This is a genomic window from Jiella sp. M17.18, from assembly GCF_041027365.1.
Lineage (GTDB): Bacteria > Pseudomonadota > Alphaproteobacteria > Rhizobiales > Rhizobiaceae > VKMB-3413.
Genome location: NZ_JBFTEH010000001.1, coordinates 548367 through 662146 on the forward strand (window position 1 = coordinate 548367; position 113780 = coordinate 662146).

Annotated in this window: 103 protein-coding genes and 3 tRNA genes (2 of these 106 cut by a window edge); 53 read left to right on the plus strand and 53 right to left on the minus strand. The window is 67.9% G+C overall.

Features of this window, described 5'->3' with window-relative positions:
- The 4 genes from AB5S17_RS02580 to AB5S17_RS02595 form a co-directional block, all read left to right on the plus strand.
- Window positions 1–382, plus strand: partial view of a MarR family winged helix-turn-helix transcriptional regulator gene (locus tag AB5S17_RS02580; RefSeq protein WP_369235800.1) — the 3' portion only. Its footprint begins 107 nt before the window's first position; 382 of the gene's 489 nt are visible here — the last part of the coding sequence; its start codon lies beyond the left edge, outside the window; its stop codon occupies window positions 380–382.
- A 203-nt stretch (window positions 383–585) separates the two neighbouring features.
- Window positions 586–1626: a TRAP transporter substrate-binding protein gene (locus AB5S17_RS02585; protein WP_369235802.1), complete on the plus strand. Its 1041-nt coding sequence runs from the start codon at window positions 586–588 to the stop codon at window positions 1624–1626.
- Window positions 1623–2210 (plus strand): TRAP transporter small permease, encoded by a 588-nt coding sequence (locus AB5S17_RS02590; protein ID WP_369235804.1) that lies wholly within the window; start codon window positions 1623–1625, stop codon window positions 2208–2210. Before AB5S17_RS02585 ends, AB5S17_RS02590 begins: the two co-directional genes overlap by 4 nt.
- 7 nt (window positions 2211–2217) lie before the next feature.
- Window positions 2218–3540: a TRAP transporter large permease gene (locus tag AB5S17_RS02595; RefSeq protein WP_369235806.1), complete on the plus strand. Its 1323-nt coding sequence runs from the start codon at window positions 2218–2220 to the stop codon at window positions 3538–3540.
- A 28-nt stretch (window positions 3541–3568) separates the two neighbouring features.
- Here AB5S17_RS02595 and AB5S17_RS02600 read toward each other — a convergent pair whose 3' ends face one another.
- Window positions 3569–4078, minus strand: a complete 510-nt coding sequence (locus tag AB5S17_RS02600; protein WP_369235808.1) for a 2'-5' RNA ligase family protein — start codon at window positions 4076–4078, stop codon at window positions 3569–3571.
- 97 nt (window positions 4079–4175) lie between these two features.
- Window positions 4176–5468 (minus strand): hypothetical protein, encoded by a 1293-nt coding sequence (locus AB5S17_RS02605; RefSeq protein ID WP_369235810.1) that lies wholly within the window; start codon window positions 5466–5468, stop codon window positions 4176–4178.
- Between the two features lie 257 nt (window positions 5469–5725).
- Here AB5S17_RS02605 and parC point away from each other — a divergent pair, with 257 nt between their 5' ends.
- Window positions 5726–7978, plus strand: a complete 2253-nt coding sequence (gene parC / locus AB5S17_RS02610) for a DNA topoisomerase IV subunit A (RefSeq protein ID WP_369235812.1) — start codon at window positions 5726–5728, stop codon at window positions 7976–7978.
- Window positions 7979–8066: 88 nt separating this feature from the next.
- On the opposite strand, the gene AB5S17_RS02615 is transcribed toward parC, so the two are convergent.
- The 6 genes from AB5S17_RS02615 to hemB all read right to left on the minus strand — a co-directional run bounded on the left by AB5S17_RS02615 (window position 8067) and on the right by hemB (window position 14622).
- The gene (locus AB5S17_RS02615; RefSeq protein WP_369235814.1) at window positions 8067–8942 is read right to left on the minus strand and encodes a GNAT family N-acetyltransferase; all 876 of its coding nucleotides are present in this window, start codon (window positions 8940–8942) and stop codon (window positions 8067–8069) included.
- A 142-nt stretch (window positions 8943–9084) separates the two neighbouring features.
- The gene (locus tag AB5S17_RS02620; protein ID WP_369235816.1) at window positions 9085–9834 is read right to left on the minus strand and encodes an arginyltransferase; all 750 of its coding nucleotides are present in this window, start codon (window positions 9832–9834) and stop codon (window positions 9085–9087) included.
- Window positions 9835–9850: 16 nt separating this feature from the next.
- Window positions 9851–11677: an SLC13 family permease gene (locus AB5S17_RS02625; RefSeq protein WP_369235818.1), complete on the minus strand. Its 1827-nt coding sequence runs from the start codon at window positions 11675–11677 to the stop codon at window positions 9851–9853.
- A gap of 163 nt (window positions 11678–11840) precedes the next feature.
- On the minus strand, window positions 11841–12290 hold the full coding sequence (locus AB5S17_RS02630) for an RDD family protein (protein WP_369236132.1): 450 nt from the start codon (window positions 12288–12290) through the stop codon (window positions 11841–11843).
- 214 nt (window positions 12291–12504) lie between these two features.
- Window positions 12505–13404 (minus strand): YHYH protein, encoded by a 900-nt coding sequence (locus tag AB5S17_RS02635; RefSeq protein ID WP_369235820.1) that lies wholly within the window; start codon window positions 13402–13404, stop codon window positions 12505–12507.
- A gap of 255 nt (window positions 13405–13659) precedes the next feature.
- Window positions 13660–14622 carry a porphobilinogen synthase gene (hemB, locus tag AB5S17_RS02640; RefSeq protein WP_369236134.1) on the minus strand — a complete coding sequence of 321 codons (963 nt, stop codon included), beginning with the start codon at window positions 14620–14622 and terminating at the stop codon, window positions 13660–13662.
- Between the two features lie 319 nt (window positions 14623–14941).
- Here hemB and AB5S17_RS02645 point away from each other — a divergent pair, with 319 nt between their 5' ends.
- The 3 genes from AB5S17_RS02645 to AB5S17_RS02655 all read left to right on the plus strand — a co-directional run bounded on the left by AB5S17_RS02645 (window position 14942) and on the right by AB5S17_RS02655 (window position 17680).
- A complete protein-coding gene (locus AB5S17_RS02645; RefSeq protein WP_369235822.1) occupies window positions 14942–15364 on the plus strand; it encodes a DUF6163 family protein in 423 nt (140 codons plus the stop codon).
- A 167-nt stretch (window positions 15365–15531) separates the two neighbouring features.
- Window positions 15532–16041, plus strand: a complete 510-nt coding sequence (locus tag AB5S17_RS02650; RefSeq protein WP_369235824.1) for a MarR family winged helix-turn-helix transcriptional regulator — start codon at window positions 15532–15534, stop codon at window positions 16039–16041.
- Between the two features lie 298 nt (window positions 16042–16339).
- Window positions 16340–17680 carry a murein L,D-transpeptidase gene (locus AB5S17_RS02655; protein ID WP_369235826.1) on the plus strand — a complete coding sequence of 447 codons (1341 nt, stop codon included), beginning with the start codon at window positions 16340–16342 and terminating at the stop codon, window positions 17678–17680.
- Window positions 17681–17943: 263 nt separating this feature from the next.
- Here AB5S17_RS02655 and AB5S17_RS02660 read toward each other — a convergent pair.
- A tRNA-Arg gene (locus AB5S17_RS02660) sits at window positions 17944–18020 on the minus strand.
- Window positions 18021–18206: 186 nt separating this feature from the next.
- On the minus strand, window positions 18207–19463 hold the full coding sequence (locus AB5S17_RS02665; RefSeq protein WP_369235828.1) for a LysR family transcriptional regulator: 1257 nt from the start codon (window positions 19461–19463) through the stop codon (window positions 18207–18209).
- A 141-nt stretch (window positions 19464–19604) separates the two neighbouring features.
- Between AB5S17_RS02665 and AB5S17_RS02670 the strand changes: the two genes are divergently transcribed.
- The 10 genes from AB5S17_RS02670 to AB5S17_RS02715 all read left to right on the plus strand — a co-directional run bounded on the left by AB5S17_RS02670 (window position 19605) and on the right by AB5S17_RS02715 (window position 29688).
- Window positions 19605–20336 carry a PIG-L deacetylase family protein gene (locus tag AB5S17_RS02670; RefSeq protein WP_369235830.1) on the plus strand — a complete coding sequence of 244 codons (732 nt, stop codon included), beginning with the start codon at window positions 19605–19607 and terminating at the stop codon, window positions 20334–20336.
- Entirely contained in the window at window positions 20336–21007 is a 672-nt protein-coding gene (locus AB5S17_RS02675) for a 4-carboxy-4-hydroxy-2-oxoadipate aldolase/oxaloacetate decarboxylase (protein WP_369235832.1), read from the plus strand. The genes AB5S17_RS02670 and AB5S17_RS02675 overlap by 1 nt, the downstream gene beginning before the upstream one ends.
- Before the next feature lie 77 nt (window positions 21008–21084).
- Window positions 21085–22152 carry a 4-oxalomesaconate tautomerase gene (locus AB5S17_RS02680; RefSeq protein ID WP_369235834.1) on the plus strand — a complete coding sequence of 356 codons (1068 nt, stop codon included), beginning with the start codon at window positions 21085–21087 and terminating at the stop codon, window positions 22150–22152.
- An 88-nt stretch (window positions 22153–22240) separates the two neighbouring features.
- Entirely contained in the window at window positions 22241–23191 is a 951-nt protein-coding gene (locus AB5S17_RS02685) for a catechol 2,3-dioxygenase (RefSeq protein WP_369235836.1), read from the plus strand.
- A gap of 196 nt (window positions 23192–23387) precedes the next feature.
- On the plus strand, window positions 23388–24590 hold the full coding sequence (locus AB5S17_RS02690; protein ID WP_369235838.1) for an ABC transporter substrate-binding protein: 1203 nt from the start codon (window positions 23388–23390) through the stop codon (window positions 24588–24590).
- A 142-nt stretch (window positions 24591–24732) separates the two neighbouring features.
- Window positions 24733–25932, plus strand: coding sequence for an ABC transporter substrate-binding protein (locus AB5S17_RS02695; RefSeq protein WP_369235840.1), 1200 nt, complete (start codon window positions 24733–24735; stop codon window positions 25930–25932).
- 385 nt (window positions 25933–26317) lie between these two features.
- Window positions 26318–27175 carry a branched-chain amino acid ABC transporter permease gene (locus tag AB5S17_RS02700; protein ID WP_369235842.1) on the plus strand — a complete coding sequence of 286 codons (858 nt, stop codon included), beginning with the start codon at window positions 26318–26320 and terminating at the stop codon, window positions 27173–27175.
- Window positions 27172–28209: a branched-chain amino acid ABC transporter permease gene (locus AB5S17_RS02705; RefSeq protein WP_369235844.1), complete on the plus strand. Its 1038-nt coding sequence runs from the start codon at window positions 27172–27174 to the stop codon at window positions 28207–28209. Before AB5S17_RS02700 ends, AB5S17_RS02705 begins: the two co-directional genes overlap by 4 nt.
- Entirely contained in the window at window positions 28206–28997 is a 792-nt protein-coding gene (locus tag AB5S17_RS02710; RefSeq protein ID WP_369235846.1) for an ABC transporter ATP-binding protein, read from the plus strand. The genes AB5S17_RS02705 and AB5S17_RS02710 overlap by 4 nt, the downstream gene beginning before the upstream one ends.
- Complete coding sequence (locus tag AB5S17_RS02715) at window positions 28990–29688, plus strand: ABC transporter ATP-binding protein (RefSeq protein ID WP_369235848.1); 699 nt, start codon at window positions 28990–28992, stop codon at window positions 29686–29688. Before AB5S17_RS02710 ends, AB5S17_RS02715 begins: the two co-directional genes overlap by 8 nt.
- Window positions 29689–29822: 134 nt before the next feature.
- On the opposite strand, the gene cyoD is transcribed toward AB5S17_RS02715, so the two are convergent.
- The 6 genes from cyoD to AB5S17_RS02745 form a co-directional block, all read right to left on the minus strand.
- Window positions 29823–30146 (minus strand): cytochrome o ubiquinol oxidase subunit IV, encoded by a 324-nt coding sequence (gene cyoD, locus AB5S17_RS02720; RefSeq protein WP_369235850.1) that lies wholly within the window; start codon window positions 30144–30146, stop codon window positions 29823–29825.
- On the minus strand, window positions 30143–30769 hold the full coding sequence (locus AB5S17_RS02725; protein ID WP_369235852.1) for a cytochrome (ubi)quinol oxidase subunit III: 627 nt from the start codon (window positions 30767–30769) through the stop codon (window positions 30143–30145). The genes cyoD and AB5S17_RS02725 overlap by 4 nt, the downstream gene beginning before the upstream one ends.
- The gene (locus tag AB5S17_RS02730; RefSeq protein WP_369235854.1) at window positions 30766–32829 is read right to left on the minus strand and encodes a cbb3-type cytochrome c oxidase subunit I; all 2064 of its coding nucleotides are present in this window, start codon (window positions 32827–32829) and stop codon (window positions 30766–30768) included. Before AB5S17_RS02730 ends, AB5S17_RS02725 begins: the two co-directional genes overlap by 4 nt.
- Window positions 32826–33785, minus strand: a complete 960-nt coding sequence (locus AB5S17_RS02735; RefSeq protein ID WP_369235856.1) for a cytochrome ubiquinol oxidase subunit II — start codon at window positions 33783–33785, stop codon at window positions 32826–32828. The genes AB5S17_RS02730 and AB5S17_RS02735 overlap by 4 nt, the downstream gene beginning before the upstream one ends.
- A gap of 112 nt (window positions 33786–33897) precedes the next feature.
- Entirely contained in the window at window positions 33898–35694 is a 1797-nt protein-coding gene (locus AB5S17_RS02740) for a glycoside hydrolase family 15 protein (protein ID WP_369235858.1), read from the minus strand.
- Window positions 35695–35748: 54 nt separating this feature from the next.
- Window positions 35749–36741 (minus strand): SDR family oxidoreductase, encoded by a 993-nt coding sequence (locus tag AB5S17_RS02745; protein WP_369235860.1) that lies wholly within the window; start codon window positions 36739–36741, stop codon window positions 35749–35751.
- A gap of 437 nt (window positions 36742–37178) precedes the next feature.
- Here AB5S17_RS02745 and AB5S17_RS02750 point away from each other — a divergent pair, with 437 nt between their 5' ends.
- Window positions 37179–37985, plus strand: a complete 807-nt coding sequence (locus AB5S17_RS02750) for a TrmH family RNA methyltransferase (protein ID WP_369235862.1) — start codon at window positions 37179–37181, stop codon at window positions 37983–37985.
- A 1002-nt stretch (window positions 37986–38987) separates the two neighbouring features.
- Here AB5S17_RS02750 and AB5S17_RS02755 read toward each other — a convergent pair.
- Window positions 38988–40175: a hypothetical protein gene (locus tag AB5S17_RS02755; protein WP_369235864.1), complete on the minus strand. Its 1188-nt coding sequence runs from the start codon at window positions 40173–40175 to the stop codon at window positions 38988–38990.
- A gap of 189 nt (window positions 40176–40364) precedes the next feature.
- Entirely contained in the window at window positions 40365–40952 is a 588-nt protein-coding gene (locus tag AB5S17_RS02760; RefSeq protein ID WP_369235866.1) for a DUF1134 domain-containing protein, read from the minus strand.
- A 276-nt stretch (window positions 40953–41228) separates the two neighbouring features.
- On the opposite strand from AB5S17_RS02760, the gene chpT reads away from it, so the two are divergent.
- A complete protein-coding gene (gene chpT, locus AB5S17_RS02765) occupies window positions 41229–41891 on the plus strand; it encodes a histidine phosphotransferase ChpT (RefSeq protein ID WP_369235868.1) in 663 nt (220 codons plus the stop codon).
- A gap of 64 nt (window positions 41892–41955) precedes the next feature.
- Here the strand turns inward: chpT and leuD are convergent, their stop codons facing one another.
- From leuD to tkt, 4 genes are all read right to left on the minus strand, one after another.
- Window positions 41956–42576 (minus strand): 3-isopropylmalate dehydratase small subunit, encoded by a 621-nt coding sequence (gene leuD, locus AB5S17_RS02770; RefSeq protein ID WP_369235870.1) that lies wholly within the window; start codon window positions 42574–42576, stop codon window positions 41956–41958.
- Between the two features lie 2 nt (window positions 42577–42578).
- Window positions 42579–43991: a 3-isopropylmalate dehydratase large subunit gene (gene leuC, locus AB5S17_RS02775; RefSeq protein WP_369235872.1), complete on the minus strand. Its 1413-nt coding sequence runs from the start codon at window positions 43989–43991 to the stop codon at window positions 42579–42581.
- A gap of 82 nt (window positions 43992–44073) precedes the next feature.
- Window positions 44074–44859, minus strand: coding sequence for an L-threonylcarbamoyladenylate synthase (locus AB5S17_RS02780; protein WP_369235874.1), 786 nt, complete (start codon window positions 44857–44859; stop codon window positions 44074–44076).
- Window positions 44860–45074: 215 nt separating this feature from the next.
- The gene (gene tkt, locus AB5S17_RS02785) at window positions 45075–47084 is read right to left on the minus strand and encodes a transketolase (protein WP_369235876.1); all 2010 of its coding nucleotides are present in this window, start codon (window positions 47082–47084) and stop codon (window positions 45075–45077) included.
- Between the two features lie 205 nt (window positions 47085–47289).
- On the opposite strand from tkt, the gene AB5S17_RS02790 reads away from it, so the two are divergent.
- The 4 genes from AB5S17_RS02790 to AB5S17_RS02805 all read left to right on the plus strand — a co-directional run bounded on the left by AB5S17_RS02790 (window position 47290) and on the right by AB5S17_RS02805 (window position 49617).
- The gene (locus tag AB5S17_RS02790; RefSeq protein WP_369235878.1) at window positions 47290–47568 is read left to right on the plus strand and encodes a DUF4164 domain-containing protein; all 279 of its coding nucleotides are present in this window, start codon (window positions 47290–47292) and stop codon (window positions 47566–47568) included.
- Between the two features lie 27 nt (window positions 47569–47595).
- Entirely contained in the window at window positions 47596–47946 is a 351-nt protein-coding gene (locus AB5S17_RS02795) for a cell division protein ZapA (protein ID WP_369235880.1), read from the plus strand.
- Window positions 47947–48067: 121 nt separating this feature from the next.
- Window positions 48068–48934 (plus strand): alpha/beta hydrolase, encoded by an 867-nt coding sequence (locus tag AB5S17_RS02800; RefSeq protein WP_369235882.1) that lies wholly within the window; start codon window positions 48068–48070, stop codon window positions 48932–48934.
- The gene (locus AB5S17_RS02805; protein WP_369235884.1) at window positions 48931–49617 is read left to right on the plus strand and encodes a GNAT family N-acetyltransferase; all 687 of its coding nucleotides are present in this window, start codon (window positions 48931–48933) and stop codon (window positions 49615–49617) included. The genes AB5S17_RS02800 and AB5S17_RS02805 overlap by 4 nt, the downstream gene beginning before the upstream one ends.
- 52 nt (window positions 49618–49669) lie before the next feature.
- Here AB5S17_RS02805 and AB5S17_RS02810 read toward each other — a convergent pair whose 3' ends face one another.
- The 5 genes from AB5S17_RS02810 to AB5S17_RS02830 form a co-directional block, all read right to left on the minus strand.
- Entirely contained in the window at window positions 49670–50125 is a 456-nt protein-coding gene (locus AB5S17_RS02810) for a hypothetical protein (RefSeq protein ID WP_369235886.1), read from the minus strand.
- Window positions 50126–50302: 177 nt separating this feature from the next.
- Entirely contained in the window at window positions 50303–50494 is a 192-nt protein-coding gene (locus AB5S17_RS02815) for a hypothetical protein (protein WP_369235888.1), read from the minus strand.
- A gap of 152 nt (window positions 50495–50646) precedes the next feature.
- Complete coding sequence (locus AB5S17_RS02820) at window positions 50647–51630, minus strand: 2-hydroxyacid dehydrogenase (RefSeq protein WP_369235890.1); 984 nt, start codon at window positions 51628–51630, stop codon at window positions 50647–50649.
- Complete coding sequence (locus AB5S17_RS02825) at window positions 51627–52688, minus strand: LacI family DNA-binding transcriptional regulator (RefSeq protein ID WP_369235892.1); 1062 nt, start codon at window positions 52686–52688, stop codon at window positions 51627–51629. Before AB5S17_RS02825 ends, AB5S17_RS02820 begins: the two co-directional genes overlap by 4 nt.
- Before the next feature lie 101 nt (window positions 52689–52789).
- Window positions 52790–53251: a MarR family winged helix-turn-helix transcriptional regulator gene (locus tag AB5S17_RS02830; RefSeq protein ID WP_369235894.1), complete on the minus strand. Its 462-nt coding sequence runs from the start codon at window positions 53249–53251 to the stop codon at window positions 52790–52792.
- Between the two features lie 136 nt (window positions 53252–53387).
- Between AB5S17_RS02830 and AB5S17_RS02835 the strand changes: the two genes are divergently transcribed.
- The 4 genes from AB5S17_RS02835 (at window position 53388) to AB5S17_RS02850 (ending at window position 57647) form a co-directional block, all read left to right on the plus strand.
- Window positions 53388–54215, plus strand: a complete 828-nt coding sequence (locus AB5S17_RS02835; RefSeq protein ID WP_369235896.1) for a creatininase family protein — start codon at window positions 53388–53390, stop codon at window positions 54213–54215.
- Window positions 54212–55357, plus strand: coding sequence for a PLP-dependent cysteine synthase family protein (locus AB5S17_RS02840; protein ID WP_369235898.1), 1146 nt, complete (start codon window positions 54212–54214; stop codon window positions 55355–55357). Before AB5S17_RS02835 ends, AB5S17_RS02840 begins: the two co-directional genes overlap by 4 nt.
- Window positions 55358–55453: 96 nt before the next feature.
- Window positions 55454–56563 (plus strand): GTP-binding protein, encoded by a 1110-nt coding sequence (locus tag AB5S17_RS02845; protein WP_369235900.1) that lies wholly within the window; start codon window positions 55454–55456, stop codon window positions 56561–56563.
- A 106-nt stretch (window positions 56564–56669) separates the two neighbouring features.
- Window positions 56670–57647 (plus strand): WD40 repeat domain-containing protein, encoded by a 978-nt coding sequence (locus tag AB5S17_RS02850; protein ID WP_369235902.1) that lies wholly within the window; start codon window positions 56670–56672, stop codon window positions 57645–57647.
- Between the two features lie 2 nt (window positions 57648–57649).
- On the opposite strand, the gene AB5S17_RS02855 is transcribed toward AB5S17_RS02850, so the two are convergent.
- The 5 genes from AB5S17_RS02855 to odc2 form a co-directional block, all read right to left on the minus strand.
- Window positions 57650–58354 (minus strand): hypothetical protein, encoded by a 705-nt coding sequence (locus AB5S17_RS02855; RefSeq protein ID WP_369235904.1) that lies wholly within the window; start codon window positions 58352–58354, stop codon window positions 57650–57652.
- Between the two features lie 18 nt (window positions 58355–58372).
- A complete protein-coding gene (locus AB5S17_RS02860) occupies window positions 58373–58654 on the minus strand; it encodes a hypothetical protein (protein WP_369235906.1) in 282 nt (93 codons plus the stop codon).
- 92 nt (window positions 58655–58746) lie between these two features.
- Complete coding sequence (locus AB5S17_RS02865; protein ID WP_369235908.1) at window positions 58747–61143, minus strand: PAS domain-containing protein; 2397 nt, start codon at window positions 61141–61143, stop codon at window positions 58747–58749.
- Window positions 61144–61316: 173 nt separating this feature from the next.
- Window positions 61317–61916 carry a GNAT family N-acetyltransferase gene (locus AB5S17_RS02870; RefSeq protein ID WP_369235910.1) on the minus strand — a complete coding sequence of 200 codons (600 nt, stop codon included), beginning with the start codon at window positions 61914–61916 and terminating at the stop codon, window positions 61317–61319.
- A gap of 160 nt (window positions 61917–62076) precedes the next feature.
- Entirely contained in the window at window positions 62077–63210 is a 1134-nt protein-coding gene (odc2, locus tag AB5S17_RS02875; RefSeq protein ID WP_369235912.1) for an ornithine/lysine decarboxylase, read from the minus strand.
- 539 nt (window positions 63211–63749) lie between these two features.
- Between odc2 and AB5S17_RS02880 the strand changes: the two genes are divergently transcribed.
- Both AB5S17_RS02880 and AB5S17_RS02885 read left to right on the plus strand, forming a co-directional pair.
- The gene (locus tag AB5S17_RS02880; RefSeq protein WP_369235914.1) at window positions 63750–64673 is read left to right on the plus strand and encodes a LysR family transcriptional regulator; all 924 of its coding nucleotides are present in this window, start codon (window positions 63750–63752) and stop codon (window positions 64671–64673) included.
- Between the two features lie 83 nt (window positions 64674–64756).
- A complete protein-coding gene (locus AB5S17_RS02885) occupies window positions 64757–65275 on the plus strand; it encodes a L,D-transpeptidase (protein ID WP_369235916.1) in 519 nt (172 codons plus the stop codon).
- A 94-nt stretch (window positions 65276–65369) separates the two neighbouring features.
- Here AB5S17_RS02885 and AB5S17_RS02890 read toward each other — a convergent pair whose 3' ends face one another.
- Complete coding sequence (locus AB5S17_RS02890; RefSeq protein ID WP_369235918.1) at window positions 65370–65912, minus strand: TIGR02281 family clan AA aspartic protease; 543 nt, start codon at window positions 65910–65912, stop codon at window positions 65370–65372.
- 218 nt (window positions 65913–66130) lie between these two features.
- On the opposite strand from AB5S17_RS02890, the gene AB5S17_RS02895 reads away from it, so the two are divergent.
- Window positions 66131–67750, plus strand: coding sequence for a GMC family oxidoreductase (locus AB5S17_RS02895; protein WP_369235920.1), 1620 nt, complete (start codon window positions 66131–66133; stop codon window positions 67748–67750).
- A 4-nt stretch (window positions 67751–67754) separates the two neighbouring features.
- Here the strand turns inward: AB5S17_RS02895 and AB5S17_RS02900 are convergent, their stop codons facing one another.
- On the minus strand, window positions 67755–68972 hold the full coding sequence (locus AB5S17_RS02900) for an MFS transporter (RefSeq protein WP_369235922.1): 1218 nt from the start codon (window positions 68970–68972) through the stop codon (window positions 67755–67757).
- A 72-nt stretch (window positions 68973–69044) separates the two neighbouring features.
- Window positions 69045–69815 carry a DeoR/GlpR family DNA-binding transcription regulator gene (locus AB5S17_RS02905; RefSeq protein ID WP_369235924.1) on the minus strand — a complete coding sequence of 257 codons (771 nt, stop codon included), beginning with the start codon at window positions 69813–69815 and terminating at the stop codon, window positions 69045–69047.
- Between the two features lie 268 nt (window positions 69816–70083).
- Here AB5S17_RS02905 and AB5S17_RS02910 point away from each other — a divergent pair, with 268 nt between their 5' ends.
- On the plus strand, window positions 70084–70956 hold the full coding sequence (locus AB5S17_RS02910; RefSeq protein ID WP_369235926.1) for a glucose 1-dehydrogenase: 873 nt from the start codon (window positions 70084–70086) through the stop codon (window positions 70954–70956).
- A 15-nt stretch (window positions 70957–70971) separates the two neighbouring features.
- Window positions 70972–71151 carry a hypothetical protein gene (locus AB5S17_RS02915; RefSeq protein ID WP_369235928.1) on the plus strand — a complete coding sequence of 60 codons (180 nt, stop codon included), beginning with the start codon at window positions 70972–70974 and terminating at the stop codon, window positions 71149–71151.
- 78 nt (window positions 71152–71229) lie between these two features.
- On the opposite strand, the gene AB5S17_RS02920 is transcribed toward AB5S17_RS02915, so the two are convergent.
- A complete protein-coding gene (locus AB5S17_RS02920; protein WP_369235930.1) occupies window positions 71230–74352 on the minus strand; it encodes an efflux RND transporter permease subunit in 3123 nt (1040 codons plus the stop codon).
- Window positions 74349–75497: an efflux RND transporter periplasmic adaptor subunit gene (locus tag AB5S17_RS02925; RefSeq protein WP_369235932.1), complete on the minus strand. Its 1149-nt coding sequence runs from the start codon at window positions 75495–75497 to the stop codon at window positions 74349–74351. Before AB5S17_RS02925 ends, AB5S17_RS02920 begins: the two co-directional genes overlap by 4 nt.
- Before the next feature lie 349 nt (window positions 75498–75846).
- Here AB5S17_RS02925 and AB5S17_RS02930 point away from each other — a divergent pair.
- Window positions 75847–75921, plus strand: a tRNA-Thr gene (locus AB5S17_RS02930).
- Window positions 75922–76108: 187 nt separating this feature from the next.
- Here AB5S17_RS02930 and AB5S17_RS02935 read toward each other — a convergent pair.
- The 3 genes from AB5S17_RS02935 to AB5S17_RS02945 form a co-directional block, all read right to left on the minus strand.
- Window positions 76109–76480: a BLUF domain-containing protein gene (locus AB5S17_RS02935; protein WP_369235934.1), complete on the minus strand. Its 372-nt coding sequence runs from the start codon at window positions 76478–76480 to the stop codon at window positions 76109–76111.
- 203 nt (window positions 76481–76683) lie between these two features.
- Entirely contained in the window at window positions 76684–77103 is a 420-nt protein-coding gene (locus tag AB5S17_RS02940) for a DUF1850 domain-containing protein (RefSeq protein WP_369235936.1), read from the minus strand.
- A complete protein-coding gene (locus AB5S17_RS02945; RefSeq protein ID WP_369235938.1) occupies window positions 77100–79253 on the minus strand; it encodes a TRAP transporter permease in 2154 nt (717 codons plus the stop codon). Before AB5S17_RS02945 ends, AB5S17_RS02940 begins: the two co-directional genes overlap by 4 nt.
- A gap of 217 nt (window positions 79254–79470) precedes the next feature.
- Here AB5S17_RS02945 and AB5S17_RS02950 point away from each other — a divergent pair, with 217 nt between their 5' ends.
- From AB5S17_RS02950 to AB5S17_RS02970, 5 genes are all read left to right on the plus strand, one after another.
- Window positions 79471–79962, plus strand: coding sequence for a GNAT family N-acetyltransferase (locus tag AB5S17_RS02950; RefSeq protein WP_369235940.1), 492 nt, complete (start codon window positions 79471–79473; stop codon window positions 79960–79962).
- A 132-nt stretch (window positions 79963–80094) separates the two neighbouring features.
- Entirely contained in the window at window positions 80095–81186 is a 1092-nt protein-coding gene (locus AB5S17_RS02955) for a polyamine ABC transporter substrate-binding protein (RefSeq protein WP_369235942.1), read from the plus strand.
- A gap of 92 nt (window positions 81187–81278) precedes the next feature.
- Window positions 81279–82430: an ABC transporter ATP-binding protein gene (locus AB5S17_RS02960; RefSeq protein ID WP_369235944.1), complete on the plus strand. Its 1152-nt coding sequence runs from the start codon at window positions 81279–81281 to the stop codon at window positions 82428–82430.
- The gene (locus tag AB5S17_RS02965) at window positions 82427–83356 is read left to right on the plus strand and encodes an ABC transporter permease subunit (RefSeq protein ID WP_369235946.1); all 930 of its coding nucleotides are present in this window, start codon (window positions 82427–82429) and stop codon (window positions 83354–83356) included. The genes AB5S17_RS02960 and AB5S17_RS02965 overlap by 4 nt, the downstream gene beginning before the upstream one ends.
- Window positions 83353–84192 (plus strand): ABC transporter permease, encoded by an 840-nt coding sequence (locus AB5S17_RS02970; RefSeq protein ID WP_369235948.1) that lies wholly within the window; start codon window positions 83353–83355, stop codon window positions 84190–84192. Before AB5S17_RS02965 ends, AB5S17_RS02970 begins: the two co-directional genes overlap by 4 nt.
- Window positions 84193–84269: 77 nt before the next feature.
- Here AB5S17_RS02970 and AB5S17_RS02975 read toward each other — a convergent pair whose 3' ends face one another.
- Both AB5S17_RS02975 and AB5S17_RS02980 read right to left on the minus strand, forming a co-directional pair.
- Entirely contained in the window at window positions 84270–85421 is a 1152-nt protein-coding gene (locus AB5S17_RS02975; RefSeq protein WP_369235950.1) for a hypothetical protein, read from the minus strand.
- Window positions 85422–85490: 69 nt separating this feature from the next.
- Entirely contained in the window at window positions 85491–87344 is a 1854-nt protein-coding gene (locus AB5S17_RS02980; RefSeq protein WP_369235952.1) for an AsmA-like C-terminal region-containing protein, read from the minus strand.
- A 158-nt stretch (window positions 87345–87502) separates the two neighbouring features.
- Between AB5S17_RS02980 and AB5S17_RS02985 the strand changes: the two genes are divergently transcribed.
- Entirely contained in the window at window positions 87503–89455 is a 1953-nt protein-coding gene (locus AB5S17_RS02985; protein WP_369235954.1) for an acetoacetate--CoA ligase, read from the plus strand.
- Window positions 89456–89504: 49 nt separating this feature from the next.
- Here the strand turns inward: AB5S17_RS02985 and AB5S17_RS02990 are convergent, their stop codons facing one another.
- The gene (locus AB5S17_RS02990; RefSeq protein WP_369235956.1) at window positions 89505–93242 is read right to left on the minus strand and encodes a histidine kinase dimerization/phospho-acceptor domain-containing protein; all 3738 of its coding nucleotides are present in this window, start codon (window positions 93240–93242) and stop codon (window positions 89505–89507) included.
- A 290-nt stretch (window positions 93243–93532) separates the two neighbouring features.
- On the opposite strand from AB5S17_RS02990, the gene AB5S17_RS02995 reads away from it, so the two are divergent.
- From AB5S17_RS02995 to AB5S17_RS03010, 4 genes are all read left to right on the plus strand, one after another.
- On the plus strand, window positions 93533–93988 hold the full coding sequence (locus AB5S17_RS02995; protein ID WP_369235958.1) for a phasin: 456 nt from the start codon (window positions 93533–93535) through the stop codon (window positions 93986–93988).
- 166 nt (window positions 93989–94154) lie between these two features.
- Window positions 94155–94231 (plus strand) — tRNA-His (locus tag AB5S17_RS03000).
- A gap of 146 nt (window positions 94232–94377) precedes the next feature.
- Entirely contained in the window at window positions 94378–95259 is an 882-nt protein-coding gene (locus tag AB5S17_RS03005; RefSeq protein ID WP_369235960.1) for a YihY/virulence factor BrkB family protein, read from the plus strand.
- Window positions 95260–95408: 149 nt separating this feature from the next.
- Entirely contained in the window at window positions 95409–95945 is a 537-nt protein-coding gene (locus AB5S17_RS03010) for a hypothetical protein (protein WP_369235962.1), read from the plus strand.
- A gap of 128 nt (window positions 95946–96073) precedes the next feature.
- On the opposite strand, the gene AB5S17_RS03015 is transcribed toward AB5S17_RS03010, so the two are convergent.
- The 3 genes from AB5S17_RS03015 to AB5S17_RS03025 form a co-directional block, all read right to left on the minus strand.
- Window positions 96074–96505 (minus strand): HD domain-containing protein, encoded by a 432-nt coding sequence (locus tag AB5S17_RS03015; RefSeq protein ID WP_369235964.1) that lies wholly within the window; start codon window positions 96503–96505, stop codon window positions 96074–96076.
- A gap of 91 nt (window positions 96506–96596) precedes the next feature.
- Window positions 96597–97163 (minus strand): DUF2380 domain-containing protein, encoded by a 567-nt coding sequence (locus AB5S17_RS03020; protein WP_369235966.1) that lies wholly within the window; start codon window positions 97161–97163, stop codon window positions 96597–96599.
- Window positions 97164–97380: 217 nt separating this feature from the next.
- A complete protein-coding gene (locus tag AB5S17_RS03025) occupies window positions 97381–98805 on the minus strand; it encodes a DUF2252 domain-containing protein (RefSeq protein WP_369235968.1) in 1425 nt (474 codons plus the stop codon).
- Between the two features lie 288 nt (window positions 98806–99093).
- On the opposite strand from AB5S17_RS03025, the gene galE reads away from it, so the two are divergent.
- The 5 genes from galE (at window position 99094) to AB5S17_RS03050 (ending at window position 104348) form a co-directional block, all read left to right on the plus strand.
- Complete coding sequence (gene galE / locus AB5S17_RS03030; protein ID WP_369235970.1) at window positions 99094–100077, plus strand: UDP-glucose 4-epimerase GalE; 984 nt, start codon at window positions 99094–99096, stop codon at window positions 100075–100077.
- Window positions 100078–100497: 420 nt separating this feature from the next.
- On the plus strand, window positions 100498–102036 hold the full coding sequence (locus AB5S17_RS03035) for a glycosyltransferase family 39 protein (protein ID WP_369235972.1): 1539 nt from the start codon (window positions 100498–100500) through the stop codon (window positions 102034–102036).
- Window positions 102033–103076, plus strand: a complete 1044-nt coding sequence (locus AB5S17_RS03040) for a glycosyltransferase family 2 protein (protein WP_369235974.1) — start codon at window positions 102033–102035, stop codon at window positions 103074–103076. The genes AB5S17_RS03035 and AB5S17_RS03040 overlap by 4 nt, the downstream gene beginning before the upstream one ends.
- Window positions 103073–103954 carry a ChbG/HpnK family deacetylase gene (locus tag AB5S17_RS03045; protein WP_369235976.1) on the plus strand — a complete coding sequence of 294 codons (882 nt, stop codon included), beginning with the start codon at window positions 103073–103075 and terminating at the stop codon, window positions 103952–103954. Before AB5S17_RS03040 ends, AB5S17_RS03045 begins: the two co-directional genes overlap by 4 nt.
- Window positions 103944–104348 carry a GtrA family protein gene (locus AB5S17_RS03050; RefSeq protein WP_369235978.1) on the plus strand — a complete coding sequence of 135 codons (405 nt, stop codon included), beginning with the start codon at window positions 103944–103946 and terminating at the stop codon, window positions 104346–104348. Before AB5S17_RS03045 ends, AB5S17_RS03050 begins: the two co-directional genes overlap by 11 nt.
- A 144-nt stretch (window positions 104349–104492) precedes the next feature.
- On the opposite strand, the gene AB5S17_RS03055 is transcribed toward AB5S17_RS03050, so the two are convergent.
- Entirely contained in the window at window positions 104493–104966 is a 474-nt protein-coding gene (locus AB5S17_RS03055) for an Rrf2 family transcriptional regulator (protein ID WP_369235980.1), read from the minus strand.
- 113 nt (window positions 104967–105079) lie between these two features.
- Here AB5S17_RS03055 and AB5S17_RS03060 point away from each other — a divergent pair, with 113 nt between their 5' ends.
- Window positions 105080–105502, plus strand: a complete 423-nt coding sequence (locus AB5S17_RS03060; protein ID WP_369235982.1) for a group III truncated hemoglobin — start codon at window positions 105080–105082, stop codon at window positions 105500–105502.
- A gap of 38 nt (window positions 105503–105540) precedes the next feature.
- Window positions 105541–106752: an NO-inducible flavohemoprotein gene (gene hmpA / locus AB5S17_RS03065; RefSeq protein ID WP_369235984.1), complete on the plus strand. Its 1212-nt coding sequence runs from the start codon at window positions 105541–105543 to the stop codon at window positions 106750–106752.
- A 137-nt stretch (window positions 106753–106889) separates the two neighbouring features.
- On the opposite strand, the gene AB5S17_RS03070 is transcribed toward hmpA, so the two are convergent.
- Genes AB5S17_RS03070 through AB5S17_RS03090 form a run of 5 tightly spaced genes read right to left on the minus strand, consistent with a single transcriptional unit; the run spans window position 106890 to window position 111557 of the window.
- Window positions 106890–108161, minus strand: a complete 1272-nt coding sequence (locus tag AB5S17_RS03070; RefSeq protein ID WP_369235986.1) for an FAD-dependent oxidoreductase — start codon at window positions 108159–108161, stop codon at window positions 106890–106892.
- Entirely contained in the window at window positions 108158–109003 is an 846-nt protein-coding gene (locus AB5S17_RS03075; RefSeq protein WP_369235988.1) for an ABC transporter permease, read from the minus strand. The genes AB5S17_RS03070 and AB5S17_RS03075 overlap by 4 nt, the downstream gene beginning before the upstream one ends.
- Window positions 108996–109763, minus strand: a complete 768-nt coding sequence (locus AB5S17_RS03080; protein ID WP_369235990.1) for an ABC transporter ATP-binding protein — start codon at window positions 109761–109763, stop codon at window positions 108996–108998. The genes AB5S17_RS03075 and AB5S17_RS03080 overlap by 8 nt, the downstream gene beginning before the upstream one ends.
- A gap of 53 nt (window positions 109764–109816) precedes the next feature.
- Window positions 109817–110836, minus strand: coding sequence for an ABC transporter substrate-binding protein (locus tag AB5S17_RS03085; RefSeq protein WP_369235992.1), 1020 nt, complete (start codon window positions 110834–110836; stop codon window positions 109817–109819).
- A 58-nt stretch (window positions 110837–110894) separates the two neighbouring features.
- Window positions 110895–111557 (minus strand): GntR family transcriptional regulator, encoded by a 663-nt coding sequence (locus AB5S17_RS03090; RefSeq protein WP_369235994.1) that lies wholly within the window; start codon window positions 111555–111557, stop codon window positions 110895–110897.
- An 86-nt stretch (window positions 111558–111643) separates the two neighbouring features.
- Here AB5S17_RS03090 and AB5S17_RS03095 point away from each other — a divergent pair, with 86 nt between their 5' ends.
- Together AB5S17_RS03095 and AB5S17_RS03100 are read left to right on the plus strand one after the other, a co-directional pair.
- Entirely contained in the window at window positions 111644–112480 is an 837-nt protein-coding gene (locus AB5S17_RS03095) for a shikimate dehydrogenase (RefSeq protein ID WP_369235996.1), read from the plus strand.
- Window positions 112481–112512: 32 nt separating this feature from the next.
- A complete protein-coding gene (locus tag AB5S17_RS03100; RefSeq protein ID WP_369235998.1) occupies window positions 112513–112917 on the plus strand; it encodes a GFA family protein in 405 nt (134 codons plus the stop codon).
- 255 nt (window positions 112918–113172) lie between these two features.
- Here the strand turns inward: AB5S17_RS03100 and AB5S17_RS03105 are convergent, their stop codons facing one another.
- Window positions 113173–113780, minus strand: the 3' portion of a protein-coding gene (locus AB5S17_RS03105; RefSeq protein ID WP_369236000.1) for a glycosyltransferase family 4 protein. The gene runs 538 nt beyond the window's last position; 608 of the gene's 1146 nt are visible here — the last part of the coding sequence; the start codon falls outside the window, past its right edge — the gene reads right to left on this strand; it ends in the stop codon at window positions 113173–113175.

Genomic DNA, 113780 nt, shown 5'->3' on the forward strand with positions numbered 1-113780 from the left:
CCTGGCGCAGAACGCGTCCTTCAAGGCCTTCAAGCGGCGCGCCGGCCAGAACGACCTTCGGCCCGGCCGCTTCGCCGTGCTCTCGCTGATCCACGACAATCCGGGCATCACGCCGGTGGCGGTCAGCCTCGCCAGCGGCCGTGACAAGTCGACGATCACGCCGATCCTGCGCGACCTCGACAAGGCCGGGCTGATCATCCGCTGCCCCGTGCCGTCCGACCGGCGCAGCCATTCCCTGCGCCTGACAGAGGCGGGGGAGGAGATGCTCGCCCACCTCGCCCGGTGCGCCGCCGAGCACGACCGCGAGCTCGACCGCCTCGTCGGCGACAGGAAGCCCGAGCTGCTGGCGCTTTTGCGCCGCATCGTCGCCGGGCTGGAGTGAGCGGCGGCGGACGGGTCTGCGCCGGCACCGCGTTCTGGCGCTTTGACGGCGGCCGGGCTATGGAAATAGCCGGTTCGGCGTGGCAACATCGTTGGTGATAAAACGATCCGGGCGAGGTCGCGGAGGGTTCCGAGCGGCCGTGGCGGCGGGAGGGCAGATCATCTGCAGCCGCATCGTCGGGACAACGAAGACGGAGGATCCCGATGAAGAGAAGACAGTTCCTGCTGGCCGCCGGCGCCGGCGCGCTCGCAATGCCTGCCCTGATGCGCAAGGGCTGGGCGGCCGAGCCCGAAGTATCCCTCAAGCTGCACCATTTCCTCGGGCCGAAGTCGCCGGCGCAGGTGATGATGCTGGAGCCCTGGGCGAGGTCGATCGAAAAGGATTCGGGCGGCCGGGTGAAGATCGAGATCTATCCCTCGATGACGCTCGGCGGCTCGCCGCCGCAGCTGTTCCGGCAGGTGGCTGACGGCGTCGTGGACATCATCTGGACGGTCAACGGCTATACGCCGGGGCTCTTTCCGCGCTCGGAGGTCTTCGAACTGCCGACCGTCTTCGTCAACGACATCGCCGCGACCAACCTCTCGATGCGCGCTATGTTCGACGAGTATCTCGCGCCGGAATACGCAGCGGTGCACGTTCTCTTCAACCACGTGCATGCCGGGCAGGCGATCCACATGGCGCGAAAGCCCGTGCACACGATCGCCGACACCAAGGGCACCAAGCTGCGCGTGCCGGGGCCGACCGGCAACGACGTCGTCATCGCCATGGGCGCGACGCCGGTGACGATGCCGGTGCCCGACCTGCCGCAGGCGCTGTCGACCAATGCGGTCGACGGGGCGCTGATCCCCTGGGAGATCATCCCGGCGCTGAACCTTCAGGACGTGACGAAGTACCAAATCGAGGGGCCGGACATGGCCCGCTTCGGCACCACCACCTTCCAGGTGTCGATGAACAAGGACCGCTGGAATTCGCTGCCGGACGACCTGAAGCAGGTGTTCGACAAGAACAGCGACGAGGCCTGGCTGAAGAAGGTCGCCGAGATCTGGCGCGAGGACGACAATCACGGCATCGCCATCGCCGTCGAGGCCGGCAATGAGCACATCGTCCTGACCGACGCGGAGATGAAGACCTTCAACGACGCCCTCGCGCCGGTGGTCGACAAGTGGGTGAAGGACCACGACGGCTTCGACTCGGCGGCCATCGTCAAGGCCGCCAAGGCCAACATGGCGAAGTACAAGTCTTGACCCTGCCGACGATGGCGGAGACGGGGGGCGGCTCCGGCGCCTTCCGTCCGCCCGGACGCGGCGAGGCGGCCGTTCGCCTCCTCGCCGCGGTCATCCGCTGGTGGGCACTCCTCGGCGGCTTCGTGATGGCGGGGCTGGCGGTGATGACGGCCTTCAGCGCCATCTCGAACATCCTCTTCGCCGCGCCCTTTTCGGCCGACTACGAACTGGTGAAGCACTTCGTCGCCATCGCGATCTTCATGTTCCTGCCCTACTGCCAGCTGGCCGGCGCCAATGTCAGTGTCGACATCTTCACCGAGGGCATGAGCGAGGCGGCGAAAGCCGCGATGGCGCTGTTCTCGGCCCTGTTCGCGATCGCCTTCGCGGCGCTTTTGATCCGGCAGATGTCGCTCGGCTGGGTCAGCTACATGCGCTATCCCGAGGTGACGCCGGTGCTGAAGCTGCCGCTGTGGACGGCGTTCCCGCCGATCCTCGTGTCGCTGGCGCTCTTGTTCCTCGCCGCGATCCTGACGGCCTATGACAGCGTGCGCGTCATGCGCGGGCGGCCGGCGCTGATCGCGCGCCCCGTCCTGCCGCTCGAATAGGGGCGCCATGTTCAACGATCTCGCTCTCGGGCTGGGCGGTCTCCTCGTCCTTCTGTTCCTGATCGCCGTGCGCGTGCCGATCGCCTACACGATGATCCTCGTCGGCATCGGCGGGACGATCCTGCAGTCAGGCCCGCTGATCCTGCTCAACCAGCTGAAGGATCTCGCCTACTCGCAGTTCTCGAACTACGACCTGTCGGTCCTGCCGATGTTCATCCTGATGGGCGGGCTCGCCTCGCGCTGCGGCCTCTCGCGCGATCTCTTCCGCGCCGCCAATGCCTGGCTCGGCCGGTTCCGCGGCGGCGTCGCCATGGCGGCGATCGCCGCCTGCGCCGGCTTCGGCGCGCTCTGCGGCTCCTCCACCGCCACCGCCTCGACCATGGGTCAGGTGGCCCTGCCGGAACTCAGGCGCTACAAGTTCGCGCCCTCGCTCGCCACCGGCACGATCGCCGCCGGCGGCACGCTCGGCATCCTGATTCCGCCGTCGGTGGTGCTGATCGTCTACGCCATCATCGTCGAGACCAACATCGTCACCATGTTCGCGGCGGCGCTCATCCCCGGGCTGATCGCCACGGTGTTCTTCATGCTGACGGTGGCGATCTACGTCCGCATGGTGCCGGGATCGGGACCGGAGGGACAGGCGGTGCCGCGCGGCGAGCTGGTCGCGGCGAGCCTTGCCGTCATCCCGGTCGCGGTGATCTTCGGCGTCGTCATCGGCGGCATCTATGCCGGCATCTACAATCCGACCGCTGCGGCGGCGATCGGCGTCTTCCTGGTGGCTCTCTACGGCTTCGGCCTCGGCCGGCTCAGCTTCGGCGGGTTCCTCGACGCGCTGCTGGAGACAGCGCGCACCTCGGGCATGATCTTCCTCATCCTGCTCGGCGCGGAACTCCTGAAGATCTTCATGGCGAGGGCCGGCGTGCCGCAGGCGGCGGCGGACTACCTGCAGACCTCCGGGCTCGGGCCGTTCGGCGTGCTGACGCTGATCATCATCGTCTTCCTGATCTTCGGCTGCCTGATGGACTCGCTGTCGATGGTGATCCTGGCGATCCCGTTCTTCTGGCCGGTGGTCGCCGGCCTCGACTTCGGCCTGTCGCCGGACGACACCAAGATCTGGTTCGGCATCATCATCCTGATCGTCGTCGAGCTCGGCCTCATCACCCCGCCCGTCGGCCTGAACGTCTTCATCATCAACTCGCTGGCGCCGGACGTGCCGATGCGCCAGACCTTCAAGGGCGTGATGCCGTTCTTCGCCTCGGAGATCCTGCGGGTGACCTTGCTCGTCGCCTTCCCGTCGATCTCCCTGCTTCTGCCGCGCCTGCTGCACTGACGCTCGCCGGCCGGGACCGCGCCGTCCGTCAGGCGCCGGTAAGCGGAAACGCGCCGGCAGGCTCCCAGGGTCCGCTGCGATAGTGCCAGAGGAGAAGGCCGACGCCCTGCGCCTCGAACGGTTCGAAGGCCGTCGAGAGGGTCTCGAAGGTCCGGCGCGCCGTCTCGGGCGCCACCTTGTTCTGGATGGTGATGTGCGGGGCGAAGCGCTGGCGGTCCTGCGGCGTCAGCCAAAGCGCGAACTCGGCGGCGAGCCGGGCGCGAAGCGCCTGAAGGGCCGGGGACGCGACGGCATAGGCCGAGCCGCGCCCGAGAAAGCGCAGGCCGGCGATCGCCAGAGGAATCGGGCCGGCCGATGCGGCGGCGCTGGAAAGGCAGGCGGTGACGGCGCCGAGTTCATCGCCGGGCAGCTTGTGGAAGAGCGTCAGATGCGCCGGGATGACGTTGCGCTCCGGCGGAAAATGCGCGCGGCGCATGGCATCGACATGGGCGAACGTCCCGGCGTCCAGCGCCAGTGTCAGGATCAGCGGATCGGTCATCAGCCCTTTTCACCGGCCTCTCTCGCGACAGCGCCCCCGGACGGGCCGGAGGCGCTGTTCGACATGGCAGAGGGCTGGAAGCAACCGGCGGGAAGGCTCAGTTGCCCGAAACGCCGGCATCGCCGGAACCGCCCGTGCCGCCCGCCGACCCGGCATCCGGGTTCGTCATATCGCCGTCGTTCGGCACGGCGCCGTTGTCGTCCTCCTGGTCGACGTCGTTGGCCGACACGGTCATCGACAGCACCTTCGGCAGGGTCTGCGGCGCGCCCATCGCGGCGCCCATGATCTGCATGGCCGGGACCGGCTTGTCCGGCTCGATCGAGATCGACAGCGACTGCGGGTCCTTCAGGAAGGTGGTGACCGCGTTGGTGACTTCCTGCTGGAAATCCGGGTTCTGCAGATAGGAGAGGAGCGGCGGCAGCATGCCGGTCAGCTGCTGGATCAGCTGCTCCTTGGTCATGCCGTTCTGCTGGGCGTAGTAGGTCAGAAGCTTGTCGGCGAGCGAATCGTCGGAATAGACGAGGTCGGCCGAGTTCAGCGACAGCTGCGACATCAGGCCCATCATCGCCATGCCGGCCGCCTGCTTGCCTTCCGGGCTCGCCGCCATCTGCTTCTGCATGTCCTGCATCGACTTGATGAAGGCCGGGGTATAGCCGGACATGGCATAGGAGAAGCTGAGGTCGCCGGCGTTCTCGATGTCGATCTCGAACGGGTCGAGGCCGAGCAGCCCCTTCTGCGGATCCCAGCTGGCGCTGCCGCCGATCGTGCCGCTCACTGTGTCGTAGCCGAGATCGTGCATGCGCTTGGCCGTCTCGGGATCGCCATTGGCGAAATTTGCCTTGAACGTGCCGAAGTCGATGTCCGAGGCGAGCACGCCGTCCTTGCCGAGCGAATTGGCGATCGAGGCGTCGGTGAGGTCGAAGACCGGCTTGCCGCCCTTTTCGACATGCAGCGAGCCGAGCCCGGCGCGGTCGAAATAGACGTCGGTGAACTGCAGGGCGGCGGGCACGTCCTTCGCCTGCGTGCCGACCAGCTGCACGCCCTCGATGGTCATGCCCTTGACCGTCGTGTGGGTGTCCTTCTCGGTCACGTCGATGTCGGCGATCGGGATGCGCTTGACCGTCCAGCCCTCCTCGGTGGACCCGGTCACGCCCTCGAAGGTGATGTCGCCGACCTTGCCCTTGTCGCCGCTGCTGGCGAGGGTCATGCCTTTCAGCACGACGTTATCGCCCTGAGCCTCGGCGCTGTCGTAGGAGAGGTCGACGTTCTGCTGGGCCGCCACCGCCTTGAGCCGGGTCGCGAACGCCTGCGCGTCGACCGCGAAGGCGGAAGTCGAGCCGAGAAGGAGAAGCAGCGTGGCGGCTGCCGGTACCGAAGTCTTGAAGCGCATGAAGAACCCTTTTTCCTGGCCATTGAGCCGCCACTCCCGCGCGGCCGGCCGTTGCCCTTGTTGGCATTCTATTGCGGACGTGGCGCCAATCTATGACGGACGACACACAGCGAGAAGGGGAGCGCTCGCGAAACGGTTTACCGCCGACATCGCCGGTTCGGCGAAAAGTGCGGGGACGAAAGCGCCTGGAATGAAAAGGCTGGGGAAAGCTGCGTTCTGCTCTTGTTCTCTCGGCACGACTGCTCTAGTCGGAGGCCATGGGTAAGGCAGCCGAACCGCCGATGGACGGCGGCGACATCGAACCGATCGACCTGAAGGCGGCGCTCGAGGAGCGCTACCTCGCCTATGCCTTGTCGACGATCATGGGCCGGGCTCTGCCGGACGTGCGCGACGGGCTGAAGCCGGTGCACCGCCGGATCGTCCACGCCATGCGCGTCCTGCGGCTCGACCCCGGCCAGGGCTACAAGAAATGCGCCCGCATCGTCGGCGACGTGATGGGCAAGTTCCATCCGCATGGCGATGCCGCGATCTACGACGCCATGGTGCGCCTCGCCCAGGATTTCTCGGTCCGCTATCCGCTGATCGACGGGCAGGGCAATTTCGGCAATGTCGACGGCGATAGCGCCGCGGCGATGCGCTACACCGAGGCGCGGATGACCGATGTCGCGATGCTGCTCCTGCGCGGCATCGACGAGGACGCGGTCGACTTCCGCCCGACCTACAACGAGGAGGACGAGGAGCCGGTGGTGCTGCCCGGCGCCTTCCCGAACCTCCTCGCCAACGGCTCGTCGGGCATCGCCGTCGGCATGGCGACCTCGATCCCGCCGCACAACGCCGCCGAGCTTTGCGACGCCGCGCTGAAGCTGATCGAGACCCCGGACGCGACCACCGACCAGCTGCTGCGCTTCGTGCAGGGGCCGGACTTTCCGACCGGCGGCGTCGTCGTCGACAGCCAGGCCGCGATCCGCGAAGCCTACGAGACCGGCCGCGGCGGTTTCCGCGTCCGGGCGCGCTGGGAGAAGGAGGATGTCGGCCGCGGCAACTGGGTGGTCGTGGTCACCGAGATCCCCTACCAGGTGCAGAAGTCGAAGCTGATCGAGAAGATCGCCGAGCTGCTGCAGGCCCGCAAGCTGCCGCTCCTCGCCGACATCCGCGACGAGTCGGCCGAGGATGTTCGCGTGGTGATCGAGCCGCGCAGCCGCACGGTCGATCCCGAGATCCTGATGGAATCGCTGTTCCGGCTGACGGACTTCGAGACCCGCATCCCGCTCAACATGAACGTCCTCTCCGGCGGCAAGGTGCCGAAGGTGCTGTCGCTGAAGGAGGCGCTGTCGGAATGGCTGGCGCACCAGCGCGAGGTGCTGGTGCGGCGCGCCCGCCACCGCCTGGCGCAGATCGAGCGGCGGCTGGAGATCGTCGCGGGCTACCTCGTCGCCTTCCTCAACATCGACGAGGTGATCCGCATCATCCGCGAGGAGGACGAGCCGAAGGCGGTCATGATGCGGCGCTTCGAGCTGACCGACGTGCAGGCCGAGGCGATCCTCAACATGCGCCTGCGCTCGCTGAGGAAGCTGGAGGAGTTCGAGCTGAAGCGCGAGTTCGACGCGCTGACCGTCGAGAAGGCCGAGAAGGAGGCGCTGCTCGGCTCGGACGAGCAGCAGTGGAGCGCCATCGCCGCCGAGGTCCGGGAGGTTCGCGAGACCTTCTCCAAGAAGACCAGGCTCGGTAAGCGCCGGACGATGTTCGCCGACGCGCCGAACCATGCGCTGGACGACATCCAGACGGCGCTGATCGAGAAGGAGCCGGTCACCGTCGTCCTGTCGCAGAAAGGCTTCCTGCGCGGCATGAAGGGCCACCTGACCGATCCCGCCGCGCTCTCCTTCCGCGAGGGCGACGGGCTGAAGCTCGCCTTCCACGCCATGACGACGGACAAGCTGATCTTCCTGTCGACCGGCGGCCGGGCGTTCACGCTGTCCGCCGACAAGCTGCCGGGCGGGCGCGGGCAGGGCGAGCCGATCCGCCTGGCGGTCGAGATGGACGACGACCAGGACATCGCCACCGGCTTCGTCGCGGATCCCGAGCGGCTGCGGCTGCTCGTCGCCTCCGACGGCAACGGCTTCGTCGCGAGCGAAGCGGAGATGCTGTCGGCGACGCGCAAGGGCAAGCAGCTCGTCAACATCTCCGGCAAGCAGGCGCTGCGCTTCGCCGTTCCGGTCGGCGAGGGGAACTTCGTCGCGATCGTCGGCGAGAACCGCAAGCTGCTCGTCTTCCCGCTTTCCCAGGTGCCGCAGATGGCGCGGGGCAAGGGCGTGCGCCTGCAGCGCTACAAGGACGGCGGCGTCTCCGACGTGACCGTCTTCAAGATGGCGGACGGGCTCAGCTGGACGGATTCCGCTGGCCGCAGCTTCACCCGGGCGGAGGCGGAGCTGCTGGAATGGCGCGGCGACCGCGCCCAGGCCGGCCGGCTCGTGCCGAAGGGTTTCCCGAAGTCGAACAAGTTCGTCGGCTGACGGCACCACGGCGCCCGTGCCGCACGGCTTCAGTCTGGCCACATGCGCGGTGGGCGCGGCTGGTGCCGGACCCTCGTCCGGCACCGCCTCACAGCCGTTTCTCAAAGAAGATGTCGGGATAGGGATCGTCGTTGAACCGGTCGATCTCGGTCCAGCCGGTGCGGCGGTAGAGCTGCACCGCCTCGGGCAGGGCGCTGTTGGTGTCGAGCCGCAGGACTGCGACGCCGAGGCTCGTCGCGGCGGTCTCCGCGGCCCCCATCAGGCGCCGCGCGAGACCGAGGCCGCGTGCGGCGGGCGAGACCCAAAGCCGCTTGATCTCGCCGCTGTCGCCGCCGGAACCCTTCAGCCCGACGCAGCCGATCGGCAGGCCGTCCGACATAGCCAGCAGGAAGACGCCGCGCGGGCGGATCATGTCGCGCGCCTCCGGGTCCCGCGACAGGGAGACGTCGAAACCGCGCGCGAAGCGCCGGCCGAGTTCGGCGTAGTACTCGCCGAGACAGTAGCGGGAATCATCGTGCCGCGGGTCGGCTTCCTCGATCGCGATCCGCTCGCGGCCGAGCGCCGAGGCGACGAGGTCCATCGCCGCCAGCAGCGCCTCGGGATGCGGATGGACGGCGAGCAGCGTCTCCGCCCGCTCGTCGGACAGCCGCTCATAGGCCTGGAATTCCGCCGCGCCCGTCTCGGTCAGCTGCGCCACCCGCCGGCGCGCATCCTCCGGGTGTGGCTGCGTCTCGATCAGTCCCTCGTCCTCCAGCTGGCGCAGCAGCCGGCTCATCAGGCCGGAGTCGAGTCCGAGATAGTCCCGCACCGCTGCGACGTCCGTGCGACCGTGACCGATGGCGTTGAGCACGCGGGCGACGCCGAGCGGCCGGCCGCGGCCGAGGAAGGATTCGTCCAGCGCGCCGACCTCGGAGGTGACGGCGCGGCTGAAGCGGCGGAAGCGGGAGACGGGGTCGTGCGACATGATATCTGACTTAAGTCAGATAAAATCGCCGGTCAATCACCTTCGGTGGGGCCGCGCAGAAGGGGTCGCCGATCGCGCAGCCTGCGCTGCCGGCAGGCCGACGACGGCTTCATGTCCATGCTGATCTGAAAGGGGCGGCTTCTCAGCCCTCGAAGCGTTCCCAGCCCTTGGCGGCGAGGTGTTCCTGCGGCTGGAAGCGGATCTTGTAGTCCATCTTGCGCGAGCCGTTCACCCAATAGCCGAGATAGAGGTAGGGCAGGCCGAGCTGCCGGGTCCGCTCGATATGGTCGAGGATCATATAGGTGCCGAGGCTGCGGTCCTGCGCATCGGGGTCATAGAAGGAGTAGACCATCGACATGCCGTCGCTCATCACGTCGGAGAGCGCGACGGCCATCAGCCTGCCGTCGGAGCGGCGCGAGAAGGACGAGTCGGGCCCGCGCTTGCGGTACTGGATCAGCCGCGTCTCGACCTGGCTGTCCTCGACCATCATGGCGTAGTCGAGAACGCTCATTTCCGACATGCCGCCGCGCGCGTGGCGGGCGTCGAGATAGCTGCGGAACAGCGAATACTGCTCGCTCGTGGGCTCAGGGCGGCCGGCGCGGCCGATCAGGTCGGCATTGCGCGACAGCACCCGGCGCATCGACCGACCCGGCTTGAACTCGTCGACGAGGATGCGGACCGAGACGCAGGCGCGGCAGCGCTCGCAAGCCGGTCGGTACGCGATGTTCTGGCTGCGGCGGAAGCCGCCCTGGGAGAGGAGGTCGAGCAGCGCCGGGGCGCGTTCGCCGACCAGGTGTGTGAACACCTTCCGCTCCGCCTGTCCGGGCAGATACGGGCATGGCGAGGGGGAGGTGAGAAAGAACTGCGGCGTCTGCGGATGATGCACTGTCACGGCCGGCCGTCCTCCCTCATAGCCTGTAGTACCATGGACCAACCAAAGAGAATGTTAACCATACGAGGAGGACGAGCGGAATACCGGCCTTGGCGAAGTCTGCGAATCGATAGCGGCCAGGCCCCATCACGAGAAGGTTGGTCTGGTAGCCGATCGGCGTCGCAAAGGACGCATTGGCGCCGAAGATCACGCAAGCGAGCCAGGCGTCCGGCGGCGAGCCGATCCTGCGGGATATGTCCAGGGCGATCGGGGTGAACAAGACCGCGGTGGCGTTGTTGGACAGAAAATTCGTCATGATTGCGATGACGAGAAACAGGCCCGACAGGATGACCGCCGGCGAGAGTCCGGCCATGGCGTTCACCGCGCCTTCGGCGATCAGCGCCGCGCCGCCGGTGCGCTCCAGCGCCGTCGCCGCGGCGATCGAGGCGCCGATCAGCATGAAGATCGACCGGTCGACCGAGCGCGCCGCCTCGCCGATCGTCAGGCACCCCGTCGCGACCATCAGGACCGCGCCGGTCAGCGCCAGGACCTCGATCGGCAGGAGGCCGGAGGCCGACAGGGCGACGATGGACAGGAAGATCGCGCCGGCGAGCCGTGCCTTGGCGCTCTGCGGGATCGCCTGCGTCGAATATTCGAGCAGCAGGAGGTCGTGGTTGCCGCGGAGCGCTGCGATGTTCGCCTCGCGCCCGCACAGAAGCAGCGTGTCGCCCGGCTCGAGGCGGATCTCCGACAGCGCCGCGCGCGCCATGCGGCTCTTGCGCTGCAGGCCGAACAGGGTGATGCCGAACTGCGTCCGGAGGCCGGAATACTGCATCGTCCGGCCGGCATAGCGCGAGCCCGGCGCCACCACCGCCTCGGCCATCATCATGTCCGGCCCGATCTTGTTCGACGGCTCGCCGCCGCTCGCGCCGGAGGGCTCCAGCGTCTTGATCTTGAGGTTGCCGGTGGAGAGCGCCCTGGAGAAGGCGCGCCGCGTCGCCGTGACGATCAGCCGGTCGCCGACTTCCAGCGCGATGTCGTCGAAGGGCGGCAGGATGGTCGACTGACCGCGCAGGATCATTCGCGGGGTCAAATCGCCGAGGCCCGGGAAGAGGCCGGCCCGCGCCCTCAGACCGAGGAAGGCATGACCTTCGACGATGTCGATCTCGCCGAGGAACTGCTTGCCGCCGGAATCGACCGCGCGCGCGTCGGTTCCGGCGCGGGCGGTGAGGATGCGCGGCATGATCTTGATGACGTAGACGGCGCCGACGACGGCAATGGCGAGGCCCGGCACGGTGATGTCGAAGAAGCCGAGATGGATGTGCGAGCGGGCGGCGACGCCGGCGACGAGGAGGTTCGTCGACGAGCCGATCAGCGTCGTGAGGCCGCCGAGGATCGACAGGAAGGACAGCGGCATGAAGACATGCGCCGGCGAGGTGCCGCGCTGCGTCGCCAGCATGGTGAGGATCGGGATGAAGATCACCACCACCGGCGTGTTGTTGAGGAACGCCGACAGCGTCGCCGCGGCGACGAGGATCAGCGCGATCGCGCCCGTCCCGGCGGTGCCGCCCACCTTGGCCAGCCATTGCGTCGGCCGCGACATGGCGTCGGTGGCGAACAGGCCCTGGCCGACGATGAGCAGCGACAGGACCGTGACCAGCGCCGGATTGGCAAAGCCCGCGAGAAGGTCGCCGGAGGTGACGGGCGCGCCCGCGGCGTCGTGGAACGGCAGGATCGAGAACAGGAGCAGGAAGCCGGCGAGCGAGGCGGCGGCCACCGCTTCGATCGGCCAGCGCTCCAGCGCGTAGCCGATCACGCTCACCAGGATCAGTCCATAGGTGAGCCAGATGTGGAGTGAATCCATGTCCCGCCGTGTGCCGTTGTCCCCGCGCCGTTATCTCCGGCAGCGAGCGTCGTGGCAACCCGGACGGGCTGGGCGGCGGACGTGGGCCTTGCTCCGGAACGGAAACGGCCGGCGCGCATCGCTGCGGCCGGCCGTCGCTTGAAGTCGATGCCTGTCGGACGTCTCAGCGGTCGCGGACCACGACGGTGCCGAGAAGGAGGTCCTGCAGCAGCTGCTTTCTCGGCGTGAACAGGCCGACCAGCAGGACGAAGGGCGTCAGCACGGCATTCGCCGCCCAGAAGATCACACCGTGCAGGACGGCCAGGATCGGATCCACCTTTTCGCCGTCGAGCCGGGCGATGCGGATATCGGCGAAGCGCATGCCGGGCGTCGCCTGGTGCGCGCCGCCCATGGTGAAGCCGACATAGGGGATCGCGACGACCGGGAAGAGGAAAGCGTAGAGGCTCCAGCCGAGGCCGAAGGACAGGATGCCGAGGAAGAACACGACGATCGCGGCCGGGATCATCAACAGGAGGACGATCGTGTAGTCGAAAAGGAAGGCGAGGATCCGCCGCGAGCGGACGCCCGAATAGAGCCGCGGGTGGTCGAGCGACTGCCCGTTGCCGTCACGCAGGCGGGAGGCGGCGGTGGTATCGGTCACGGTCGGTCCTTCGTCTTGTGAGTAACTTGACCGGCATGAGATGGGCATGCCGGCGTCGGCGCGCAATATGACATGCGCGCAAACGCCTGATCGGGCCAAGGGGAGGGCGGCCGAGCGCCGGCTCTCGGAGCGCAGGTCTGCCGTCTCACCGGGCGCTCGGGCCGGACTTGGCGGCTTCGCGGGTCCCCTAACGCCGGCCCACGAAGCAGCCGATCGTATAGGGATATTCCGCGGTCAGCCGGTAGGCATAGTCATAGGTCAAGCGGCCGACTTTGACGGTCTCCGCCCTGCCGTGGCAGGCGTCGAGGTCGGAATTCGTCAACGTCTTCCCACGCTTGTCGCGCATGCCGAAGATGGGATAGCCGTCGAGCGCCCAGCCGACGAGGCGGTTGTTCCTGGCCCCCGGCAGGCAAGGCGAGGCGCTGTGATAGTGGTAGCGCCCCGTGCGTTCGGGATGGCCGTCGCACCGGTCCTGGATCTCGTGCGCGGCAGCATCGCGGCCGCCGTCGTCGACCGCGCTGTAGATCGCGACGCCCGTCACGGTGACGCCGATCATGCCCATCGGCAGGCAGCCGGGCGAGCGCGCCCGCACCGGATGAACCGGAAGATCGAGATCGACGCTGCGCGCCTGGATCGAATTCGGGTTGCGGTCGTAGCGAAAGGCAGGATCTGTCGGCGAGATCGGAAACCGCCCCGTCGCCTGCTTCACGGGCAGGCCGTTGCCGCGGATGTGGAGGCTGTCGCCGCTGGTCGTCACGCTGAGCCGTGCGCTCGGCCAGGTCACATTGCCCTGGACGTGCGGCTTTTGATTCGGATTCCAGGTGCGGCCGTGAAACCAGGCACCGGTCGCGTACGCGCCGCCGCCGCGAAAATGCATTCGGCAGGCATAGACATAGCCTTTGGCGGGACGGCTGGCGACGTGACCGTCGCCGACCGGCAGCTCATGCGCGGCGCTGTAAGACGAGCCGCAAACCGACACCAGCAGCGCGGCAGTGGCCGTCGCCGCCAGTCGCTTCGAAACTGATTTGTGCAAGACCTCGCCTCCCAATCGATCCAAGAATGCGACGAAGCTGCCGTGGCTCGTCACATGACGCTATTGGGGCGCCGTCTCTCCAGTCTTGCAATCAGGAAATCGTGTTGTTTTGTTTCGTGATGCCGAAAGGGAAATGCTTCGCAACATGAGCGCGTGGGCGAATGACCGAAGCAACTGACGCGCCCGAGGTCGAAACAACGACGCAGGCTGCCCCATGGTCGCTTCGGAGAACACCATTTGCTCGTTCGCCCGGTCCTGCGCCGGTCGTCGCTGTGGCAGACCGGAGCCGGAACCGTCGATCTGCCCGGCTCAGCTCCGCAGCGCTTCCGCCACCCGGGGCGAGAAGTAGCTGAGGATGCCGGCCGCGCCGGCGCGCTTGTAGGCGGACAGCGTCTCGATCATCGCCTTGTCGCCGTCGAGCCAGCCGCGCTCCACCGCAGCCATGATCATCGAATACTCGCCCGAGGTCTGGTAGGCGAAGGTCGGCACGCCGAACTCGCGGGCAAGCCGTCCGAGCACGTCGAGATAGGGCAGGCCGGGCTTCACCATGATCATGTCGGCGCCCTCGGCAATGTCCTGCGCGGCTTCGCGCACCGCTTCGTCGGTATTGCCGAAATCCATCTGATAGGTGCGCTTGTCGCCCTTCAGCATGCCGCCGGAGCCGACGGCGTCGCGGAACGGGCCGTAGAAGGCGGAGGCATATTTGGCGCTGTAGGCCATGATCATCGTGTCGCGCCGGCCGGCGGAATCCAGCGCCGCACGGATGCAGGCGACGCGCCCGTCCATCATGTCCGAGGGGCCGATGATGTCGCAGCCGGAATTCGCCTGCACCACCGCCTGCCGGCACAGAAGCTCGACCGATTCGTCGTTGAGGATGCGGTCGCCCTCCATCACGCCGTCATGGCCATGGCTGGTATAGGGGTCGAGCGCGACGTCGCAGAGGATCCCGACCTCCGGCACCGCCGCCTTGATGGCGCGGCTCGCGCGGCAGACGAGATTGCCTTCGTTCAACGCCTCCGAGCCGGTCTCGTCGCGCTTGTCCGGGTCCGTGTAGGGGAAGAGGGCGAGGACCGGGATGCCGAGATCGCGGGCACGCTTCGCCACTTCCACGCAGCCCTCGACCGAGAGCCGATCGACGCCCGGCATCGAGGCGATCGGCTGCGGGGCGCCGCCGCCCTCGCGCACGAAGATCGGCCAGATCAGGTCGTTGACGGAGATCGCCGTCTCGCGCACCAGCCGGCGGCTCCAGTCCGCCTGCCGCAGGCGGCGCATGCGCAGGCCCCCGGTGGCCGTGTCGATGCGCTCGGTGATGGCGGAAAGGGTGGGAGAAGTCTCGTTCATGGCTCGACCGTCTTCTGCAGGCTGTAGGCGGGTCTGCATCTTCCCGCATCGCGGAGCGCCGCCCGCCATGCGCGTTGACGCGCCCGCACAGGCTTCGGTAGGCCTTCGGCGGGACGACCGCAAGATTTTCGGATCGACGGCGTCCGGCAGGCCGCGGCTTGATCGCCGGCGATGCCGGCGCAGGATTCGGCGCCGGCGCGTCCCGATGCGGCCGGAGGAGGCTGCCGACTGCTCCGGGGGAAGGATGACCATGACCATCGAACTGTCCCCGCGCGAGCCCGGCACCGGCCTCATCCGCAGGCTCACCCTCTGGCTCTATCGCCTGTCCGCGATCGTCCTCTTCGCGCTCGGCATCGCCTGCTGGATCCGGCTGATCGGCGTCGAGAGGGGACCGCTCGCCCGCTTCGACCTGATGCCGGTGTGGTGGAAGCTGGTCATGCCGCCCCTCGCGGTCGTCTATCCGGTCGCGGGAATGGGCCTGTGGATGGCGGCGGGCTGGGGCGCGGTCCTCTGGGTGCTGATCGCGATCATCGAAGCCGTGATGCATCTCGGCTTCCCGCAGCTCTTCGGCCCCGATCTCGTCTGGCTCGGTTTTCACGCCGGCGGCCTGATCGCGCTGGCCGGCCTGCGCATCGCCGCCTGGCGCCAGACGCGCCCGGTCCGGCACCCCTAACAGCGCGTTGCGCCAGGGCACCGACTGTTAAGCAAGACAATCGTCTCGGTCAGTGCAAGATCGTGTTAAGTCTGCGGTTTAAGTCGAATTTTAGAGGCGGCGCGTAGATTGCTCAGCAAGATGGAAGCGAAAAACAAAATCCATCACCTCAACAGCGGAGCAGTACTATGAACGCGCAGCCGAAGACGCAGAAGCCGGCCCAGGTCGAGGAAAAGACCGAGCTGAAGTCGCTCTACCTCGAAACCCTGCAGCTCGTCGAGCGACTGCATCGCCGGCTGCTCGACGTGATCAAGGACGAGTTCGACCGGGCCGGCCGCACCGACATCAACGCGGTCCAGGCGCTGCTTCTGTTCAACATCGGCGATTCCGTGCTGACCGCCGGCGAGCTGCGCACCCGCGGCTTCTATCTCGGCTCCAACGTCTCCTACAATCTGAAGAAGCTCGTCGAACTCGGCTTCATCGATCACCAGAAGTCGCGGGTCGACCGTCGCGCGGTGCGCGTGTCGCTGACGAAGTCGGGGATGGAGATCGCCCAGATCGTCGGCGAACTCTACGACCGCCATATCGGCTCGATCGACAAGGTCGGCGGACTGGACGAGCAGGAATTCCAGAAGATGAACAAGTCGCTACAGCGTCTCGACCGGTTCTGGAACGACCAGATCCTCTACCGCCTCTGACCCTTCTGCCCGTCAAGCCTGCGTGATCGCCCCGTTCCGGTTTCCCCCGGCGCGGGGCGCCCGCGCGCCGGGCGGATGAAAGTTTCGGAGAAACAACGGCTTCGCGCCGCCGCCTTTCAAGTCCTTCCAACTCCAGCGACTTCACGCTTTGGCCATATTGCGATGCATTACCGTTGCTTGCGGAGGCCCGCGACGGGGGTGGTGCGAGAGCACCGGCGAACAGGGTGAAGCTTCCGTTAAGAGCGAGCCGATAACGTCGCATCGACGCGGGCAGCCGCGGCGGGCAAGGGGGCATGAGATGACGTCGACGAAGCGTTTTTCCGACAGGGTTTCGACGCGCCGAGGGTTTCTTCTGGGAGCGGCGGCGGCCGGCGCAAGCCTGGCGCCCGGGGCGGCCTTCGCCCAGAACGCACTCGTCGATCTCCTGCATTCTCCGACCCGGGGCAACTGGGACGACCAGTTCGATACGCGCGGCTCCAGCCCGCGGCAGGTGATCTCCAACGTTCCGATCTTTTCCAGCTACACGCTGCAGGCGACGCAGAGCGCCGCCGGCGAATATCAGCGGATCGCGCAGTCCGGCGGCTGGCCGATGGTGCCGGAGGTCGGGCCGCTCAGGATCGGGCTCGACAACGGCGCCGTGCCGGTGCTGCGCCAGCGTCTGGCGATCGCCGGCGACCTCGCCGCCAATGCCGGCATGTCGACCGCCTTCGACACCTATGTCCAGGGCGCGGTGAAGCGCTTCCAGGCGCGGCACGGCCTGCCGCCGGACGGCATCGTTTCCGAACAGACCTACAAGGCGATGAACGTTCCGGTCGAGCTGCGCCTCAACCAGCTGATGGTCAACATCCAGCGGCTGCAGCAGATGGTCGGCAAGGATCTCGGCCAGCGCTTCGTCATGGTCAACATCCCGGCCGCCTCGGTCGAGGCGGTGGAGAACGGCACGGTCGTCCAGCGGCACGTCGCGATCGTCGGCAAGATCGATCGCCAGACCCCGACGCTGGAATCGAAGATCATCAACCTGAACCTCAATCCCTACTGGCACGCCCCGGCGTCGATCGTGCGCAAGGACATCATTCCGCTGATGCGGAAGGATCCGACCTATCTGGAAAGCGCCAACATCCACATCTACGACCACAAGGGCAACGAGATTCCGCCGCAGTCGATCGACTGGAACACCGACGAAGCCGAGAAGTACCTGTTCCGCCAGGATCCGGGCAAGAACAACGCGATGGCTTCGGTGAAGATCAACTTCCCGAATCCCTACAATGTCTACATGCACGACACGCCGGAGCAGGGGCTGTTCTCGCAGCTGATGCGCTTCGACTCCTCGGGCTGCGTGCGCGTCCAGAACGTGCGCGACCTGATCGTCTGGCTGGCGCGCGACACGCCGGGCTGGGACCGCCAGCACATCGAACAGGTGATCGCGGCGCGCGACCGCCAGGACGTCGACCTCACCACTCCGGTGCCGGTCTACTTCACCTACATCACCGCCTGGGCGACCGATCCCGCGATCCCGCAGTTCCGCGACGACATCTATCATCGCGACGGCTCGGAGCAGCTGGCGCTGAACAACCTCTCGACCACGGCCTATGCGCCGGGCGAGAAGAACCCCTACGTCCAGGGTGACGAAGGCTACTGAGCGGCGGCAGGCCGGCACGCGCGAGAGAGCACGAGCCGGCCGTCCCGCAACGACATGCGCCCGGCGGCTCGATCCGCGGGGTTAGTGTGGGTTGTCGTCTCTCGGCGCACTGCCAGCGTCCGTCGCGCCTTGGGACTGGGTCGTGAGTCGGCCTGTCGCCGCCTGAGCGGGTTCTCCGTCCGGGTGCGCACGCAGGTGATCGAGCCGAAACACCCGACCGATGCCTGGACCTGCGCCTGTGGCGGCTAATGCATTCAAAAGAATGGTGCACCCGACAGGATTCGAACCTGTGACCTCTGCCTTCGGAGGGCAGCGCTCTATCCAGCTGAGCTACGGGTGCCAGCGTGGTGCGGGGTGCCGCGCCACGGGATTTGCGTCTTCTCCCTAACCGATCGCCGCCGCTTCAGCAAGGATGCCGGGACAGGTTTGTCGCGGGCCGCGGCCAGAAGCTCCCTTCGGCCGAGCGATGCCTTCCGGATTGGCCGCCTGAGGTCGGCGCTTGGCGGGAGCCGGCGGGGCAGGGCCATCAGCGGGATCGGCGCATCTGCGCCGCCGGATCAGTCGATGCTTCGGATTGCGCTCGTGCGTGCAGCCGCAGGAGATCGAGGAAGGTGCGGTGGATCGGGCTCGGAAGGAAGTCGATTCGGGTCGTCACGCCGATCGGGCGGCTGGTCTCCGGCAGCGGGAAGGGCACCACCTGCAACAGCCCGACAGCCTCCTCGACCGCGATCTGCCGGCGCGACAGCAGCGTCAGCCGATCGGTTTCGCTGAGGATCGCGCGGGTGACGACCAGCGAACTCGTCTCCACATGGATGCGCGGCGGCTTCGGCACGCCGGCGAAGAGGTGCTCGAAGGCCCGGCGGATCGGCGCGCCGCGGCGCGGCACCACCCAGTCGAAGCCGGCCATCGCTTCCGGCGTGACCGCCGCCGCGCCGAACAGCGGGTGGCCGCGGCGCGCCACGACGGCGAAGGGGTCGTCGAGCAGGAAGCTTTCGGCGACGTCGCCGGCGGGCGGCGGATTGCGCATCGCGCCGATCAGGAAGTCGACGCTGCCGCTGCGCAGGTCGAGGAGCAGGTTGTCGTAGGGCCCGTCGACGATCTCCACCATAGCGTCGGGATAGGTCTCGAGCAGCGCATTGACCGTTCGCGGCAGGATCAGTGTGCGCGCCAGCGGCAACGAGGCGATGGCGAGACGGGCCGAGACCGAACCTTGCAGGGCGGAGATCTCCTCGCGCGCCTGGTCGATCTCGCGGATCGCGACCTTCAGGCGGCGGGCGAGCTCCAGCGCGCCCTTGTTCGGGCCGATGCCGGTGACGGCGCGGATGAACAGCGGCCGGCCGACGAGCCGCTCGACGTCCCGGGCGGCGCGATGCAGCGACGGCTCGGCCCGCCTGCTCGTCCGCGCCGCCTGCGCAAAGGAGCCGGCCTCTGCGACCGTGATCAGCGCCCGGATCTGCGGGACGGTGATGCGCTGCTCCAGCGCCGAGAGGGCGCCGGCATCGCGGCGCACGGACGGCCCGGCAGCCTCTCCGATCGCGGAGCGCAGCTGCGCGAAGAAGCGGGCAAGGCGCGCCGACAGGATGCTGCCCGCCTCCGTCGTGTAGCTGCCGCTGGAGCGCCGCGCGATCAGGGCCGCACCGAAGGCGGCCTCCAGCTTGGCGATCGCCTGCGTCACCGCCGGCTGCGACAGATTGACGGCTTCGGCGCCCGCATTGACGCTGGAGAGCGCCGCCACCGCCGCAAAGGCCCGGAGATGGCGAAGGTTGGGGAGATCGGAGGCCATGCCCGAGCGTCGCGCCACGGCGCGGATTTCGCAAGCGCACTTCGCAAAAACTTATAGCATCTGCGTCGACTTCGATTGGCGCTGCCGAGCGAACCGGGGATAGGCTTCCTCAGACTTTCGAAAACAGTTTCGGGAAACGCCATGGACAAGAAGACGGCCCTCGTCGTCAGCGCCCATTCCGCCGACTTCGTCTGGCGGTCGGGCGGCGCGATCGCGGTTCACGCCGGCAAGGGCTACGACGTCACCGTCGTCTGCCTTTCCTATGGCGAACGGGGCGAATCGGCGAAGCTCTGGCGGCAGCCGGGCTTCGACCTGGACAAGGTGAAGGCGAACCGCCGCGAGGAGGCGGAGAAGGCGGCCGAAGCGCTCGGCGTTGCCGACATCCAGTTCTTCGACCTCGGCGACTATCCCTTGAAGATCGACGACGAAGCCTTCTACCGGCTGGTCGATCTCTACCGCGCCATCCGCCCGTCCTTCGTGCTGACGCATTCGAAGAAGGACATCTACAATTTCGACCATCCGCTGACGACCGAGACGGCGCAGCATGCCCGCGTCATTGCGCAGGCGCACGGCTACAAGCCGGGCGAGACGGTGCTCGGCGCGCCGCCGGTCTATCTCTTCGAGCCGCACCAGCCGGAACAATGCGACTGGAAGCCGAACTTCCTTCTCGACATCACGGCCGTCTGGGAGAAGAAGCGCGCCGCGATCGAATGCATGGCCGGGCAGGAGCATCTCTGGGACTATTACACCCGCGTCGCCCTGCAGCGCGGCGTCCAGGCCTCGCGCAACTCCGACTACAAGATCCAGTACGGCGAAGGCTACGAGGCCGTCTTCCCGCATGTGACGGGCGAACTCGGGCACGGAGCGGTCTGATGGCGGTGGTCGTCCAGAACATCGAACGGGCGAGCCTCGACACCGTCGACGGGCTCGCCGCCTGCGGCGTCGCCACCGTGCACGAGGCGCAGGGGCGCATCGGCCTCATGCAGTCGCACATGCGTCCGATCTATCGCGGCGCCCGCGTCGCGGGAAACGCCGTCACCGTGTCGATCGCGCCGGCCGACAACTGGATGATCCATGTCGCGGTCGAGCAGTGCCGCGAGGGCGATATTCTGGTCGTCGCGCCGACATCGCCGTCGGACGCCGGCTATTTCGGCGAGCTGCTGGCGACCTCGCTCAAGGTCCGCGGCGTGCGGGGCCTGATCATCGAGGCCGGCTGCCGCGACGTGCGGGAGCTGGAGGAGATCGGCTTTCCCGTCTGGTCGAAGGCGATCTCGGCGCAGGGGACGGTGAAGGAGACGCTCGGCTCGGTGAACGTGCCCATCGTCTGTGCCGGCGTCGCGGTCATGCCGGGCGACGTGATCGTCGCAGACGACGACGGCGTGGTCGTGGTCGAACGGGGCAAGGCCGAGAGCGTGCTTTCGGCGAGCCGGGCGCGCGAGGAGAAGGAACAGGTCACGCGCCGGCACCTGCAGTCGGGCGAGCTCGGCCTCGACTATTACGGCATGCGCGAGAAGCTCGCGGCCAAGGGCCTGAAATACATCTGAGGCGATCCCGCGCTAATCGCCCGGCCCTGAACGGGGCGAGGGGCAGGGCGGACATGCGCAGGGCGCAAGGAGATCCGATGACCGACGGCATTCGCTGCATGATGATGCGGGGCGGGACCTCCAAGGGGGGGTATTTCCTCGCCGAGGACCTGCCGGCCGAGGCGGCCGAGCGCGACCGGATGCTGCTGTCGATCATGGGCTCGCCCGACGCACGCCAGATCGACGGCATCGGCGGCGCCGACCCGCTGACGTCCAAGGTTGCGGTCGTGAAGCGCTCGGAGCGGCCGGGCATCGACGTCGACTACCTGTTCCTGCAGGTCTTCGTCGATCAGCCGCTGGTCTCCTCCAGCCAGAACTGCGGCAACATCCTCGCCGGCATCGCCGGCTTTGCGATCGAGCGCGGGCTGGTCGAGGCCGCGGACGGCGAGACGACGGTGACGATTTTACTCGAAAACACCGGCCAGACCGCCAGGGCGACCATCCCGACGCCGGGCGGCAGGCCGGACTATGCCGGCGGCGCCGCGATCGACGGTGTGCCGGGGAGGGCGGCGCCGGTGCTTCTCTCCTTCACCGACGCGGCGGGCTCCTCCTGCGGGGCGCTGCTGCCGACCGGCAACGAAGTCGACGAGATCGAGGGGGTCGCCTGCACGCTGATCGACAACGGCATGCCGGTGGTCGTGATGCGGGCCGAGGACATGGGGATCACCGGCTATGAGAGCCGCGAGGACCTCGACGGCGATGCCGGGCTGAAGGCCCGACTGGAGACGATCCGGCTGAAGGCCGGTCCGATGATGAACCTCGGCGAGGTGAAAGAGCAGAGCGTGCCGAAGATGACGCTGGTGGCAGCGCCGAACGGTGGCGGCGCGATCATGACGCGCAGCTTCATCCCGCATCGCTGCCATGCTTCGATCGGCGTCTTCGGCGCGCTGTCGGTCGCCACCGCCTGCCTCCTGCCGGGCTCGCCGGCGAACGCCCTGGCGACCATCCCGCCGGGCCGCAAGAAGACGCTGGCCGTGGAGCATCCGACCGGCGCACTCGACATCGTCGTCGTCATGGACGGCGAGGGCGAGGGCGCCGAGATCGCCGAGGCGGCCTTCATGCGCACCGCCCGCAAGCTGTTCGACGGGACGGTGTTCCCGCGATGACGATACGGCTCCGCTCATCGGGCGGAGGCCGCAAAGACCAAGATGACCTGTCCGAGCGCGCGTGCCCGAGGCGGGAGGAGACAGACAGATGACGGAACCCTGCTTCGACGTCGCCCATCTCGGGCATATCGAACTCCTGACGAACAAGCCCGAGGAGAGCCTCGACTTCTTCGTCAACGTCTACGGCCTGACCGAGAGCGGGCGCGAGGGCGATTCCGTCTATCTCCGCGCCTTCGACGACTACGAGTTCCACACGCTGAAGCTGACGGCGTCGGACACCACCGGCATGGCCCACGTCGGCTACCGCACGAGTTCGCCGGAGGCGCTGGAGCGGCGCGTGACGGTGATCGAGGCGATGGGCTGCGGCATCGGCTGGACGGAGGGCGATCTCGGCCACGGCCGGTCCTACCGCTTCAGGAGCCCCGACGGCCACGTCTTCGAACTCTATTACGACACGCATGTCTACGAGGCGCCGGCGGCCGAGAAGCCGTCGCTGAAGAATATCGCCCAGCGCTATCACGGCCGCGGCGTCGCGCCGCGCCGGCTCGACCACTTCAATCTCCTCGCCAGCGACGTCTCCGCGATCCGGACCTTCATGACGCAGGCGCTCGGCAGCCGGGTCACCGAGCAGATCCAGCTCGACAACGGCCGGCTCGGCGGCTGCTGGTTCACCGTCAACAACAAGGGCTACGACGTCGCCTTCACCGAGGACCACTCCGGCGCCCGCGGCCGCTTCCACCACATCACCTACGCCGTCGACCAGCGCGAGGACGTGCTCCGGGCCGCCGACATCTTCCTTGAGAACGACGTCTTCATCGAGACCGGGCCGCACAAGCACGCGATCCAGGGGACGTTCTTCCTTTATGTCTACGAGCCCGCCGGCAACCGCGTCGAGGTGGCCAATGCCGGCGCTCGGCTGATCCTGCGGCCGGATGTCGAGCCGATCACCTGGACGGAGGCGGAGCGGCGGAAGGGCCAGGCCTGGGGGCTGAAGACGATCGAGAGCTTCCACACCCACGGCACACCCCCGGTCGCGTGAAGCCGGCAAGAATGAGCCGATGGGGGAGGTAGTATATCCATCTGGTTATGTTAGTGGCCTGAAAGGCCGCCGAATTCGACCAGAATGCGGAGTTTCGGCCTCGACGCTCTTGCAAGTGTTATGAGTGTCTGGCCTTGTGGCCGGTGGAGGATGTCCGGATCGGGATGGGCCGGACGTCAAGCTTTGGGAGGAGCGCATGACCATGACGAGACTTCGCTTCATGGCGTTGGCGGCAAGCCTGTCGCTCGGCGTCGCCCTGGCGGCCGGCGGCCTGCCGCAGTCCGCCGCCGCGGCGGCGGACCGGGCGGTGAAAATCGGCCTGATCCTGCCGATCACCGGCCCCTTCGCCTCGACCGGCGCGGAGGAACTCGCCGGGGTCAAGCAGTACATGGCCGACCACGGCAAGACCGTCGCCGGCCGCACGATCGAGCTGGTGGTCAAGGACGATACCGGGTCGCCGAACGAGACCAAGCGGATCGCCCAGGAACTGGTGACGAGCGGCGGCGTCAACGTGCTGATGGGCTTCGGCCTGACGCCGCTCGCCTTCGCCACCGCGCCGATCGCGACGCAGGCGAAGGTGCCGATGGTCGTCACCGCCGCGGCGACCTCGTCGGTGACCGAGAAGTCGCCCTACATCGTGCGCACCAGCTTCGTCACGCCGCAGGGCGCCTACACCATGGGCGACTGGGCGGCGAAGAACGGCATGAAGTCCGCCGTCACTCTCGTTACCGACTATGCGCCCGGGATCGAGGAGCAGGACTGGTTCGTCAAGGCTTTCGAGACGGGCGGCGGCAAGGTCGTCGAGCAGCTGAAGGTCCCGCTGAAGAACCCCGACTTCGCGCCCTTCCTGCAGCGGGTCGCCGACGACAAGCCGGATGCGGTCTTCGTCTTCGTGCCGGCGGGCGTCGGCGCGCAGTTCATGAAGCAGTTCCGCGAGCGCGGGCTCGACAAGTCCGGCATCAGGCTGATCGGAACCGGTGACATCGTCGACGACCAGTTCCTGAATTCCATGGGCGACGTCGCGCTCGGCGTCGTCACCGCCCGCGATTACACCGCGGCTCACGACAGCGAGATTAACCGCAAGTTCGTCAAGGCGTTCGAGGCGGCCAACGACGGCATGCGGCCGAACTTCATGGCGGTCGGCGGCTATGACGGCATGGCGCTGGTCTACCACGCGCTCGAAAAGACCAAGGGCGACGCCAGCGGCCCGAAGCTGATCGAGGCGATGAAGGGCCTGTCCTGGGAAAGCCCCCGCGGGCCGATCTCGATCGACCCGAAGACCCGCGACATCGTCCAGAACATCTACATCAACAAGGTCGAGAAGAAGGACGGGCAGCTCTACAGCGTGACCATGGACACGGTGAAGGCCGTCAAGGACCCGGCCAAGGCCGCAAAATGAGGCATGCGGGCGGGACGGCAGCCGCCGCGCCGCCGTCCGCTGAACACGATCCTGGCTGCTTGCGAGCGGGCGGAGCAGCGATCTGAGGCATACATCGGATTTCGTCCGGATCGGCCGGACATCATCGACAGGGAGGCATTTCATGACTTTCACCAGACGCAACCTCATCGCCCTCGCGGCGACGGTCTCGGTCGGCGCCAGCCTTGCCGGTCTCGGCGCGCCGCTTCAGGCCCGCGCGGCCGACGACACCGTGAAGATCGGCTTCATTGAGCCGATGACGGGCCCGTTCGCCTCGACCGGTATCGAGGCCCTCGCCGGCGCCAAGCAGTACATTGCCGATCACGGTGACACCGTCGCCGGCAAGAAGATCCAGCTGATCGTCAAGGACGACACGGGATCGCCGAACGATACCAAGCGCATCGCGCAGGAACTGGTGGTCAACGAGGGCGCGAACGTCCTGATGGGCTTCGGCCTGACGCCGCTCGCCTTCGCGACGGCCCCGATCGCGACGCAGGCGAAGGTGCCGATGATCGTCACCTCGGCCGCGACCTCCTCGATCACCGAGAAGTCGCCTTATGCGACGCGCACGTCCTTCACCCTGCCGCAGGCGGCCTCGGTGATGGGGCAGTGGGCGGCGAAGAACGGCATCAAGTCGGTCGTCACGCTGGTCAGCGACTACGCGCCCGGCAAGGACGCGCAGGACTGGTTCGTCAAGACGTTCGAGAAGAACGGCGGCAAGGTCAAGGAACAGCTGACCGTGCCCCTGAAGAACCCGGACTTCTCGCCCTTCCTGCAGCGCGTCGCCGACGACAAGCCGGATGCGGTGTTCGTGTTCGTGCCGGCGGGCGTCGGCTCGCAGTTCATGAAGCAGTTCAAGGAGCGCGGTCTCTCCGACGCCGGCATCAAGCTGATCGGCACCGGCGACGTCGTCGACGACCAGATCCTCAACGACATGGGCGACGTCGCGCTCGGCGTCGTCTCGGCCCACCACTATACGGCGGCCCTCCAGACCGACGCGAACCAGACATTCGTCAAGGCCTTCGAGAAGGCCAACAACGGCATGCGGCCGAACTTCATGGCCGTCGGCGCCTATGACGGCATGGCGATGGTCTACCACGCGCTGGAGAAGACGAACGGCGACGCCAGCGGCCCGAAGCTGATGGAGGCGATCAAGGGACTGAAGTGGGAGAGCCCGCGCGGTCCGGTGATGATCGACCCGAAGACGCGCGACATCGTCCAGAACATCTACATCGACAAGACGCAGAAGGTGGACGGCCAGCTCTACAACGTGCCGATCGAGACGGTGAAGGACGTCAAGGACCCGGCGAAGGCCGCGAAGTAAGACGGACCGCGTCTGGCGGCCGGGGGAGACCTCGGCCGCCCGGCGGGATGTGGCCCGACCCGCTTTCGCTTCCGGCAGGGAGTCGAACGCCCAGCACTCGTCATCCCGGCCTCGAGCCGGGATCCATGCCGAACCATCGATGCTGCCGAGGCGGTTGACCGGCCGGACATCGTTCTTCCCTTCGCGCGTGAAAGCCAGTCGATGCGGAGGAATGGATCCCGGGTCGAGCCCGGGATGACGAAGCTTCCGTTTGCGGCCCGCTCCTTGCAAGCGTCGTCACCGCATCGGAGGAACATGCCGTATACGAAGTCGAACAGCGATAAGGACCGACCCTCATGACCCTGCGCTGCGGACTCTCTCACCTCATCACGGACCTGTCTCGCCCATGACGATCCTCTTCGACGGCATCGCCTACGGGATGCTCCTGTTCATCCTCGCCTGCGGGCTGGCGCTGACGCTGGGGCTGATGAACTTCATCAACCTCGCGCATGGCGCCTTCGCCATGGCGGGCGGCTATGTCCTCGTCATCCTCAGCCAGCAGGCGGGGGTGCCGTTCCTCCTGTGCCTGCCGATCGCCTTCATCGTGCCGGCGGTCATCGGCGCCATCCTGGAGCGCACGCTCTACCAGCACCTTTACGGCCGCAGCCATCTCGACCAGGTGCTGTTCTCGATCGGCATCGTCTTCATGGCGATCACCGCGACGCGCTACTTCATGGGCTCAGGGCAGCAGATCGTGCAGCTGCCGGACTGGCTGCAGGGGCGGGTGGAGTTCCTCGGCACCGGCATGGGCGTCTACCGCCTGTTCACCATCGCCATCTGCGCCGTCGTCGCCGGCCTGATCCAGCTCGGCCTGTCGAAGACCCGCTTCGGCAGCCAGCTGAGAGCCGCCGTCGACGACGCGACGGTGGCGCGGGGGCTCGGGATCAACGTCTCGCTGGTCTTCGCCGTCACCTTTGCGGTCGGGTCGGGCCTTGCCGGGCTCGGCGGCGCGCTCGGAGCGGAGGTGCTCGGCCTCGATCCGAACTTTCCGCTCAGCTACATGATCTACTTCCTGGTGGTCGTCGCCGTCGGCGGCACCACCACCATCACCGGCCCGTTCCTGGCGGCGCTCATCCTCGGCATCGCCGACGTCCTGGGCAAATACTACGTGCCCTCGCTCGGCGCCTTCATCATCTACACGCTGATGGTCCTGATCCTTCTGTGGCGGCCGCACGGCCTGTTCTCTCGGGCGGGTGCCCGATGAGCGCGACCCTCTCCGCCCGCCGCGCCGCCGTTCCCGCCGTCGACCGGCCGAGCCTCGTCGCGGCGCTGTCGCGCCCGGCCGTGCCCCTGTGGTTCGAGGTCGTGTTCTGGCTGGCCGCGGTCGGCATCTTCTTCGTCATCCCCGACCGCGCGCTGCTTCTCAACGACATCGCCATCCTCGGCCTGTTCGCGCTGTCGCTGGACCTGATCCTCGGCTATGCCGGCATCGTCTCGCTCGGCCACGCCGCCTTCTTCGGCGCCGGCGCCTATGTCGCCGGCATCCTCGCGGTCAACGGCTTCGGCTGGCCGATCCCGGGGCTGCTCCTCGGCGGCCTCGTCGCGGCGCTGATCGGCTTCGTCTCGGGCTTCCTGATCCTTCGGGGCTCGGACCTGACGCGGCTGATGATCACGCTCGGCGTGTCGCTGATCCTGCTCGAACTCGCCAACCGCTTCGACAACTGGACCGGCGGCGCCGACGGCCTCTACGGCGCCACCATGGCGCCGGTGCTCGGCCTCTTCGACTTCGACCTCTACGGCCACACCGCCTATTTCTACAGCCTCTCTGTCCTGTTCCTGTGCGTCTTGTTCTCGCGGCTCCTGATCGCCTCGCCCTTCGGCCAGTCGCTGCGGGCGATCAAGGACAATCGCATGCGCGCGGCGCATCTCGGCATCGCGACCTCGCGCCACCTCGTCGGCATCTACGTCGTCGCGGCCTTCATGGCGGGGCTCGCCGGCGCGCTGAACGCCCAGACGACGCAGTTCGCCTCCCTCGACGTCCTCTCCTTCGAGCGGTCTGCCGACATCCTCCTGATCCTCGTCCTCGGCGGCACCGGCTATCTCTATGGCGGCCTGGTCGGGGCGGTGATCTTCAAGGTGCTGCAGACGGTCCTCTCCGACCTGACGCCGGAATACTGGCAGTTCTGGATCGGCCTCCTCCTCGTCGTCATCGTGCTGATCGGCCGCGACCGGATGAGCGAGCGCTTCGGCCAGCTCTTCTCGCGCCGCGCCCGAACGGACGGGGAGGCACTGCCATGAGCCGCACCATTCCTTCCGCGTCGGGAGCAGTGGCCGCGGCGGTGCCGGCCTTGGAAACCCGCGGCCTCGTCAAGCGCTTCGGCGGGCTCGTCGCCACAAACGACGTCACGCTCGCCTTCGAGAAGGGCGCCCGGCACGCGCTGATCGGGCCGAACGGCGCCGGAAAGACGACGCTGATCAACCTCCTCACCGGCGTCCTTTCGCCCACCGAGGGGTCGGTGCTTCTCGGTGGCGCCGACGTCACCGCGCTCACGCCGCATCAGCGGGCGCGGCGCGGCATCGCGCGCACCTTCCAGATCAACCAGCTGTTTCTCGACATGACGCCGCTCGAGACCGTGGCGCTGTCCGCCGCCGCCGCCCGCGGGCGCGCCGGGGTCTGGTGGCACCGCGCGGCGCGCGAGCGCGAGAGCGTCGAGCGCGCCGGCGGCCTGCTCGAACGCTTCGGCCTCGCCGATGTCATGTCGACGCGGGTCGCCTCGCTGCCCTACGGCAAGCAGCGCCTCCTGGAGATCGCCGTCGCCATCGCCTCGGAGCCAGAGGTGCTGCTGCTCGACGAGCCGGCCGCCGGTGTGCCGGAGGACGAGCGCCACGAGATCCTGGCGATCGTCGAGAGCCTGCCGAAGGACGTGACCGTCGTCCTCATCGAGCACGACATGGATCTCGTCTTTTCCTTCGCCAGCCGCATCACCGTGCTCGTTTCCGGCGCCGTCTTCACCGAAGGGACGGTCGCGGAAATCTCCGCCAATCCGGAAGTGCGCCGCGTCTATCTCGGAGAGGGCGATGCCTGACCTGCTCACCGTCGAAGGCGTCTCGGCCGGCTATGGCAAGGCCGTCGCAATCCAGGGGATCGACTTCTCGCTGCGCGCCGGCGGCGCGATGGCGCTGCTCGGGCGCAACGGCGTCGGCAAGACGACGCTGATCAACACGCTGGTCGGCGTCACCACCTTCAAGGGCGGCCGCATCGTCCTCGATGGCAGGGACATCACGAAGCTCTCGCCGGAGCGGCGCGCGGCCGCCGGCATCGGCTGGGTGCCGCAGGAGCGTAACATCTTCGTCTCGCTGACCGTCGAGGAGAACCTGACGGCGATCGCGCGGCGCGGTCCTTGGGACGTCGCCCGCGTCTACAAGATGTTCCCGCGGCTCCACGAGCGACGGAAGAACATGGGCAACCAGCTCTCCGGCGGCGAGCAGCAGATGCTGGCGGTCGGCCGCGCGCTGATGCTGAACCCGAAGATCATCCTGCTGGACGAGCCGCTGGAAGGGCTCGCGCCGGTGATCGTCGACGAACTCCTTGCGGCGTTGCGCCGCATCGTCACCGAGGAGCATCTGACGGCGATCATCGTCGAGCAGAAGGCCCGCAAGATCCTTCCGTTCACCGACCAGGCGCTGATCCTCCAGCGCGGCACGATCACCCATCGGGCCGACAGCGCCGCGCTTCTCGCCGACGACGCGGTGCTGGAGTCGCATCTCGGCGTCTGACGCGAAGGCGCGCCCTGCCGGGGGGCGGATGGCTCTATCGCCGTTGCCGCCCCCGTCGCCTCGTCCGGTCGACCCCTTCCCGCCGATACCGCTGCCGAGCCTGTGCCGGGCAGCGCCCGGCGCAGCGGTTTCGGTCAGCCCATCATGCGCATGTCGAGATTGTAGAGGATCCAGATCGTCCCGCCGGCCATGACGGTGACGATCATGAAGGAGAACAGGATCAGCTGCAGGTCCTCGCGCTTCGACTTCGCCAGGTTGATGTGCAGGAAATAGTGGAAATGCACCACGATCTGCACGATGGCGCAGCCGAGGATGATCCACAGGATCGTCATGCGCGGCCAGTCGGTCCAGGCGACGCTGCCGAAGGCGGCGAGCGTCAGCAGGATCGCGAGGACAAGGCCGACGAAATAGTTCCGGCGCTCGCGGCGGAAGTCTTCCTCGTGTCTGATGCTGCTCATCCGGCCAACCCCTGCAGATAGACGATGGAAAAGATACCGACCCAGACGACGTCCAGAAAATGCCAGAACAGGCCAAGGCGCAGGAGCCTGAGCTTTACGTCCTTGTCGAGCCCGAACACCATGATCTGGGCCAGCATCACGCAGATCCAGAGGCAGCCGAGGGTCACGTGGATGCCGTGCGTGGAGACGAGCGCGAAGTAGGCCGAGATAAAGCCCGAGCGGCTCGGACCGACACCCTTGTCGAACACCGACAGGAAGTCGTGCGATTCGAAGCCGAGGAAGGTCAGACCGAGGCAGAGCGTGATGATCAGCCAGTAGACGACGAATTTCGGCCGCGGATTGTACTTCATGGCGAGCGAGGCCATGCCGAAGGTGAAGCTGCTCATCAGGAGCAGCCCGGTCTCGATCGACACGCTCTTGATGTCGTAGAGGTCCTTCGGTCCCGGGCCGCCCGCGATGCCCCGCAGTTCGACCGCATAGGTCGCAAAGAGCATCGCGAAGATGATCATGTCGCTCATCAGGTAGACCCAGAAGCCGAAGACGAGCTCCTCGGCCTCCTCGTGCGCTTCCGGATCGATGGTGCCGAGGTTGATGCCCGGATGTTTCTGTTCCCAGCTGCTCATACCGCCGACACCTCCGCGAGCCCGCGATTGGCCGGGCTGACCTCGTAGTCGCGCGAGACGACCGGCGTCTCATGCACCGCCCGCAGCCAGCGCTCGTGTTCCTTCTTCACCTTCCAGGCCGGGATGACCTTCTTGGTGTCCTTCACGAAGCTCCGCGCGATCACCGACAGCATCATGATGCCGATGCCCGCGGCGACCATCCACCAGATGTACCAGGTCAGCCCGAAGGCGATCATGACGCCGGCGACGGCGAAGACCGGCCCGAGCATCGAGTTCTTCGGCATCTCGATGTCCTTGTAGCGCTCCGGCGGCAGATAGGCCTCGTTGCGCATCTTCATGGCATGGAAGGCGTCGCGTTCGTGGACCGTCGGGATGACCGCGAAGTTGTATTCGGGCGGCGGCGCCGGTGTCATCCACTCGATCGTGCGGCCGTTCCATGGGTCGCCGGCGAAGACGTTGTATTCGCGGCGCCTGAGGATGCTGACGAAGAGCTGGATCAGGAGACTGGCAAAGGCCGCCAGCACGAACACCGCACCCACCATGGCGACGATCGTCCAGGGCAGATAGGCGCCCTCGAAATACTCCACGGTCCGGCGCGGCATGCCGAGCGCGCCCAGCGCGTAGAGCGGGAAGAAGGCGAGCACGAAGCCGACGACCCAGCAGCCCCAGGCGATCCGGCCCCATTTCTCGTCCAGCCGGAAGCCGAACGCCTTCGGGAACCAGTAGGTGTAGCCGGCGAGCATGCCGTACAGCATGCCGGGGATCAGCATGTTGTGGAAATGCGCGACCAGGAACAGCGTGTTGTGGACCTGGTAGTCGACGGCCGGATTGGCGAGCAGGATGCCCGTCAGGCCGCCGATGGTGAACAGGATGACGAAGGCGAGCGCGTAGAGCATCGGCACCGTGAAGCGGACGCGTCCGCGATACATCGTCAGGATCCAGTCGTAGATCTTCACGCCGGTCGGAATGCCGACGAGCATCGTCGCCGTCCCGAACACGGCGTTGAGGCTGGCGGTCTGCCCCATGGTGAAGAAGTGGTGCACCCAGACCAGGAAGGAGATGAAGCCGATCGCGATGGTGGCACTGACGAGGCCGATATAGCCGTAGAGCTTTTTCGCAGAGAAGTTGGCGAACACCTCGGAGTAGACGCCGAAGGAGGGCAGCACGAGGATGTAGACCTCGGGATGGCCGAACGCCCAGAACAGGTTGGCGTAGTTCATCATGTTGCCGCCGAGATTGTTCGTGAAGAAGTGCATGTCGGCGTAGCGGTCGAGCGCGAGGAGCACGGTCGCCACCGTCAGCGGCGGCATCGCGAAGATCATCAGGATGCTGGTGGCGAGAGCGGTCCAGCAGAACAGCGGCATCCGCATCAGATGCATGCCGGGGCAGCGCTTCTTGTAGATCGTCACCGCGAAGTTGATGCCCGTCATGGTCGAGCCGATCGAACTGAGCGTCACCGCCCAGATCCAGTAGTCCGGCCCGACGCCCGGATTGAACGTCATCTCCGTGTAGGGCGGATAGCCGCTCCAGCCGCCGGTCGAGAACTTGCCGAGGCACAGCGAGATCATCAAAATCGCCGCGCCGGCCGAGGTGAAGGCGAGGCTGAGCGAGTTGATGAGCGGGAAGGAGACGTCACGCGCGCCGATCTGCAGCGGCATGGCGTAGTTCATCACGCCGGTGAGGAAGGGCATCGCCATGAAGAAGATCATGATCGTGCCGTGCGTGGTGAACAGCTGCGAGAAGTGGTCGGGCGGCAGGTAGCCTGGCGCGTCGTAGGCGAGCGCCTGCTGCAGCCGCATCATCGACGCCTCGACGAGCGCGCGGGCCATCATCACGAAGGAGATCGTGATGAACATGATGCCGATCTTCTTGTGGTCGAGGCTGGTGAGCCACTCCGTCCACAGATACTTCCACTTGCCGAGCCAGGTGATCAGGATCACCACGAAAAGCGCGCCGAAGACCACGAGCAAGGCGGCGAAGGCGGCGATCGGGCTGTAGAAGGGCAGGGAGTCGTAGGACAGCTTGCCGAAAAAGACATACCACCAGTCGGAAGCGGTCATTGATGTGCCTCAGCCTTTTTGTGCTGCCCGGCTTCCATCGCCTCCTTCGGGTAGGACGAAGGGTAGGGCGGCCGGTATTTCGAGACGATCTTGCTGAAGAGATCGGGTTCGGGATCCGAGAAGTAGAGCGTCGCGGCCGGGAGCGCGTTCATGTCCAGCCGCTGCTGCGCCTCGTCCGCGGTCGTCCGCTGCGACAGGATCGCATAGGTCCCGGCGTCCAGCGGCCGCGGCGCGGCGTCCCGCACCGTCTTCACCCAGGCGTCGAAGGCGGGCTTGGCCATCGCGTCGACGCTGAACTTCTGCATATGGAATCCCATGCCGTTGAACTGCGTGTTTTCGCCCCGCAGCGTGCCGGCATGGTCGGCGATGAGATTGAGCTGCGTCTTCATCCCGGCCATGGCGTAGATCTGGCTGCCGAGCGAGGGGATGAAGAAGGCCTGCATCACCGCGTCCGAGGTGATGGTGAAATGCACCGGTCGGTCCGTCGGCAGGCCGAGCACGCCGACCGTCGCGATGTGCTGTTCGGGGTAGATGAACAGCCATTTCCAGTCGAGGCCGACCACCTGGACCTCGAGCGGCGGCTTGTCTGAGGCGATCGGCCGGTAGGGATCGAGGTCGTTCTCCCACGACCAGATGAGATAGGCGAGGATGCCGACGATCGCGAAGGGCACGCCCCAGATCAGGAATTCCAGGCTCCAGTTGAAGCCCCAGTTCGGATCGTAGGCAGTCTTCGAATTCTTCCGCCGATATCGCCAGGCGAACCAGGGCACGAGGATGAAGACCGGGAGGCAGACGATCATCATCCAGCCGATGATCTCCAGGAACAGCGTGCGCTGCTGGGAGGCGATCTGGCCGTAGGGATGCAGGAAGGAGGACTGCTGGGCGCAGTCGCCGAGGGTGATGCCGAGAAGGGCGACGGCGAGAAACCCGCCGGCGCGTCTGAAACGGTTTGCCATGGTCCTATCCATGGCTCCGCCCGCAGGGGCTGGATCGCGAGACTGCGATGCCCGGGATCGGCAGGACGGGGCTGAGCTTGATCATGAATGACATCGTCCGCGCGGTTGGTCTCTACGATCGGTCTGCGGCAAGCGCCGCCTCGCCCTCTCGCTCGTATTTCGCCAGCGCGACGAGTGCGTTGACGAGCGCGAGATGGCTGAGCGCCTGGGGATAGTTGCCGGTGAGGCGCCGGCTGGCGACATCGTATTCCTCCGACAGCAGGCCGACATCGCTGCGGATCGACAATGCCCGCTCGATCGTCTCCACCGCCGCGGAGCGACGCCCCTGCATGAGCTGGCATTCGGCGAGCCAGAACGAGCAGGCGATGAACGCACCCTCTGGAACCAGCGCCGGCATCAGATGCCGCCGCACCAGCCCGTCGTCGACCAGGCGCTCCTCGATCAGCGCGATGGTGCCGCGCATCCGCTCGTCGTCGGCGGGAAGGAAGCCGACCTTGGGCAGGAGCAGGAGCGAGGCGTCCACCTCCTGACCGCCGAAATAGGAGGTGAAGGAGCCGAGGCCAGCGTCGTAGCCTTCCTTGCAGATGACCGCGTGGATCTTGTCTCGCAGCGCCTCGATGCGCTCGCGGTCGGCGCGCTTGAGCTCCTGGCCGCCCTTGCCCCCAAGGAACCGGTCGAGAGCCACCCAGGTCATCGCCTTGGAATAGGTGTAGTGGCGCGGCTCGCCGCGGCTCTCCCACAGCCCTGAATCCGGCTCGACCCACATCCGCTCGACATAGTCGACGATCGCGTGTTCCAGGTGTCGGCCCTGTTCGGTCCGGTCCATGCCGGCCTGCTCGGACGCGTGCAGGACGCGGATCAGTTCGCCATAGACGTCGAGCTGCAGCTGGCCCGCCGCGGCGTTGCCGACGCGCACCGGCCGCGCGAAGCGATAGCCCGGCAGCCAGGGAAGTTCCGCCTCGTTCAGCCGGCGCGAGCCGTCGACGCGGTACATGATCTGCATCTTGTCCGGCGCGCCGGCGACCGCCCTGAGGATCCAGTCGCGCCAGGCCGAAGCTTCCTGCGTGTAGCCGCAGTCGACGAGGGCGGAGAGGGTGAAGGTCGCGTCGCGCAGCCAGCAGAAGCGGTAGTCCCAGTTCATCTTGCCGCCGGGCTGCTCCGGCAGGGATGTGGTCGGCGCCGCGACGAGGCCGCCCGTCGGACGGTGCACCAGCGCCTTCAGCGTCAGCAGCGAGCGGCGGAGCGCCGCGCTGTAGTCGTCATTCTCGCACGGGCTTTCGAACCGGCCGATCCAGTCCCGCCAGTATTGCTGGGTTTCCTTGAGCGACTTGTCGGGATCGACCGCCTCCGGGGCGGGATCCTGCGCGGAGCCATAGGTGAGAACGAAGACGTGGCTGTCGCCTTCCGAGACGGTGAAGCGCGAGACGACCTTGCTGTCGGTGATCTCCAGCTTCTCGCTGGACCGCAGCACGACCTTGTCGGGCCCGACATGCAGCAGGACGCCGCCGTCGAATTCGGTCACCCAGGGCGGCATGTTGCCGTAGTCGAAGCGCAAGGAGGCGTCCATGCGCGCCTTCACCCGGCCTTCCAGCCCGGTGACCATCCGCACCAGCACCGGGTTCCCCGAACGGATCGGCATGAAGTCGGTGATGCGGATCGTGCCGCTCGCGCTGGTCAGGTCGGTCTCGAGGACCATCGTGCCCGGCTGGTAGCGGTGCTCGCTGCTCTCGATCGGCTCTTCCGGCGCGATCGACCAGCAGCCGTGTTCCGGATTGCCGAGCAGCGATGCGCAGCAGGCCGGGGAATCGAAGCGCGGCAGGCAGAGCCAGTCGACGGAGCCCTGGCGGGTGACGAGGGCGACGGTCTCGCCGTCGCCGATCATCGCGATGTCTTCCAGCGGTACCGTCATCGACGTTCCTCCCTCGCGCGCTTGCCTCCCTTCTTCACGTCGGCGCTCGTCATGTCAGCGACGCCTCCGCGTCAGCAGCGACAGGATGGAGACGAGCCCCAGCACCCCGAAGCCGGCGAGGAAGGCGTCGCGGTGGCGGTCGGTCACCATTTCGAGGCTGGTCGACTTCGCCTGGGAATCGAAGCGCCCGTGCGCCGTCGCATGACCCGCGACCGGCTCGAACAGATTGGCCGGCGCGTTCTCCGGCTTCGGGGTGGAGGACAGCTGTGCGCTGTAGCCCTTCTTCGCCATGAAGCGGTCGAGCAGGCCCGGCGCGATCATGTTGCCGACGATCGCCTGGACGCTGGAATAGCCGACCCAGATCTCGCGGCGCTTGTTGGTCGCTGCGAAGAAGATTGCGCGGGCGGCGACCTCCGGCTCGAAGATCGGCGGCACCGGCTGGGCCTTCTTGCTCATCTTGTTCATCGCCCAGTCGAACTGCGGCGTGTTCACCGCCGGCAGCATGACCATGGTCAGCTGGATGTCGAGGCCGTCATGGATCAGCTCCGAACGAAGGGAATCGGTAAAGCCGCGGATCGCAGCCTTGGCGGCGCAGTAGGGCGCCTGCAGCGGCACCGAGCGATAGCCGAGGGCGGAGCCGATGTTGACGATCACCCCGTGCCGGCGCACCCGCATGCGCTTTAGCGCGGCCATCATGCCGTAGACCTGGCCGAGATAGGTGACGTTGGTGGCGCGCTGCACCTCCTCCGGTTTCAGCTCCGAGACGGGGGAGAAAACCGTCGCCATGGCGACGTTCACCCAGGTGTGGATCGGCCCAAGTTCGCCCTCGACGCGGTCTGCCGCGGCTTCCACCTGGCCGGAGTCGGAGACGTCCGTCGGGATCGGCAGCGCTTTCCGGCCCAGCCGGCGGATCTCCTCCGCCAGGCTCTCCAGCCGGTCCTTGTCGCGCGACAGAAGCGCGACGTCATAGCCGTTGCGGGCAAATTCCAGTGCGGTGGCTCGTCCGACGCCTGCCCCGGCCCCGGTTATCACTGCAATCTGCCTCATCCCGCTCTCCTCATTTACAATCGGTTGCTTCGAATAGTCTGTTCATCGCCGGTCTGCGGGGCCGAGATCACCATAGCCGGCCAAGCATCTGCAGGAATTGACCATGTCGTCAGCAGATGACGACATGGCGCGGATAGATGTTGCAGATGCGAAAAGGATCAAATTACCGGTTACTAGCCATCTAAAATCCTCGGCGCCGCATCCAGACGTACGATGATGTTTCCGCGCCGGCGGTCTGATCGCCGCGGCGTGAACAGCCGCAGAACTCTCTTCACGCCTTCGCGAGCACTGGAACAACCAGCGACGCGGCGACCCGTTCCCGCCCGAACCCTACAAGTTCGTAACGTTCTCTAATGAGAGGGTCTCTCGGGCGCCTCGCCGCAGGGCGGCTTCGGGGATAGGTTGCGTCCGTCCGCGGGATGGCTCAAGGACCGTTCATGCCTCTGATCCACAAGATCGATGACCCCGCCGACCCGCGGGTCGAGCCGTTCCGGAACGTGCGCGAGCGCGACCTCGTCGGACGCCGGGGCTTCATCGCCGAGGGCAAGGTGGTGCTCGACCATCTGCTCGCTGCCCGGCGCTTCCGGCCGACTGCGCTCCTCGTCCTCGAGAACCGGATGGCGGGTCTCGCCGACCGTCTCGCCCGTCTGCCCGACAGGGTGCCGGTGCATGTCGCCAGCCGGGCGGTCTTCGACGAGATTGCCGGCTTTCCCGTCCATCGCGGGATACTCGCCCACGCGGAGGACTGCGAAGCCGAAGGCGACGGCGGCGCGCTGATTGCCTCGGCGCATGCGGCGGGGCAGCCGCTGGTCGTGTGCGTCGGCATCGCCAACCACGACAATGTCGGCGCGATCTTCCGCAACGCCGCGGCCTTCGGCGCCGGTGCCGTGCTCCTCGACGGGACGTCCTGCCATCCGCTCTACCGCAAGGCTCTGCGGGTCTCCGTCGGCGCCGTGTTGACCGTGCCCTGGCATTTCGGCCGCTCGGCCGGCGAGATCCTGCGCGACGTTTCCGCCGCGGGTTACCAGCCCTTCGCCCTGACGCCGGCCGGCGAGATCGAAGCCGGCGCATTGCCGCGCGACCGGCCGGCGGCGCTGTTCCTCGGAACGGAGGGGAATGGGCTGCCAGTGGAGCTGATGGAGCGGATGCGCACGGTGCGCATCGCGATGCAGCCGGGGCTCGACAGCCTCAATGTCGCGACCGCCGCGGCGATCGTCCTGCACGGGCTGTATTCGGCGGCCTGATCCCTCACGGTCACACCGAAGACTGCGGCGAAGCCGCGAGCCGAGACCTGCCGTCCTGTTCCTGCCCAAGCCGCCCGTCCTCGGGACGCATCATTGCGTGACGTCGTGAAGGCGCGCGGCGCCGCCGCCGGCACATGATTCCCGCGGCAAATCTCCCGGGGGGACCGGCACGACCGTCGTCGCCGGACTCGACGGGGTTCCCCGCAAGCGGCTCCCGGCACGAGGTTCACCTCCGTATTTACGTAGAGTAAGTAAAGGTTTCGTCAAGCGACTTCGCCTCGGTGCGGAAGGCCGAGGACGCGACGCTTCGGCGGGTGCGGAAACGAGAACCGGACGCGCTGACCCTATGAAGTCAGTGAATTCAACATCTCAGGCAATCGGCCGAGCGTTTCGACGACGGCAGCGTGTTCTTGGGAGCCGCCGGCGCCTCGTGGACACGGGCCGCTTTCACCATGGATGCGACATATTGTTATGCGCCTTTATAACAAATTTAGAGAGGGAGGTTACCAAGGGAAAGCTGTCCAAATCTGTCGGAGCGTAGCATGGCACTTGGCGCATGAACATGTCGGGCGGGACGCTCAAGGTTAAATTCTACCGTGAGCTGAACAGAGCCGAGCGGGAGCGCGCGGTTCCCGTCGTCAAGCTCGCGGGACTCTATTTCATCTGGTGGCCGAAGGGGTTGCGGATCAAGCGGGGCTAAGCCGCATCGAGCCGCCCGCAAGCCTTCGGATCTGACGCATCATGCAGCAGCGAACCTGGGCGGGGCGGGAGACGCATGTTCGCCGCCCCGGCAGCGGGCGTGCTCGTCCCCGCCGGTCGCGGTCGACGCATGCGCCCCGAAGTGGCTGACATCGTCACATCGCGGTCTTGGGGTGGACCGAACGAAGGTGCGCCCTGATCTGATCGACTGACGCAGCGCCGCTGTCGCTGGTGGAACGCCCGCAGGCGGCAGGATTCGTCGCCATCGAGTCGCGGCGGCTGCGCCGGTGCCATCCGCCGGGTCTATTCCGCGGCGTGATCCCTCACCGTCGCGCGCTGCTGGATGCGGCGAACCCGCTCGGCAAGGCTCGGCGGATCACCTTTGCGCGAAGCAGCGCCGTCCTCGGCCCCCAGGATCGTGTGAAGCGGCGAGCGCGACCCTTCGGCGGCGGCCGTCAGCGCGATGACCCGTGCGGCGAGATCGCCGACCGTCTGGCGCAACCCTTCCTCGTCGAGCGCTTCGTCGAGTTCCGGGCGCTCCGGCAGGTCCAGCTGTTCGGCGAGATGCGTCCGGAGTGTCTCGCGCTCGGCGGACGACGCTGCGTCGGCAGAGGCGTCGTCGGCGTTGCCGAGACCTTCGGCTGCCACGTCCCTGCGGCGCGATGCGGACGCTCGCCGATCGGGCTCGGCGTCCACGGGCTCGGCCGCGGCGTGCGCTTCGACCGGAGATGCTGTGGCCGCCGTGTCGCTGCGCCGCGTACCGAGGAGCCGGGCGATCTGCTCGTCGCGGTCGGCGAGGTCGGATGTCAGCCGTGTGACCCTGTCGTCGAGCCGGCCGGCATGGGCCTTTTCCTTCTGCAGCTGTGCTTCCAGCGCGGCCATCTCGCTGCGCAGCCGATCCGCCGCATTCTGGCGTTCGCGGCCCTGGCGCTCTTCGGCGCGCAGATCGTCGGAGAGCTGTTCGATCCGGGCTTCGAGGCGGACGATCGTCAGCTTCCGCTCCTCTGCGATCGCGGTGAGATCGCGGAAGCGCGCCGCCAGCGCGTCCATCTCCTCGGTCCGCAGCTCCAGATCGTGCCGGGTGTCGCGCAGCGCCTCGTCGAGTTCGTCGATCTCGCGCTCGCGCACCTCGACGGCGGTGGCAAGGTCGCCGAGATCAGCGGTCTGCTGCTCGACGGTGTCCGAGAGCGTGCGATTGCGTGCGCGCAGCTCGGCGTTCTCGGCGGAGACGCGCCCCGCCTCGGCCCGTTCCAGCGCCGCCCGCCGGCTGTCCTCTTCCGCCTTCATCTCGCGCTGTCGCGCCGCCAGTGCCGTCTCGGCGCGGACATAGTCGATGCTGGCGCGGATCTCCTTGACGTTGGCGGGGATGGTCGCCGCATATTCGCGATAGGCGAGCCGCTGCGCCCGGCGCCAGACGAACGGCGCCACGAGCAGCGTGATCAGCAGCGCCGCAAAGAAGCCGAAGACGAAGGTGAGGGCGGTCGCGATCATTCAGGAGCCGGGTCGGTCAGTCATACCAACCATATAGTGCAAAACGCCCGGCTTGTTCCGTCAACTTCGACGGACCGGCGAAAATCGCGAACGCCTATGGTTTTGCGGCAACGCTCGCGCGCCGCCGAACGCAGCGGAGCGGCCGCCGGCAAAGGCCGGCCGCCGCTCCTTGGAACATGCCGGAAAGGCTCAGAACGGGTTCCAGGTCGGCATCGGCGTCAGCTTGAGATAGCCGACATTGACGCCGAGCCGTGCGCCGATGCCGGTCTTGACCGGAACGAGCGTCACCTGATCGCGCTTCAGGACGGTCATGCCGAGGCCGCCGACGAGATAGGCGCTGCCCGACACGCCGCCGAAGCGGCCATAGGCACCGTCGACGGACGGCAGGTCGTAGACCAGCATCATGGTGCGGGCGCCGTCGCCGCCGAAGTCGAATCCGAGCGAGGGACCCTGCCAGAAGATCTTGTGATTGCCGGCGTTCTTGGTGAACAGCGTTCCCTCGCCATACCGCAGTCCACCGAAGAAGGCGCCGCCGGCTTCCTCACCGAGGATGTAGCCGTTCGGAAGTCCGTAGCTGTGGAAAGCGCGTTCGATGAGCTGGGCGAGGCTGCCCGAGGTGGTGCCGAAGAACTGATGGCCGGCGTTGATCACCTCCTGGAGGTCGTAGCCGGCCGGCCGCGCCTGGGCGGCGGCGGGCGTCGCGGCGAACTGCATCTGGCACAGTCCGATGAGGGCAGCGACGAGGACTCGACGCATCGTCCCGACGATGTTTCGCATGATCGGTTTCCTTCGCGATGAGGAGCCGCTTCGGCGGACCGAAGCGCCCCGCGCCGAGCCGGCGCGTCATCCGGGATTCGACCAAAACATGCTTGCCAAATGCCTAACGCAAAACGGCAACTATGGGGCATTTTCGTGAGCGGCCCTGCCGCAAAGCCGCCCGCCACGGCCATGCTTCGGTTGACGGATTCGGCATGGAGACTCATGCTCTGCCCCGAAATGGGACGGGTGATTCGACCCCGCTCCGCCTTTCATCCCACCGGACGGACACCCAGAATGACGACCCTTCCAGCGCTTTCCGCGGCGGATCTCGCGGCACTTCTCGCCAGCCGGCTGTGCCACGACATCATCTCGCCGGTCTTCGGCATCCAGAGCGGGCTCGAACTGCTCGACGACATGCCGAACGACAAGGAAGCGATGGACCTCGTACGCAATTCGCTGAAGTCGGCGGTGGCGAAGCTCCAGTTCGCGCGCATCGCCTTCGGAGCAGCGGGGTCGCAGACCGCGATGATCGACCTCAACGACGCCAAGACGGTGGCGAACGGCTACATGGAGCACGAGAAGGCCAATCTCGTCTGGGAAGGCGAGGGCGGCTACGTCAAGAAGAACTTCGCCAAGGTGATCCTCAACCTCGTGCTCCTCGCCAGCGCCTCGATCAGCCGCGGCGGTGAGGTGCGGGTGGACGTCGAGTCCATCGAACCGGCGCGCGCCAAGGTGCGCGCCACCGGCGAGCGTATCCGACTGCAGCCGCGGCTCGTCGCGCTTCTCGACGGGGCGGAGGGCCAGGAGGCGATGGATGCTCAGGCGATCCAGCCCTACTACACGCTGTTCCTCGCCAAGGAGTGCGGCCTCGACCTCTCCTACGAGAAGACCGAGGGCTCGGTGCTGTTCACCGCCGGCGAAGCCGAGGCGGAGACAGAGGCCAAAGCCGAGGCCTGATCAGATCGGGATTGCCGCGCCGGATGATCGATCGCCCGGCGCGCCTGACTCCTCTACGGCCTTGTCAGTCGAGCGGGCGGCGGTCGTAGAGCCAGGGGGTCACCTGGCGCTGCTTCGCCTCGAAGGCCGCGATCTGGTCCTCGTGCTCCAGCGTCTGCCCGACTTCGTCGAGGCCCGAGAGCAGGGCGTCGCGCCGGAAATCTTCGACCTCAAAGGCAAAGCGCGTTCCGTCTTCCAGCGTGACGGCGAGCGCCTCGAGGTCCACGGTGACGATCTCGCCGGCCTCGGCGCTCTTCATCACGCGGTCTACTTCGTCGGGCTTCAGCGCGACCGGCAGGATGCCGTTCTTGAAGCAGTTGCTGTAGTGGATGTCGGCGAAGGAGATGGCGATCACGCTGCGGATGCCGAAGTCCTTCATCGCCCAGGGCGAATGCTCGCGCGAGGAGCCGCAGCCCCAGTTCTCCAGCGAGACGATGATCTTGGCGTTCCGCCAGGGCTCCTTGTTCAGCACGAAGTCCGGGTTCTCACTGCCGTCCGGGTTGAACCGGTACTCCTGGAAGAAGAACGGCACGAGGCCCTTCTTGGTCACCGCCTTGAGCACGTTCTTCGGCGTGATCATGTCTGTGTTGACGTTGTTGATCGGGATCGGCGCGGCGTAGCCGGAGACGCTGGTGAACTTTTCCATCGTCAGGCTCCCTTCTTCCAGTCGCGCACGTCAACGAAATGGCCGGCGATCGCCGCCGCCGCGGCCATGGCGGGGCTGGCGAGATGGGTGCGCCCGCCGGGTCCCTGGCGGCCGACGAAGTTGCGGTTCGAGGTCGAGGCGCAGCGCTCGCCGGGCTTCAGCTGGTCCGGGTTCATGCCGAGGCACATGGAGCAGCCGGGCTCGCGCCAGTCGAAGCCGGCGTCCCTGAACACCCGGTCGAGTCCCTCTTCCTCGGCCTGACGCTTCACCAGGCCGGAGCCGGGCACGACCATCGCGGAAATGCCTTCGGCGACCTTGTGGCCGGCGACAACGTGCGCCGCCTCGCGCAGGTCCTCGATGCGGCTGTTGGTGCAGGAGCCGATGAAGATGCGGTCCAGCCGGATGTCGCGGATCGCCTGGCCGGGCTTCAGGTCCATGTAGGCCAGCGCCGCCTCGATCGACCGGCGCTTGGCCTCGCTCGCCGCCTCGGCCGGGTTCGGCACGACGCCGGAAACCGGGACCACGTCCTCCGGGCTGGTGCCCCAGGTGACCATCGGCGTCACCTCGGAGGCGTCGAAGGCGACCTCGCGGTCGTATACGGCGCCGGGGTCGCTCTTCAGGCTCGACCAGTAGTCGACCGCCCGGTCCCACATGTCCGGCGAGGGCGCGCCGGGGCGGCCCTTGATATGCGCGAAGGTCTTCTCGTCGGGGGCGAACAGGCCGGCGCGGGCGCCCGCCTCGATCGTCATGTTGGAGACCGTCATGCGGCCCTCCATCGACAGCGACATCAGCGCCTCGCCGGCATATTCGACGACATGGCCGGTGCCGCCCGCCGTGCCGATCCGGCCGATCGTCGCGAGGATGAGGTCCTTGGCCGTCACCCCCAGCGGCAGCTTGCCGTCGATGCGGATCCGCATGTTCTTCGAGCGCTGCTGCAGCAGCGTCTGGGTCGCCAGCACGTGCTCGACCTCGGAGGTGCCGATGCCGAAGGCGAGCGCGCCGAAGGCGCCGTGGGTGGCGGTGTGGCTGTCGCCGCAGACGATGGTCATGCCGGGATGGGTCAGCCCCTGTTCCGGGCCGATCACATGCACGATGCCCTGGCGGCGGTCCTCGTAGCCGAAATACTTGATCCCGAACTCGGTCGTGTTCTCGCGCATCAGCCGCAGCTGCTCGCGCGAGGCCGGATCGTCGGTGTCGTCGGTGCGGCCGACGAAGGTCGGCACGTTGTGGTCGGCGACGCCGAGCGTCGCCTCGGGCCGGCGCACCCGGCGCCCGGCATCGCGCAGCGACTCGAACGGCTGCGGGCTGGTGACCTCGATGATGAAGTGCTGGTCGATGTAGAGGATCGTCTGGCCGTTGGCCTGCCGATCGACGACATGGCTGTCCCAGATCTTGTCGTAGAGTGTCTTTGCCATTCGCGTCGTTCCTCCGGGCCGCGGCGGGCGGAGCGCCTTCTCCGTGACGGAGCGCTCTCGCCCGGCCGGCGGCGGATGCGTCTCAGTAGTACTGGCCCTGGCGATAATCCCAGCTGAGGAAGTGGTTCGACAGGAGCATCATGATCTTGTCGATATCCAGCCCCTTGCGGATCATCACCGGGGCGGGGGAGACCGACCGCTCGCCCTTCTGCTCGGGGATCAGCTTGCCGCTCTCGTCGACCATCGAGATCATCACGCCCTGCTCGAAGCGGGTCTCGACCGTCTTGCCCGGCTGGATCGAGGCGACGTAGTCGTTCGCCTCGATGATCAGGTCGGCCTCGCCTTCGATCCGCTCGCCGATACCCTCGACCAGACCACGGTTGCCCTTGCCGGAAGGATTGGCGGAGGAGGCGAAGGCGATCTTGCCGTGGTCGCGCCACAGCGCCTCGGCGAGCTTCTCGGACGGGGTGCCGTAACGGATGACGAAGCAGCTGGTGCCGCGTCCGTCCATCATCAGCTCGCGCGAGCCGTCGTCGGGGATGCGGGCGATCGCCTCTTCCTTCCAGGGCAGGATGCAGCCGAGCAGGATCTCCTTGTCGAAGTGCTCCTGGTAGAAGGCCTCGATCTCCGGCGTCAGCTGGGCGAGCGTGCGCAGCTCGTCCATCGAACCGCAGAGCACGACGCCCGGCTTGTTGCGCTTCCTCACCTTGGCGTCGAACTTGCGCTCGAGGCCGGCGCGATCGGAGACCATGATGATATAGCCCACCTTGGTCGGGCTCACGATCATGCCGCCGCCGCGCGTCAGGATTTCCAGCCCTTCCTGTTGAACGCCGCCATTCCAGGCGACGGTCTTTTCTGTAGCAGGCATGGTCCGATCAACTCCGGTTCGCCGTGGCACTGGTATCTAGGGACCGGCGATCCGCCACGCTATGAGGAAAGATCGATCGCCGCGCCGTCTGGTTCGGCATCGGAATAGGCCGCGGCGGGCGTCATGGAAAGTCCAAAATCCACCCGAGCCGGCCTGCGGGCGGCTTGGGGACAGGCCCGGCGGCGTCAGCGCGTTCGCCGCGGAAGGTCCGGCTGTCAGGCCCGCTCTTCCGCGATCGCGGCGGCGCGGCGGTCGCGGACGGCCTCGACGATCGCCTCGGCGGTGATGCCGAAGTGCCGGTAGAGCTCCGGGGCCGGACCCGAGGCGCCGAAGCCGGTCATCCCGACAAAGACGCCGTCGCGGCCGATCAGCGCGTCCCAGCCCTGGCGGATGCCGGCCTCGATCGCGACCTTCACGCTGTCGTCGTCGAGCATCGCGCGGCGGTACTCGGCGCTCTGGCGCTCGAAGAGCTCGAAGCAGGGGACGGAGACAACCCGCGTCGGCACGCCGTCCGCTTCCAGCCGCATCCGGGCCTCGACGGCGATCTCGACTTCCGAGCCGGTCGCGAAGATCGTCACCGCCGCTTCCGCCGAGGCCGGCTCCAGCTCGTAGGCGCCACGCGCGCTGCGGTTCCCGTCGTGCTCGTCGACCCGCAGCGTCGGCAGGGCCTGGCGCGACAGCGCCAGCACCGACGGCGCATCCTCCGTCTCCAGCGCGATCTGCCAGCACTCGATCGTCTCGACCGCATCGGCCGGACGGAACACCATCATGTTGGGGATCGCCCGCAGCGCCGCCAGATGCTCCACCGGCTGGTGCGTCGGCCCGTCCTCGCCGAGGCCGATCGAGTCATGCGTCATGACGTAGACGACGCGCAGGCCCATCAATGCCGAGAGGCGCATGGCGCCGCGGCAATAGTCGGAAAAGGTCAGGAAGGTGCCGGAATAGGGGATCAGGCCGCCATGCAGCGCGATGCCGTTCATCGCCGCGGCCATGCCGTGCTCGCGGATGCCGTAGTGAACGAAGCGGCCGGAATAGTCGCCGGGCACGATCGCCGTGGTCTGGCTGGTGCGAGTGTTGTTCGAGCCGGTGAGGTCCGCCGAGCCGCCGATCGTCTCGGGGATGACCGCGTTGATCACCTCCAGCGCCATCTCCGAGGCCTTGCGCGTCGCGACCTTCGGCCGCTCCTCGTTCAGCCGGCGCTTCTCGCGGTGGATCGCCTCGGTGAGGCCGCTCGGCAGGCCGCCGCGGGCGCGGCGCTCGAACTCGCCGCGCGTCTCCGGATCGATCGCCGCGAAGCGCGCCTCCCACTCCTTGCGGCGGACGCTGGAGCGCAGCCCGGCGATGCGCCACTTGTCGAGGATCTCCGAGGGAACCTCGAACGGCTCGTAGGCCCAGCCGAGCGCCTGGCGCGCGGCGGTGATCTCGTCGGCCCCGAGCGGCGCGCCGTGCGCCTTGGACGTGCCGCTCTTGTTCGGCGCGCCGTAGCCGATGACCGTCTTGCAGGCGATCAGGGTGGGGCGGTCGCTGTCCCGCGCGGTCTCGATCGCCGCCGCGATCGCGTCATGGTCGTGCCCGTCGCAGGAGAGCGCCTGCCAGCCGCAGGCCTCGAAGCGGGCGGCCTGGTCGGTCGAGTCGGAGAGCGCGATCTTGCCATCGATGGTGATGCCGTTGTCGTCCCAAAGGACGATCAGCTTGTGGAGCTTCAGATGGCCGGCGAGCGCGATCGCCTCCTGGCTGATCCCCTCCATCAGGTCGCCGTCGCCGCACAGGACATAGGTGCGATGGTCGACGATGTCGTCGCCGAAGCGGGCGTTGAGGATGCGCTCGGCGAGCGCCATGCCGACGGCGTTGCCGATGCCCTGGCCGAGCGGCCCGGTGGTCGTCTCGATGCCGGCGGCGTGGCCGACCTCGGGATGGCCGGCGGTTCGCGAGCCGAGCTGGCGGAAGCGCTTGATCTCGTCCATGCCGATGTCGTCGTAGCCGAGCAGATAGAGCAGGCTGTAGAGCAGCATGGAGCCGTGGCCGGCCGAGAAGACGAAGCGGTCGCGGTCGGCCCAGCCTGGCATCTTCGGATCGAAGGTCAGGAACCGCGTGAACAGGACGGTGGCGATGTCGGCGGCGCCCATCGGCAGGCCGGGATGGCCGGAGCCGGCCGCTTCGACGGCGTCGGCCGACAGGAAGCGGATGGCATTCGCCATCTTGCGCTGGGTCTCGGCTGTGGGCATCGTCGCGGCTCCATCGGTGGTCCGGTGGACCAAACGCGCGGCAGCAATCACACGGCCCCGTGCCGTGTCAACAAGCCGGCCCGACGGCTTGGCGGGACAGAGCTTTTCTTGATCGCGCCGAGCCGCTAGAGCTTAATAGCCGGTCCCGGACGGGGCCGCCAGCATCCGACGGCGGGTCGCCCCGTCAGCTCCAGGGAGACTTACCATGGCGTCGCAGGACCCGTTCGAGGCGGCGAGAGAGCGACTTCGGGCGGCGGTCGAGCAGCTGAGCGAGGCCGTGGATGGACGTCTGTCGCGCGAATCGGCCGGCCAGAGCGTCGAGGTGGAGATCCAGCGCCAGACCGCCGACCGCGCCCGCCTGGCGCGCGAACTCGACGCGGCGCTCGCCCACAGTCAGCGGCTGGAGCGGGTCAACCGCGACGTCTCGCACCGGCTCGTCGACGCCATGGAGCATGTCCGCCGCGTGCTGGACAGACACAAATAGCCAGCCCCAGCCGAAGGCCCTGAACCGATGCCGCAAGTCGTCGTCACAATCGACGGAAAGACCTACCGAATGGCCTGCGCCGAGGGCGAGGAGGCACATCTCGAGGACCTCGCGGCCGACTTCGACGCCAAGGTCGCCGAGCTGCGCGAATCCTTCGGCCAGATCGGCGATCTCCGGCTGACGGTGATGGCCGCGATCATGGCGACCGACCAGTTGTTCGAGGCGCGCCGCAAGCTTCGCGAGCTGGAGGGCCGGGTCGAGCGCGGGGCGCCGGCTCCCACCGGCGACGGGCGCGAGCGCGAGGCGCTGGCGGAAAGCCTCAACGAGGCGGCCGCTTCCATCGAGCGCCTGGCGCAGCGGCTGGCGAACGGCGGATGAGGCGGCGGGCGGCGGCGCGTCTGCGTCGGCGTCGCGAGCGTGCCGGCGTGCCAAGGCGGGCTGGCCGTCTATATGACGCTCCCCTGCCGATTGCTCCCGCCATGGTGACCGATTGACCCGCTTGCTTCTCCGTCTCGTCCTCGCCGCCGGCGCGGCAGCCTCGGCCCTGCTGCTCGCCGACTGCGCCTCCGCTCTCAATGCCGTCACCAGCCGCAGCGGCTTTCACACCGTCTCCGACGTCCGCTATCAGGGCGGCGACAGCGGCACCTACGACCTCTACGTCCCGAACGGCGCGAGCGCCCGCTCGCCGGCGGTGATCTTCATCCACGGCGGCAGCTGGGGCACCGGATCGAAGCGGATCTACCCGTTCCTCGGCCAGTCGCTGGCGAGTGCCGGCATCATCGTCGCGATCCCGAACTACCGGCTCTATCCCGAGACGCAGTTTCCGGGCTTCGTGGAGGATGCGGCAAAGGCGACGGCGTCCTTCGCCGCGACGCTTCGAAGCGGCGAGAACGGAGTTCCTGCCGGCCACCACCCGCTGTTCCTGATGGGCCATTCGGCCGGCGCCGAGATCGCCGGTCTCCTCGCGATCGACGCGCGCTGGCTGAAGGCGGACGGAATTCCCCTGTCGCGGATCGCCGGCTTCATCGGTCTCGCCGGCCCCTACGATTTCCTGCCGCTCACCGACGAGCGCTACAAGCGGATCTTCCCGAAGCGGCTGCGGGCCGAGAGCCAGCCGGTGAATTTCGTCAGCGGCGACGAGCCGCCGATGCTGCTGATCGCTGGCAAGGCCGACACGACCGTCGATCCGAAGAACACCGTCTCGCTCGCCAACAAGGCCCGTGTGGCGGGCGACAAGGTGCAGATGACGCTCTATCCGGGCGTCAGCCATATCGGCGCGATCAGCGCCTTCGCCACGGCGCTGCCGCTCGGCAACCGGGCGATCCGGACCGAGACCATCCGCTTCATCGAGGAGCATTCGCATTGAGCGATCTGACCGACTTCATGCCGCGCGCAGCGCCCGGCCATGAACCGATCTCCGGCGGCACCGTCGCCGTCGAGCCGATCCGCGACGCGAGCCGCTTCGACGAACTCTTCGCGGCATTTTCGGCCGATGCGGCCGGCAGCCTGTGGGCCTGGCTCCCGTACGGTCCCTTCGCCGACCGCGACGCCTTCCGCGCCTTCGCCGAGCGGACCTATCTGGCGCAAGACATCGTCTTCCACGCCATCATCCCGGCATCGAGCGGCCGCGCGGAGGGCGTTGCGGCGCTGATGCGCACCGACCGGGCGAACGGCGTCACCGAAGTCGGCCATGTCTGCCTGGCGCCTTCGCTGCAGAAGACGGCGGCCGCGACGGAAGCGTTCTTCCTGCTGATGCGGCGCGTCTTCGACGAACTCGGCTATCGCCGCTTCGAGTGGAAATGCGATTCCGGCAACATTCCCTCGCGCAACGCCGCGCTCCGGCTCGGCTTCCGCTTCGAGGGCGTGTTTCGCCAGCACCTGATCGTCAAGGGACGCAACCGCGATACCGCCTGGTACGCAATGCTGGATCACGAATGGCCGGCGCTGAAGGCCGGCTTCGAGACCTGGCTCGGAGACGACAATTTTGATGCCAGCGGCGGCCAGATCCGCAGCCTCGGCGCCGTCCGCAAGGAGGCGGCGCCGGTCTGAACGCGAGCCAGAACCGCCGCCGAGCGGGTCGCCGGCCGCGGAGGGCGTGGCCTCAGCCGCGCGCCGGGACGATGGTGATCAGCGACTGCGAGGGGAAGATCGACTCGTAGAGCACGCCGTCGCCCGGCATGAATTTCAGGACGGTCTTGCCCTTCGCGTCGGCCATTTCCAGCGAGCCGTCCTTGGTGGAGCGCCACTGCGCGACGTCCTTCATGTCCGGCGAGGCCGCGCAGTCCGGCCCGATCGGCGCCGGCTTGAAGCTGTCGCCGAGGCCGGCCGGGCTCGCGACCTTGCAGGTCACGCCGCTGCGAAGGTCGATCAGACGGATCGCGGCCGCGGGCTTGGCGCTGACCGGAGAGGGCGTCGGAACGGTCGACCCGACGATCATCGGATCGACCATGCTCTGCGCCGCGCGTGTGTCGCCGATCGGCATCGGCTCGCCGTGGAGGTGCGAAACGAGCATGACCGCGGCAAGCCCCGAACCGAGGACGATGGCCGAGAAGTTCATGATGATCACCCCAAATTTGAGTTCGGGGCATTATCGATCATGAAACCTTAAGCGAAGGTTGACGCAAACTGTGCGCGTTAGGCAACGGTAGAGGATTGGCGCTCGCGGCCATCTTCGTTGGTGCTGATTCGCGGTCGCCCGCGAGCCTCGCGCGGCAGCGCGCGACGGCTGGCAGGATCAGCCGGACGGTGCGGTGCGCGAAATCGCCGGGGCGGGGCCGCCTGTGCCGCCCGGCATCGTCATGAAATAGAACAGCGCGGCCGCGAAGAACGCCGCGAGCACGATCAGGACCGTCGCCAGCAGCATCCGGAAGCGGCGGGGATTGCCGCGGCTCTGCGCGTGCCGTTGATTGTCGGATCGTGTCGCCATGGTCGTTCGGCCCTGCCGGAGGTTCGTGTCCCTCGGGCAATGCGGCGAGCGCCGCCGCGTTGCGAGAGGGAGACGGACTTTCGGTGGCCGCGAACGAAACCGTTCCGCTGCTGCCGCTCCGGCGGGGCGGCCCGAGCAGAGACCTCGGCGTGTCAGCGCCCCGCGCGGCTGATCCCGGCCTTCACGCATTCGGCGACCGGCGACACCGGCTCCTCGCCGGAGAACCAGGCCTTCAGGTTGGCGATCACCAGGTTGCCCATCTCGCGCCGCGTGTGCCGAGAGGCCGAGCCGACATGCGGCAGGAGGACGGTATTCGGCAGGGCGGTCAACCGCTCCGGGACATGCGGCTCGTTCTCGAAGACGTCGAGGCCGGCGGCGGCGATCGTGCCGGTCTCCAGCGCCTCGATCAGCGCCGCCTCATCGACCGTCGTGCCGCGGCCGATGTTGATCAGCACGCCGTCCGGGCCGAGCGCCTTCAGCACTGCGGCATCCACCGCCTTTTCGGTGGCGGCACCGCCCGGCGCGGCGATGATCAGCGTGTCCACCGCCTCGGCGAGCCCCTGCAGCGTGTCGTGATAGGCGTAGGCGACGTCGCTGCGCGGGGAGCGGTTGTGATAGGCGATCGGCACGCCGAAGCCTTCCAGCCGCCGGGCGATCGCGAGGCCGATGCGGCCGAGGCCCATGATCCCGACGCGCCGGCCGCGCAGCGTCATCGGCGTCAGCCGATAGGCGCCTTCGCCATGCCAGCGCCCTTCGCGCAGGTGGCGTTCGGCGGCCGGGAACTCGCGCACCGTCATCAGCAGCAGACCGACGGTCGTGTCGGCCACCTCCTCGGTGAGGACGTCCGGCGTGTTGGTGACCATGATGCCCTTCGCGGCGGCATGGGCGACGTCGACACCGTCATAGCCGACGCCGAAATTCGCGACGATCTCGAGGTTCGGCAGCGCGTCCATCAGGCTCGCCGGAACGCTGCCGCCCTGCGCGATGCCGCGGATCGCCTGCCGCTGCTCCTCGGTGAGCACGGAGGCATCGCGGCCGGGGATCGTCACGACGTCGAAGGTCGCCTGCAGCGTCTCGAACGTCTCGGGATGGAAGCGGCCGGGCACGAGGATCTTGACGGTGGAGAGGTCGGTCATGGCGCTTCCTTTGCCGAATGAGTGTGCGGCGTGGCACAGGCGTCGGGCCAGACGTAGCCGCAGGACTGACGGATCTTGAGTTCGGGATGGATGAGGATCGTCTCGTCGGCGGCGGGCTTGCCGTCCAGCCGCTCGATGATCGCCCGCGCGGCCCGTCGGCCGACCTCGCTCTGGCCGTTGGCGACGGTGGTCAGCGAGGGCATGGCGATCACCGCTTCGTCGATGTCGTCATAGCCGACGACGGCGATGTCGACGCCCGGCCGCAGGCCGCCGCGCGACAGGCCGTACATGAAGCCCAGCGCGACGAGGTCGGAGAAGCACACCGCGGCCGTCGGCCGATCCGGGATTGCAATGAAGCCGGCGGCCGCGTCGAAGCCGGAGTGCCGGTTGCGCGGCCCCTTGATGCGCCATTCCGGTCGGAACGCGATGCCGGCACGCTCCAGCGCGGCGCGGTAGCCGCGTTCGCGCTCGCGGCCGGTCGAGGTCGCCGCCGTGCCGCCGATCATGGCGATCCGCCGGTGGCCGCGGGCGATCAGGTGGTCGACGGCGAGGCCCATGCCGTAGGCGTCGTCGCCGCGAAATCCGAGTACGCCGGCGCCCTCGATCGTGCGGGCGATCAGGACCACCGGCAGGTCGTTCTCCTCGGCGAGGTGGATGTCGGAGGCCGGGGTGCCGAGCGAGGGCGACAGGATCAGCCCGTCGGCGCCGAGCTGAAGCATGGTGTCGACGAAGGAGCGCTGCTTCTGCAGCTGGTCCTGATGGTTGCACAGGATGAAGGTCTGGCGGTGGCGGTCGAGCTCGTCCTCGATCGAGCGCAGGATCTCGCCGAAGAACGGGTTCATCACGTCGTGGACGCAGACGCCGAGAATGCCGGATTTCGAGGTTCTGAGCGAGGCGGCGCGGCGGTTGTAGATGTAGCCGAGGTCGCGGGCGGCTTCCTTGATGCGTTCGCGCGTGACGCCGGCCACGAGCGGACTGTCGCGCAGAGCCAGCGACACGGTCGCGGTGGACAGCCCCAGCGCGTCCGCGATCGTCGACAGTTTCACCTTCTGCGCCACTTAAGTCCTGATCCGCTCCCTCGGCCGGTGCCCACACGATCTATGGCAAAGACCGGCCGTCGCGGAAAGCCCACGCGCCGAGTTTGCAGGTCCGGCGCAGCTCAGACGATGTCGTCCGCCTCGGCGCCGGCGTCGCCGCCGAGATTCTGTCCGACCCGCGCCAGCAGCTTGCGCAGCGTCTTGCGCTCCTTGCTCGACAGGCCCTTGAGGGCGGTGCGCTCGACGGTCTTCTGCGCCGTCTTGACGGCGTCGACGATCGCGTGGCCATCGGGCGTGAGGAAGGCGTGGCTCTGACGCGCGTCGTTCGGCGAGGCGCGCTTTTCCACCAGACCCTGGCTGATCAGCCGCGCGACGGTCTTGGTGACGGTCGGCGGGCGAACCGCCAGGCGCTCGGCGAGTTCGCGGAGCGGCAGGCCGTCATTCTCGCCGATGGCGATCAGCACGGCGTCCTGGCCGGGGTAGAGATGGATTGCGGAGAGCTGTTGAGACAGGGCAGTCCGCACGCTGCGGGCGGCGAGGTTGAGCTGGCGGGTCACCGACCGCTTCTTCTTCTTGCCGGCCATCTCGCCTCCGTCCCTCGACGCGCGCAAGATGACGAAGCGGCGTCCCGATGTCCACCGAAGCGCCGGGCGATTCGGATCGCGCCGGGGGACGCGAGGTCGCAGCCCTGGCGGACGACGCGCTACGAAAGAGGAGCATATGCGCAAACGTTACGAGGAGATGACGACTGCCGATCTGGCGGCTGCGTCCGACCTGGCCTCCGCCGTCGCCGTGCTGCCGATCGCCGCCGTCGAGCAGCACGGGCCGCATCTGCCGCTGGGAACCGACGCGATGCTGGCCGACGCGATGGTCGAGACTGTGCTTTCGCGCCTCGGGGACGCGCGGCGGGTGACCTTTCTGGCGACGGCCCGGATCGGCAAGTCCGACGAGCACGCGCACTTTCCCGGCACCCTCAAACATGACTGGCGCACGGCAATCGACGCCGTCACTGAGATCGGCGCCTCGCTCGCCGCCAGCGGCTTGCGCCGGCTGGTCATCGTCAACGCGCATGGCGGCAACACGCCGGTCATGGACACGGCGGCGCTGGAGCTTCGCCGCGTCCACAAGATGCTGGTCGGCACCTGTTCCTGGCTGCGCTTCGGCTATCCCCCTGGGCTGCTGCCGGAGGTGGAGATCGCGGCCGGGATCCATGGCGGCGCGGTCGAGACGGCGCTGATGCTGCACTTCCGGCCGGACCTCGTGCGGACGGAGGCGATTGCCAACTTCCCGTCCCTGCAGAGCGAACTGGAGACGCAGGCGAAGCGGCTGCGCGCGCACGGCCGGCTCGGCTTCGGCTGGATGGCCGACGATCTCAACCCCTCCGGCGTCGTCGGCGACGCGCGTCTCGCGACGGCCGAGATCGGCCGCGCCATCGCCGAATATCAGGCGGACGCCTTCATCGATTTCCTCGACGACGTTGCGGCCTTCGATCTGGAGCGGCTATCTGCCGGTCCGCGCCCGCACGGCGCGGAAGGGGACCGGACATGACCGCAGCACCGACGATACCGCCGCTGGACACCCTGCCGGGCAATGTCGACCGCGCGTGGGTTCGGCAGGCGATCGCGCTTCTCGAGGGCGATGGCCGGCGCTCGGCCGATACCCATCTCGTCAACCCGGTGTTTCCCGGGCTGAAGGGCATCTCGATCTATCTGAAGGACGAATCGACCCATCCGACCGGCAGCCTGAAGCATCGGCTGGCGCGCTCGCTCTTCCTCTACGGGATCTGCAACGGCGCGATCCGGGAGGGCACGCCGCTGGTGGAGGCGTCGTCCGGGTCGACGGCGGTCAGCGAAGCCTATTTCGCCCATCTTCTGAGGCTGCCCTTCATCGCGGTGATGCCGAAGTCGACGAGCCGGCAGAAGGTCGCGGCGATCGAGCGCTTCGGCGGCCACTGCCACTATGTCGACGATCCCGCCGAAATCTACGACGCGGCGATGCGGATCGCTGCGGAAACGGGCGGCCACTATCTCGACCAGTTCACCTACGCCGAACGAGCCACCGACTGGCGCGGCAACAACAACATCGCCGAGAGCATCTTCGCGCAGATGCAGGCCGAGAGCCATCCGGTGCCGCGCTGGGTGGTGATGAGCGCCGGCACCGGCGGCACCTCGGCGACGATCGGGCGCTACATCCGCTATCGCAACCTCGACACGCGGCTCCTCGTCGTCGACGTCGAGTATTCCGCCTTCTTCGACGCCTATAGCCAGGGTGACCGCAGCGCGCGCTGCGAGCGCGGCTCGCGGATCGAGGGGATCGGCCGCCCGCGCGTCGAGCCGTCCTTCCTGCCCGATGTCATCGACCACATGATCAAGCTGCCGGACGCGGCCTCGATCGCGGCGATGCATGTCCTGTCGGAGCGCCTGTTCCGGCGCGTCGGCGGCTCGACCGGCGCGAACTTCTTCGGCCTGTGCTTCGCCGCGGCGGCGCTGATGAAGGCGGGCGAGGAGGGCTCGCTGGTCTCGCTAATCTGCGACAGCGGCGACCGCTACGCGGCCACCTATTACGATCCGGACTGGCTGGCCGCCAACCGCATCGACATCGACGTCTACCGCCCCGGCATCGAGGCGCTGCTCGACCGCGGCGACCTCGGCCTGTTCGAGACGGCGGACGCGGCAGCGGCGGCGGTCTGACCGGCGCGAGCCGCCAACAGTCTTTGCAGGGAATCCCCCGTGCATTCGCCGCATCGGGCGCCTATATCGAGCCCGACCCAATCAGGGAGACGCTCCATGTCCGCCACCGCACCCGAAACCGACCAGATCCCCGTCACCGTCCTCACCGGCTATCTCGGCTCCGGCAAGACGACGCTGCTCAACCGCATCCTGTCGGAGGATCACGGGCGGAAATACGCCGTCATCGTCAACGAGTTCGGCGAGATCGGCATCGACAACGACCTCATCGTCGAGAGCGACGAGGAGATCTACGAGATGAACAATGGCTGCGTCTGCTGCACGGTGCGCGGCGACCTCGTGCGGGTGGTCGAGGGGCTGACGCGGCGCAAGGGCCGGTTCGACGCGATCCTGGTCGAGACGACGGGTCTCGCCGACCCGGTGCCGGTCGCCCAGACCTTCTTCATGGACGAGGACGTGCGCCAGAAAACCCGGCTCGACGCCGTCGTCGCGCTGGTCGATGCCAAGCACCTGCCGATGCGCCTGAAGGACACCAAGGAGGCCGAGGACCAGATCGCCTTCGCCGACGTCGTGCTCCTCAACAAGACCGACCTCGTCAGCGCGGACGAACTCGCCGCCGTCGAGGCGACAGTGCGCAAGATCAACCCGTATGCGGTCATCCACCACACCAAGCGCGCCGGCATCGACCTTGCCCGGGTGCTGGGGCAGGGCGCGTTCGACCTGAAGCGCGTGCTCGACAACGACCCGGACTTCCTGGAAGAGGCCGCGCACGCGCATGACGACCACGTCTGCGGGCCGGACTGCGTCCATGACCACCACGACCATGATCACCACCATCATCACGACCATGGGCATGAGCATCATCACCATCACGGCGAGGCCTCGGCCATTCACGACGTGACGGTGACGTCGGTCTCGCTGAAGGGCGGCGATCTCGACCCGCAGAAGTTCTTCCCCTGGATCCAGGCACTGACCCAGGAGCAGGGACCGAACATCCTGCGGCTGAAGGGCATCATCGCCTTCGACGGCGATCCCGACCGCTACGTCGTGCAGGGGGTCCACATGATCATCGAGGGCGACCACCAGCGTCCCTGGCGCGCCGACGAGGCCCGCGTCAGCCGGCTGGTGCTGATCGGGCGCGAGCTCGACGCCGACGCCCTCTCGGCCGAATTCGCCGCCTGCGCCGCGCGGGTGAAGGCCGACGCCTGAGGCTTTGCCCGGTGGCGGCGACAGCGCCAAGGGGCTATCGCCCAGCCTGCCGCCGCCGAACCGCCGGAGCCGAACCATTCAATCCGCCTGAGGGGGCGCCTGCCTGATGCCGTCGATCGCGGCCTACGATTTTCCGGACTTCGTCGAAGCTGCCGTCTTCCTGAAGGACGAGCCGGCCTTTGCGCTTGCCGACGGCACGCTGCGCCTGCCGGCCGGCGGCGACAGGACGCTCGAGCTGCATGCTGGCGGCCTCCTGACCGCGCGCCTTGACGGCTTCTCGAACCGCCTCCTCACGGGTGGCGAGGACGGGCGCGTCGTCGCCGTCGATGCGAAGGGCGAACCGCAGGAACTCGCCGCCATCGGCCGCAAGTGGGTCTCCACCGTCGCCGGCGGGCCGGGCGGCGCGGCCGGCTTCGCCTCCGGCCGGACCGCCTATGTGCGCCGGTCCGACGGCACGCTGCGCGAGTTCCCCCATCCGCGCACGGTCGAGGACATCGCGTTCGCGCCGAAGGGTCTGCGCGCGGCGATCGCGCGCTATGACGGTGCCACGCTGTTCTTTCCGGCGACCGATGCGGCACCCGTCTTGCTCGACTGGAAGGGCGCCCATCTCGGCGTCTCCTTCTCGCCGGACGGGCGCTTCCTCGTCACGGCCATGCAGGAGAATGCCCTGCACGGCTGGCGGATCGAGGACGGCAAACACATGCGCATGACCGGCTATCCCGCCAAGGTTAAGGACTGGTCCTGGTCGGCCAAGGGCAAGTTCCTCGCGACCTCCGGCGCGCCGGCGGCGATCCTCTGGCCCTTCTCCGGCAAGGACGGGCCGATGGGCAAGGCACCGCTGGAACTCGGCACCCGCGGCAACACCATGGTCACCGCCGTCGCCTGCCATCCCGCCGAAGACATGTTGGCGATCGGCTACCAGGACGGCATGATCCTCGCCGCACGGTTTCAGGATGGGAAAGAAGCCCTCCTCAGGCGCGGCGGCGCCAGCCCGGTCCGCACCATGGCCTGGGACGCCAGGGGCGGCCTCGTCGCCTTCGGGACCGAGTCGGGCGAGGCGGGCGTCATCGACATTGCGGGGTGAATTTAAACCATATAGCCGTAGACAACGCTTCCGATTATGCTTGTGAGTATGCCCACTGCTATCGCAGAACCAATCGTTGTTGCGCGATTGCGGACGCGTTTAAATTTCGCCAAGTTTCCTCTGTCGGCCTTGTTAAGGACTACAAAGGGGAAATTATGGTATGTGAGTAGCATATCGTCTGCAATTTCTACAATGTAATCCGAAATATACTTTAAAACGAAGAACGAAATCAGAAAAAGAGACGCGTTTCGAAGTGTTATTATTTCATTTCCTGAGGAGCTGTACGCGATATACCCATGTATAATAGCTGCTGGCCATAGCGACTTCAGCGACTCGGTCGCCATATATCTTCCGGAGAATGCAGGGTTTTTGATTCTCCAAACATCTACTTTCTCCAAAGAGGCTATCCACTCCTCAATCGTCATTTGAAGAGTCCTTGCGACTACGTAGTCGACATATTCGAGGATTATGTTGATGGGTGGTGCTTGATCGTTACCTCGGAATACTCCTCCTATCCCGTGGGCGGCTATCTTGTCATCTTTGAGCAGAACGAACGAGTTGCAAACAATAGAAACCGTATAACTCTGAGGCCGGTCAAGTTCCTGGAATCCCGTCCGATCCGCCGAGACAGAATTTGGAGTGATGAGAAAGTCGAATTTCAGCTCTATCGATGAGACTTTGTCACCACGACTCTCATCATACTGCAAAAACTTTTCAAATTATGATCAGACCTGTTTATCTTTTTTATGGCGAAATATAGTCGAACTAAAATTCGAAGATGTTAGAGAAAACTGCTCCACAGTCTGTTCAATTTTTAACATTAAGTCAGAAATTGAATGCTTTTCAATTATAAAGTCGTCGCGAAAGGATTTTTCTATTTTCTCCTTCTTGCCAGTGATCTGATAATAGAGGGCCTGCATGATCGGCACAGGCAGATCGGAGATCTCCGTGCTCTCGCCGCCTTCGGCTGTAAGGGTTAAATGAGAAGAGAGTGGGCGTTTCGCCATAATCTTTTCGTCGTGAGAATCAGAGTAACAATCAACCAAAAGATGTTAGGAGTCTCGCGGCAATGTCAAAGCGCGGGGGGCACGTTTCGATCCTAGCCCCGATCAGAGATCAGCGGCGCGCGGATGGTGCAGACGAGGCCTTCCGGCCGATAGTCGAGCGTCACCTCGCCGCCGAATTCGGCGACCAGCGACTGCTCGATCAGCCGCGAGCCGAAGCCCTTACGCGCCGGGGCGACGACCGCCGGACCATCGATCTCTTCCCACAGCAGCGCAAAGACGCGTCCGCCGGCCTCCCGCTCGACGCGCCAGGTGATCGCGACCCGTCCTGTCTCGTTCGACAGCGCGCCGTACTTCACGGCGTTGGTGGCGAGTTCGTGCATGGCGAGCGACAGCGCGAGACCCTGGCGCGCGGACAGCTCCATCTCCGGCCCGGACCAGGCGAGCCGCGCCTCGTCGGCGGGGCGGTGCAGCTTCAGCGTGCTGCCGACGATCGCCTCGATCGGCGCCGAGGTCCAGCTGGTCTGGGTCAGAATGTCGTGCGCCTGGCCGAGCGCCGAGAGCCTCGCGGAGAAGGCTTCCAGTCCGACCTTCGTGTCGGTGGCGCGGCGCAGCGTCTGGTTCGCGATAGCGTTGACGACCGCCAGCGTGTTCTTGACGCGGTGGTGCAGCTCGCGCGCGAGGAGCCGCTGGCGCTCGACCGCCTCGACCTCCTGCGTGACGTCCCGGACGGCGCCGACGAAGCGCACCGTCCGGCCGTCCTCGACGAGGGTCTGGCCTCTGGCATGCACATGCCGAAGGATGCCGTCCTCGAGGCCGATCGTGCGGTAGACGATGTCGAAGAGGCCGGTCCCCTCCGGATCGAGCGCGATCGCGACAGCCGCCTCGGTCCGGGGACGATCGTCCGGGTGGAGGCCGGGAAGAAACGTGCCGTCATAGGTGACGTCCGTGCCCGGCGGGACGCCGAACATCGCCCGGCAGCGGTCGTCCCAGAGCAGCACGTTGCTGCCGAGGTCGAAGTCGAACGTGCCGATGCCGGCGGCCTCCTGCGCCAGACGAAGCCGCGCCTCCGTCTCCACCAGCGCCCGCTCGGCCTGCCGGCGCTGATTGTAGGACCAGGCCCGGTTGAGGACATCGCGGATGAAGGCGATCTCCTCGTCCTGCCAGGCGCGGGGACGCGCGGAGTGGACGTACAGGATGATCCGGACCTTGCCGTCCTCGATGACGGCGATGTTGACCATCGCCCTGACGCCGATCGCGTCCCAGGCGCTGCCCGGGTCGGCACCCGACACGATCGCATGGGTGTCGGAAAGGGCGACCACGCCCGAACGCAGCCCGGCGACCAGTTCGCCGGAGAAGTCGGCCAGGCGGAAACGGCCGGAGAGCGCAGCCGTTCCCGTCGCCGTCCACTCGCGCAGGATCGTCGCGTAGGTCTCGGTCGGGTCGACGCCGGCATAGCCGACCCGGTCGACGTCGAGCGTCTGGCCGATCAGCTGCAGGACCTCCAGAAGGTCGGTGCCCGGAGCGCCCTGGACGAGTGCCTGGTCGCCGAGCTTCAGGAGCGCGGCCTGGCGCGTCTCGCGCGCCTTTTCGGCCGTCATGTCGACGATCGCGCCGGGAAAGCGCACCGGCCGCCCGTCCGGATCCGCGAAGCAGCGGCCCCTGGCGTAGAGCCAGTGGATCTCGCCGTTGACGCCGATCACGCGATATTCCTCGGCGAACAGGCCGACGCTTTCCACCGCCTCGGCGATCTTGCGGGCGACGCGATCGCGATCGTCGGGATGGATGCCCTCGACGAAGCTCTGCAGCGGCGTGCCGCTCTCGGCGAGCACCGGATCGACGCCGAAGCGCTCGGCGAAGCGCGCGTCTGCGTAGAGCCTGTCGCCGGGGATGTCCCAGTCCCATGTCCCGACCAGGGCCGAGGCGTCGAGCGCCAGCTTCAGCCGCTCCCGGCTCGCCTGCAGCTCCTTGCGCTCCAGCACTTCCCGCGTGCGGTCGCGCAAGATCTTGAGGAAGCCGGCATGGGTGCCGTCCTGCGAGTACAGAGGCATCATCTCGCCGGACGCGAAGAACCGGCTGCCGTCCGCCTTGATGTGCCAGCGCTCGTCCTGCGCCTTGCCCATGGTGAGCGACAGCCGCATCTCGCGATCAGGCACGCCGTCCTCGACGTCTTCGGGCGTGAAGATCGTCGCGATCGGGCGCCCGACGATCTGGCGCTCGGACCAGCCGAGCACGGCTTCCGCGGCGTCGTTCCAGGTGGTGACGATCCCCCCGAGGTCGGTCGCGATGATGGCGTAGTCGACGGCGCTGTCGACGATCAGCCGGTAGCGGCTCTCGCTCTGGTGGAGGGAGCGTTTCAACCCGGCGATCTCGCGCTCGGCCTCGATCAGCCGGTCCTGAAGCGCCGACACGTCCTCCGCAGCCGGATGGCCGCGCGATTCCGCGTCTTCGGACGGCGCTCCCTCCAGACTGTCACGATCCCCCGATGTCATACGCCCCGTCGTCTCCGCATCCGGAAGCTGGAGCGTCGGCGCCGATGCGCGGTGCTCCCTTACGAACCGGTTAGCATATCCAACCGATCGAGAGATAGAGAATCCGGCCTCATCTCATTGCCGCGAAAGAGAAATTGGCTCTGCAACCGGATCGTCTGGCCGCATGGGCATCCTCACGCGGCCGCCGGCAACTCCGTATCGACCGCCGATTCCGGCGCAAGCCGGCCCGCCGCCTCAACGAGGCCGATCGCCTCGTGCAGGTGGCGCGGCAAGAATTCGAGCGCCAGCAGCCGCCGCGGCTCGAAGGGTCCCGGCATGGCAAGGGCGCCCGTCGCCGCGGCGGAGAAGCCGAAGCGCTCGTAATATTCGGGATCGCCGACGAGCAGGATCGCCTTGTGGCCGCGCCAGGCGGCTTCCGCGATCGCCCGTCGCATCAAAGAGGAGCCGATCCCTGAGCCCTTGAGCGCCGGATCGACCGCCAGCGGGCCGAGGAGCAGCGCCGGCACGGCGTCGCCGCCCCGCGATCCCGCGGCGATGTTCCACAGCCGGACGGTGCCGACGAGGCGGCCGAGACCGTCGCGCGCGACGAGCGACAGGCCCTCGGCCGGAAGCCGGCCGCGCCGGATCGCCTCAGAGGACTTGCGCGTGCGGCCGGGCCCCATGGCGGCGTCGAGCAGCGCCTCGCGCGCTGGCACGTCGCCGGGCGCCTCGGCTTCGATGGTGAAGAAGGGCGCGAAGGACTGGAATGCACCGGAATGCGGAAATGCGGACATGACGAACCCCTTCAAGCCTTGCGAGGGGTGGAACGGCGCTCGCCGAATGGTTGCGGCGCGCGGGCGGCAAGCCCGGCGCCATCCTCATCGAATGCGGCGCCGGGTCAGCTTCGGAGCGTCAGGCTCCGTCGTCGGATGCGTCTGATCGTCATGAAACCCGTCAGATCACGTAGGACTTCAGCGGCTCGAAGCCGTTGAAGGCGACCGAGGCATAGGTCGTCGTATAGGCGCCCGTGCCCTCGATCAGCAGCTCGTCGCCGACGGTCAGCGAGATCGGCAGCGGGTAGGGCGTCTTCTCGTACATCACGTCGGCCGAATCGCAGGTCGGGCCGGCGAGCACGCAGGGCTCGGTCCGCTCGCCGTCGCGATGGCTGACGATCGGGTAGCGGATCGCCTCGTCCATCGTCTCGGCGAGACCGCCGAACTTGCCGATGTCGAGATAGACCCAGCGATTCTCGTCCGATGCCGACTTCTTCGACACGAGCACGACCTCGGTCTTGATGACGCCGGCGTCGCCGACCATGCCGCGGCCGGGCTCGATGATCGTCTCCGGCAGGCGGTTGCCGAAGTGCTTGCGCAGCGAATCGAAGATCGCGCGGCCGTAGGCCTCCGCGGTCGGCACGTCCTTGAGGTAGCGGGTCGGGAAGCCGCCGCCCATGTTGACCAGCGTCAGCACGATGCCCTTCTCGGCCAGCGCCTCGAAGACGAAGCGCGCATCGGCGATCGCCGCGTCCCAGGCATTGGTGTCGGTCTGCTGCGAGCCGACATGGAAGGAGACGCCGGTGGCGACGAGGCCGAGCGACTGGGCATGCGCGAGCACGTCGATCGCCATCGCCGGGACGCAGCCGAACTTGCGCGACAGCGGCCATTCGGCGCCTTCGCCATTGGTCAGAACGCGGCAGAACACGCGGGCGCCGGGCGCGGCGCGGGCGACCTTCTCGACCTCTTCGACGCAGTCGACGGCGAACAGGGACACGCCGAGCGCATGGGCGCGGGCGATGTCCCGCTCCTTCTTGATCGTGTTGCCGTAGGAGATGCGCTTCGCGGTGACACCGGCGTTCAGCGCCATCTCGATCTCGGCGACCGAGGCGCAGTCGAAGTTCGAGCCGAGCGAAGCCAGGAGCTTCAGGATCTCCGGCGCCGGGTTCGCCTTGACGGCATAGAAGATCGCCGAATCCGGCAGCGCCTTGCGGAAGGCGTTGAAGTTGCCCTCGACGACGTCGAGGTCGACCACGAGGCAGGGACCGTCGGGACGTCGGGTGGCGAGGAAGTCGAGGATGCGCTGAGTGGCCATGTGGCTCTCCCATGGACCCGGCCGTTCGAGCCGGAAGATCGACGAGGAGCGACCGCAATGGTCCGTTCAGCCGGCGGCAGGCGCGACTGTCCGGTCCCTTGCGAGACGCGACGATGGCCGAAAACGACAGGCGCGAGCGCGCACCGCTTCCGGTATCAGTCTGCCATGGCTTGGTGGGCTTGGACCCGCCGCACTTCAGGCAATGAAGGTGTGCCTCTTCAGTATTCCCGGCTTTGGAGACCAGGAGAGACCAGAAAGGCCCGGACCGTCGTTGCTTCAAGGCGTCCTCGATCTCGCGAAGCTCGCAAAACCGACTGGATGTGTTACGTCCAGGTACCGTCCCGGCAACCCTCGCATTTGAGGACCGGGGGACGCCCACAGGCACGTGCGACTTGGGGCAATCGCGATCTATGCGCCTTGGCCGTCATACACAAGAGCCAAATCCGCTCCCCTGTTGATTTTTCATCCTTCCCGCTAAAGGAAGCTCTCGCGCCGTGGATTGGCGGCAACATTCGCAAGCTTGGGACAAGGACGCGGGAATGGACACGCTGACTCGGATGCGCGCCTTCATCTCGGTGGTCGAGAACGAGGGCTTTTCCTCCGCGGCCCGCAAGACTGGGCGCTCCAAGGCGCTCCTGTCGAAATATGTGCGCGAGCTGGAGGACGAACTCGGCGTCCTGCTGATCAACCGCACCACCCGGCAGATCGCCCTGACGGCGGCGGGCGAGGTCTATGTCGCGCGGGCGTCGGGCATCCTTTCCGACCTCGAGAGCCTCAACGAGGAGGCGCGCGAGGCGACCGGCGAGGCCAAGGGCACGATCCGTGTCTCGGCCGCGCGCACCTTCGGCGACGCCGAGCTCGGCCTCAGCCTCGTCGACTTCGCCAAGGCCTATCCCGACATCGGCCTCGACATCCATCTCGACGACAACTTCGTCAATCTGGTGGAGGAGGGGTTCGACGTCGCGATCCGCATGACGCGACTCGCCGATTCGGCGATGATCGCGCGCCGGCTCGCCTCGCTCAACTTCGCCATCGTGGCGAGCCCGGAGCTGATCGAGCGGCTCGGTCGCCCGACCCATCCGACGCAGGTCGCGAACTATCCCGCGGTGATCGATTCGAACTCGCGGCTGTTCTCCAACTGGGGCTTCCGCGATCCGGTGACGAAGGAGACGATCAACGTCCAGGTCTCCGGCCAGTTCACCGCCAATTCGCCGGTGACGGTCCGCGCCGCCGCGCTCGCCGGCCTCGGCCTCGCGCTCAGCCCCAGCTTCGTCGTGCGCGAGGATCTGGAGAAGGGCCGGCTCGTCACCGTGCTCGACGACTACATGTCGAGCGAGGCCGGCATCTATGCCGTCTTCCCGCACCGTCGGCATCTTCCGGCGCGGGTGCGCGTCTTCGTCGACTTCCTGGCGGCGTGGTTCCGCAAATGCGACTGCCACCTCAACGGCGGCGGTCCCGGCTGACTGCGGCGGAACGGCAACGCTTCGCCCGGGACGGCTCTGTGTGCCTTTACCGGCTCGCAAGCTTGTCGTCTTATGACCGGGCCATGCGTAACAGTATCCTCCTCGCCGCCGCCTTCGCGCTGATCGCCTCGACCGCGCCGGGCCTTGCCAAGCAGACCGACGCGGAGGCGCGCCCGGAAGTCGCTTTCGATGCCGCGGGCGACCCCGGCACGATCGTCATCAAGACCTCGGAGCGCAAGCTCTACCTCCTCACCGGCAACGGCAAGGCGCTGGTCTACCGGATCGCCGTCGGCCGGCCCGACGAGCAGTGGTTCGGCAAGAGCTGGGTCTCGAAGAAGCGGCTGCACCCGACCTGGATCCCGACGCCGTCGATGCGCGAAGACCACCCGAACCTGCCCCAGTCGGTCGGGCCGGGCCCCAACAACCCGCTCGGCCAGCGCGCGATGAATCTCGGCTGGACGGCCTATCGCATCCACGGCACCAACTCCCCGCATTCGATCGGCCGCGCCGCCTCGTCCGGCTGCTTCCGCATGCGCAATGCGGACGTCCTCGACCTCTACGACCGCGTCCATATCGGCGCCGAGGTTCTGGTCGAGCACTGAGTCCAGGGCGAAAGGGACGAGGCGCCGCCGCCCGGCGACGGCGTCGTTATGCCGCTCGTGCGAGACGGCCGTGCCATTGCGCCGGCCGGCAGGACTATTGCCGCAGCACCAGCCGGCCGTTCTCGACCGCGAAGCCGTCCAGCCGGGAGAGGAAGCTCATGCCGAGCAGGCTGATCGGCAGACTGCCGTCGCGCACCACCATGGCGTCGACATTGGTGATCTCGATCGGGCCGATCGACACGCGCGCCAGCCGCGTCTTCGCCGCCATCGCCTCGCCATTCGCGGTCATGACCTTGTAGTGCCAGTCGCCGGGAGACGGTGAGGCGCCGAGATGGCGCGCCGTCGTCTCGTCGAGCGCCACGAGGGTTGCGCCGGTGTCGACGATGACGCGCACGGGCCGACCGTTCAGCAGCGCGTCGGTGCGGAAATGCCCGTCCGGATCCGGCCGCAGTTCGGCGACACGGCCGACCAGTGCGGGCGCCGGCGCGGGCGACGCCGCGGCATCGACCACCTTGGCCGGCGGATCGATCACTTCCAGCTTTCCGGACAGGGCGGCCGCCTCATAGCGCTCGAACACCGAGGGGGCGGCGAGCGCCACCACCGAGGCGAAGATCATGGCGGCGATGAGCTTCTCCATGCGTCCGCAACCTCGCTCCCGCACGAAACCGCGGTGAGTTTACGGGAGCGCTCCTTACGCGGCGGTAAAATCGGCCGGGCGAACCCTTCGGTGCCGCAGGACGGGAGAGGGGCGGATATCTCGCGGTGATGCCGTAAGACCAAGTGCCTGTTGGTGCTCGGCATCCCGCCGTTATATGCGGGAACGGGAGAACGGACGTCTGGGGAGGGCGCATGGGCATGGCGGACAGGGCGGAGAGCTTCGACTACATCATTGCGGGCGCCGGCTCGGCCGGCTGCGTCCTCGCAAACCGGCTGTCCGCCGATCCGCGCAACCGCGTGCTGCTTCTCGAGGGCGGCGCGAAGGACAACTGGATCTGGTTCCACGTCCCCGTCGGCTACCTCTTCGCGATCGGCAATCCGCGCTCCGACTGGATGTTCAAGACCGCGGCCGAGCCGGGCCTCAACGGGCGGGCCCTGTCCTATCCCCGCGGCAAGGTGCTCGGCGGCTCCTCGGCGATCAACGCGATGATCTACATGCGCGGTCAGGCGGCAGACTACGACCACTGGCGCCAGCTGGGCCTCCCCGGCTGGGGCTGGGACGACGTCCTGCCGGTGTTCAAGCGGGTCGAGGACCATGTCGAGGGGCCGAGCGAATTTCACGGCGCCGGCGGCGAATGGCGCGTCGAGCATCCGCGTATCCGCTGGGAGATCCTCGACCATGTGCGCGATGCGGCCGAGGCCGCAGGCGTGCCGAAGATCCCGGACTTCAACACCGGCGACAACACCGGCTCATCCTATTTCCAGGTGAACCAGAAGAACGGCCGGCGCTGGAGCGCGGCCCGCGGCTTCCTGAAGCCGGCGCTGAAGCGGTCAAACCTCGAGGTCGAGACCGGCGTGACGGTCGAGCGCGTCAACGTCGCGGACGGCCGCGCCGTCTCCGTCACCTATCGCAAGGGTGGCGAGACGATCACCGCCGCCGCGCGCGGCGAGGTGGTGCTGTCGGCGGGCGCGGTCGGCTCGCCGCTGATCCTGGAGCGCTCCGGCATCGGCGACGGCGAGCGGCTGCGAACGCACGGCATCCAGCCGATCCACCACCTGCCGGGGGTCGGCGAGAACCTGCAGGACCATCTGCAGATCCGGCCGATCTACAAGGTGCAGGGCATCAAGACGCTGAACACCGAGTACTGGAACCTCATCTCGCGCGCGATGATGGGCGTGAACTACCTCTTCCGCCGCCGCGGCCCGCTGACCATGGCGCCGAGCCAGGTCGGGGCCTTCGTGAAATCCTCGCCGGAATACGAGACCGCCAACCTCGAATTCCACTTCCAGCCGCTGTCCCTCGACGACTGGGGCCACGGCCTGCACCGCTTCTCCGCCTTCACCGCCAGCGTCTGCAACCTGCGGCCCACCAGCCGCGGCTCCATCCACATGTCCGGTCCGAAGGCCGAGGACGGGCCGGACATCCGGCCGAACTACCTCTCCACCGAGGCGGACAGGCGCGTCGCCGTCGACTCCCTCAAATGGGCGCGGCGCATCGTCTCGCAGGCGCCCCTCGCACCCTATCGGCCGGAGGAATACAAGCCTGGCGCCCATGTCTCCTCCGATGCGGACATGCTGGTCGCGGCCGGCGATCTCGGGACGACCATCTTCCATCCCGTCGGCACCGCGAAGATGGGAACGGACGACGACAGGATGGCGGTGCTCGACGCCCGCCTGCGTGTGCGGGGCATCGACGGCCTCAGGGTGATCGACGCCTCGGCGATGCCGTCGATCACCTCGGGCAACACCAATTCGCCGACCATCATGATCGCCGACAAGGGCGCCGAGATGATGCTTCAGGGCGCGAAGGCCCGCTGATCGCTCAGTCCCGGCTGCCGTCGGCGCCCGCCATCAGCCCGGACAGGGCGAGGACCACGACGAGCAGAGCGGCGAGCCCGACATAGACGTCCGCGAGGCCGACATGCTCGGCGAGGAAGCCGATGACGGAGGGCGCGAGCAGCCCGCCGGAATAGCCGATACCGCTGGCGATCGAGATTCCGATGCCGGGCTTCAGGCCGGCGACATTGCCGGCGGCCGAGAACGCGATCGGCACGATGTTGGAGAGGCCGATGCCGGTCAGCGCGAAGCCGCAGACGACGAGGGGGAGGCTTCCCGCGAGGCCGGTGAGCGCGAGGCCGCTCGCCGCGACGACGGCGAACAGCCGCACGGTCGCCACCGCACCCAGCCGGTTGCGGATGCCGTCGCCGAGGAAGCGGAACAGCGCCATCGCCGCGGAAAAAGCGGCAAAGGCGAAGCCGGAGGTGACGACGTCTGCCGCAAGGCTCTGCCGCAGATAGACCGCGCTCCAGTCGATCGCCGCGCCCTCCGGCATCATGGCGGTCAGCGCGAAGATGCCGACGGCGATCGCCTTGAGGATCGCGGAGCGGTCCCGCCGCGCCGCGGCGAGGATGCCGGCGAAGCTCCCGGCCTCCGTCTCCTCTGCCGGTTGATGGGCGGCGCGGTCCTCATGCGACAAGCGCAACGTGAGCGCCAGTGCGGACAGGATCAGCAGCCCCGCGACCGCAGCGTGGCCGGGCGCGCCGACGGCGGCGATCAGCGGGCCGCCGATGCCGGCGCCGACCATGCCGCCGACCGACCAGAAGCCGTGGCAGGAGGACATGATCGCCCGGCCCATGCCGCGCTCCACCGCCACCGCATTGGCGTTCATCGCAACGTCCATGCCGCCGAGCATGGCGCCGAACAGGAAGATGGCGACGACCGCGAGAGGCCGGTCCGGCGCGAGCACCAGGAAGGGCAGGGCCGGCGCCAGGAGGAGATGTGTCAAAAGCATCGGCCGGCGTGAGCCGCCGCGCGAGATCAGGCCGCCGATCACCGGCATGGCGGTGATCGCGCCGAGGCCGAAGACCAGGATCAGGAGCCCGAGCGCAGCCTGCGAGAAGCCGAGCCGCGCGGCGAGGATCGGCACTTCCGGCGCCCAGGAGCCGATCGCGAAGCCGTTGACCAGAAAGGCGATGCAGACCGCGAGGCGGGCAGGCGGAAAGACGCCGGCGCGGTCGAGGGCGATGGGGCTGGTGGACACGTCGGGGCTCTTTCTGAAGGGAGACGGATCGGCTGAAGAGAGGCGGGATCGCCGAGACGTTCGAAGATCGGCTCAGGCCGGGACGGCTTCGACGGCGACGCCGCGATCCGCGAAGGCCTGTCGCAGCGCCGGACCGGCGTCGGCCTCGACCACGAGCCCGGTCAGTGCTTCGGCGTCGATCACCGCGAAGGGTGCCGCGGTGCCGAGCTTGTCGGTCGTCGTCGCCACCATCACCTGCCGGCTCGCCAGCGCGATCCGGCGCTTCAGCTCGGCCTCCTCGCTGTCGGAGGCGGTGACGCCGGCGATCGGATCGATCCCGCAGGCGCCGAGGATCGCAAGGTCGGGACGCAGCCGCTCCGCCTCCGCGAGGGTCCTGCCGCCGAGGCAGGCGCCGAGCCGCGGATCGAACCGGCCGCCGAGAAGGACGACGTCGATCGCGGCTCCCGGCGCCACGGCGATGGCGACGGCGGGAGAATTCGTCACGACCGTCAGCCCTGAGTCTCGGGCGAGGGCCGCCGCGATCGCGACATTGGTCGTGCCGGCATCGATGAAGACCGTTGCGCCGGCGGGGATCAGGCCGGCGGCCGTCGCGGCGAGACGCGACTTCTCCGCCGCCTGCGAATCGAGCCGACGGTCGAAGGGCTCGGACGGCGCCGCCGGTCTGACCGCGCCGCCATAGACACGCTCGCAGACGCCGGCGGCCGCGAGTTCCCGCAGGTCGCGGCGGATCGTGTCCTCCGAGACGGCGAATTCGCCCGCGAGTGCGCCGGCGATGACGCGGCCGTCCCGGGCGAGTCGCTCACGGATGATGTCCTGCCGCTGGCGGGTGAGGAGGATGGTCATGACGATCCGGACTGCTCGCCTGTTGATGCACGTTATATCCTGATCTTGCACGGTTGGGGCGGCGCCGCAAGCCGGCCTCTGCTTCGGCAGGACTGCCGCCCGACGATGCAGGGAAGTATGGCCGGCTATGGGATGCGATCCGGCCTGCCAGGAACCCTGCCGGTTGCCCCCGATTGTCCGCACGACCAGCGCGGCGGCGAGACGCTGCCGCGGACGATGCGCGGCAACGGCCCGCGCAGCTCATCCATCAGGACGGAAGGAACGATCCATGGCACTCGACCCCCGCAACCGCTATCCGCGCCCGGAGCAGCCGGAACAGGAACAGGGCATGCCCGGCAAGACCGGCGCGATGAGCCCGGAGCCGGATCATGGCGAAGAGAGCTACAAGGGCTCCGGCAAGCTCGACGGTCGCGCCGCGATCATCACCGGCGCCGATTCCGGCATCGGCCGGGCGATCGCCATCGCCTACGCCCGCGAGGGCGCGGACGTGCTCATCGCCTATTGGGACGAGCACGAGGATGCCAAGGAGACGGCGCGTTGGGTCGAGAAGGCCGGCCGCAAGGCGGTGCTGGTCTCCGGCGACGTGAAGGAGGAGGACTTCTGCAACGGCCTGATCGCCCGCGCCTTCGACGAATTCGGCCGCCTCGACATCCTGGTCAACAACGCCGCCCACCAGGCGACCTTCGAGAAGATCGAGGACATCTCGGCGACGGAGTGGGACACGACCTTCCGCACCAACATCTATTCGATGTTCTACCTCTCCAAGGCGGCGGTGGCGCGGATGGAGCCGGGCGGCGTGATCCTCAACACCAGCTCGATCAACGCGACCAGCCCGACGCCGCAGCTACTCGCCTATGCGACGACCAAGGGCGCCATCGCCAACTTCACCGCAGGCCTCGCGCAATATGTCGCCGACCGCGGCATCCGCGTGAACGCCGTCGCGCCGGGGCCGATCTGGACGCCGCTGATCCCCTCGACCATGCCGCCGGAGAAGGTGAAGAGCTTCGGCTCCAATACGCCGCTCGGACGTGCCGGGCAGCCGGCGGAACTCGCCGGCGCCTATGTCTTCCTCGCCTCGGACGATGCCACCTACATCACCGGCGCGCTGGTGCCCGTCACCGGCGGCCGGCCGATGCTGTAGACGAAGGAGGTCTCGATGAGCATCGAAAGCGAAGTCCGTGAGGCGATCGTTTCGGAACTCGAGCGCCAGGCCCAGAACCGTCCGGAGGACCTGAAGGTCGCGAGCCGGGGCGAGACGAGGCTCGAGATCCAGGGCGTCGTCGAACTGGAGGATCTGGTGATGTCGATCATGGGATCCGTCGCCGGCGGCCCCTGACAGTTTCTGTCCCAAAGAAAACCATGCGGATCGGCGCGAGCTCGCGCCGATCCGTTTTCTCGTTCCGGCGGCCGTCCCTCAGCCGGCCTGCAGCTCCGGCTGCTCCGCACCTTCCGTTGCCGCTTGCTGCCTCGGCAGGAGCTTGCCGAGCAGGCGCCCCAGGAAGCGCTCGATGTCGTCGATGACGGTGTAGACCACCGGCACGTAGACCAGGCTGAGCAGCGTCGACGAGACCAGCCCGCCGATGACCGCGATCGCCATCGGTGCGCGCGACTCGGCGTCCGCGCCGATGCCGAGGGCGATCGGCGCCATGCCGGCGCCCATGGCGATCGAGGTCATCACGATCGGCCGGGCGCGCTTCCGCGCGGCGTCGAGCAGCGCCGTCATGCGATCGGTGCCCTCGCGCCGCGCCACGATGGCGTATTCGACCAGGAGGATCGAGTTCTTCGCCGCGATCCCCATCAGCAGGAGGACGCCGATCAGCACCGAGATCGCCACCGATGAGCCGGTCAGCCACAGGAAGCCGAAGGCGCCGCCGATCGACAGGGGCAGGGCGGTCAGGATGGTGATCGGCTGCAGGAACGAGTTGAAGAGCAGCGCCAGCGTCGCGAACATCAGCAGGATGCCTGTCGCGATCGCCATCTCGAAGCCCGAGAACATCTCGTTCATCCGCTTGGTGTCGCCCTGCGCCTTCTCGGCGATCCCCTTGGGCAGGGAGCGCATGACCGGCAGCGCGTGCACGCTCTTCTGCGCCTGACCGAGCGTCAGTCCGGACAGCTCGGCCGAGACGGTGGCCGTGCGCTCGCCGTCATAGTGGTCGATCGTCGTCGGGCCGGCACCGAAGTCGAAGCCGGCGATCGCGCCGAGCGGCACGGTGCCCTTGCTCCCGGAGATCTTCAGCGCCTTGATGCGGTCGAGATCGCCGCGCGCCTCGTCGGTCAGCGTCGGGATGACGAAGATCTGCCGGTCGCCGAGATTGTACCTGGCGAGCGCGTCCTCGTTGGCCCCGAGCGTGGAGACGTTCAGGAGCTGGGCGATCTGGCTGGAGGTGATGCCGAGGCTCGCCATCCGCGCCTTGTCCGGATGCACGACGAGCTCGGGCTTGGCGGCGGCGGCGTCCGAGACCGGGTTGAGCAGCCCCGGCACCGTGCGCATCTCCGCCGCCAGCCTGTTCGCCGTGTCGGCGAGCAGCGCGCTGTCGGTGCCCGCGAGCGTCACGGAGATCTTCGATCCGGACTGGTTGTCGGCGCCGAACTGGATGCGGGCGCCGGGGATGTCGTCGAACGCCCCGGCAAGGCGCTTCTCGAACTGCTGCTGGCTGACGTCCCGCTCGCTGCGCGGCACGAGGTTCGCCGTCACCGTCGCCGAGGTGACGCTGGCGGTCGTCGTGTGCTGCGGCCCGCCGCCGCCGGTCGTCGCATCGCCGATCGAGGCGAAGACGCTTTGCACCTCCGGCTGCTTTTCCAGGATGGCGCTGACCTTCTTCACCACCGCGTCGGTCTCGTCCAGCGTCGAGCCCGGCACCAGTTCCACCGAGGCGAGCGCCCGGCCGCGATCGGTGGACGGCATGAACTCCGTCGGAAGCCTCGTCGCCACGGTGACCGAGCCGGCGAAGAAGGCGATGCCGAGAAGCACCGTCAGCCAGCGGAAGCGCAGCGCCTGGCGCAGGATCGCGAGATAGGCCGGCACCCAGGCCGGCGTGTCCTCTCGGTGGCCCTTGGCCCCGGCCTTGACGAAATAGGCGCCCATCAGCGGCGTCAGCATGCGCGCGACGACGAGCGAGAACAGCACCGAGACGCAGACGACGATGGCGAAGCTGACGAACAGCTTGCCGGGAATGCCCGGCATGAAGCCGACCGGCAGGAACACCGAGACGATCGTCGCCGTCGTCGCGACCACCGCGAGGCCGATCTCGTCGGCCGCCTCGATCGCCGCCTCATAGGCGGTCTTGCCGCTCTGACGCATGTGGCGGACGATGTTCTCGATCTCGACGATGGCGTCGTCGACGAGAATGCCGACCACCAGCGACAGCGCCAGCAGCGTGATGTTGTTCAGCGACAGGTCGAGCCAGGCCATCACCGCGAAGGTCGGGATCAGCGACAGCGGCAGGGCCGTCGCCGAGACCAGCGTCGCGCGGATGTCGCGCAGGAACAGGAAGACGACGCCGACGGCGAGCAGGGCGCCGAGCCACAGCGCCTCGAAGGCCGCGTCGTAGCTCGCCTGGACGAAGTCCGACGACGAGGTGACCTCGGTGAAGCTCACCGCAGGGTTCTTCGCATCCATCGCCGCGACGGCAGCCCGCGCCGCCTTGGTCACGCCGATCTGCGAAGAGCCCTTGGCGCTGTAGACGGAGAAGGCGACGACCTCCTTGCCGTCGAGCCGCGCGCGGTTGCGCGGCTCCTCCCAGCCGTCGACGATCTGGCCGAGATCGGCGAGCCGCACGCTCTTGCCGCCGGAAACCGGGATGGGGGTGTTCTGGAGCCCCTCGATCGAGGTGACGTTGCCGAGCGTGCGCACCGACTGCTCGGTGCCGCCGACGACCGTGCGCCCGCCCGCCTGGTTGACGTTCTCGGCCGCGAGCGCCGTCGAGACGTCGCCGACGGTGACGCCGAGCGCGTCGAGCCGCGTCGGATCGAGCTTGACGAGGATGGCGCGATTGACGCCGCCGGAGCGCGTGACCTTGGAGACGCCGTCGACGGCGAGCAGCGCCTTCGACACGTCGTTGTCGACATACCAGGAGAGCTGGTCCGGCGACATCGCCGGCGCGCGCACGACATAGGTCAGGATGGCGTTGTCGCCGGCGTTGACGCGGGTGACGATCGGCGTGTTCGCCGCGTCCGGCAGCTGGCTGGCGATGCCGTCGACGGCGTTCTGGACGTCGTCCGTCGCCTGCATCAGGTCCGTGCCGAGCGAGAACTCGATCGCCGTCACCGAGGATCCCTCGGAGACCGTGGACGTGACGTCCTCGACGCCGGAGATCGTCGCCACGGCATTCTCGACGATGTCGGTGACCTGGGTCTCGAGCTCGGTCGGGGAGGCGCCTGTCTGCGTCACCGTGACCTTCACCATCGGAAAGTCGATGTCCGGCATGTTGTTGACGCGCAGCTGCTGGAAGCCCCAGGCGCCGGAGACGGCGAGCGCCAGGAACAGGACGATGGTCGGCAGCGGATGGCGGATGCACCAGGCGGAGATGTTCTTCACTGACCGGTCCCTTCGGCCGACGCCTCCTCGGTGACGACGCGCACCCGGTTGCCGTCGTCGAGGAAGCCGGCGCCGCTCGCGACGACCCGGTCGCCGGCGGCAAGGTTACCGGCGACCGCGACCCGACCGCCGGCCCGCTGGCCGGTGGTGACGGGCGTCAGCGCCACGGTGTCGTCGCCGGCGAGCTTGAAGACGGCGGTCTTGCCGTCCTTCCAGGTCAGCGCCGATTGCGCGACCGTCAGCGCGTCGGTGCCGCCGGTCTGGATTGCGGCGCTGACGAACATGCCGGCCTTGAAGCGGCTGTCGCTGCCGAGCGCGATGACGACCGTGCCGAGATGGCTGGTGGCGTCAACCGTCTGGTCGACCGAGGTGACGGCGGCCGTCACCGCCGTCTTGTCCGGGCCGGTCACCGTCGCCGGGGCGCCCGGCCGGATGGCGGAGAGATACTGCTCCGGCACGTCGACGCGCGCTTCCAGCGCGCCGTCCTCCTGGATGCGGACGATCTCGGTCGACTGCTGCACGATGCCGCCGGGAACGGCGGGCCGGGCCGAGACGACCCCGGCGAAGGGCGCCTTGATCTCGGTCCGCGCCAGCTGCACCTCCAGCGTCCGCCGCACCGCCTCGGCCTGCGCCAGCGCGGCCTGTGAGGTCGCGACCGTCGTCTCGCGGTCCTGCGCGGTTTCCGCCGAGACGGCGCCGGTCTTCACCAGCTTCTGGCCGCGCGCGTTCGACGCCTCGGCCGAGGCGAGTGTCGCCTTCGCACTGGCGATCGCCGCGTCCTGCTCGGCGATCTCAGCCTTCAGGAGCGAATCGTCGAGCCGCGCGACGACCTCGCCCGCCTCGACGTGGTCGCCCTGGCGTACCAGCACGTCCGTCAGCAGCAGGCCGCTTGCCTCCGCCCCGAGCGCGACTTCGCGATGAGCGGCGACCGTGCCGGTGGCGAGCACGCTGCCGGCGACGGGGCCGCTCTTCACCGTGTCGGTGGTGACCGTCAGGCTGGCGGGCTTGGCGGCGGGCGCGGATGCGCCGGCCGGCGCCGGCGCCGCGGCCTTGTCCGCCGCCGCGCCCGGATCGATCGCCCAGAGCGCCACGAGCGGCAGGGCGAGCAGCGGCAGATAGCGGAGGCGCGTCGGAATTTTCGTCATCGGCACGAAGTCACTGGGAGGATTTCGGTTCAAAGCGAAGGTAAGACGCCCCGCGGGGCCGTTCCATGCGCAGGCGATTGCGATCTGCTACGAAGTGTTACCGCGCCGGGGCCGGCGCGCTCGGAGGCTCAGGTCGCTCGCCTCTGTTTCGAATCGCTGCGCGTTCGGACCGCGGATCGATCCGCTCGCGCCGAAGACCATGCGGAAGCCCGTGCCGCCGCGATCCTGCTGCAACCGCCGTCCTGGCTTGCCGCAGGCTGGAGCCGGCGATCCCCCGCCGGCCCCGCCGCCGAGCTTCTCGCGATGAGGTGTTGACGCGCCGAGGGAAATCGGAGACATAGCGCCCGACGCTGCCGTAGCTCAGTGGTAGAGCACTCCCTTGGTAAGGGAGAGGTCGACAGTTCAATCCTGTCCGGCAGCACCATTCCAAGCCATTGTTATTGTTGAGATCCGTGCGCACGATGGTTGTGCTGCGGTGCGGACATGTCGTGCATCCGACGAATCGAACTGCGCGCTGTGGCTCCGGACCCGCAGGATGATCGGCGCCGTGCCCGCCGCTGCGCCGCCTCAGCGGGAGATCAGCCGACCGGCGCCTGCTCGTCGCCGTGCCTTCACCCCTCCATCGGCAGCGGCGTCATCGACGTGTCCCCGCTGCCGTAGCGCTCCTCGATGGCGACGGAGATCAGGTAGAGGTCGGGCGGCGACATGCGGCTGAGGCCGAAGCCTTCGAACTGCGTCTCCTTGATGTCGGCCCGGGTGAGCAGCACGACGCCGCGATGGCGCTTGTCCCGGCAGATCTTCAGGAAGAGGTCGTCGACGCTCTTGGCGGGGCCTTCGATGATCTGGGTGACGATGCGGCCGTCGAAGGCGATCGCGCCGGAGATCTGGTGCCGGGCGTTCCACGCCCGCGCCTTCTCAACGATATCGGCGAATTCGTCGGGGCTCATGCCCTCCGCGGTGCTGCTGTAGGAGATGTGCCGCATCTGCCCTCCGACGCGGGAGACCGCATTGCGCCGCGAATGCGCCGACCCCCAATTCCCCGAATGCGCCGATCCCCGTCCCCACGTCGATTGCGCGGCCAATAGGTTAGGGCATTGATCCGGCGTGTCCAGAACCGGGTCGGAAGCCGGCTAACGGATGTCCAGCGGGCTTGACGCTGGCGGGGCGGGGCAGGGCGGTCGTCCCGTCAGCGTGCCATCCCGGCGGTCTCCTCCGAACCGGCTGCGGGAGGCGCGCAGGAGCGCAGGTGGATCGGCGCGCCCCGGCTCTTGCCGAGCGTCAGGCAGGCGCCGGCGGAGCCGCCGTCCCGCGTCAGCGGGCAGAGCGTCCAGCCGCCGACGGTCGCGCCGGAGGCGGCGAGGATCAGATCCGGGATGACCGGCAGATGCGGCGTGTAGACATAGGCGCCGTCCTTCAGCACCGCGTCCGGCGGCGGCTCCATGCCGGCGCCGGAGCCCTCGACGCTGCCCTGCGTGACCTTCAGGCCGGCCGGCGTCGCCACCCAGTGCTCGGCCCAGCGTGTCTTCTCCACCGAATGCGTCCAGGAGAGCGTGAAGGCGGCGGCGGCGAGGGTCAGCGTCTTGCCGCCGGTGAGGATGCAGATCATTCGGCCGGCGTCGCGCTCTTGGTTTCGACTGGCGCGCGCGAAGCCGGCGCGGGCGGCGCGTTCTTCACCCGCCACCAGTGCAGCGCGATGACGACCGCCGACAGGACGAAGCCCACCTCGTCGGTCGCCGGCAGCGCCGCGACGAGGGTGAAGGCGGCGGCCGCCGCCAGCAGGCGCTCCCACCATTTCAGCGGCGCCGCGAGATAGCCGATCGCCGCCGCGCCCCACAGGCCGATCGCGAGGCAGACCTTGACGATGATGTAGGCGACGGCGGGGAAATAGCCGATCTCGGTGGCGAGCGGGCCGCCGTCCTGCAGCATCAGCGCCGGCGTGTAGACCGCCATGAACGGCACGACGAAGCCGGCGAGCGCCACCTTCACCGCCTCGAAGGCGATCTTCAGCCCCGGCGCCCGCGCGATCGGCGCCGCGGCGAAGCAGGCGAGCGCCACCGGCGGCGTCAGGTCGGCGAGGATGCCGAAGTAGAAGACGAACATGTGCGAGACGATCAGCGGCACGCCGAGGCCGAGCAGGGCGGGACCCGCGATCGACGAGGTGATGATGTAGTTGGGGATGGTCGGGATGCCCATGCCGAGGACGATGCAGGTGATCATCGTCAGCACCAGCGACAGGAACAGCGAGGTCGCGCCGATGGAGACGATCATCTGGCCGAAGGTCGTGGCGACGCCGGTCAGCGTCATCGTGCCGACGATGATGCCGACGATGGCGCAGGCGATGCCGACGGGCAGGGCGGTCCTCGCGCCCTCGGCGAGCGCGTCGCGGGTGACGACCAGCGTCTCGCGGCCGCCGCGAAAGACGGCGCAGGCGGCGATCAGCACCGTGAGCGCCGCGACGACGGGGAAGATCCCGAATCGGAAGAACGCCGCGGCGGCAAGGCCGAGGACGATCCAGAAGACGAAGCGCAGCGCCAGCTGCGGCATGCGCGACGCCAGCGGGGCGCCGAGGATCAGCAAGGCCGTCAGCGCGAGGCCGATCGTGCCGGCATAGAGCGGGGTGTAGCCGGCGAACAGCAGCCAGACGAGGACGGCGAGCGGCAGGAGCAGGTACCAGCCCTGGCGCAGCGCCTTGCGCGGCGAGGGAAGTTCGGAGCGTGCCAGGCCGAGGAGGTTCCGCTTGCCGGCTTCCAGATGCACCATCCAGAACACCGAGCCGAAATAGAGGATCGCCGGAATGATCGCCGCCTGGACGATGGCGGCATAGGGCACGTTCAGCGTCTCGGCCATGATGAAGGCGACGGCGCCCATCACCGGCGGCATGATCTGGCCGCCCATCGAGGCGGTCGCCTCGACGCCGCCGGCAAATTCGGCGCGATAGCCGAAGCGCTTCATCAGCGGGATAGTGAACTGGCCGGTGGTGACGACGTTGGCGACGCCGGAGCCCGAGATCGTGCCCATCAGGCCCGACGAGATCACCGCGACCTTGGCCGCGCCGCCCTTGGCATGGCCGACGAGGCCGAGCGCGATGTCGGTGAACAGCTTGATCATGCCGGCGCGCTCCAGGAACGAGCCGAACAGGATGAACAGGAAGATGTAGGTCGAGGAGACGTAGACCGGGATGCCGTAGATGCCCTCGGTGCCGAAGGCCATGTGGTCGATCACCTGCGAGAAGGCGTAGCCGCGGGTCTGGAACATGCCCGGCGCATACTGCCCGAACAGGCAGTAGGCGAGGAACAGGCCGGCGATGATCGGCAGCGCCGGGCCCATGATTCGCCAGGTGGCGACGAAGAGGATGACGAGCGCGACAACGCCGACCACCGTGTCCTGCATCAGCGGCATGCCGGATCGGAAGATCAGCGCCTTGTATTCGAACCACTGATAGAAGGCGACGCCCATGCCGGCGATGCCGAGGACCCAGAAGAGGGCGCGCACGGCCACGCTCTCGCGCTTGATCGCGGCGACCAGCGGCAGGCCGAGCAGGCAGAGGAAGCCGACATGGACCGCCCGCACGATCTGGCTCGGCAGATCCCAGAGGCCGGCCGACGTCGCCAGCTGGAAGAGCGAGAAGACGAAGGCGATCGCAAACAGCAGCCGGCCCTCGGTGCCGAGGGGAAAGCCGCTGCCCAAGGGATCGTGCAGGTCCTCCTGCACGTCCTGATCCGGCCCGGGGTCGCTGGCGCCTGCGCCTTCGTTCATCCGCCAGCTCCTCCCAAAGCCTGCAAACCGACCGACGGGCAACCCCGCCAATGTTGGCAGGACCTTAGCGCCGCCGCGGCGGGCGCGCAAATGGCTGTCCGGATCAAGCGGCGTCCGCTTCCCGGGCGGGATGCCGGGCTGCACGAGCGGTGTGCGTGGCTGCGCCCGGCGTGCTCTACTGGCGGCTGGACGGAATCGGGAACGGGAAGATTGTCCGATGCTTCAATGGCGGCAGATGCGTCGGCAGGATCTCGCGGCGGTCGTGACGCTCGCCGACTGGGTTCATGCGAAGCTGCCGGAAGACCTGCGCGTCTTCGCCGAGCGGCTCGACCTGTTTCCCCCGGGCTGCCTCGTTCTCGATGCCGGCGACCACATCGCGGGATATGCCGTCGCGCACCCCTGGCGTATGACCGGGCCGCCGAAGCTCGACACGCTGATCGGCCGGCTGCCGGAGCCGGCGGACTGCCTCTATATCCACGACGTCGCTCTGGATCCCGCGGTGCGGGGGCAGGGCGCTGCGACCGGGGCGGTCGAGCGGCTGCTGGCGCTCGCGCAAGACTATCCCGCCGCGGCGCTCGTCTCGGTCTACGGCACCACCGGCTACTGGGCGCGCTTCGGCTTTACCGACGCCAGCGGCCGTATTCCGGCCGAGGCGCTGCAGCCCTACGGGGGCGACGCGTGCTGGATGGTCCGGATGACGCCGGATTAGGCAGTGCCGGCTTTCTGCCGGGGATCGCCGCATCGGGCTAGGAATCGGCCGCTGAATGCATTTACAGTCGGGCGAGGCGGCGCCGGCGTCGTCGGATGGACTTCGACCAGTGACAATGAGGGGTAGCTGATCATGGTGCGTGTTCTTCCCTGGGTCTGTGCGGGCCTGGCGCTGTTCGCGGCGACGGAAGCCTTCGCCGAAGACCAGGTGGTCAACGTCTACAACTGGTCGGACTATATCGACCAGTCGATCCTGACCGACTTCACCAAGGAGACGGGGATCAAGGTCGTCTACGACGTCTATGATTCCAACGAGATGCTGGAGACTAAGCTGCTCGCCGGCGGCACCGGCTACGACGTCGTCGTCCCCTCCGCCGAGTATCTCGCGCGGCAGATCAAGGCCGGCGTATTCCAGAAGCTGGACAAGTCCAAGCTGCCGAACCTGAAGAACATGTGGGACGTGATCCAGAAACGCGTCGCCAAGTACGATCCGGGCAACCAGTATTCCGTCAACTACATGTGGGGCACGACCGGCATCGGCTACAACGTCAAGAAGGTCGAGAACGCCCTGCCGAACGCCCCGGTGAACTCCTGGGCGCTGGTGTTCGATCCCGCCAACGCCAAGAAGCTCGCGAGCTGCGGCATCGACTTCCTCGACGCTCCGGCCGAGATCATCCCGGCCGCGCTGAACTATCTCGGCCTCGATCCCGACAGCCGCGACCCCGCCGACATCAAGAAGGCCGAGGACATGCTCCTCAAGGTCCGGCCCTATGTCCGCAAGTTCCACTCCTCCGAATACATCAACGCGCTCGCCAACGGCGATATCTGCGTGGCGATCGGCTATTCCGGCGACGTCTTCCAGGCGCGCGACCGGGCCAAGGAGGCCAAGCAGGGGGTCGAGATCAAGTATTCGATCCCGAAGGAAGGCGCGATGATGTGGTTCGACCAGCTGGCGATGCCGAAGGACGCGCCGCATCCCGACGCCGCGCTGAAATTCATCAACTACCTGATGAACCCGAAGGTCATCGCCAAGTCGACGAACTACGTCGTCTACGCCAACGGCAACAAGGCCTCGCAGCAATATGTCGACCCGGCGATCCTCGACGATCCCGAGGTCTATCCGAATGCCGCGACGCTGGACAAGCTCTACACCAAGGCGCCCTACGACGCGCGCTCGACGCGGCTCGTGACGCGGGCCTTCACCACGGTGAAGACCGGCCAGTAGCGGCTGGCCGGCAGCATCGGGGAAGAGCGATCCGGTCCGCTGCGACCGACTCGCCGCCTCGGGGGTCCTCGGGTTCGCACGGGCGGTTCGGCATGGCGCTGGCGACGAAATCCTACGGCAATATCCGGCGCACCTTCGAGCCCTGGAACGACCCGGCGCAGAAGCCGCTGGTGGAGTTCGACGGGATCACCAAGGTCTTCGGCAACTTCACGGCGGTCGACGATCTGTCGCTGCCGATCTTCACGCGCGAGTTCTTCGCCCTGCTCGGGCCGTCGGGCTGCGGCAAGTCGACCCTGCTGCGCATGCTCGCGGGCTTCGAGGAGCCGACGCATGGCGATCTGCGGCTCGACGGGGTGAGCCTCATCGGCGTGCCGCCGCATCGCCGGCCCGTCAACATGATGTTCCAGTCCTACGCGCTGTTCCCGCACATGAGCGTCGAGGGAAACATCGCCTTCGGACTTCGGCAGGACCGCATGTCGCGCTCGGAGATCGCCGACCGGGTCGCCGAGATGCTGAAGCTCGTCAAGCTGGAAGCCTTCGCCAAGCGCAAGCCGCAGCAGCTGTCCGGCGGCCAGCAGCAGCGCGTGGCGCTCGCCCGCTCGCTCGCCAAGCGCCCGAAGGTGCTGCTCCTCGACGAGCCGCTGGGCGCGCTCGACAAGAAGCTGCGCGAGGAGACGCAGTTCGAGCTGATGGACCTGCAGCAGGAGCTGGGCCTCACCTTCCTGATCGTCACGCACGACCAGGAGGAGGCGATGGTCATGGCCGACCGCATCGCGGTGATGCGCGAGGGCCGGATCGTCCAGGTCGCCACACCGAACGTCATTTATGAAGCGCCGGAGACGCGTTACGTCGCCGACTTCATCGGCAATGTGAACATCCTCGAGGGCCAGGTCGAGAGCGAGCGGAACGGCGTCCTGCGGATCGCCGCAGCCGGAACCGTCGTCGAAGCCGAGGCCGGCGCGGCCGTTTCGCCGGGCGAGACCGCCTGGTTCGCGATCCGGCCGGAAAAGATGACGATCAGCCGCCGGCCGCCGGCGCGCTCGGACGTCAACGCGCTGAAGGGCGAGGTCTGGGACATCGCCTATCTCGGCGACGTCACCCTGTTCAACGTCCGGCTGCCGTCCGGCGACATCCTCCGGGCGACGACGATCAACGCCTCGCGCGGTATCGAGGAGCCGATCGGCTGGGACGAGGAGGTGTGGCTGTCCTTCGCGGCCGATGCGGGCGTGGTGCTGACCAAATGAGCGAGAGGGTCGAGCCGGCGAGCAGGCGGCGATCGGTGTCCGGCGGCCTATACCGGCGGCTGGTGATCGGCGTGCCCTATCTCTGGCTGCTCCTGTTCTTCTTCGTGCCCTTCCTGATCGTCCTGAAGATCTCGCTCTCGGAGACGGCGATCGCGCTGCCGCCCTACACGCCGGCCTTCACCTTCGACAGCCTGTCCGGCTTCGTCGGCCATGTGCGCGAGCTCGGCATCGGCAGCTATGTCTGGCTCACCGGAGACCCGCTCTACCTCAACTCCTACCTGTCGAGCCTGTTCATCGCCGCCGTGTCGACCGCGCTGACGCTCGCGATCGGCTATCCCTTCGCCTACGGCATGGCGAAGGCGCCGCGGGCCGTCCGGCCGATCCTCCTGATGCTGACGATCCTGCCGTTCTGGACGAGCTTCCTGATCCGCGTCTACGCCTGGATCGGCATCCTGAAGAACGAGGGCCTGCTCAACCAGTTTCTGCTCTGGCTCGGCGTCATCTCGCAGCCTCTGGTGATCCTCAACACCGACACCGCCGTCTATATCGGCATCGTCTATTCCTACCTGCCCTTCATGGTGCTGCCGATCTATGCGAGCCTGGAGCGGATGGACGGCACGCTGCTGGAGGCCGCGCAGGATCTCGGTTGCCCGCCGGTGAAGGCGTTCTGGACGATCACCTTCCCGCTGTCGCTGCCGGGCGTGCTGGCCGGCGCCTTCCTGGTGTTCATCCCGGCGGTCGGCGAGTTCGTCATCCCGGACCTCCTCGGCGGCTCGCAGACGCTGATGATCGGCAAGACGCTCTGGAACGAGTTCTTCAACAATCGCGACTGGCCGGTCGCCTCCGCCGTCGCGATCGTGCTCCTGCTCGTCCTGGTCCTGCCGATCGTCCTCTTTCAGCGCGCGCAGGCGAGGCACGCGCTGTGAGGAACGGCTGGAGCCCCTTCAACATCGTCTCGGTGACGGTCGGCTTCGCCTTCCTGTACCTGCCGATCGTCCTTCTGGTGATCTACTCGTTCAACGCCTCGCGGCTGGTGACCGTCTGGGGTGGCTTCTCCGTCAAGTGGTACGGGGAGCTCATCCACGACCAGGCGATCCTCGACGCCGCCTGGGTGACGCTGCGGGTCGGGCTCATCTCGGCGAGTGCCGCCACCGTCCTCGGCACGCTCGCCGCGACGGCGCTGGTGCGCTTCGCCAACTTCCGCGGGCGGCTGCTCTTTTCCGGCATGGTCTATGCGCCACTGGTCATGCCGGACGTGATCATGGGCCTGTCGCTGCTGCTCCTGTTCGTGGCGGTGGATTTCGACCGCGGCTTCTGGACCGTCGTGCTTGCCCACATCACCTTCTCGATGTGCTTCGTCGGGGTGGTGGTGCAGTCGCGGCTGATCAGCTTCGACCGGTCGCTGGAGGAGGCTGCCCAGGATCTCGGCTGCCCGCCCTGGAAGACCTTCTTCCAGATCACGCTGCCGGTGATCTGGCCGGCGGTGGCGGCCGGCTGGATGCTCGCCTTCACCCTGTCGCTCGACGATCTCGTCATCGCGAGCTTCACCTCGGGGCCGGGGGCCACCACCCTGCCGATGAAGATCTACAGCCAGGTGCGGCTCGGCGTGACGCCGGAGATCAACGCGGTCTGCACCATCCTGATCGCCATCGTCTCCTGCGGCGTCACCGTCGCGGCGATCTTCACCAGGCGCCGTGAGGTGCAGAGGGCGCGCGACGAACGGCTGGCGGCCGGCGGCGGCTCTCCGGCGCAAGCGCGCTGACCGCGCGAGCGGCCGCGTCCTCCCGCACTGGCGGAGCCGGCCGCTGCATCCGCTGCGTAAGCGGGGAGGACGGGCGGCTACTTCCCGCTCATGCAGGTGCAGTTCGCCTTGTGTGCCGCGGAGATGGCGTTCAGCGTGTCGTCGATGGCGTTTAGCACCGACCCCTCGGCGTCGCTCGGCCGATGCTCGAGATAATCCAGCGCCTCAATGTCGGAGAAGGCGGCGACCAGCGCCCGGCGCACGACGACGTCCTTGATCGGCGTATCGGTGCCGATCACCAGCGGCTTCAGTGCGGCGAGCCTCGCGAGGACGGGCCGTGGCTCATCGCCCGCAGCCGGGCTGCCGCCGACGGGGCGCGATCCGGCCGGCGTCAGGAGGGCGTTACCGGCTGCTGCGACGCCCGGCGCTTCCTGCCGAAGGAACCCGCCCTTGCGCGCCGCATCCACCAGCGCATCGAGTGCAGCAATGCGATCGGTATCGGTGTCGAGCGCGATCGGCTTCGGCGGCGTCGCCGGCGGCAGGCCGGGCTTGGCGGCCGCGGACCCGCTTCCGGAATCAGGAGAAACGACGGCCGGACCGATGCCGGCGGACGGGCGCAGACCGTCCGGCGCCTGCGGCTGCGGTCGCGCCGGGGCTTGCTGCGGGATAGGGACCGGCCGCATCGCGTCCAGCGCCGCGCGGATCGACGCCTCCGCCGCGCCGCGCTGCGCGGCGAGGAGGTCCGCGGTGCGTTGGGGATTGCCGCCGACGCGAGTCAGATAGGCGCGCAGTGTGGCGACGTAGTTGGACACGCCGCCGCAGAGAAAGGGCGTCTCGTCCTGAGCGAGGTAGTCGCCGACTTCGCCGGTCACCCGCTTGACGATCCAGCGATCGTCGCCGGAGCTCGACCAGCCGGGACGCCCCCTGGCATGGGCGATCTGGTTGGCCTCCTGAAGGGCCAGCCGCTCCGCCGTGCTGCGCGAACGGAAGGGCGGAACGAACAGCAGCGCGCCGGGCAGGCGGTCGTCCGCTTGGCGCGCCTCGGGGCGGGCTCGGCCGATCTCCTGATAGGGGCCGTTGCGGATGTCCCTGAGCGCGGCATGGAAGCGGCCGGCGCAGGAACTGCTGCCGCCGGCGGCCCCCCCATCGTTCGCGGCTTGCGCATACGCCGGGGTGCCGAGCGCAGCAAGCGCAGCGAGTGCGGCGAAGGCGAGAGGCAGACGGGCTCGTGCGAAGGATCGGGACGGCATGATGCGATTTCCGTTGAGGTTCCGGGGCTGGCCGCGACCGCCGAAGAAAAGGCGCCCGGACGGGACGGATCATTCCGTCGGATTCGGCATATCCGTCGTCACGTTGGGATTCGGCCACTGGCCGTCCATCGTGAACTTCACCGGTTTCGATGCGGTGAATTCGCCTGTCGTCGAGGCTGTCTGCGGGCTGGCGTCATAGACCCCGTGCAGCGAGACGGTGTTGGTTTCGGCGAGATAGTCGCCGGAGGCGGACAGGGTGCCGCTCGGGCTCTCCACCGCAACGTCGGCGATATGCAGGCGGGAGCCCGAGAGGGCGAAGCTCGCCGTCAGCGTGTCGAACGGCAGGCTGTCGCTGCCCGTGCCGGCGGCCAGCGGGCGGGCGCCGGGCCGGGCGAAGACCTGCGGGGCAAAGCCGCTGATCGCGCCGTTGCGCGCCTTCACCTTGGCATCGACCTGCACGTTGCGGATGATCGACGCCCAGTCGGTCGCAGGCGCGTCGATCTTTGCGGTGATGCTCGATTGGCCGGAGATCCCCACCCCGTCGATCGCCAGAGCCGAGAACAGCCGCGGCGTATCGATCCGGCTGAAGGACGCGCTGCCGGTCACGACATTGCCGGGGCGCGTACCGTCGATCATCAGCGTCGCCTGACCGCGGCCGCCGAAGACGGACGCGTCGCCGACGTCGATCTTGGTGATCCCGTCGCCGAGCGTGACGACAGCCGCGACGTCGTGCAGCGGGACCCGGCCGAGAGTGGCTTCGTTGGCCGAGACGCGCAGGTCCAAGTCGACCGACTTGGCGAAGCCGACGTCGATCGGCCGTTCCATGTCGAACGGATCGTTGGGCAACGGGGCGATCGAGCGGCCGAGCGGCGTCAGGTCCAGCTGGGCGAAGGCGAGCGTGCCGCCGATCTGCGGCCGGGACGGCTCGAACGTCGCCTCCAGCGCGCCGCGGCCGGTGCTGCCGGCGATCGTCAGGGCGGCGTTGCTGAGGCTGGCCTCGTTGCCGCGCAGGAGAAGGTCGCCGTCGATGGCGACCGGGCCGAGATCCGGCACGTCGTTGTCCGGATTGCCGATCCACTCGATGCTGCGCGTGAAGGACGGGCTCGACAGATGGAGGTGTCCGGACACGCCGGTGTTGCGGACCAGCGTGGCGGTCCCCGAAAAGCGCGCCGTGAGCGGCGGCGACTGGATGTCGAGGTCGACGCTGCTGTCCTTGCCGGCGAGCAGCGCGGCCGGCGCGCCGATCTTGAAGTCGATGTCGGTCGGCTGGCCGTTCCAGATCAGAGATCCCGCCACGTCCACGGCCGCGGTCTGCGAGGAATGGGTGATCGTCAGATTGGCGTTGCTGAATCCCGACGGGCCGCCGGTCCGGGCGCTGGCGGGACGGTAGACGCCGTCGCGGATCTCCAGGACTCCGAGTCCCTCGATCCGGTCGATGAAGGTGCGGAGCATCTTGCGGGCGTGCGCAATGCCCTGTTGTCCCGCCCCGTTCCAGGAGATCGCGGCGAGCGGGTTGTCGGGACGCAGCGCCGGCCTCACCAGCACCAGCCGCGAGGGCTTCGCCCGACCGAGAAGCGCGGAGAGGGGATCGAGGTCGGCGACGATCTGGTCGATGTCGAAGCCGTTGCCGCGGCCGATCTGGACACGGCCGATGGTGAGGCGGGTGCGCGGCAGGAGCGAAAAGCGCACCGGCCCGTCGACCGAGACGTTCTCGCCGGTCAGGGCCTCCAACCGGGCGACGACGCTCGATCTCGCGGCATCCTCGTCGAGCGCCACGCGAGCGAACAGCGCGACGACGGCGGCGATGACGATTACGGCGCCCAAGCCGAGGACGAGAAGCCGCGGCCGGCGGACCAGCGGCGCCAGCCGCCGCATGCGCCCTGAAAGCTGTTCACGCCATGTGAGGTAAGCTTCGCTCGCCACCAAATCCCCTCGCCGAATCGGCATCCTTTTATCGCTTCCGACGCCCGGAAGCCATGCCGAAGGGGTGCCGCGCGCTCGGCACGCGCGGATTTACGCACCGTTGCCAATGCCGAACCTCTATGGCACCACCGTGGCGGCCGGCAGGAGGAGAGTTGAGTATGGGCGGAAAGCTGCTCTGGACACCCGACGCGGCGCGCGTCGCGCATCATCCGATGACGGCATTCGCCCAGCGGGTGGCGGCCGCGACCGGGCAGGACTTTCCCGACTACGACGCCCTGCATCGCTGGTCCGTGACGGATCGCGCCGGCTTCTGGTCGGCCATGTGGAATTTCGCCGGCATTGTCGGAGAGAAGTGCGATACGGCTCTTTCCGAGGGCGGGTCGATGCGCACCGACCGGTTCTTTCCCGATGCCAGCCTGAACTTCGCCGAGAACCTGCTGGCGCGCCCGGGCTCCGGCGACGCGATCGTTTTCCGCGGCGAAGACAAGGTCGAGCGGCGGCTGTCCTGGGACGAGCTCCGCGTCCTGGTGTCCCGCCTGCAGCAGGCCTTCCGCGCCGAGGGCGTGACCGCCGGGGACCGGGTCGCCGCGATGATGCCGAACATGCCGGAGACGGTCGCGGCGATGCTCGCCTGCGCCTCGATCGGCGCGGTCTGGTCGTCCTGCTCGCCCGATTTCGGCGAGCGCGGCGTTCTCGACCGCTTCGGCCAGATCGAGCCGAAGCTGCTGATCGCCTGCGACGGCTACTACTATGCCGGCAAGACCATCCCGGTCGTCGAGAAACTCGTCCCGATCTCGCAAAAGCTGAACGCCCGTCGCACGATCGTCGTGCCCTATCTCGGCAAGGCCGACGAGGTTGCCGGGCAACTGGCGAACGGCGTGACGCTGGACGCCTTCCTGGCGCCCCACGAGGCGGCCGAGCCGAGTTTCGAGCGGCTGCCCTTCTCGCACCCGCTCTACATCCTGTTCTCCTCGGGGACGACCGGCGCGCCGAAATGCATCGTGCATTCGGCCGGCGGCACGCTGATCCAGCATCTCAAGGAGCATCAGCTGCATTGCGGGATCGGGCCCGGCGACCGCGTCTTCTACTTCACCACCTGCGGCTGGATGATGTGGAACTGGTTGGTCTCGGCGCTCGGCTCGGGGGCGACGCTGCTGCTCTTCGACGGCTCCCCCTTCCATCCGACGCCGGAGACGCTCTTCGACTACATGCAGGCCGAGAAGGCGACCTTCTTCGGCACCAGCGCGAAGTTCATCGACTCCGTGCGCAAGGCGGGGCTCAAGCCTGTCGAGACACACGATCTGTCGTCGGTCGCAGTGATCGCCTCCACCGGCTCGCCGCTGTCGCCGGAGAGCTTCGACTACGTCTATGAGGCGGTGAAGCCGGACGTGCATCTCGCTTCGGTCTCCGGCGGCACCGACATCGTCTCCTGCTTCGTCCTCGGCGTGCCCTGGCGGCCCGTCTACGAAGGCGAGATCCAGGGACCCGGCCTCGGCATGGCCGTGGACGTGTGGGACGGGCAGGGGCGGCCGGTGCGCGGCGAGAAGGGCGATCTCGTCTGCACGAAGGCGTTTCCCTCGATGCCGATCGCGTTCTTCAACGACCCGACGGGCGAGCGATACGAAAGCGCCTATTTCGCCGAGTTCCCCGGCGTCTGGGCGCATGGCGACTTCGCCGAATGGACGGAGCACGGCGGCATCATCATCCACGGCCGCTCCGACGCGACGCTGAACCCGCAAGGCGTGCGGATCGGCACGGCCGAGATCTACAACATCGTCGAGCAGTTCCCCGAGGTCGCCGAGGCGATCTGCATCGGCCAGAGCTGGGAGAACGACGTGCGGGTCGTGCTCTTCGTCCGCCTCGCCGAGCGTGCCGGGCTGACCGACGACCTCGTCACCCGCATCAAGACTGCGATCCGCACCGGAGCCTCGCCGCGCCACGTGCCGGCGAAGATCCTCGCCGTCACCGACATTCCCCGCACGAAGTCCGGCAAGATCACCGAACTCGCCGTGCGCGAAGTGGTCGAGGGCCGGCCGGTGAAGAACAAGGAAGCGCTGGCGAACCCCGAGGCGCTGTCGCAGTTCGAGGGCCGGAAAGAGCTGGCCGACTGAAGCGGCGGACGAGAGCCGCGCTCAAGGCTCTCGTCGTTTCGCCGGGGTTTCAGTCGGCGAGGATCCGCGCCGGCGGGAACACGATCTCGATCAGCGTGCCTTCCCCCGGCGTCGAGGAAAGGGCGAAGCTGGCGCGGTTGGCTTCCACCATGGCCTTGGTCAGCGGCAGCGCGAAGCGGCCGCTCTCGCCGGAGCGCCGCGCCGTCTGGTGCGCCTCGTGGAAGGGGCGCATCACCGCCTCGATCTCATCCTCGCGCAGGCCCACGCCGGAATCGCGAAACCGCAGCGTCACGCCTTCCTCCGGCGCATAGCGCGCCGACACGATCAGCTGGCCGCCCGCCGGCGTCGAGCGGATGGCGTTGCCGACGAGGTTGATCGCCACCTGGCGCAGCGATGCGCGGTCCGCCACCACCGGCGGCACGGAGGAGGGCAGGTGGGTGCGCAGGATGACGCGCTGGCGGTTGGCCTGCGGCGCCGTCACCGCCGCCACCTCGGCGATCAGCTCGGTCAGCGAGACCGCTTCGAAGGCGAGCTCCAGCCGGCCGGTCTCGATCTTCGAGATGTCGAGGAGCTCGTTGACGAGGTCGAGGACCTGGTGGCCCGAGCGCTTGATGTCCTCGAGATATTCGAGATAGCGCGGATTCTCGATCGGCCCGAGGCTCTCGGCCGCCATGACATCGGCGAAGCCGACGATGGCGTTCAACGGCGTGCGCAATTCGTGCGAGACGCTGGCGAGGAAGGCGCTCTTGTGCAGGCTCGCCGCCTCGGCCTCCTGCCGCGCCCGCGTCAGGTCCTCCTCCGCCCGCTTCCAGGGCGTGATGTCGCGGATGACGGCGCAGTAGCCGCGTCCGTCCGGCAGCCGCTCGAGGCGGACTGCGAGCGGCACGAAACCGCCCTCGGCGACGCGCCCGATGACCTCGCGGCCGGCGCCCCGCCGCTCGTCCGCCCGGCCGCCGTCGGTCTCCTCGGCGGCACCGCCGGCGCGAAGCAGGTCGAAATCCGCCCGCACGGCCTTCTGGCTCTCATGCGCGAAGAACGCCGCGAAGGGGCGCCCGGCCGCGTCGTCCTCGGCGATGCCGAACAGCCGGTGCGCCGCGCCGTTCATCGCCCGGATGCCGCCGTTGTCGTCGAGCAGCAGGACGCCGTCCGCCGCCATGTCGAGCACTGCCGCCAGCTCCGCCGCCGTCGGATCCGCGGCGTCGTCCGCTGCGGCGGGTGCCGGCGCAGCAGCCGGCGTTTCCGAAAGCACATGCCCGAGGGCCGCGGCGCAGAGCCGCGGCGAGGCGAAGAAGGACATGACCAGCGACGAACGGCCGGCGATTGTTGCCCGCTGCAGATGCGCGCGCACGGCCAGCCTGTCGCCATTGGCGCGCAGCAGGGTCACCATGCCGGCCGAATCGCCCGTTGCACCCGGGTCGCAGAACAGCGCGCCGAGACCGCCGGCGGCGCGGATCGCTTCGCTCGTCGGATAGCCGGTGAGGTCGAGGAACTCGCGGTTGGCATAGGCAATCTCGTCCCGGCTTTGCACCAGGATCGGGATCGGCAGGAATCCGTAGATCCGCTCCAGCTCGCCCGGGCCGTCCGGCTGCTGCGCCGCGCCGCCGGCTCCGGCAGCGTCGTCCGCCCCTTCGCCGGAGCCGTCCTGCGACTGCGAGGGCGCGGCGGCGTCGTTCGTCGCCGGAACCGGAGCCGCATCTGCCGCGCCCGCAACCATCTCTGCTTCGGCGGACGGCTCCCGTCCCGGCTGCTGGGCCGGCGCCGGAAGTCCCGGCCGGTTCTCCTGCGCGGCCGCTCCATCGGCAGAGTCCGACTCGTCCGAATCGCCCGGCTCCGCCGTGTCGACATCGCTCTCCGCGTCGCGGCCGCGGCTTTCCTCGATCGCGGCGATGCGCTCCGACGCCGCCCGGATCGCCTCGCCGAGGTCGCGCGGACCCGGTCTGTCCGCCAGACGCTGACCGATGGCGCGGAATGCGTCCTCCTCGGCCTGGCTGAGCGTGCCTTCCTTCGACCGGCGGCGCTCTTCCAAGCGGATGATGTTGCGCGCCTCCTCGTCGGATGGACCCTCTTCCTCGGGGGCGGGCGCGTCCGGCCGGTCGGCCGGGTCGCGGCGCCCGAACTGCACCTCCGGAAGGTTTGCCGGGACGCGCCGCAGGAACGGCTGTGCGGCCCCATCGGGAGAGGCGGCGAAGCCGGCTGCTTCCGCCGCGCCTTCGCCGAGGGCTGCGCCGGCTCCGGCCTGCAGGCGATCCAGCCGCCGGCCCCGCGCCGCGGGATCGACCACGGCATCGCCGAGCCGCACGATGCCGAAGCCGCGAAAGCCGTCGAAGCTGCGGTCGCGGGCGTAGACGGGCAGGGCGGCGAGGTCGACCGGCGCGGTCATCGCTGAGTTTTCCACCGGCCAGAAGACGGTGCGGCCGGACCAGGTGTCACGGCGCTCGAGCAGGCGCTGGACGCTGCCTTCCGGGTCAAGTCCGTAAGCCTGCGCAACCTCCGCGAAGCTGCGGTCGAGAACGGCCGCCGAGGTCGGGCCGACCGCGAGTGCGAATTCGGGAGACAGAGAGCGGAACCGCCCCGCGCTGTCGATCCGCCAGACGAAGCGCGCCGGCTGGACGTCGAAGCGCGGGATGAAAGCGCCATCGCCCGGCCCGGCCTCGGGATCGGTACCGTCCGGCTGATCAGACGCATCGGACTCAGCCGGGGGGAAGTCCGCCGCCGTCACCGCCCGCACCGCATCATCGTCCGCTTCCCATTCCGGCAAGGTATCCGGCAGGACGATCGTGCCGACCAATTGCGGCGAAGCGTTCCCATCCGCCTCGTCGGCGCTTGCCACCGGGTCGCTGCCCGGCCCGCCGGCAGTCACCTCGCCGCCGGTTCCCGCGGGCGCGCCGGCGGTTTTTTCCGCCACGGGATCGCCCGCGGCGGCATGAAAGGCACTCGGCGGTGCCTCGGCAGAAGGCGCGTCGGTCTCCGCTTCCGACGCTGCCGGTCCGCCGGCCGCTGTATCATCCTCCGGCGGCGGGGCGCTCCAGTTGGAATGCACGCGGCGGCCCGGCGCGTCCGCAGCCGGCTGAGGGTCGTCATCAGTCGGCAGAGTCGCGCCGGTGCTTCCGGCGACGGCTTCGTCCGCCGCTGCATTCTGTGGCGCGCGCGGTGCTTCGGCGTCCGCCACGGCCCGAAGCGCGATCCGATCGTCGGCGATGCGGGAGAGCGCGAAGCGGCGTCCCTCCGCATCGGTCACGATGTCGAAGGCTGCCTGCGAGGCGGCGAAGGCGCGCACAGGCTCGGCGTCCGCAGGCGTGACGGCGGGATCGTCGGTCCCGCCGACGATGCGACCGTCGAGATCGAGAAGAGCCTCGGCAGCGCTTTCCCGGGCGAGCCGGACATCGCGCTCCGCGCCGGTCTCCACTGCGCCGGTCCCGGCGATCCCGTATACCGCCAGCAAGGCGCAGTCGCCGAATTCCGGCAGCGAAATGCGGGTGATCTCTCCGCTCAGCGGCCGGCCGAGGCCGGTGCCGAGCGGCCGGATGGTGGTCGCCGCCCGCCCGTTGCGCGCGAAGATTCCGGCTGCGGCCCGGATCTGCCGCAGGATCGCCGGCGACGCGTCCGCCCCGGCGCCGCTTCCGTCCGGCTGCGACAGGCCGAGCAGCCGCGCGCCGGCGGAGTTCGCCCACAACAGCAAGGACAGGTCCGGCGAGAACGCGGCCAGCGCCGTTCCGGGGACGTCGGCCGCCCTGACGCTCGGATGGCTCATGATCGCCATCGCGCTCGCTATCGTCGATGTCGCCATCGGCCACGCCTTCACTTTTGCCGCCTTGCCGCCCGCATCCGCTCCAGGCTCTCCAGTCTTGATTCCCGCCGCCGCCTTAAGAATGGATTCATAATAGCGCGGGCCGACCGAATAAAGCGCGGTCCGGCCGATCCCGTGGCTCGTCGCCCGGAACGGTTAACGACCAGCGACCGCGACACGTCACGCAGCGGCAATGTTGCACTGCACAATGGACGATGATAAGGAAAGAGGCAGCCAATGTCCTAAAATCGGGCTCTGGCGCCAGATAATGGGAAAGAGGAGACAGTCTTATGTCCGATACGAGAGATCCTTTCGCCATGCCGAACGCGCAGTCGATGATGGGCATGGATCCGAACCAGATGACCGAGACCTTCCGCGCCATGACGCAGAAGTCGATGGAGCAGTCGAAGGAAGCCTATGGCCGCATGAAGTCGGCGGCCGACGAGGCGACGCGCGCGCTCGAGTCGACCATGGAGAACGCCCATCAGGGTTCGCTGCAGCTCTCCAAGAAGGCGATCGAGGCGATGCGGACCAATGCCGAGCTCGGCTTCCAGCATCTCGACAAGATGATGTCGGCCAAGTCCTTCGCCGAGGTCATCGAGATGCAGACGGCCTATGTGCGCAAGCAGGTCGAGATGGCGACGGACCAGGCCAAGGAAATGCAGACGCTGACCCAGTCGGTCGCGCAGGACATGCTGAAGCCGGGCCGCGAAGCGTTCCAGAAGGCGACCAACAAGGCCGTCTGATCCGGCACCTCGGGAAGGGGACCCGCCCGAAGCGGGTCGTCGCCGAGGCATCCTGCCCGGTCCACGCCGCGTGGCACGTCCGGTTTTCCGGCCGTGCCCGATCGGGCTTGCGTCTCTCGGCGAATTCTCCTATCTCGTCAGCCACTCGCGGGCACCGCCCGCCCGTGCGGTTGTAGCTCAGCTGGTTAGAGCGTCGGATTGTGGCTCCGAAGGTCGGTGGTTCGAACCCACCCAACCGTACCATTTTCTTCCCGCCAAGCATGATCCGAGCCCGCGGACGGGACATCGGCGCTTCCTGACCCAGTTTCGCATCCTGTCGACCGACGGAGCCTCCGAGCGATCGGGGTCTGCGGCGCGGCGGCGTGCGGCGAAGAGGGGATGCGGGAACTGTGGGGCAGCACGATAGCCGGTCATGGCTGCACGAGGGTTGGGACATCCTCGTCGACCTGAAGCAGGAGGTGTTCAGCGACCACATGCTGATGGTCGCCTCCGGTCTGGCCTTCCACGGCATCGTCGCCCTGATGCCGGTGCTCGCCTCGATCGCGGTGGTGTGGACGATGATCGGCGGGCTCGACGTCCTGAAGAGTGCGCTCGACGCGCTGCAGGGCGTCCTGCCAGACGACATGCTGCGCCTCGCACGCAGCTTCGTGTCGCAGGCGCCGAGTCGGTTCGGTCTCGGCATCGGCCTCGCGATCAATTTCGTCATCGTGCTCTGGACGGCCTGGCGCTCGGCGAGCGGGCTGATCACGGCGCTGAACATCATGGCCGACGAGCCGGAGAAGCGCAGCCGGGTGAGGCGCGGCCTTACCTCCTTCGCCATCGCCATCGGCGGAACCGCCTTCCTGCTCTTCGCGCTCACGGTTCTTGCCGCGCCGGCGCTCCTGCCGAGCGGCAGCATCCTCGTCGGCGATCTCAGATGGCCGATCCTCGCCGCGACCCTGTTCGCGGCGCTGGCGATTCTCTTCCGCGTCGGCCCGTCGCGCGAACAGCCGCGCTGGGCGCCGCTTCTGACGGGGGCGGGGATCGGCACGGCGCTGTGGCTCGCCGTCTCCTACGGCCTCACCGTCTATGTCTCCACCGCCGGGTCCTATGGCCAGCTCTACGGGCCGATCAGCTCGGTCGTGCTGACGCTGATCTGGTTCTACGTCAGCGCCCTGACCGTTTTGACCGGTGCCGAACTCGACGCGATGTTCCAGGAGCGCGTCACCGGCCGTCGCCGCGGCGGCACGCTGCAGAAGCAACTGCGCGAGCGCGAAAAGGCGCCGCGCTGATGAAATTGCGTGGCCGCAGAACGGGGCGGTCCGTGGTCGGCAAACCCCTCTCGCACTGAAACCGTCGCATAGTTCTATCACGGGGCGGAACGCGCGGCTCGCTCAAGCCGTTGCTGGGACAGAACGACGCAATCAACAGGAGGAACGTCATGGCCGATCCCCGAGAGCCGCGCCCGACGGAGCCGCGGACCACCGAAACCGTTTCCAACGCATCCACCCGCCGCGCCGATGTCGGCGGGACGACCGCCGGCCGCGACCCGATCGCGCCCACCGGCACCCCCGCCGCCGGCCGCCGCGGCGTCGGCAGCTGGGTCTGGATCGCGATCGCCGTCATCATCATCCTCGTGCTGCTGTGGTGGTGGTTCGGCGCGGGCTACAACACGACCAACAATGTCGCCGCCCCGACCGCGACGCAGGACGTGACGACGACGGCGCCTGCGGCCGATACCACGGCCACGACGCCGGCTCCGGCGACGACCGCGCCTGCGGGCAATGACAATGCCGGTTCCGCTCCGGCGACCACCGCGCCGGCAACGACCGCGCCGGCTGGCGGAACCACGGCCGCCCCCGCCACCGGCGGCGCCGGCGGCACGACCGCTCCCAGCGGTGGCGCGACTGGCACGACCGGTACCACCGGCGCGGCCGGCACCACTGGTACGACGGGTACGGCGGCGCCGGCGCAGTAAGCGCTGCGGCGACAGCCTCATCGTCAGGGCCGGGCGTCCAGCGCCCGGCCTTTTTCTGTTTCCGACGGGGCGCGAGCGGTATCCGGCGCGGCCGCGGCGATCGGCGGATTTTCACTGCGGGGACAGGGTCAGCCCGTGCCGTCGAGGATCGCCAGCGCCGCCTCGTAGCGCGCGATCCGCGCTTCCTTTTCGGGCGTCATGCCGCTCAAGCGGGTGCGCTCGATGTTGTCCGCGAGATCGGCGGACTTCACCGTCCGCGCCAAGGGGTTTTCCCGCGCACGCCGGACGAGGTCGAAATACTCCTCTCCCGCGCGGTCGGTGAGCGCATCCACAGCGGCGACGACCGCCTCGGAATAGCCTTCCTCGCGCAATCGCTGCAGCGTCCAGGCCTCGCTGTCCTCGACGACGTCGTGAAGGATCGCGACGATCTTCGCTTCCTCCCCCTCGACGGCGTCGGCGACGCGGAGCGGATGCGTGACGTATGGCGCGCCGGCCTTGTCGGTCTGCCCGGCATGCGCCGCCTCGGCAATCTGCCGCGCCCGTTTGATAAGCTCGCTCATGGTCGTCTCTCCTCCCGCTGAGGCCTCGACTTCGGCAACGGGCTGGGCACGGGCTCAAGTTCCGGGACGAGAGGAAGCGGACGGTGCCGGGTCAGCGGGCTGGCGCGGCTGCGGCGGGTTTTGCCGCCGTATCGCCGGGGCCGAAGCCGCGCAGGATGTCCCTCGCCGTGAAGGTGGCGGCGCGCTCATAGGCTTCGTCGGTGTCGCCGCGGAAGGAGATGACGTGGTCGGAGACGAGATGGTCGTCGGACACGTCGAGCACTTCGACCCGGCCCCAGCCGACCAGCGTGCTCATCTTGTGGATCTTTCCAAAGACGAGATAGTCGACGCCGGCAGCGCGCGCCCGCTTGAGGAGTTCGGCCGGCGGCGTGTTGCCGGCGCTGCAGTGCTCCGTCTCGACGCAGGGGAGTTCGACCGCGCGGAAGGCCGAACCGGCGGTCAGCCTGTCGCGCAGGCCCTTGCGGAATTCGGCGAGACGCCGCGTATGGTCGGCGCTCTGATCCCGGACCTCGCCGGAGGTGTCGGAATAGTCGAAAGCGAGAACGGCGAGCCTCGCCGGCTCCTTGGCCGCAACCGTGGGCGCGGCGAGCATCGCCATCGGTACCGCGAAGGCGAGGGCCCGCCACGCGTGGCCCGCCTGCCGATCGAAGATGCTCATTCCCACCTCCCGCGACGTCCGCTCCCGAATTGCCTGCGGCACTCGCCATGTAGCGGTCTCGCCGCCCTTGACGAGCGAGGGGAAAGGCTCGGAGCTGCAAGCGCTGGCAACCTTGGTGCGCCCGGTGCCGATCCCGGCTGGCCGGAAGCCGTCAAACGCGCCGTACCGCGCCGTACCGCGCCGTACCGCGCCGTACCGCGCCGTGGGGCGCGGTGGTTCAGCGGTAGATCAGCTCAATCTTGTCGAAGGCGCCGAGGGCATGGTCCTCCCGGAAGAGCGCATGGTCGGTTTCGAGCCGGTCGGCTGCCTCCTCGGCGAAGCGGACGAGGTCGGCGACGAAGAGGCCTTTCGGGCTTGCCGCCGCGATGATCGAAGGCTCTACGTCGTAGTCGATCTGGCCGAGGTCGTCGGACAGCGCGTGCGCCTGCGCCAGCGCTGCGCCGCAGACCTGCGCATAGTCCTTCCACGTGCCGAAGCTCAACTCGTCGAGATCGATGTCGTCGCGGAACGGCGCGCGTTCGCGGCTCATGAAGCTCATGCCGTCGATCTCGACGGCTCCGTAGAAGATGTCGCCATGGGCGAGTTGCACGGCCTGGCCGTGCGCGATCCGATCCGCCTTCGCGCCGGCGTCGAAGTCCGACGGCGGGACGAGGCCTTCGAGCGCCGACTGGCGCGCCCGCTTGAACTCGATGATGAGGTCGTCCGTGGCGTCCTTCGACGGCCCTTCGATCAGGACATAGTACCGCGGCAGCCCGAGCGAGGCCGTTCCCTGTCCGTGGCGCATGCAGACGTCCTTGACCCGCAGCTCGCCCGCGCGCCTGGGAGCATCGATGCCGTTGGCCTCGGCCAGATCGTCGATCGCCTTCTGGAACTTGTCGATCTCGCTCGACAGCGGCTGCAGTTCGTCGCTCGCGCGGAAGCCGCGCCCGGAGGCGGTGAGATAATCCTCCCACAGCCAATCGCGGCGTTCCTCCCAGGCTTCCTCGAACAGCCGCTGGATGACCGCCGGCGAATTGTCCATCCGGTAGCTTTCGTTCTTCTCGGTCGCATGCTCGGCGTAGCCCGCCATCGCCTCGAGATAGCCTGTGACGAACTTCTTCACGATCTTCCGGCGCTTCTTGCGGTTGAGCCCGCCCTCTTCGCGGGCGGCGATCCAGAAGCCGACGGCCCCGCGCTTGAGGTCCCAGGTGAAGGGGGCGTAGATCGTCTCGTCGAAGTCGTTGACGCCGAAGATCGGCGCGCCGTTCTCGTCCGGCATGACCCCGAAGTTCTCCGGATGGACGTCGCCCAACGCCATGACCGAGGGCATATGTGCGTCCTGGCCGACCATGTCGCGATAGAAGAGCAGGGCGGTGCCGCGGAAGAACTTGAAGAAGTCTTCGGCCAGTTCGTCGAACTTCTCGCTGGCGTCCTGGTTGCGCTGTTCGATCCGTTGCGCGTGATCCTCCCGCAGCGTCGAACGAACGTGCTCGCGGCGCGCCTGGCCCGTCAGAAGGACGGGAGGGACGATCTGCTCTCCGGACGCGATGCGGGCGGCGATCTCGCGGAAGGTCTCGATCTTCCCGCTCGCCTTCCGGGACACGGTGACGTCGGCCACCTCCTGTTCTGCGGAGTTCGTCTGCTTCTTCTGTGCTTTGGCCATGGCAAGTCGTCCCTTTTGCAACTTGGTAACGTCATCCTGGGCGCACCGTTCCTTCGCCGCGAACGGACCGGGACATCGGCGCGCGCGGCGGTCGCCTGGCGCCGAAAGGGCGACACATGAGCCGACACAGGCGAAATTTTCCGCTGCCTGTCAGTCATGGGAAGCGAAAGATGCTACGGCGCTGCGATGGATTGACTCTTGGCAACGGGGCCGAGCGGAAGATGCGCGTGTTCGTCCCTGACGCGCGCGGCTTCAGGCCGCGCGGCCGATCTCCGGAGTGGATTGCGTATGGTGAACGTCCTCGTCGTCGGCGGCGCCGGTTACATCGGAGCCCATACCTGCCTCGACCTTTCGACCAAAGGCTTCACGCCGGTTGTCTATGACAACCTGTCGAACGGGCATTCCGACTTCGTCAAATGGGGGCCGCTGGAGGTCGGAGACCTCTCGGACAGTGCGCGGCTGCAGGCCGTGATCGATGAATACAGGCCGGCGGCGATCGTCCACTTCGCCGCACTGATCGAAGTGGGAGAATCGGTCAGGGACCCGCTCGCCTTCTATCGGAACAACGTCGCGGGGACGATCTCGCTGCTCTCGGCCGCTGCCAGCTGCGGCGTGGACAAGTTCGTCTTCTCCTCGACCTGTGCCACCTACGGCGTTCCCCGGTCGATCCCCATGGGCGAGACGCATGAGCAGGAGCCGCTCACCCCGTATGGGCGGAGCAAGCTGATGGTTGAGGATATCCTTCGGGATCTCGATACGCTCAAGAACATTCGATCCGTCATCCTCCGCTACTTCAACGCCGCCGGGGCGGACCCAAAAGGCCGGATCGGCGAGTGGCACGATCCCGAAACGCATGCGATCCCGCTGGCAATCGACGCCGCCCTCGGCCGCAGGGAGGGGTTCAAGGTCTTCGGCACCGACTATGACACCCGGGACGGCACCTGCGTGCGCGACTTCGTGCATGTCATGGATCTCGCCGATGCGCACAGTCGAGCCGTCCGCTACCTGATCGACGGCGGCGCCAGCGAAGCGCTGAATCTGGGAACCGGCGACGGGACCACCGTTCGGGAACTGCTGGCAACGGTCGAGGCCGTGACCGGCCGCAGCTTTTTGATCGAACACACGGCTCGCCGGGCGGGCGACTCGCCCGCTCTTGTTGCCGACAACGCCAAGGCGAAGGCCGTGCTCGGCTGGTCGCCGCGACACGATCTGCGATCCATCATCGAGACCGCCTGGAACTGGCATTCCCGGTCGGATTTGCTGGCGAGCTGAAAGAGCGTTCTTTCGGGTCATATTGAGGACGATCTCCGCGCGGGCCTCGCTGCCCCGTTCGGTGACGCTGCCGGCCCGAGACGCACCGCACCGGTCCCGGTCGGAACGATCTCTTGCACGTCGGCCTGCGAGGCTGCGTCCGGATCGCCACTCAGCGTCAGGAAACCCCCCGATTGTCAGTCGGGACTGTCGGTCCGTCGGATTGGGGGCTATAGACCAGCCCGGCCAAGCCGTCAGGGGATTGCCAGGGCGACCGCTCCCGGCCGGGCCATGCTATAACCGAAGGAATTCGCCCATGCCTGCCGCAAGGAATGACAGCATTCCGGACCCTCGGCTCGGTCGGCTTTCGGGGGGCGCCGAGCCCGGGCCGCTATCGACCCCGCTTGCCTGAAGACAACGCCGACAGAGAAGACGACAAGCATGTATAGTGACGTTCCGGCTTCAGCGCCTGCGACCACCGGCAGCAGCAAATGGCGCAATCTGTTCTTTGCCACCCCGGTTCGCGGCCTGATATCCATCTGCGGACTGCAGCTTCTGCTCTGGACGCTGGTGCCCTGGATCATCAGCAGGACGCCTCCGACCGACACGCTGGAAGGCTACATGTGGGGGCGCGAATGGGTGCCGATGACCTACAAGCACCCGCAGATGCCGGCTTGGCTTCTGGAGATCGCCCATGACCTGACAGGCTCGTTCACCTGGGCGCATCTGCTGCTCTCGCAGATCGTCGTCTGCGCCACCTTCGTCCTGGTCTTTCTGCTGGCCCGAGACATGGTCGGCAAGCGCGGGGCGCTGGCATCCGTGCTGCTGTTGCCGACCTTGGCGGTGTTCAGCTGGGGCACGCCGCAGTTCAACCACGACGTCATGCAGATGCCGTTCTGGGTGGCGGTCTGCTGGCTGTTCTGGCGGGCCGAGCGCGACAATCGCATCGGCTGGTGGATCGCGCTCGGCCTCGTGTCCGGCGTCTCGCTCTATGCCAAGTTCTCGATGGGCCTGATCATGCTGTTTGGCGGTCTGTGGCTCGTGGCGGAGCCTCAGGCCCGCAAGCGGCTGGCGTCGCCGGGTCCCTGGATCGCGCTGGCGATCGTCGCCGTCTTCAGCGCGATGATCCTGTACAACCTCGAACAGCTGCACTTTCTGCCGCTCACCTACGCCGACGGCCGGGACGGCTGGGTGATGCGGCATCGCAGCCGGCTCTATTACATCGGGGTGCAGCTCGGCGTTCTGTTGTTCTTCCCGCTTGCGCTTTACGCCAGTGGCCTGTGGCGCCGCACCAAGGAAATTGTGCAACCAACGCCGGGCCCGCTGCTGCGCGACCCCCGCGCACGGATGTACCTCCTGTGGATGGGCGCCGTGCCGCCGCTGCTGCTGGCGCTGGTGTCGCCCTTCACCGGCGTCGGCGAGAACTGGAGCAAGCCGATGTACAGTCTGGTGGGGCTGATCGCGGTGGCATATCTGGGACAGCGCCTGTCCGACCGGGTGATGCGCAACCTGGTCTGCTGGGCGGTGGGCATGGTTCTCCTGGGCGCGACGGTCTACGGCGTGTCCAAGCCGGCCAGCTGCTATTTCAAGGGCAAGATGAACAACAGCTGTCTTCCCGGACCGACGATCGGCGCGCGGCTTCAGGATCTGTGGCACACCAAGGAGCACCGTCCGCTCGGCATCGTCGCAGGTGAGGACAACCTCATGATGGCCACCGGCGTGTTCGCCAGCGATATGCCCTCGATGTTCACGGAGTTCAACTTCGCCGAAGCGCCGTGGATCACCCCGGCCCGGATCGCCCGTCAGGGGATGCTCGTGGTCTGGTCCGGCAACGGCAGGGCGCCAGCGCCGTCAGATCAGTGGACCAAGGGGTTGCCGGTCGGACATGAGCGGTTCGCCTGGACCCCCGGTCACCCGCCGATGACGGTCAGCTATGTCATGGTGCCGCCGACCGTCGGTGCTTCGCAGGCGGCGAAATGACGCCGCCGCGCCGCATTCAGCTGGGGGTGGTCATTCCCGCCTTCAACGAGGAGAGCAACATTGCCGCGGTGGTCGAGGCCACGCGGCGCGAGTTGGACGCCCTCGGTGTCGACTGGACCATCACCTTCGTCGATGACGGATCTCGCGACCACACCCGCGAGGTCATCCGGCAGTGGAACGCCCGCGACGGGCGCATCCGCGCGGTCTTCCTGTCGCGCAACTTCGGCAAGGAGCTGGCCATCGCCGCGGGGCTGCGCAAGGCGACCGGGGACGCGATCGTCGTCATGGACGCCGACCTGCAGCATCCGCCGGCGGCGATCCGCCGGTTCTTCGAAGCCTGGCAGGGCGGGGCGGAGGTGGTTCTCGGCCACCGCGCCGACGAGATGCATGCGGGTTTCCTGCGCCAGCTGGCATCGCGCACGTTCTACCCGGTGTTCCGGCTGCTGTCGCAAATGCCGCTCAGGGCCGGCACCGTCGATTTCGTCCTGCTCGACCGCAAGGCCGTCGATGCGGTGAACCGCTTCAACGAGCGGACGCGGTTCACCAAGGGACTGTTCCGCTGGATCGGGTTCAGGACCGAGACGGTGACCTTCGTCGCCGATGCGCGCACCGCCGGTGTGTCGAGCTTCAACTTCCGCCGCCTGCTGCATTTCGCGGTGGACGGCATCGTCGCCTTCTCGTCGTTTCCGCTGCGGATGTGGTCTGGGATCGGGGTGCTGATCTCGTCCGGCTCGATGCTTTACGCGATCTACTTTCTGGTGCGGACGCTGGTCCACGGCAACGATGTGCCGGGCTTCCCCTCCCTGATCGTGTCGATCACCTTTCTGTCCGGAATCCAGCTTCTGTCGCTCGGCGTCATCGGGGAATATCTGTCGCGCATCTATGAGGAGGTGAAGGCGCGGCCGCTGTTTCTGGTCAGCGAGGAGCTTGGCGACTTGGAGGAAGCCGCGGCCGCCGGCGACAGCGCTGCCGGAACGGCGCCGGAGAGCAGCCGGGCAGCGGAGCCGGCGAAGAGCGGCAGCGTTTCTCACGCCGCATGAGCGACGGGAAGACACTCTTCCTGCTGTCCGCCGACGACTACGCGCTGACGCCCGGCGTTTCGGAAGGGATCGCCGAACTGGCGCAGGCGCGTCGTCTGTCCGCGACGACGGCCATCGTCACCGTTCCGGCATGGCGCGAGATGGCGCAGGCGGTGGGCGATTTGCGCGAGCACATCGCCGTCGGCCTGCATGTGAACCTCACGCTCGGCGCACCGCTCGGGCCGATGCCGGGTCACGCTCCCGACGGGCGATTGCCGAAGGTCTCGGACTGGATCCGGCGTGGCGTTCCCGGGCGCATCGATCGCGATGAAGTCGCCGCCGAGATCGGGCGGCAGATTGCCCGGTTCGAGGCGGTGGCGGGGGCGCCGCCCGACCTGATCGACGGGCACCACCACGTTCACGCCCTTCCCGGTGTTCGCCAGGCGCTTGCGCAGGCGCTGCGGGACCGCTTCGGGGCAGGGCCGATGCCGCTCGTGCGGGTGCCGGCGGACGACGTGGGCCGCATCCTGCGCCGCCGCGCCTCGGCGGCGAAGGCGCTTTTCGTGGCGGGGCTATCGGCGCCATCGCGCCCGCTGTTCCGTCAGATCGGGGCGCCGCTGAACGCGGGGTTTTCCGGATTCTCGGCCTTTCGCCGCGATGTTCCGTTCGCCGCCGAACTGGCCGCCTTTCGCCGGGCGCCGGGGCGCTTTCACGTGGTGATGTGCCATCCCGGCCATGTCGACGCCGCACTGGAACGCCTCGACCCGGTTTCGTTCCGGCGCGAGGACGAACTGGCCGCGCTCCTGGCGGCGCCGCACCTTCCGGCGCAGATCCATCACCCGGCGCGGCACCGCGGCCCTGACGGCCAGATCGACTGGAGGGCGCTCGGTGCCGTCTGATCGCAAGGGACCGCTGCGCAAGCGTCACCTGGCCGGCTTCGTGTTCTCGGGGCTGCTGGCCTTCGCGATCGACGCCTTGGTGTTGTTCGCGCTGACGCACTGGCTCGGGGTGTCGCCGTTCATCGCCCGGGTGCCCGCGATCCTCCTGTCGATGGTGGCGGGGTGGATCAGCAACCGCTCCGTCACCTTCCACGTCGCCACCGGGCCGCGTCTCGCGGAGTTTTTGCGCTACGCCGCTGCCAGCGGCTTCGGCGTCGGCGTCAACTATGCGGTGTTCTCGGCGGTGCTGATCCTGCAGCCCTCGGCGCCGCCCGTCGCCGCGCTGGTGATCGCGTCCGCGGTGGCTGCGGGCGTTTCCTATGTCGGCTACCGCTGGTTCGCCTTCGCGCGGTGACCGTTGCCGGCCGTCGATCACCGACGGCCGCGCGCCCGCCTGATCGCAACACCGCCGTCACGCGGCTTGAGGAATGGCGCCGGCCTCGCCGGCCATGCGTCTCGCACTGTGCAGCGGCGTCCGAAGCGAAGTCCGCCGCGCTCGCTATTGCGGAACCTCCGCCTCTCCGGCTGCGGCGCGTCCGGCCTTTGCCGGCGCTTCGGCCAGCGGGAACAGCGAGAGGATGTCGATCTCGCGCTTCGGCAGGTCGGCGAAGGTGTAGCGGTCCAGGACGGACAGGAACGCGGCGACGGCCTCGCCGAGCACGCTCGTCATCCCGCAGGCCGGCGCGATCACGCAGTTCCGGCAGTCGGCGAGATCGAACCCGTCTTCGGTCGCCCGGACGATCTCGCCGAGACGGATCGCGTCCGCCGGCTTCGCCAGCCGGATGCCGCCGGCGCGTCCGCGCAGGGTCGTGACATAGCCGGCCCTGCCGAGTTCGTGGACCACCTTCGTCAGATGGTTGTGCGAAATGCCGTAGGCCTCGGCGATTTCGGCGATCGAGCACAGCCGCTCCGGGCGCGCCGACAGGTAGATCAGCACGCGCAGCGCGTAGTCGGTGTAACGGGTCAGTCGCATCGGGTCCGCTCGGCAATTTCGTGCAATAAGATGTATTTCTCTTGCATCTTTTGTCGAGAGGCGCTACTCGCCGATTTAACATGCACACGAAATGCATGTTTGGAGAGAGCGTCATGCAGACATCATCCGAGCAACTCGCAACCCTGACCGAGGAGGCGCTTCGCGACCTCGTCTCGGTCTTCTACGGCCGCGTGCGCGAAGACGAGATCCTCGGCCCGCTGTTCAACGGTGCGGTCGCCGACTGGCCGGCGCATCTGGAGCGGCTGACGGCGTTCTGGTCCTCGGTCCTGCTGGGGAGCGGCCGCTACAAGGGCAATCCGTTTGCGGCGCACCTTCGGCACGTCGACGACATCGACCCGGCGATGTTCGGGCGCTGGCTGGCGATCTGGCGCCGGACGACGGCCGACCGGTTTCCGCCGGAGGCTGCGGCTCTCCTCCAGCTCAAGGCCGACCGGATTGCCGACAGCCTGAAGGCCGGCCTGTTCTTTCGGCCGGACCTCGCGGCCCTGCAGCGCCCGGCCGCCCGCTCGGCCTGACCCCCTTCCGCAAACGATTCCATCCAAGGAGCAAGAGAATGCCGTCGCAACTCAGCGAACAGACCATCGAGACCGTGAAGGCCACCGTGCCGGCCCTCGAGGCGCATGGCCTGGAGATCACCAAGGCGATGTACGCCCGCATGTTCCAGAACCCGATGATCCGGGACCTGTTCAACCAGTCGCATCACGGCGACACCGGCTCGCAGCCGCGGGCGCTTGCCGGCGCGGTCCTCGCCTATGCCCAGAACATCGACAATCTCGGCGTGCTCGGCGCCGCGGTCGAGCGCATCGCCCAGAAGCATGTCGGCCTGCAGATCCTGCCGGAACATTACCCCTACGTCGCCGAAGCGCTGCTCGGTGCGATCAAGGACGTGCTCGGCGAGGCGGCGAACGAGGCCGTGCTGGCCGCCTGGGACGAGGCTTACTGGTTCCTCGCCGACATCCTGATCGCCCGCGAGAAGGCGGTGTACCAGGCGATCGCCGACGCCGACGGCGGCTGGATCGGCTGGCGCGACTTTCGGGTCGAGGCGAAGATCCGCGAGAGCGACGTCATCACCTCCTTCGTCCTGCGGCCCGTCGACGGCGGCCGCGTCGTCGCTCACAAGCCCGGCCAGTACCTGACCTTCTGGCTCGACCTGCCCGGCCGGCATCCGCAGAAGCGCAATTACAGCATCTCCGCCGCCCCGAACGGCGAGACCTATCGCATCTCGGTGAAGCGGGAGCCGGAGGGCTCCGCGTCGAACTGGCTGCACGATGCCGCCGAGGTCGGTACGGTGCTGAAGGTCTCGCCGCCGGCCGGCGAATTCGTTCTCGAGGAGCAGCCGCGGCGGCCGGTGGTGCTGGTCAGCGGCGGCGTCGGGCTGACGCCGATGATCTCGATGCTGGAGACGCTTGCGACGACGGGCGCGGACGTGCCGGTCCACTACGTCCACGGCGCGCTGAACGGGGCGACGCATGCGATGCGCGACCATGTGCGGGAGCTCGCTTCCTCGACGGCCTCCGTAAACGCGACCACCTTCTATCTCGAGCCGCGCCCAGAAGACGTTCGGGGCCAGGACTTCGACGAGGAGGGGCTGATTTCGCTCGACTGGCTGACGGCGAACACGCCCGTCGCCGAGGCGGACTACTATCTCTGCGGCCCGAAAGGCTTCCTGCGCACCTTCGTCAACGGGCTGGCGCTCGCCGGCGTCGCGCAGGACCGCATCCACTACGAGTTCTTCGGTCCGGCGGACGAGCTGCTCGCCGCCTGACCCTCCGGCGCGGCGGCATCCCGGCGGGGCCGGCTCGGCTTCCCGCCGCGTCTCCTTCGATGGATATAGGGACCGCTCGTCGCCGACGAGCGGCTGCGCCCGGATGGCCGGCCTCGTCCGTCTCGGCGTCCCCGTCTTCAGACGAGCGCGCCCTGCCGGGAAAGTTGCGCACGCACGGCGGCGGGATCGGCCGGGCGCTCGCGGCCGGCCGAAAGCGCGGCGGCGACTCCCGCCGCTTCCCCGGTGGCAAACGCCGTGCCCATCACGCGGATCGAGCCGTAGGCGTCCGGGTCGGCCCCGATGACCCGCCCGCCATACCAGAGATTGTCGAGCCCGAAGGCGCGGATGCTGTCATAGGGCACGTGACAGTAGCCGGCACCGCCGACTGGACGATACACCGGCTTGCCGGCCTCCCCATGCAGTTCGATCGGCCAGGCCGCCCGGGCGATGCCGTCCTCGCGCAGCCGGCCGGAGAGGACGTCCTCCGCCTGCATCTCGTAGCGGCTCCTCGGATGGCGGCTCTCGCGGATTCCGATCTGCGGACCGGTCGCGGCGAGGAAGGCACGCTCGAAGCCCGGAACCGTGTCGCGCAGCAGGGTCATGTACTCGAACGCCATGTCGCGCGCGGTCATCTCGGCTGCCGTGAAGCTCTCGGACGAAAGATCGGGCATGGCGAGATCGACGATCATCCACCAGACGTCGCGCGAGCCGGGCAGCCGGACGATGATGCCGCCGTCGGTGCGGGCGATCGGATAGCGGCCGCTGCGATTATAGGCGACGATCGCGTCGGTCAGGGCTTTCCGGTCGATGCTGCGGCCGGGATCGAAGCCGCCGATGCGCATCGGCAGCGTCACCGCCTGCAGCCGGTTTTCATAATCGCCCACCCGGAAATCGACACCGGCGAGCATGGCGAGGTTGGCGTCGCCGCTGGCGTCGACGAAGGCTTCCGCCGCGGCCCGGGTGCGGCCACCCATGCCGGCGAGCGTGACGCCCTCCAGAAGGCGCGCCGTGCGGGTGACCGCGGCGACGCGCGTGTGCAGCTTCACCGCGATGCCGTGTCGCCGGACGAGGCGATCGAGCGCGTGTTTGAGGATTTCCGGATCGAGCGGGATGATCCAGTTGCCGGTGGTCTCGGAGCGATGCGGCGCTGCGGGAAAGCCGAACGCCTGCATCTCCGCGACGACCTCGGCCCCGACGCCGCCGACCGCCTGCACCGGCGCTTCGCCCTGTTGATAGAAGCCGCAATAGGCGAGCACCTGCGCGTTCGTCGCCGCCCCGCCGAGAAAGGCGTATTTCTCGACGAGGCACACCTTGGCGCCGGCCTTGGCCGCACCCACCGCCGCGCCGACGCCGGCCGCGCCGCCACCGCACACGATGACGTCGTAGTCCGCCTCGACGCGCTTGCTCATGTGCGCCACCGCAGGAAGTGCCGCTCGGCGAGCCCGATCAGCCAGGCCATCGTCAGGCCGAGCACCGACAGGATCGCCACGCCCGCGATCAGCTGGTCGGTCGCCATCAGGCTACCGGCGAGGAGGATGTAGGCGCCGATGCCGTATTCGGCGCCGATCATCTCGGCCGCGACGAGCAGGATGATCGCGATCGAGACCGAGATGCGGAATCCGGAGAAGATCGCGGGCAGGGCGCCCGGAATGATGATCTTGCGCACGATCGACCACCAGGACAGGCCGAAGGACTGGCCCATGCGCACCAGCGTGCGGTCGACATTGTCGACGCCGCCATAGGTGGCGATCACGGTCGGGAAGAAGACGCCGAAAAGGATCGTCGCGACCTTCGATCCCTCGCCGATGCCGAACCAGATGACGAACAGCGGCAGGAGCGCGATCTTCGGGATCGGGAAGATCGCGTTGACCAGCGGCGACAGCGAGGCGCGCGCGACCGAGAACAGGCCGATCATCAGGCCGACCGAGACGCCGAGGATGGTGCCGCAGGTCCAGCCGATCACGAGCCGCCAGAGCGAGGCCTCGAGGTGCTTGAACAGCATGCCGCTGACGAGCAGCTGCCAGAAGGCGGCGAAGGCCTCCGAGGGCGCGGGCAGAACGATCGGGCTGATGAAGCCGGTATCCGATCCCAGTTCCCACAGCCCGATGAGGACGACGAAGACGAGCGGCGCGACGAAGCGGATCGGCCGGGTCGAGAAGCCGCCGCCGCGATAGGGCACCGGCCGGGCGCCCGCGGGAACGGCAGGCTGCGCCGGCTCTGCCGGCGAGAGCGGAAGCGTCGCGTCAGACATCGGTCAGCTCCATGTCCGCCGCCATCGCCTCGTCGCGCATCAGGTTCCAGAGCCGCTGCTGCACCGCGCCGAGTTCCGCCGCCCGGTTCTTGCGCTCGGACAGCTCGATGTCGACCGTGACGATGTCGCGGATGCGGCCCGGCCGGCGCGACAGGACGACGATGCGGTGGCCGAGCCGGACGGCCTCGGCGAGATTGTGGGTGATGTAGAGCGAGGCGAAGCGTTCGCGCGTCCACAGGTCGACGAGGTCGTCCATCAGCAGTTCGCGGGTCTGGCTGTCCAGCGCCGACAGCGGCTCGTCCATCAGCATCACGGCCGGATTGACGCTGAGCGCCCGTGCGATCGCGACGCGCTGCTTCATGCCGCCGGAGATCTGCCGCGGATAGGCGTCGGCAAAGTCCAGGAGCTTGGTGCGCGCCAGGACGTCCGCGACGATCGCGGCGCGCTCGGCTTTCGGCAGCCGGTGGTCCTCCAGCGCCAGCTCGACGTTCCCGGCGACGGTACGCCAGGGCAGCAGGGCGAAATCCTGGAAGATGTAGGTGAGGGGGTTCAGCGAGTGCGCCGGCGGGTCGCCCACCTCGTAGACCGTCCCGCTGGTCGGGCGTTCGAGGCCGCCGACGAGGCGCAGGAGGGTCGACTTGCCGCAGCCGGACGGACCGATGACGCAGACGATTTCGCCGGCGCCGACGGAGAAGTCGATGTCGCTGAGGACCTCGGTTCCGGCATAGCGGTGGCTGACATGGGATATGGCAAGATGCATGGCGGTCTTTCCGGCGGACCGGAGCGTCCCGCAAGACGCTCCGCCCGCATGTCTCACTTCGTCTCGACGAAGCTCTTGTCGACCAGCGTGTCCAGCGAGGCCGAGGCCGGCACGAGCTTCTCCGACTTGAACCAGTCGAGCTGGTCCTTGACGCTCGACAGGTTCAGCGCCGCATCCGGGCTCAGCCGCATCGCGCCGCCCTGGATTGCCGCCGCCGCGGTCGCATAGTCGCGGTTGGGATAGGCGTATTTCGCGATGATCTGCGTCACCGCCTTGGTCTCGGCGGCGCTCGCGGTCTTGTCGACGAGGGCCGCGTTGTAGTCCGCGACGCCGTGCGAGAACGCCTTCAGGAAGCGCTTCACGATGTCCTTCTTGTCCGCCGCGTTCCCGCTGGAGGTGAAGACCGTCGTCACCTGGTAGTTCGGGATGTAGTCCGCGACCTGGCCGATCGATTTCACCTCGCCTCCCTTCGTCAGCATCTCGGCGATGTTCGGCACGATCGTCCAAGCGTCGATCTGGCCGGACTTCAGCGCCGCGATCAGCGCGCCGACCTTCTGCAGCGGCACGAGCCGCATGGACTTCAGGTCGAAGCCGGACTTCTCGGCGATCTTCGAGATCATGTAGTGGAAGGAGGAGCCGGGCTGGGTGATGCCGAAGCTGTGGCCGGCGAGCTTGTCCGGGCTGGTCACCCCCGCGTCGTAGGCCTTCTTCGAGACGAGGATCTCCTCGCCCTTGATGCCGGGCTGCTCCTCCAGCGCGCCGCCGACGACCTTCACCGCACCCTTCTGAGCCAGGTTGATCAGCCCGCCGGTGATCGCTGTGATGCCGAAGTCGACATCGCCGGAGGCAATCGCGACGGCCACCGGCTGCGCCGCCTCGAAGAAGGCGAGGTTCACGTCGAGCCCCTCGTCCTTGAAGTAGCCGCGCTCGACCGCGATGAAGGTCGGCGCATGCGAGGCGAGACGCAGGGCACCGACGGTGATCTTGTCGGCCGCCTGCGCCGCTGTCGCCGAGAGCCCGACGGCGGCGGCGAGAAGGCCGGCGGCAAGGCCGCGGCGCAGTGAGCGTGTCATAGGCATTCTGTTTCCTCCCAGTGGATCAAGTCGATGTCCGCCGCTTCGGCGGCGCGGTTCAGCTGCGGCCGAGGCCGCCGGTGATGTGGGACGTCAGGCTGGCCACCGCCGCCTCGCGATCGCGCCGCAGCACGGCTTCGAGGATCCGGTCGTGAGCCGTTCGGCTCGCCCCGAAATCGGTGCGGCCCTCGCGGAGCGCGGCGAGCCGGAAGCGGCTGCTCTGATCGTAGAGCCGGTCGTGAAAGCCGATCAGGCGGGGCGAGCCGCTCGCCGCGATCAGCGCCTTGTGGAACGCCTTGTTGGCAGCCTCCCAGTCGAGGGCGAATTCGAGCGGCGCTTCCTCGAGCCTGTCCTCGATCCGCGAGAGCTTGTGGCGCGCCGCGACGACGTGCCCCTCCCACTCGACGTCGCCGTGCTCCAGCGACCAGCCGATCCCGATCGTCTCGACCTCGCGGCGCAGCCGGGTAATGTCCTTCAGGTCCGCCTCGGTCGCGGAGGCGACGCGGAAGCCCTTCTGGGCGAGGGCCTCGACCAGGCCTTCGGCGGTCAGGAGACTCAGCGCCTCGCGCAGCGAATGGGCGCTGCCGCTGTAGCGCGCCCGCAATTCCTCGATCTTCAGCCGCGAGCCGGGCGTCAGCGTGCCGAAGGCGATGTCCCGCCGCAGAGAGGCGGCGATCAGTCCGACGACGGTGCTGTCTGCAGGGCTCTTGCGGCCGAACATTCGTGGCGCACTCTTCAAAATCTCCAACGATCCGCATAAACATCAGCGAAGCGAACGATGTCAAACCCGCCGCCGGAGGAGTGTTCATGCCGATCGCCGGCGCCACGCGGATCGTGCCGATGATCGGCTCGCCCATCGCGCAGGTCCGCTCGCCCATCCTGTTCAACCGGATCTTCTCGGGCGACGGCGCGGACGCGCGCGCCGTCGTGCCGCTGGAGGTGCAGCCCAACCATCTGGATGCCTTCTTCGCGCTCTTGCGGGGTGCCGGCAACTGCGATGGCGTGATCCTGACGATCCCGCACAAGGAGCCGGCGTTCGAGCTGGTGGACAGCATGAGCGAACGCGCCCGGGCGCTGGAAGCGGTGAACGTCGTGCGGCGCGAGCCGGATGGGCGGCTCGTCGGCGACATGGTCGACGGCGTCGGGTTCTGGGCCGCGGCGGACGAGGCCGGCTTCTGCCCGGCGGGGAAGACGCTTGTGCTGGCCGGCGCCGGCGCGGCGGGAACGGCGATCGCGCTCGCCTTCGCGCAAGGGGGCGGGCGCGCCGTCCGAATCCTCGACAGCGAGCCCCGGCGCATCGATCGCCTGGCCGAGAAGCTGGCCGGCAGCGGCTGTGCCGTCGAGGCGTTGAGCGACGCGCGATGGGCGGAGGTCGAGGCCGTGGTCAATGCGACGCCGGTCGGCATGGCCTATCGCCCGGGTTCGCTGTTTTCGGACGATCAGCTGGCGTGCCTGCCGGCGGACGGCATGGTCGGCGACGCGATCACCGAGCCCGCGGAAACGGCGCTCCTGCGCGCCGCGCGCGCCCGCGGCCTCGCAGCGGTCGACGGCCACGCGATGGCCGCCGGCCAGTTCCGCGCCATGTACGCGTTCCTCTATCCGGGGGAGGCGGCTCCGGCGCTGGCGGGCGAAGCGGTCGGATGAGCGGCGGCGGGCGCGGTGCGAAAGGCTCTATCATGATGATCGACGGCGGGTGTCATTGCGGCGAGATCACCTACCGCGCAGAGATCGACCCCGAGGCGGTCTCGATCTGCCACTGTACCGACTGTCAGACGCTCAGCGGTTCGCCCTACCGGGTCTCGGTCGTCGCGGACCGCGACAGGGTGACGGTGTCAGCCGGCGAGCCCGCCCTCTATGTCAAGACCGCCGACAGCGGCCGCAAGCGCCTCCAGTATTTCTGCCGCACCTGCGGCTCGCCCCTCTTCACCACCGGCGAGGGTGAGCAGGCGGACCGCTGGGGCATTCGCTGGGGAAGCATTCGCCAGCGCTCGGAGCTTCGGCCCAGCAAGCAGATCTGGTGCCGCTCCGCCGCTCCGTGGACTGCGGACATCGCCGACCTCCCGGCCAGTCCGCAACGCTGACAGGAGGCCGCCGCGCCTGCATCGCTCGCGGTAGAAATGCCGGCTTCGACGCGCGGTGAACGATATCGAAGACGGTCCTCTCGCGGAGCGGGTCCAGAGGCTTGCCGCCGTGCAGAGGCAGGCCGCCGCTGGAGGACGCTTGGCACGAATATCAACTGGTGTTCATAACCGCCGAACTCGCGGCCGGAGGACCTTCCCAACGCCACTGACATACCGTCTGGACCCTCCGATGGGCGCAAGCCAGAGGCACGCGGCTCAACGACTTGTTCGCTTGCCTGCGACAATGTCGTCGACGACCTCGAGATAACGGCGGATAACGATCCCTTCGTCGAACTCGCGTTCCATCTTGGCGCGACCGGCTGCGCCCATCGATCTTCGGTTCGCGGGAGGAAGCCGGATCATCGCCAGCATTTTTTCCGCCAGATCCTGCGCATCTCGCGGCTTGCACAAGTATCCGTTCACGCCGTGATCGACCACATTGCGGCAACCTATCCAATCGGTGGTGACGATAGGCTTACCCATGGCGGCAGCTTCCAGAAGACTTCTCGGAGTTCCTTCGCGGTAGAATGACGGCAAGACCACGCAGTCTGCGCGGGAAAGGTGCGGCCGGACATCGTCTGTGACGCCGAGATAGTCAATCAGGCCTTCGGATACCCATTCCTCCACCTTGCAGCGAGGAATTGCTGCTCGATTATCCACCTCCAGAAACCCGAGCAACTCGAATCGCGTATCCGGTTCCTGTCGCAGCACGATCCTGGCCGCTTCCACATACTCCCTCACGCCCTTGTCCCAGAGAAGGCGTCCGACAAGGAGAAAGCGGAACGGCTGCGGAAGCTCCTCCGTAGGGGCGGGCCCCGACGAAA

Coding starts and splice junctions, on each gene's coding strand:
- AB5S17_RS02585 (WP_369235802.1), top strand. CDS start 586: ATGAAGAGAAGACAGTTCCTGCTGGCCGCCGGCGCCGGCGCGCTCGCA.
- AB5S17_RS02595 (WP_369235806.1), top strand. CDS start 2,218: ATGTTCAACGATCTCGCTCTCGGGCTGGGCGGTCTCCTCGTCCTTCTG.
- AB5S17_RS02600 (WP_369235808.1), bottom strand. CDS start 4,078: ATGACCGATCCGCTGATCCTGACACTGGCGCTGGACGCCGGGACGTTC.
- AB5S17_RS02605 (WP_369235810.1), bottom strand. CDS start 5,468: ATGCGCTTCAAGACTTCGGTACCGGCAGCCGCCACGCTGCTTCTCCTT.
- parC (WP_369235812.1), top strand. CDS start 5,726: ATGGGTAAGGCAGCCGAACCGCCGATGGACGGCGGCGACATCGAACCG.
- AB5S17_RS02615 (WP_369235814.1), bottom strand. CDS start 8,942: ATGTCGCACGACCCCGTCTCCCGCTTCCGCCGCTTCAGCCGCGCCGTC.
- AB5S17_RS02625 (WP_369235818.1), bottom strand. CDS start 11,677: ATGGATTCACTCCACATCTGGCTCACCTATGGACTGATCCTGGTGAGC.
- hemB (WP_369236134.1), bottom strand. CDS start 14,622: ATGCGCCGCCTGCGGCAGGCGGACTGGAGCCGCCGGCTGGTGCGCGAG.
- AB5S17_RS02645 (WP_369235822.1), top strand. CDS start 14,942: ATGACCATCGAACTGTCCCCGCGCGAGCCCGGCACCGGCCTCATCCGC.
- AB5S17_RS02650 (WP_369235824.1), top strand. CDS start 15,532: ATGAACGCGCAGCCGAAGACGCAGAAGCCGGCCCAGGTCGAGGAAAAG.
- AB5S17_RS02655 (WP_369235826.1), top strand. CDS start 16,340: ATGACGTCGACGAAGCGTTTTTCCGACAGGGTTTCGACGCGCCGAGGG.
- AB5S17_RS02665 (WP_369235828.1), bottom strand. CDS start 19,463: ATGGCCTCCGATCTCCCCAACCTTCGCCATCTCCGGGCCTTTGCGGCG.
- AB5S17_RS02670 (WP_369235830.1), top strand. CDS start 19,605: ATGGACAAGAAGACGGCCCTCGTCGTCAGCGCCCATTCCGCCGACTTC.
- AB5S17_RS02675 (WP_369235832.1), top strand. CDS start 20,336: ATGGCGGTGGTCGTCCAGAACATCGAACGGGCGAGCCTCGACACCGTC.
- AB5S17_RS02680 (WP_369235834.1), top strand. CDS start 21,085: ATGACCGACGGCATTCGCTGCATGATGATGCGGGGCGGGACCTCCAAG.
- AB5S17_RS02685 (WP_369235836.1), top strand. CDS start 22,241: ATGACGGAACCCTGCTTCGACGTCGCCCATCTCGGGCATATCGAACTC.
- AB5S17_RS02690 (WP_369235838.1), top strand. CDS start 23,388: ATGACCATGACGAGACTTCGCTTCATGGCGTTGGCGGCAAGCCTGTCG.
- AB5S17_RS02695 (WP_369235840.1), top strand. CDS start 24,733: ATGACTTTCACCAGACGCAACCTCATCGCCCTCGCGGCGACGGTCTCG.
- AB5S17_RS02700 (WP_369235842.1), top strand. CDS start 26,318: ATGACGATCCTCTTCGACGGCATCGCCTACGGGATGCTCCTGTTCATC.
- AB5S17_RS02705 (WP_369235844.1), top strand. CDS start 27,172: ATGAGCGCGACCCTCTCCGCCCGCCGCGCCGCCGTTCCCGCCGTCGAC.
- AB5S17_RS02710 (WP_369235846.1), top strand. CDS start 28,206: ATGAGCCGCACCATTCCTTCCGCGTCGGGAGCAGTGGCCGCGGCGGTG.
- AB5S17_RS02715 (WP_369235848.1), top strand. CDS start 28,990: ATGCCTGACCTGCTCACCGTCGAAGGCGTCTCGGCCGGCTATGGCAAG.
- cyoD (WP_369235850.1), bottom strand. CDS start 30,146: ATGAGCAGCATCAGACACGAGGAAGACTTCCGCCGCGAGCGCCGGAAC.
- AB5S17_RS02725 (WP_369235852.1), bottom strand. CDS start 30,769: ATGAGCAGCTGGGAACAGAAACATCCGGGCATCAACCTCGGCACCATC.
- AB5S17_RS02730 (WP_369235854.1), bottom strand. CDS start 32,829: ATGACCGCTTCCGACTGGTGGTATGTCTTTTTCGGCAAGCTGTCCTAC.
- AB5S17_RS02735 (WP_369235856.1), bottom strand. CDS start 33,785: ATGGCAAACCGTTTCAGACGCGCCGGCGGGTTTCTCGCCGTCGCCCTT.
- AB5S17_RS02740 (WP_369235858.1), bottom strand. CDS start 35,694: ATGACGGTACCGCTGGAAGACATCGCGATGATCGGCGACGGCGAGACC.
- AB5S17_RS02745 (WP_369235860.1), bottom strand. CDS start 36,741: ATGAGGCAGATTGCAGTGATAACCGGGGCCGGGGCAGGCGTCGGACGA.
- AB5S17_RS02750 (WP_369235862.1), top strand. CDS start 37,179: ATGCCTCTGATCCACAAGATCGATGACCCCGCCGACCCGCGGGTCGAG.
- AB5S17_RS02755 (WP_369235864.1), bottom strand. CDS start 40,175: ATGATCGCGACCGCCCTCACCTTCGTCTTCGGCTTCTTTGCGGCGCTG.
- AB5S17_RS02760 (WP_369235866.1), bottom strand. CDS start 40,952: ATGCGAAACATCGTCGGGACGATGCGTCGAGTCCTCGTCGCTGCCCTC.
- chpT (WP_369235868.1), top strand. CDS start 41,229: ATGACGACCCTTCCAGCGCTTTCCGCGGCGGATCTCGCGGCACTTCTC.
- leuD (WP_369235870.1), bottom strand. CDS start 42,576: ATGGAAAAGTTCACCAGCGTCTCCGGCTACGCCGCGCCGATCCCGATC.
- leuC (WP_369235872.1), bottom strand. CDS start 43,991: ATGGCAAAGACACTCTACGACAAGATCTGGGACAGCCATGTCGTCGAT.
- AB5S17_RS02780 (WP_369235874.1), bottom strand. CDS start 44,859: ATGCCTGCTACAGAAAAGACCGTCGCCTGGAATGGCGGCGTTCAACAG.
- tkt (WP_369235876.1), bottom strand. CDS start 47,084: ATGCCCACAGCCGAGACCCAGCGCAAGATGGCGAATGCCATCCGCTTC.
- AB5S17_RS02790 (WP_369235878.1), top strand. CDS start 47,290: ATGGCGTCGCAGGACCCGTTCGAGGCGGCGAGAGAGCGACTTCGGGCG.
- AB5S17_RS02795 (WP_369235880.1), top strand. CDS start 47,596: ATGCCGCAAGTCGTCGTCACAATCGACGGAAAGACCTACCGAATGGCC.
- AB5S17_RS02810 (WP_369235886.1), bottom strand. CDS start 50,125: ATGAACTTCTCGGCCATCGTCCTCGGTTCGGGGCTTGCCGCGGTCATG.
- AB5S17_RS02815 (WP_369235888.1), bottom strand. CDS start 50,494: ATGGCGACACGATCCGACAATCAACGGCACGCGCAGAGCCGCGGCAAT.
- AB5S17_RS02820 (WP_369235890.1), bottom strand. CDS start 51,630: ATGACCGACCTCTCCACCGTCAAGATCCTCGTGCCCGGCCGCTTCCAT.
- AB5S17_RS02830 (WP_369235894.1), bottom strand. CDS start 53,251: ATGGCCGGCAAGAAGAAGAAGCGGTCGGTGACCCGCCAGCTCAACCTC.
- AB5S17_RS02835 (WP_369235896.1), top strand. CDS start 53,388: ATGCGCAAACGTTACGAGGAGATGACGACTGCCGATCTGGCGGCTGCG.
- AB5S17_RS02840 (WP_369235898.1), top strand. CDS start 54,212: ATGACCGCAGCACCGACGATACCGCCGCTGGACACCCTGCCGGGCAAT.
- AB5S17_RS02845 (WP_369235900.1), top strand. CDS start 55,454: ATGTCCGCCACCGCACCCGAAACCGACCAGATCCCCGTCACCGTCCTC.
- AB5S17_RS02850 (WP_369235902.1), top strand. CDS start 56,670: ATGCCGTCGATCGCGGCCTACGATTTTCCGGACTTCGTCGAAGCTGCC.
- AB5S17_RS02860 (WP_369235906.1), bottom strand. CDS start 58,654: ATGGCGAAACGCCCACTCTCTTCTCATTTAACCCTTACAGCCGAAGGC.
- AB5S17_RS02865 (WP_369235908.1), bottom strand. CDS start 61,143: ATGACATCGGGGGATCGTGACAGTCTGGAGGGAGCGCCGTCCGAAGAC.
- AB5S17_RS02870 (WP_369235910.1), bottom strand. CDS start 61,916: ATGTCCGCATTTCCGCATTCCGGTGCATTCCAGTCCTTCGCGCCCTTC.
- odc2 (WP_369235912.1), bottom strand. CDS start 63,210: ATGGCCACTCAGCGCATCCTCGACTTCCTCGCCACCCGACGTCCCGAC.
- AB5S17_RS02880 (WP_369235914.1), top strand. CDS start 63,750: ATGGACACGCTGACTCGGATGCGCGCCTTCATCTCGGTGGTCGAGAAC.
- AB5S17_RS02885 (WP_369235916.1), top strand. CDS start 64,757: ATGCGTAACAGTATCCTCCTCGCCGCCGCCTTCGCGCTGATCGCCTCG.
- AB5S17_RS02890 (WP_369235918.1), bottom strand. CDS start 65,912: ATGGAGAAGCTCATCGCCGCCATGATCTTCGCCTCGGTGGTGGCGCTC.
- AB5S17_RS02895 (WP_369235920.1), top strand. CDS start 66,131: ATGGCGGACAGGGCGGAGAGCTTCGACTACATCATTGCGGGCGCCGGC.
- AB5S17_RS02905 (WP_369235924.1), bottom strand. CDS start 69,815: ATGACCATCCTCCTCACCCGCCAGCGGCAGGACATCATCCGTGAGCGA.
- AB5S17_RS02910 (WP_369235926.1), top strand. CDS start 70,084: ATGGCACTCGACCCCCGCAACCGCTATCCGCGCCCGGAGCAGCCGGAA.
- AB5S17_RS02915 (WP_369235928.1), top strand. CDS start 70,972: ATGAGCATCGAAAGCGAAGTCCGTGAGGCGATCGTTTCGGAACTCGAG.
- AB5S17_RS02925 (WP_369235932.1), bottom strand. CDS start 75,497: ATGACGAAAATTCCGACGCGCCTCCGCTATCTGCCGCTGCTCGCCCTG.
- AB5S17_RS02935 (WP_369235934.1), bottom strand. CDS start 76,480: ATGCGGCACATCTCCTACAGCAGCACCGCGGAGGGCATGAGCCCCGAC.
- AB5S17_RS02940 (WP_369235936.1), bottom strand. CDS start 77,103: ATGATCTGCATCCTCACCGGCGGCAAGACGCTGACCCTCGCCGCCGCC.
- AB5S17_RS02945 (WP_369235938.1), bottom strand. CDS start 79,253: ATGAACGAAGGCGCAGGCGCCAGCGACCCCGGGCCGGATCAGGACGTG.
- AB5S17_RS02950 (WP_369235940.1), top strand. CDS start 79,471: ATGCTTCAATGGCGGCAGATGCGTCGGCAGGATCTCGCGGCGGTCGTG.
- AB5S17_RS02955 (WP_369235942.1), top strand. CDS start 80,095: ATGGTGCGTGTTCTTCCCTGGGTCTGTGCGGGCCTGGCGCTGTTCGCG.
- AB5S17_RS02960 (WP_369235944.1), top strand. CDS start 81,279: ATGGCGCTGGCGACGAAATCCTACGGCAATATCCGGCGCACCTTCGAG.
- AB5S17_RS02965 (WP_369235946.1), top strand. CDS start 82,427: ATGAGCGAGAGGGTCGAGCCGGCGAGCAGGCGGCGATCGGTGTCCGGC.
- AB5S17_RS02975 (WP_369235950.1), bottom strand. CDS start 85,421: ATGCCGTCCCGATCCTTCGCACGAGCCCGTCTGCCTCTCGCCTTCGCC.
- AB5S17_RS02985 (WP_369235954.1), top strand. CDS start 87,503: ATGGGCGGAAAGCTGCTCTGGACACCCGACGCGGCGCGCGTCGCGCAT.
- AB5S17_RS02990 (WP_369235956.1), bottom strand. CDS start 93,242: ATGGCGACATCGACGATAGCGAGCGCGATGGCGATCATGAGCCATCCG.
- AB5S17_RS02995 (WP_369235958.1), top strand. CDS start 93,533: ATGTCCGATACGAGAGATCCTTTCGCCATGCCGAACGCGCAGTCGATG.
- AB5S17_RS03010 (WP_369235962.1), top strand. CDS start 95,409: ATGGCCGATCCCCGAGAGCCGCGCCCGACGGAGCCGCGGACCACCGAA.
- AB5S17_RS03015 (WP_369235964.1), bottom strand. CDS start 96,505: ATGAGCGAGCTTATCAAACGGGCGCGGCAGATTGCCGAGGCGGCGCAT.
- AB5S17_RS03020 (WP_369235966.1), bottom strand. CDS start 97,163: ATGAGCATCTTCGATCGGCAGGCGGGCCACGCGTGGCGGGCCCTCGCC.
- AB5S17_RS03025 (WP_369235968.1), bottom strand. CDS start 98,805: ATGGCCAAAGCACAGAAGAAGCAGACGAACTCCGCAGAACAGGAGGTG.
- galE (WP_369235970.1), top strand. CDS start 99,094: ATGGTGAACGTCCTCGTCGTCGGCGGCGCCGGTTACATCGGAGCCCAT.
- AB5S17_RS03035 (WP_369235972.1), top strand. CDS start 100,498: ATGTATAGTGACGTTCCGGCTTCAGCGCCTGCGACCACCGGCAGCAGC.
- AB5S17_RS03040 (WP_369235974.1), top strand. CDS start 102,033: ATGACGCCGCCGCGCCGCATTCAGCTGGGGGTGGTCATTCCCGCCTTC.
- AB5S17_RS03045 (WP_369235976.1), top strand. CDS start 103,073: ATGAGCGACGGGAAGACACTCTTCCTGCTGTCCGCCGACGACTACGCG.
- AB5S17_RS03055 (WP_369235980.1), bottom strand. CDS start 104,966: ATGCGACTGACCCGTTACACCGACTACGCGCTGCGCGTGCTGATCTAC.
- AB5S17_RS03060 (WP_369235982.1), top strand. CDS start 105,080: ATGCAGACATCATCCGAGCAACTCGCAACCCTGACCGAGGAGGCGCTT.
- hmpA (WP_369235984.1), top strand. CDS start 105,541: ATGCCGTCGCAACTCAGCGAACAGACCATCGAGACCGTGAAGGCCACC.
- AB5S17_RS03070 (WP_369235986.1), bottom strand. CDS start 108,161: ATGAGCAAGCGCGTCGAGGCGGACTACGACGTCATCGTGTGCGGTGGC.
- AB5S17_RS03075 (WP_369235988.1), bottom strand. CDS start 109,003: ATGTCTGACGCGACGCTTCCGCTCTCGCCGGCAGAGCCGGCGCAGCCT.
- AB5S17_RS03080 (WP_369235990.1), bottom strand. CDS start 109,763: ATGCATCTTGCCATATCCCATGTCAGCCACCGCTATGCCGGAACCGAG.
- AB5S17_RS03085 (WP_369235992.1), bottom strand. CDS start 110,836: ATGACACGCTCACTGCGCCGCGGCCTTGCCGCCGGCCTTCTCGCCGCC.
- AB5S17_RS03090 (WP_369235994.1), bottom strand. CDS start 111,557: ATGTTCGGCCGCAAGAGCCCTGCAGACAGCACCGTCGTCGGACTGATC.
- AB5S17_RS03095 (WP_369235996.1), top strand. CDS start 111,644: ATGCCGATCGCCGGCGCCACGCGGATCGTGCCGATGATCGGCTCGCCC.
- AB5S17_RS03100 (WP_369235998.1), top strand. CDS start 112,513: ATGATGATCGACGGCGGGTGTCATTGCGGCGAGATCACCTACCGCGCA.